We start from the raw sequence: 113892 nt of genomic DNA, 5'->3' as shown, positions 1-113892 counted from the left end.
CGAGGGCCTCGGCCATCCGGTCCTGCCGGTCGCGGATGTCGTCCTGCCCCGGGTAGTTCGTGCCGTCGGAGAACCACAGCTTCAGGTCGCGGGACCCGGTGGCGTCCATGATGTCGACGGCTTCGAGCAGGTGGTCGAGGGCCTTGCGGCGGACGGCGGGGTCGGGGTTGGTGACGCTGCCGAGCATGTAGTCGTCGTCCTGGAAGACGTTGGTGTTCACCGCCCCGATCCGCACGCCCCGCTCCTCGGCGTGGGCGGCCAGCGCGGCGTAGTCGTCCACCCGGTCCCAGGGGATGTGGATCGCCACGCTGGGCGCGACACCGGTGTACCGGTGCACCTGCGCGGCGTCGTCGATCTTCTCCCGCGGGGTGCGCGGCACGCCCCGCTGGGCGAAGACCTTGAACCGGGTCCCCGAGTTCCCGTACGCCCACGAGGGAGTCTCGATCTGCTGGCGGCGCAGGGCGTCCTTCACCGCGCTGGTGTCGTTCACGCTTGCCTCTCTTCTTTCCGGTCACCTGGTCAGTCCAGGTGGAAGACCTCGGGGAGCGTCCGCATCCCCTCGTCGGGGCGGCCGTCGAGGTCCTCGAAAAACGGCGCCATCTCCGCCTGCCACCGCGCGTTCACGTCGGTGCGGGCCATCGCCTCCTGGGCCGCCTCGAAGTCGTCGGTCTCCAGGTAGCCGACGAGGAGGCCGTCCTCGCGCAGGAACAGCGAGTAGTTGTGCCAGCCGGTGTCGCGCAGAGCGCTGAGCATGTCGGGCCAGACCGCCTGGTGGCGCAGCTTGTACTCCTCCAGGCGGTCCTGCCTGACCTTCAGCAGGAAGCAGACGCGCTTGGTGCTTCCGGACATGGAGGGATCAGAAGTGGTACTGGTCGATGTTCTTGGCGTCGAACACCGTCGGCGGGCCGAGGATCACCTCGCCGTTGGCGCCGATCGAGCGCTCGCCGAGCTTGCCGGCCTTGAACTTCTCGCCCTGCGCGCCGGTGATCTGCCCGGACGACAGCGCCGCCGCCGCGTACGCGGCGAGGTAGCCGAGGTTCTTCGGGTCCCAGAGCTCGAATCCCTTGACCGTGCCGTCCTTGACGAACTTGCGCATCTGGTCGGGGGTGCCGAGGCCGGTCAGCGCGACCTTGCCCTTGTACTTGGAGCCGGAGATGTAGCGGGCGGCGGCGGCGATGCCGACCGTCGTGGGCGAGATGATGCCCTTCAGGTTCGGGTACGCCTGCAGCAGGCCCTGGGTCTGCTGGAACGACTTCTGGTCGTCGTCGTCGCCGTAGGCCACCTTGACGAGCTTCATCTTGGAGTACTCGGGCTTCTTCAGCTCGTCCTGCATGAACTTGATCCAGGTGTTCTGGTTCGTGGCGTTCGCGGTCGCCGACAGGATCGCGATCTCGCCCTCGCTGCCGATCTGGTCGGCGAGCAGCTTGACCTCGCTGCGGCCGATCTCCTCCGAGCTGGCCTGGTTGATGAACACGTCCCGGCAGGCGGGGTTGGTGTCGGAGTCGTAGGCGACGATCTTGATGTTCTTGGACATCGCCTGCTTGAGCGGCCCGCACACCGCGTTCTCGTCGTTGGCGGCGATGAGGATCGCGTCGTGCCGCTGCTGGATCAGCGTGTTGATGTAGGAGACCTGCGAGGAAGCCGAGGCGTCGGACGGGCCGACCTCCTTGGCCTGGCCGCCGAACTCCTTGGCCGCCGCGATGCCGGCGTTGTCGACGATCGTCTCGTAGGGGTTGTTGACCTGCTTGGGCAGGAACGCCAGCTTCAGGCCCTTCTTCAGCGGCGCGTTCGGGTCCGCGGAGGCGTTCCCCCCGGCCTTGGCGTCCCCCGAGCCGGACGCGGAGTCCTTGGTGGTCCCGCCGCAGGCGGCCAGGCTGAGGGCCAGGGCGCCCGCCGTGGCGGCGGCCGCCAGCCGGCGCGGAGCGCGCAAACGAATGGTCATCAGGTGCCTTTCACAGTTCCGGGTCGTGCTACGGGGTGGGTGGGCGTACGGCGGGGGGCAAGGGCGGTGCGGTGGATCAGGGTGCGGCGGCGGGGACCGCGGGTCTCGCGCCCCGCCGCCGGCCTCGGGCCTCGCGCGCCACGGCGATCAGCCGCGGCGTGAGGACGCTGATGATGAGCAGCAGGCCCGTGACGATCGACTGGACCTCGGTGGAGACGTCGTTGAGCATCAGCAGGTTGCGGAGCAGGCCGATGAGCAGCACGGCCGCGATGACGCCCCCGAGGGTGCCCCTGCCGCCGTCGAAGTCGACGCCGCCGAGCAGCACCGCCGCGATGACGGTGAGCTCCAGGCCGAGGCCGTTGTCGGCGCGGGCGCTGCCGTAGCGGAGCGTGTAGACGATGCCGGCGAACCCGGCGACGAGGCCGGACACCGTGAAAAGGATCAGCTTGAGGCGCTTGACCCGGATGCCGGCGAAGTAGGCGGCGTCCTCCTGCGCGCCGATCGCGAACAGCGACCGCCCGACGCCGGTGGCGTGCAGGACGACGCCGGTGACGGCGGCGAGCACGGCGAACAGCGCGACCGGGTACGGGATCGGGGTGCCGGGGATGGAGGACGTCGCGAGATCGGTGTAGGCGGTGGGGAACTCCGAGATCGCCCCGGTGCCGAGCGTCACGTACGCCAGGCCCCGGTAGAGGGTCATCGTGCCGATCGTCACGGCGAGGGAGGGCAGCCCGAGCCTGGTCACCAGCAGGCCGTTCACCAGCCCGCACACGACGCCGACCACCAGCACCAGCGGGATGATCGCCTCGATGGACATGCCGCCGTCCCACAGCTTGCCGGTGAGGGCGCTGCACAGCCCGAGGATCGAGGCGACCGACAGGTCCACCTGCCCGCACACGACCAGCAGCGTCATCGGCAGCGCGATCAGTGCGATCTCGCTGAGGTCGTCCAGCGCGAACGACAGGTTGTCGTTGTTCGCGAAGTCCGGCGAGAACCCGGCGCCGCTCGCGAAGACCACGACCAGCAGCGCGGTGACGGCGGTCTCCCACCGCATCAGGCGGCTCATGACCGTCCCTCCTTGCTCTGCGGCGCGGCGGCGCGGTGCGCGGCCGACGCCAGGGACCGCTGTTTCAGCGCCCGGGTGACGCGCAGCGCCAGCAGCCGGTCGACGCTGATGGCCAGCAGCAGCAGGACGCCGGTGATCGCGTCCTGCCAGAACGAGTTGACCTTGAGCACCACCAGCACGCTGCCGATGGTGGTGAGCAGCAGCGCGCCGAGCGCCGCCCCGTACACGGTGCCGACGCCGCCGGTGATGGCGACGCCGCCGACGACGACGGCGCTGACGACCTTCAGCTCCCAGCCGTTCGCGGCGTCGGCGACGACGGTGCCGAACCGGGCGAGCCACAGCACCCCGGCGAGCCCGGCGAGGGCGCCGCTGACCAGGTAGGCGGTGAGGACGCGGCGGCGGATCGGCACGCCGGCGAGCATCGCGGCCTCCGGGCTGGACCCGATCGCGTAGTACTCGCGCCCGGAGGAGTAGGAGCGCAGGTAGTAGCCCACCGCCAGCATCACCACCACGGTGATGATCGCCAAATAGGGGACGCCGAGGATCCCGTCGCTGCCGAGGCTCAGCAGCGAGGACGGCAGGTCCGCGGCACCGATCTGGTCGCCGTGCGCGAGGCGGTAGTCCAGCCCCTGGATCACGTACAGCGTGCCGAGGGTGACGACGAGGGCGGGCACGCGGCAGAAGCTGACCAGCAGCCCGTTCACCAGCCCGCAGACCAGGCCGATCCCGACGCCCACCAGCGCGACCAGCACGACGTTGCGGTCCCCGCCGGAGGCGAACTTCCCGGCGCTGAACGCGACGAGCCCGACGACGGACCCGACCGACAGGTCGATGTTGCGGGTGACGACGACCATGCTCTGCCCGACGGCGAGCAGCACCAGGATCGAGGCGTTGAGGAAGATGTCCTTGACGCCCTGGCCGGACAGGAACCGCGGGTTGGCGATCGTCGTGCCGAGCACGAGCACGAGCAGTGCGCCGAGGATGCTCAGCTCGCGGGCGCGCAGCACCATCTCGACGAGGCGGCGCCCGCCGCCCGGCGGGCCGCCCGACTCCGGCCTGGCCGGGGACTGGGTGAGGACGGTCATCGGCTCAGGCCGCCTTTCCGCTGCCGGGGCGGCCGGTCGCGGCGGCCATCACGCTCTCCTCGGTCGCGTCCGCGCGGGCGATCTGCGCGGTCAGCCGCCCCTCGTGCATGACGAGGATCCGGTCGGCCATGCCGAGCACCTCCGGCAGGTCGGAGGAGATCATCAGCACCGCCAGGTCCTGCGCGGCCAGTTCCGACAGCAGCCGGTGCACCTCGGCCTTGGTGCCGACGTCGATGCCGCGGGTCGGCTCGTCCACGATCAGCACGTCCGGCTCGGTGGCCAGCCACTTGGCGAGCACGACCTTCTGCTGGTTGCCGCCCGACAGGACGCCGACGGCGTCGCTGAGCCGGGCGTACTTCAACTGGAGGCGCAGGCCCCAGTCGGCGGCGCGGTCCCGCTCCACCTTCCGGGAGATCAGGCCCCCGCGCCCGGTCTCGCGGCGCAGCGTCCGCAGCTGGGTCAGGCCCATGTTCCGCTCGATCGACATGTCCATGACCAGGCCCTGCTGGCGGCGGTCCTCGGGGACGAGCGCCAGCCCGGCCGACATCGCGGCCGTGGGGCTGCCCGCCGGGAGCGCGCGCCCGCCGACCTCGACGGTCCCGGCGTCCCAGCGGTCCACGCCGAAGACGGCGCGGGCGACCTCGCTGCGACCGGCGCCGACCAGCCCGGCCAGCGCGACGATCTCGCCGCGGCGGACCTCGAAGGAAACGTCGGTGAAGGCGCCCTCGCGGGTCAGCCGGCTCACCTTCAGCGCGACCTCGCCGGGCGTGACGTCCTGCTTGGGGTAGAGCGCGTCGAGATCGCGGCCGACCATCCGGCGGACGAGGTCGTCGGGGGTGATGTCGGCGACCATGTCGGTGCCGACGTAGGCGCCGTCGCGCAGCGTCGTCACCCGCCGGCACAGCTCGAAGATCTCCTCAAGCCGGTGCGAGATGAACAGCACCGCGCAGCCGTGCTCCTGGAGGTTGCGGGTGACGGCGAACAGGCGGGCGACCTCCTGGCCGGTGAGGGCCGCGGTCGGCTCGTCCATGATGAGCACCCGCGCGTCCCGGGAGATCGCCTTGGCGATCTCGACGACCTGCTGGTCGGCGATCGACAGGCCGCGGGCGGGCTGCTGCGGGTCCAGCGCGACGCCGAGCCGCTCGAACAGCCGCGCCGTCTCGGCGTGCACGGCGCGGCGGTCGATGCGGCCGAGCGCCCCGCGCGGCTGGCGGCCCATGAAGATGTTCTCGGCGACCGACAGGTCGGGGAACAGTGTGGGCTCCTGGTAGATGACCGCGACGCCGGCGGCCTGCGCGTCGGCGGGGCCGTGGAAGGCCACCGGCTCGCCGTCCACCCGCACCTCGCCCGCGTCGGGGCGGTGCACGCCTGCGAACGTTTTTACGACCGTGGACTTACCGGCGCCGTTCTCGCCCGCGAGGGCGTGCACCTCGCCCGCGTGGAGCTCCAGGGTGACCCCCTGCAGCGCGCGGACCGCGCCGAACGACTTACTCACGTTGACCAGTGCCAATGTCGGCGGCGCCGAGCGGCCCGGTGCACCCATCGCGGCCCTCCTCGCGGGGGACGTCTGTGACGAACAGATGAAAAACGTTTTAACTAGATGTTGCGGAGGACGCTAGATGTGACCCGGAGCACCCGTCAAGGGGGGAACCTGCCTCCAACCCGCCCAGCGCTGCGGAAAGCCCGTCTCCACAAGGGCCGGCGATATTCAGAAGTCGTTCGCGGCCGGGACCGGCCTCCGGGGTTTCGCGCCCGTGGACCTCGATCTCGGGTTGACACGTTTTAATCGGATGACCCAAAGTGAGCGGCGACACACCAGCGGACGACTCGGGGGCACACAGATTGGGCGCAGACGACACCGGCCGCTCCGCGCCGCCGGGCCGGACGGTCGGCATCAAGCAGGTCGCGGCGCACGCCGGCGTCTCGCCGGGCACCGTGTCCAACGTGCTCAACCGCCCCGAGCGCGTCGCCGAGGCCACCCGCGCCCGCGTCGAGCAGGCGATCCGCGATCTCGGCTTCGTCCGCAACGGCTCGGCGTCCACGCTGCGCGCCGGGCACAGCAGCACGATCGGGTTGATGGTCCTCGACCTCGCCAACCCGTTCTTCACCGACGTGGCGCGCGGCGTGGAGGACACCGCCAGCGAGCGCGGCTACTCGGTGATCCTGTCCTCCTCGGGCGAGTCGGACGAGCGGGAGCAGCGCAACCTGCGGGTGTTCGCCGAGCAGCGCGTCCGGGGGGTCCTGCTGACCCCGGTCGGCGACGAGGGCGAGGCCGCCGACCGGCTGCGCGAGCGGGGCGTCCCGGTGGTGCTGCTCGACCACCCGACGCCGCGCGCCAACCAGTGCTCGGTCGCCGTGGACGACGTCGCGGGCGGCGAGCTCGCGGCCGCCGAGCTGCTGGACGCGGGGGCCCGGACGCTGGCGCTCGTCACCGGGCCGGCGGTGCTGCGCCAGTGCGCCGACCGGCGCAAGGGCGCGCTGCGGGCGGTGCGCGCCGCCGGGCTCGGCGGCGACGCGATGCGCGAGGTCGCCGTCGGGGCGATGAACGCCCGGGCCGGGCAGGAGGCGGCCCGGCGGCTGCTGGAGGCCGGCCCGCCCCTGCCCGAGGCGATCTTCTGCGCGAACGACCTGCTCGCGCTCGGCGTGCTGCGCGTCCTGCTGCAGGCCGGGATCAAGGTGCCGGATGACGTCGCCCTGATCGGGTACGACGACATCGAGTTCTCGGCCGCGGCGGCCGTCCCGCTCAGCTCGGTGCGGCAGCCCACCTACCAGCTCGGCCGGATCGCGACCGAGCTGCTGCTGGAGGAGTGCGACCAGACGGGCGGGCACGCCCACCAGCAGGTGATGTTCCAGCCCGAGCTGGTCGTCCGCGAGTCCAGCCGCTCCGCCCTCGGCGGTCCCGCCCTCGGGAGGCAGGCACTGTGAGAGTCGCGCTGTTTCTCACCTGCGTCAACGACACGATGTATCCGGGGACGGGCAAGGCGGTGGTGCGGCTGCTGCGGCGCCTCGGCCACGACGTCGAGTTCCCCGAGTCGCAGACCTGCTGCGGGCAGATGCACCTCAACACCGGCTACCGGCGGCAGGCGCTGCCCCTGGTGAAGGGGTTCGCGGAGACGTTCGAGCCCTACGACGCGGTCGTGACGCCGTCCGCGTCCTGCGCGGCGATGATCCGCGACTGGCATCCCCGGCTCGCGCCGCGCGCCGCCGGGGTCGCCTCCCGCGTGCACGAGCTGACGGAGTTCCTGGTGGACGTCCTCGGCGTCACCGACGTCGGCGCGTACTACCCGCACCGCGTCACCTACCACCCGACATGCCACTCGCTGCGGATGCTGCACGTCGGCGACCGCCCGTTGCGGCTGCTGCGCGAGGTCGGCGGCATCGACCTGGTCGAGCTCCCGGACGCGGCCGAGTGCTGCGGGTTCGGCGGGACGTTCGCGCTGAAGAACGCCGAGGTGTCGGCCGCGATGTGCGCGGACAAGGTCACCGCCGTCCGGTCGACCGGGGCCGAGACGCTGTGCGCGGCGGACAACTCCTGCCTGATGCACATCGGCGGCGCCCTCACCCGCACCCGCGCCGCGGTGCGGACCGTCCACCTGGCCGAGATCCTCGCCTCGACGGAGGAGGAGCCCGCATGACCTCGCCGGCGATGCCGACCTATCTCGGAATGCCGTCGTTCCCGGACGCGGCGCGCCGCGCGGTGGCGGACCCGCGGCTGCGCGGGAACCTCGCGCACGCCACCACCACGATCCGCGGGCGCCGCGCCGCCGCGGTGGCCGAGCTGGACGACTGGCCCGCGCTCCGCGAGGCGGGCAAGCAGATCAAGGACCACGTCCTGGCGAACCTCGGCCACTACCTGCGGCTGCTGGAGGAGAAGGTCGCCGAGGCCGGCGGGACGGTGCACTGGGCCCGCGACGCGGCCGAGGCGAACCGGATCGTCGCGGACCTGGTGAAGGCGACCGGCGAGACCGAGGTCGTCAAGGTCAAGTCGATGGCGACGCAGGAGATCGGCCTCAACGAGTTCCTCGCCGAGGAGGGGATCACCGCCTACGAGACCGACCTGGCGGAGCTGATCGTCCAGCTCGGGGACGACCGGCCGTCGCACATCCTCGTCCCGGCCATCCACCGCAACCGCTCCGACATCCGCGACATCTTCCTGCGCGCGATGGAGGACGTGCCGGCGGGGCTGACCGACGCGCCCGCCGAGCTCGCCGAGGCGGCCCGGCGGCACCTGCGCGCCAAGTTCCTGTCGGCGAAGGTCGGGGTGTCGGGCGTGAACTTCGCCGTCGCCGATACCGGCACGCTCGTCGTGCTGGAGTCGGAGGGCAACGGCCGGATGTGCCTGACGCTCCCCGAGACGCTGATCTCGGTGATGGGCGTGGAGAAGATCGTGCCGAGCTGGCGGGACCTTGAGGTGTTCCTCCAGCTGCTGCCCCGCTCCTCCACCGCCGAGCGGATGAACCCCTACACCTCGGCCTGGACGGGCGTGTCCCCCGGCGACGGCCCGCGCGACTTCCACCTCGTCCTGCTGGACAACGGCCGCACCGCCACCCTGGCCGACGAGGTGGGGCGGCAGGCGCTGCGCTGCATCCGCTGCTCGGCGTGCCTGAACGTGTGCCCGGTCTACCAGCGCGCGGGCGGCCACGCCTACGGCTCGCCCTACCCCGGCCCGATCGGCGCGATCCTGTCCCCGCAGATCAGGGGCATCGGGTCGGAGGTGGACGCGTCGCTGCCGTACGCGTCGACGCTGTGCGGGGCCTGCTTCGAGGCATGCCCGGTCGCCATCGACATCCCGGAGGTGCTCGTGCACCTGCGGGCCCGCGCCGTCGAGAAGGGGCCCCGCCATCCGCTGGAGCGGGTGGCGATGGCGGCGGCCGGGTGGACGCTGCGCTCCCCCACCCGGCTCGCGCTCGCGCAGCGCGCCGCGTCCGCGAGCCGCCGCGCCGTGGCGCGCGCCGGCCGGATCCGGCGGCTGCCCGGGCCGCTGGGCGCCTGGACCGAGACGCGGGACGCGCCCGCGCCGCCGCCCGAGTCGTTCCGCGCCTGGTGGGCCCGGACCGGCGGCGGGCGCGAGGAGGGGGAACGGTGAACGCGCGCGAGGAGATCCTGCGCCGGATCGAGCGGGCGGCGCCCGCCCGCCCCGCCGCCGAGGTCGCGGCCTCCTACGACCGGATCGACCGCGGCTACCTGCGCCGCCACCACGAGGACGCGATCCTCGACCTGTTCGCGGAGCGGGTCGCCGACTACCGCGCGACCGTCCTGCGCGTCGCCGCCGCCGAGGTCGCCTCGACCGTCGCCGAACGGCTCGCGGCGCGTCCCGGCGCCTACGGCGTCCCGTCCGGCCTGCCGGCGGAGTGGACGTCCGCGACCGGCGCGGCGCTCGTGCGCGACCCGTCGGTCGCCTCCCTCGACGGTCTCGCCGGGGCGGTCACCGGCTGCGCGGCCGCGGTCGCGGAGACGGGGACGATCGTGCTGGACCACGGACCAGCCCAGGGGCCGCGCGCCCTGTCGCTCGTACCCGACTACCACCTGATCGTCGTCCTCGCCGGCCAGGTCGCCGCCGATGTGCCGGAGGCGCTCGAACGGCTCGATCCGCGGCGCCCGCTGACGTTCGTGTCGGGCCCGTCCGCGACGAGCGACATCGAGCTGTCGCGCGTGGAGGGCGTGCACGGACCGAGGACTCTGGAGGTACTGGTCGTCCAATGAGCGAAGCGATGTTCGCGGCCGTCGATCTCGGGGCGTCCAGCGGGCGGGTGATGGCCGGGCGCGTCGGGCCGGGCACCCTCGTCCTGGAGGAGATCCGCCGCTTCCCCAACCGTCCCGTCCGGGTCAACGGCACCCTGCACTGGGACATCCTCGGCCTCTACGGCAACGTCCTGGACGGGCTGCGCTCCGCTCCGCGCGGCCTGGCCTCGGTCGGCATCGACTCCTGGGCCGTCGACTACGGGCTGCTGGACGCCGGCGGCGCCCTGCTCGGCAATCCCGTCCACTACCGCGACGCCCGCACCGACGGCGTGCTGGAGCGGGTCCGCGCCGAACTGGGCGAGGACCTCCTCTACCAGTCCTCGGGCCTGCAGTTCCTCCCGTTCAACACCATCTACCAGCTCGCGGCCGACGACCTCTGCCGCGCCGAGACGCTCCTGCTCATCCCCGACCTGCTGGCCTACTGGCTCACCGGGGAGATCGGCGCCGAGCGCACGAACGCCTCCACCACCGGCCTGCTGGACGTCCGCGACCGCACCTGGTCGGCGGACCTCATCGCCCGGCTGGGCCTGCCTTCGCGGATCTTCCCGCCGCTACGCGATCCCGGCGCGGACATCGGCACCCTCCGCGCGGACGTGGCGGCCGAGACCGGCCAGGGCGCCCTGCGCGTCACGGCCGTCGGCTCGCACGACACGGCCTCCGCCGTCGCCGCCGTCCCCGCCGCGACGGACCGCTTCGCCTACATCTCGTGCGGCACCTGGTCGCTGGTCGGCGTGGAACTGGACGCCCCCGTGCTGACCGAGGAGAGCCGCAAGGCCAACTTCACCAACGAGGGCGGCGTCGACGGGACCGTCCGCTACCTGCGCAACGTGATGGGCCTGTGGCTCCTCCAGGAGTCCCTGCGGACCTGGGGCGAGACGGACCTGCCGGCCCTGCTCGCCGCGGCCGGGGACGTGCCCGGCCTGCGCTGCCTCATCGACCCCGACGACCCCGAGTTCCTGCCGCCAGGCGACATGCCGGCCCGCATCGCCGCGCACTGCCGGCGCCGCGGGCTGCCCGAACCGTCCACCCCCGCCGAGACCGTGCGCTGCATCCTCGACAGCCTCGCCCTCGCGCACCGCGCCACGCTCCGCCAGGCGGCGCGCCTGTCGGGGCGGGAGATCGACGTCGTCCACCTGGTGGGCGGCGGCAGCCGCAACGAGCTGCTGTGCCGGCTGACCGCCGACGCCAGCGGGCTGCCGGTGGTGGCCGGGCCCGTCGAGGCGACCGCCCTCGGCAACGTCCTGGCGCAGGCCCGCGCGCACGGCGCCGTCGCGGACCTGGCCGAGGCCCGCGCCCTGGTCGCCGCCACCGAGGACCTGCGCCGCTACACCCCGTCCGGCGACGAGGCCCGCTGGAGCGAGGCCGCCCGGCTGATCGGCCTGGACGGCTGACCTCCGGTCCCCGGCCCGGATGTCACGGCTGCGGGACGGTTTACCCTCCCGAGGTTGACATGGGGCCGCAAAGGGCTGTTCATAGCTATGAACAACACGGTCAAGCAGGGTCCCCCCGCGGTGATGGCGCTCGGGCATGGGCGGGTTGCCCCACCTTATTGACGTTCTACCCGATAAGGTGAACCCCGCTCAGGGACCAACGAGAAGCATGATCACGGCGTTTCGACCGCCTGTCGCTGTTGGGGTGTGGACATGGAGGGTCGTACCGGCCACGACAACGGAGCGGCGCCGGGCGGCGTCCCGCTGGTCGGGCGCAGGGACGTCCTCCGTGTCTTCGAGGAGTCGCTGGACGCCACGGCGGCCGACGCGTTCCGCTTCCTGGCCCTGGTGGGCGAGCCGGGGGCGGGCAAGACGCGGCTGCTGACCGAGCTGTCGAACGCCGCCGAGTCCCGCAAGCTCGCGACCCTGGCCGGCCGGGCCTCGGAGTTCGAGCAGGAGATGCCGTTCGGCGCCGTCGTCGACGCCCTCGACGACCACCTCGAGGACCACGCGGGCGACCTCGGCCGCGGCACCGTCCGGCTGCTCGGCCCGGTGTTCCCGGCGCTCGCCGCCTCCCTCAGCGACGGGGAGGACGCCGGCCCGCCCGGCAGCGCGCCGGTGACCACCCCGGTGGCCCGCTACCAGCTGTACCGCGCGGTGCGGCGGCTGCTGGAGGAGGTGGCCGCCCCGTCCGGGCTGGTCCTGATCCTCGACGACGTGCACTGGGCCGACAACGCCACGATCGAGTTGCTGGACCACCTCGTGCGGCACCCGCCGCGCGCCCGGGTGCTGATCGCCGTCGCCTACCGGCCCGCGCAGGCGTCGGCCCGCCTCGCCGCGCTGGTCCAGGCGTCGCTGCGGGGCGAGGGCGGGCACCGGCTGACCGTCGGGCCGCTCACCCAGGCCGAGGTCGCCGAGCTGCTCGGCCCCGCCGTCAGCGGGGCGCGCTGCAACGAGCTGTACCGGGCCAGCGGCGGCAACCCCTTCTACCTGGAGGCCCTGGCCCGCACCCGCGAGCCCCTCGCCGCCGGCTACGCCGAGGGCGAGCTGCCGCCGGCCGTGCGCGCGGCGCTGCAGCTGGAGCTGAGCGGGCTGTCGCCGGACGCGCTGCTGATCGCTCAGAGCGCCGCCGTCGCGGCCGACGAGTTCGCGCCGCCGCTGGCCGCCGTGGCCGCGGAGGTGAGCGAGCGGGTCGCGCTGGCCGCGCTCGACGAGCTGGTCGCCCGCGACATCGTGCGGCCCCGGGCCGAGCGCTTCCGGTTCCGGCACCCGCTCGTGCGGCACGCCGCCTACCGGTCCGCCGCGGCGGGCTGGCGGCTGGCCGCGCACGGCCGGATCGCCGCCTACCTCGCCGAGATCGGCGCACCCGCCGCCTTCCGCGCCCGGCACCTGGAGCGCTCGGCCCGGGTGGGCGACCGCGCCGCCATCGCCACCCTGGTGGAGGCGGCCCGCGCCTTCGCCACGCAGGCCCCCTCGACCGCCGCGCACTGGCTGAAGGTCGCGCTCGGGCTGATGCCCGCGGTCGGCGACGCTGGCGCGGTGGGCGGGGACCCCGCACAGCCCTCCCGCCTCGAACTGATGATGGAGCTGGCGCAGGTCCAGACGGTCGGGGGCCACCTCACCGATGGGCGCGAGACCGCGCGGAGCGTCCTGAAGATGCTGCCGCTGGACGCCTACGAGCAGCGCGCCCGCGCGGCCCGGCTCGCCGCGCTGATGGAACGCCAGCTCGACCGGCCGAACGAGGCCCGCACCCTGCTGCTGGACGAGCTGCGGCGGATGCCCGACCCCCGGTCCCCGGCGGCGGTGCCGCTGCGGATGCGGCTGATCGCCGAGCGGATGATGCGGATCGACTTCCGCGCCGCCCAGGCCGTCCTGGACCTGATGCCCGACAGCTCGGAGGACTGGGAGCCCAGCCTGGAGCTCGCGGTCGCCGCGTTCCGGCCGATGCCCGCCCTCGCCGCCGGCCGCATCGAGGACACCCTGCGCTACCTGGCGGCGGCCGACCGGCTGGTGGACGCCGCCCCCGACGAGCACCTGGCCGAGTGGATGGACGCGATCGCCTGGCTGTGCTGGGCCGAGACGTTCATGGGCCGCTTCCGCAGCGCGGCCCGCCGGTTCGAGCGGGCGGTGGACGTCGCCCGCGCCACCGGGCAGCTCTACGTCGTCCCCACGCTGATGGCGGGCCTCACCCGCGCCTACGGCATGACCGGCCGGCTGGAGGAGGCCGCGGTCGTCGCCGAGGAGGCGGTGGAGGAGGCGCGGCTGCTGCACTCGGGGCAGCAGCTGGTGTTCGCGCTCACCCAGCAGAGCCTCGTCGCGGGCTGGTCCGGGGACGAGGAGTCCGCGCTGCGGCACGCCGAGGAGGCCATCGAGAGCGGCGCCGGCGTCGGCGAGTGGTGGGGGTCCATGGCCCGCTACGCGCGCGCGATGGCGCTGATCGGCCTCGGCCGGCTGGAGGAGGGCGCCGAGGCCGTCGACGCGACGGTCAAGGGTCCGCTGGACCAGCGGACGCACCTGTCGCTGAGCGAGGTCATGGCCGGCGTCGAGGCGGGACGGGGCCGCGCCGCGGCCGCCCAGAAGTGGGTGGAGCGCGGCGAGCACTTCATCATCCCCGGCCTGGAGGCCCACAACGGCCTGGCGCGACTGGCCCGCGCCCACGTCCTGCAGCTCACCGACGCGGCCGCGGCGGCGCGCGAGGCGCTCGCGGCCGCGGAGACGTTCGAGGAGGCCGGGCACCGGATCGACGCGGGCCGGGCCCGGATGCGGGCCGGGCAGGCGCACGCCGGGGCCGGCGAGCGCGCGGCCGCCCGCGAGCAGCTGCGGCTCGCGGCCGAGATCTTCGCCGGCTGCGGGGCGCGCTCCCTGCACGCGCAGGCCGTCCGCGAGCAGCGCCGGATCGGGGTGCGGGTGCCGGCGCGGGGCGGCGGCCGCGAGACGGGGCTGCCGGGCGGGCTGTCCAAGCGCGAGTACGAGGTCGCGTCGCTGGTCGTGGAGGGGTGCACGAACTCGCAGATCGCCGAGCGGCTGTTCGTCAGCATCCGCACCGTCGAGACGCACCTGTCGCACATCTTCGCCAAGTTCGGGGTGAACTCCCGGGTCGGCGTGGTCAACGCCCTCAGCCGCCAGGACCCCGACGCCCCCGGGATCGGCTGACCAGGGCCCCGCCCGGACCGGCCCTGACGCGAACGCGCGCCCCCGTACCGCCGTCTCAGTAGGCGTTCGTCAGGGTTCCGTGCCAGAAGTAAGGGTTTACCACGATGTTGCGTTCCAGCAGGTCACCCCATCATTACTGCGGGAAAGGGAGGTGGCGGACATGAGCCGGATGATTCCTCGGTTCACTCTCGAGGGCGTCAAGGACGCGGAGATATCGACATATCCGGTCGCGACCGACGACGGCCTCGGACTGGGGCTGACCCGGTTCCTGCGCGAGGAGAGCGACAACGTCGTCCTGCTCGTGCACGGGCTCACCTCCTCCAGCGACATGTTCGTCATGCCGGAGATCCCGAACCTGGCGTCGCACCTGCTCGACAACGGCTTCACCGACGTCTGGACCCTGGACTTCCGGATGAGCGGCCGCTTCCCCTACGACGGCGAGACGCACCGCTACACCCTCGACGACATCGCCCTGTACGACTTCCCGGCCGCCCTCGCCGAGCTGCGCGAGCACATCGGCGACCGGTCGCTGCACGTCATCGCGCACTGCCTGGGCGCCGTGTCGTTCTCGATGGCCCTGTTCGCCGGGACCGTCGCCGACATCGCCACCCTCACGTGCAACAGCGTGTCGCTCACGCCTCGGGTGCCGGCGTTCTCGAAGGTCAAGCTCGGCCTCGGCACCTGGTTCCTGGAGTACGTCCTCGGACTGCCGTTCCTCGACCCGCGGTTCGGCGACGCGCCGCGCTTCACCCGGCCGTGGATGCTGTCGCGGGCGGTGTCGCTGTTCCACAGGGAGTGCTCCACCCGCGCCTGCCACATGCAGAGCTTCCAGTGGGGTGCGGGCAGGCCCGCGATGTACGAGCACGAGAACCTGCTGCCCGAGACGCACGCGCGCGTCGCCGACATCTGCACCGCGTCGGGGCTGCACTACTACCGGCACGTCCGCAAGATGGTCAAGGCGGGCCACTCGGTCAAGTACGCGCCGCGGGACGCGCGCTACGCGCGCCTCCCGGAGAACTACCTGGAGAACGCGGCGGACGTGGAGACGCCCCTGCTGCTCCTCGCGCCCGGCAACAACCGCGTCTTCACCGACTCCAACATCCACCTGCACAAGATTTTGGAGAAGGCGGCGCCGGGGCGCCACGAGCTGGCCTCGCTGCCCGGCTACGGGCACCTCGACCCGCTGATCGGCAAGGACTCGCACATCGACGTGTTCCCGCGCGTCGTCGACTTCCTCAAGCGCCACGCGTCATGACCGACACCGAACACGTCGACGCCGTGGTGGTGGGATCCGGATTCGGCGGATCCGTCACCGCGTACCGGCTGGCGGAGGCCGGGCAGCGGGTCGTCCTGCTGGAGCGCGGGCAGCCGTACCCGCCCGGCAGCTTCCCGCGCTCCCCCGCCGAGATGGGCCGGGCGTTCTGGGACCCGGAAGCCGGCCTGTACGGGATGTACGACGTGTGGGGGTTCAAGGGCTGCGACTCCGTCGTGTCCGCCGGCCTCGGCGGCGGTTCCCTGATCTACGCGAACGTGCTGCTGCGCAAGGACGAGCGCTGGTTCGTGCACGACCGGCCGGTGCCCGGCGGGGGCCACGAGCCGTGGCCGATCTCGCGCGACGACCTGGACCCGCACTACGACGCCGTCGAGCGGATGATGGGCGCGACGCCGTACCCGCTGGACCAGGTCCCCTACGACGACACCCCGAAGACGCACGCGCTCCAGGACGCGGCGGCCGAGCTCGGCCTGCACAGCACGCTGCCGCCGCTCGCGGTCAGCTTCGCCTCCGAGCCGGGCGGCGCGCCCGGGGTGGGCCTGCCGATCGCCGACCCCGCGTACGGCAACCTGCACGGCGCCCGCCGCCGGACGTGCAAGCTGTGCGGCGAGTGCGACATCGGCTGCAACGAGGGCTCCAAGAACAGCCTCGACCACAACTACCTGTCGGCGGCGGCGCACCACGGCGCCGACATCCGCACCTCCCACGAGGTGAAGGCGATCCGGCCGCGGCGGGGCGGCGGGTACGAGGTCGACTACGTCCACCACACGGACCTGACCGCCAGGAAGCGCCGCCTGCCGATCCGGACGATCACCTGTGACCGGCTGGTGCTGGGCGCCGGCACCTACGGCACCACGTACCTGCTGCTGAAGTCGCGGAAGGCGTTCCCCGGGCTCAGCTCCGCGCTCGGCACCCGCTTCTGCGGCAACGGCGACCTGCTGACGTTCCTGATGCGGGCCAAGGACCGCAACCGGGTCCGCCCGCTGAACGCCAGCCGCGGACCGGTGATCACCACGGCGATCCGGCTGCCGGACGACCTGGACGGCGTGCCCGGCGCGGGCCGCGGCGCCTACATCCAGGACGGCGGCTACCCCGGGTTCACCGACTGGATCGTCAACGGCTTCGACGTCCGCGGCGAGATCGAGCGCGCGGCGGAGTTCCTGTGGGGCCGCTTCCGGGAGTTCTTCAAGGACGCGCCGGACACCAACCTGTCCAAGGAGCTCTCGGACCTGATCGGCGGCGGGGCGCTGACGGTCAGCTCGCTGCCGCTGCTCGGCATGGGCCGCGAGACCGCCGACGGGCGGCTGCACCTCAGGGACGGCCGGCTCGCAGCCGACTGGAACGCCCGGACCAGCGAGGAGCTGTTCAACCGCGTCCGCAAGACGATGCAGGGGATCGCGGACGTGCTCGGCGCCGACTACGCCGACAACCCGATGTGGTTCCGCAAGCGCATCATCACCGTCCATCCGCTGGGCGGCGCCCCCATGGGCGGCCACCCGGGCGAAGGCGTCTGCGACGCCTTCGGCGAGGTGTTCGGGTTCCCGGGCCTCTACATCGCCGACGGGGCGGCGATGCCCGGCCCGGTGGGCCCGAACCCCTCGCTCACCATCGCCGCGCAGGCCGATCGGCTGGCCACGCGGCTGCTGGAGGAGACGTCCGCCCGCCGGGGGGCGGGGGGACCGACCGCCCCGCCCGCCACGGGGGCCGAGCCGGCCGGGGGAGCCGGCTCGCCAGGCGGGGCGGGGAACGGCTCGGCGTACGGCCCGGCATCGGGGAACCACGGTGGGACACGGGGACCGTCCACCGCGGCCGCGGGCCGTACGTCGCTGTCGTTCACCGAGGAGATGAAGGGGTTCGTCACCTACGGCGAGACCGACATGCGGATCGGCGAGCTGGCCGAGGGGCGCCGGCCCCTGTCCTTCCGCCTGACGATCACCGCGGCGGACACCGAGCGCTTCCTGGCCGAGCCGGACCACGAGGCGACGGCGGCCGGATGGGTCGACGCGACCGGGCACGGGGGGCGCCGGCCGGTCGAGCGGGGCACGTTCAACCTGCTCGTCGCGGACGCGCCCGAGGACCGGCGGCTGATGAAGTACCGGCTCTTCTACACCGACGGCGAGGGGCGGCGGCGCACGCTGAGCGGGCACAAGAACGTCCTGCACGGGCCGCCGACGCGGATCTGGCCGGACACCTCCACCCTCTACGTGCGGCTGCTGGACGGGCACGTCGCCGAGGACGAGGAGGACGGCGCGCGGGTCGTCGCGGCGGGCGTGCTGCACATCCAGCTGACCGACTTCGCGCGGCAGCTGACGACCTTCCGCACGACGGGGCCCGACGGGGCGGGCAAGCTGCTCGACTTCGGCAGGTTCTTCGCCGGGGAGCTGTGGGAGGTCTACGGTCCCGACCCCGCCTGAGGGGTCCATGGTCGTGCAGGCCGAGGGAACTGCGGGGTGCTCTCGGCCTGCACCTTTTCGCCGGAGGCCGTGCGGGGGGTCGCACGGCCTCCGGCTCAGAGCCTCCGGCCGGGGGCGGGATGCTCCGCCGGGTCAGATGCCCTCGGCGGTGCGGGCCGGGCAGTCCAGCGGGCAGTGCTCGACGTGGGCGGGCAGCCACCGGGTGAAGGCCCCCAGCATCCGCCGGAGCGCGAACCCGACGATCGGGCCGGTGCCGGGGATCAGCGGCTCGAACGTCGCCTCCCAGCGCAGGAACGTGCCGGCGTCCCGGCGCTCCAGCCGGACGTCCGAGCGGTAACCGCGCACGGGCAGGCCCGACAGCGCGACGTAGCCGAAGTGCTCGTAGGGCTCGTAGGCGACGGTCCGTTCGCTGGCCGGCCAGATCTTCTTGACCGTCCCGACGCCGTAGGGGGCGGTGTCGCCCGCGCGCGTCCGCCGCGCCGGGGTGGGGAACCTGCCCCAGGCGCCCCACGCCTCGGGGACGGCCAGGTGCCGGAAGAGGGCTTCGGGCGAGGCGGCGGTGGTGGCGGTGGCCTGGATCATCGCCACACGCTACAGCCGCGCCGCGAGAAGCGGCAGATCCCGGTCTCGGTGCCCTGCCCGGACGGCTGCGCGGTCAGGACGACTGCGCGCGGGCGCGGAACGCGGCGGCCTTGACGCGGTTCTGGCAGGCGGTGGAGCAGAAGCGGCGGGTGCCGTTGCGGGAGGTGTCGACGTAGACGCGGTCGCAGTGCGGCGCGATGCAGACGCCGAGGCGGTCGTGCATCTCGCCGCCGATGACGATGGCGAGGCCGGTGGCGCACGGGCCGGCCCAGTCGTTCTCGTCGGCGCCGTGGTAGTGGACGTGCCACGGGTGCCCGTCGTGGCGTTCCAGGCGGGGCCGGGCCTCGGTCGTCTCCAGGAGCCGGTTGACCTGCTCGGCGGCGCCGTCGACGTCGCCGGAGGCGACCGCGTCGAACACGACGCGCAGCTCGCGCGCGACGGCGGCGAGCGCGGGCAGTTCGGCCTCGGTGGCGCGCGATCCGCGCCCGACGCGCTGGAGGACGTCGGTGACGGCGGCGGCGAGCGCGGGCGGCGGGGGCAAGGAGTAGGCGCGGCCGCGCCGCTCCCCCGGGGTCAGCTCGTTGACCAGGCCGGCGGCCGCCTGCACCACCGCATCGGTATGACTGTTGAACTCCACTTGACCAGTTACGCCCTTCGGGTTCACACTGTGACTGTCCAAAGCTTATACGACAGTCATAGGAGAGGTCATGACCAAGCTCAGCCACGAGGTCGCGAGCGCGTGGACCGCCCGCTGGGACGTCCAGCAGGAGGGCTACATCCCCGATCGCGAGGAGCGGTTCACCGCCCTGGTCGACGCGCTGGAGGCCGCGACCGGGCGGCCCGACCCGCTCGTCCTCGACCTCGGCTGCGGGCCGGGCTCGCTCGCCGGCCGGATCCTGGACCGCATCCCCGGCGCGACCGTGGTCGCGGTCGACGCCGACCCGCTGCTGCTGTCGCTCGGCCGCGCCGTGCACGCCGGGCGGCCGGGCCTGACCTTCGCCGAGCTCGACCTGCGCGAGCCCGGCTGGGCGGCGCGGCTGCGGCTGGACCGGCAGGCCGACGCCGCCGTCAGCACGACCGCCCTGCACTGGCTGTCGGCCGGGCAGCTGCGGGTCGCCTACGGCGAGCTCGCGCGCGTGCTCCGGCCCCGCGGGCTGTTCCTCAACGGCGACAACCTGGGGGTGGACGACCGGACGCCGGGGCTGGCGGCCCTCGACGTCGCCCTGCGCGAGCGCGAGCAGGCGCGCCGGTTCGCCGGTGACCGTCCCGAGGGCTGGGACCAGTGGTGGGACGCGATCGCCGCCGACCCGGACCTGGCCGAGCTGCCGGCGGTGGCCCGCGACGAGACCACCGGCCACCACGGGTCGGAGTCGGAGCTGCTGTCCACCCACGTCGCGGCGCTCCGCGAGGCGGGCTTCGAGGAGACCGGGACGCTCTGGCAGCGCGGCGACAACCGCCTCCTGGCCGCCCTGCTGGGGGCCTGACCCTCCGCCCGGCCCGCCGTCAGCGCGCCTGCCCGTAGAGGCGCTCGACGTGCAGGCGGACGACCAGGCGGCCGTCCTCGACCATGACGCGGCGGTACTCGTCCCAGTCGGGGTGCTCGCCGCGGATGTCGCGGTAGACCTCGACGAGCTCCTCGACGGCGGCGTCGCCGGGATCGGCGGCGACCGCCGTGAGCTCGGCGGTGCCCTCGGCGACCGCCCACGACCAGCCGTCCGGGGAGCCGACGTGCAGGCTCGCGCGCGGATCACGGGCCAGGTTGCGGGCCTTGGCCCGGTCGCCGGTGATGGAGATCCGGACGAGCCGGCGTCCCTCGTCGAAGTGGTAGTTGATCGTGGACAGCTGGGGCCGCCCGTCGCGCTTGAGGGTCGCCAGCACCCCGATGTCGCGTCCCGCCAGAAGTTTCACCAGCGCCGCGTCGTCCGCCATGTCCGCCTCCATCGATCGTCGGCCTCACCGGCGTCAACCACGGGGCGCGCCGATCGCTTCCCCCTCACCTCAGGGCGAGGGCCGGGAAGTCCAGGACGCGGGCGGACCGGGAGCCCGGTCCGCCCGCGTCGTCTCCCGCCTCCTCGCCGGCGGCGCGGCCGGTGAGGATGTGGCCGCGGAACACCGCGCCCTTCGCCACGACCCTGACCGCGCGGAAGCCGCGCGGCGGCAGGGCGCAGAACCCGGTCCGCACGACGTCGTCGAACAGCGAGTCCGACACGACGTAGGCCAGGTCGCGGTCCGCCTCCTCGGCCAGCAGGCGGCGCAGCGGCGCCGCGTCCAGCAGCCGCTGGACGACGATGGGCGCGTCGCCCGCGGGGCCGAACGGCCCGGCCGTGAGCGTGCCGTGGTGCAGCGAGACCCGGACGCGCAGCCGGAAGCGGCCGGCGTCCCGGTTGACCTCGCGCAGCGCCTCGCCGAGGAGGATGACGAAGTCGCCGGCCACCGTCGCCGGGTCGACGCCCTCCGGCAGCGTGGCGAGCTCGCCGTCCCCGCCGACCTGCTTGTCCCAGCCGGCGCGGTCGAGGCCGACACCGCGGGCGGCGCCGTCGAGCGCCTCCGACAGCAGCCGCTGCGCGCGCAGCTGCTCGCGCGTGTCGCGCCTGCTGTACCCCTGGATGTCCACCGCCAGCAGCAGGCGGTAGCTGAGCTGTACTTCCCCGTTCTCCTTCACCGTTCCGATCCCCGCCCTCGGTCTCTCTGTGGGCAAATGGGCCCGATGCCCGCATTCGCTCCAAAGCGTGGAGTGAGCGTTGCCCGGCGAAGGTTCCGATGCGCGGGTCGGAGTCGTCGCCTCCCGTTCGCCCCCTGAGACGCACCTCGATGATCCCTGGGACCGCACGGTAAGCGAAACATGGCGAACAAGTAAGGCGCAATTCGGAAAATCCCCCATGAAACGGCCTCGGTTGAACCGCGAGGCGCAGGGGTCCCGTACTGCCTCCCAACGTGACACCCACGGTCACCGCGTCGCCCCGCACCCCTCGCACCCCGCCGGAGACCCCCGATGGCCCACAGATCACCGGCCGCCGCGTCGGCCACCCGCGATCGCCCTCCCGGACCGTGGAGCTGGTTCCGCGGCCCGCGGCCCGCCGGCGGCGTGGACGACCAGGTGATCGTGAACGAGCTGTACCGCGTGTACGGCCGCCCGCTGCTGTCGTTCGTCCTGCGTCTCACCGGCGGCGACCGGCACTGGGCCGAGGACGTCGTCCAGGAGACGATGATCCGCGCCTGGCGCAGCGCGCACCAGCTCGACGAGAACGCGACCTCGCTGCTGCCCTGGCTGGCGACCGTCGCCCGCCGGATCGTCATCGACGACCAGCGCCGCAAGAACGCACGGCCGCAGGAGGCGGGCGAGGGCCCGCTGGAGAACATGCGCGTGCCCGACGGGTTGGAGGATCTGCTGCGCTCCGTCGTCGTGTCCGAAGCCCTCCTCGCCCTGTCTCCGGCGCACCGCGAGGTCCTCAACGAGACCTTCTTCCGGGACCGCTCGGTGAACGAGGCCGCCAAGCATCTCGGGATCCCCGTGGGCACCGTGAAGTCCCGGGTCTACTACGCGCTCCGGGCGCTGCGCGTCGCCCTGGAGGAGAGGGGCGTGACGCCATGAGAGCGCCGGACATGCCGCACGTCGACGTCGGCGCCTACGCCCTCGGCCTGCTGGAGGAGCCCGACCGCCACGCCTTCGAGGCGCACCTGGCGACGTGCTACTCCTGCCACGAGGAGCTCGGCGCGCTGAGCGGGCTCGCCCAGACCCTGGACGGCATCGGCCCGATCGCCGACCCGGTGGAGGCGATGCCCGCGCCGCCCGAGCCGGCGGCGGTCACCGACCTGATCCGGCACCGGATCCGCCGGGATCGGCGGCACCGGGCCGCGCGGGCGCTGGCCGCGGCCGCCGCCGGGGTCGTGCTGCTCGGCGGGGCGCTCGGCACCGGGTACACGCTGGGAGCCGACCGCGGCCCCGCCGCCTCCGCGCCGGACGGCGGGACCGCCCAGCTGCTGCGGGACGGCCGGGCGATGTCGGCGGCCGACGCCGGCACCGGCGTCACCGGGACGGTCGCGATGCAGCAGAAGGCGTGGGGCAGCCGGATCGCGCTGCGGCTCAGCAGGGTCGACGGGCCGCTCGCGTGCGAACTGGTCGCCGTGGACAGGCGGGGCAAGGCGCACACCGTCGTCGGCTGGTCCGTCCCCGACAGGGGCTACGGTCTGCCGGGGTCGCCGCAGCCCCAGCTGGCCCTGCAGGGCGGCACGGCGCTGCGGCCGCAGGAGATCAGCCGGTTCGAGGTCCGCACGATCGGCGACGGCCGCACGCTGCTGACCGTCCCGGCGTAGGCCCCGCGCCCCCCGGGACGCACGGCCGGGCCGCTCTCCCGTGTCTCATAGGCTGAGGTGGTGAGTGCGACCCGACCGTCCGCCGGTCCCGAGCTGATGCTGCCGGGGCTCGGCGAGGTGTACGCGGCCTACGTCCGGGAGGCGGACGCCCTGCCCGCGCAGCCGGCCCCGCTGCAGGCCGAGATGTGGACGTCCGCGCAGCTCGGCGGCCTGGAGGCGGCGGCCCCGCACGACGCCGCACGGCGCGCCGCGCTCGGCGACCTGATCGGCTGCCTGCACGCGGCGGCCACCCCGGGCGCGCGGGCCTTCCTGCGGGCGCTCGCCGCGATCGGCCCGGCCGAGGGGCGCGCCGCCGCGGCCCGCGCCGCCGACCGCCTCGCCGGCGTCCCGGCGGCCCCCTGGGAGGAGTCGCTCGGGCGGGTCGTCCCCGGCCAGGCGTGGCTGATCCAGGAGGGGCCGCTGGACGGCGACCGCCTGGTCTGCGAGTTCCGCTACGAGGGCGCCGGCACCGCCGGGATGCACGCCCTCGCCGTCCGCCTCTCCTACGGCGACGCCCCCGCCGAGATCGTGGTCGTCGGGGACGTCCCGGCGCTGATGGCGGCGGCGCGGCAGGCGATGCAGGCCGAGCTGTGCGTCGTCCAGCCGTACGGCGCGGCCGCCGTGGGCGCGAGGCTCCGCGCCGCGCTCGGCACCGGGCGCGGCGCGGCGCCCCTTCCCGAGGCGTGCTACCCGGCGCTGGCGCTGGCCCGGCACCGGGTGTCCCTCCTGCCCTAGCGGCCGAGGGCGCGGTAGCGGCGGACCGACAGCGGGAGGAACACCGCCGCGATCGCCAGCGGCCACACCACCGCCATCAGCACGCTGTGCTGCGCCGCCCACGACCCGCCGGCGGCCGGCTCGCCGAACAGCTCCCGGCACGCCGTCACGGTCGCCGACATGGGGTTCCATTCGGCGATCGCGCCGAGCCAGCCCGGCATCGTGCTCGGCGCCACCAGGGCGCTGGACAGGAACCCGATCGGCCAGACCAGGACCTGCACGGCCGCGACCGACTCCGGTCCCTTGGCGACCAGGCCGAGGTAGACGCCGAGCCAGACCAGCGAGAAGCGCAGCAGCAGGAGGAGCCCGAGCCCCGCGAGGGCCCTGCCCGCGCCGTCGTGGACGCGCCAGCCGATCAGCACCCCGCAGGCCGCCATCACGGCCAGCGCGACGACCGAGTGGAGCATGTCGGCCGTGGCCCGGCCCACGACGACGGCGGACGAGGCCATCGGCATCGACCGGAACCGGTCGGTCACCCCCTTGCTCGCGTCGCTCGCGATCGCGGCGAACGTCGTCTCGACCCCGAACGCCATCGTCAGCGCGAACATGCCGGGGACGATGAACGCCCGGTAGCCGGCGCTCCCGCCGGGGACGTCCATCTGACCGCCGAACAGGTAGCCCATCATCAGCACGACCATCACCGGGAACAGCAGCCCGACGGCGACCTCGCCCGGCTTGCGCGCCCAGTGGGCGAGAGCGCGCGAGGTCAGGACCCACCCGTCGGCCGCGGCCCACCTCATGGCCTGGATGCTCACGCGTCCACCCTGCGGGGGGACCACCCCCAGCGCCCCACCGTCCGCTTCGCTCATCGAGGCACCTCCTTCTTCTCCGTGAGGTGCAGGAACACCTCGTCCAGCGTCGGGCGGCGCAGGCCGATGTCGGCGACGGCGACGCCCGCCTTGTCCAGGGCCCGGACGGCCTCGGTCAGCGCGGCCGCCCGCCCCGACACCGGCGCCCCGACCCGCAGGGCCTCGGCGTCGACGTCCACCTCGCCGGTCGCGACCCGGCCGACGACCTCGGCGGCGGCGCCGAGCGCCCGGGGGTCGTCCACGACGACCTCCACGCGGTCGCCGCCGAGCCGCGCCTTGAGCGCCTCGGGGGTGCCCTCGGCGATGACGCGGCCGTGGTCGATCACCGAGACGCCTGAGGCGAGCCGGTCGGCCTCCTCCAGGTACTGGGTGGTGAGCAGGACGGTCGTGCCGCCCCCCACCAGGTCGCGGATCGCGTCCCACACCTCGCCCCGGCTGCGCGGGTCCAGGCCGGTGGTCGGCTCGTCCAGGAACAGCACGGGCGGCGCGAGGATCATCGAGGCGGCCAGGTCGAGGCGCCTCCGCATGCCCCCGGAGTACTCCCCGGCGGGCTTGGCCGCGGCGTCGGTGAGGCGGAACCGCTCCAGCAGCTCGTCCGCCCGCCGCCGCGCGTGCCGGGCCCCGAGGTGGTGCAGGCGGCCGAACATGACGAGGTTCTGCCGCCCGCCGAGCACCTCGTCGACCGCGGCGTGCTGCCCGACGAGCCCGATGCGGCGCCGCACCCCGACCGCGTCGCGGACCACGTCGCGCCCGGCGACGCGGGCCGTGCCGCCGTCCGGCCGGGCCAGCGTGGTCAGGATTCGGACGGCGGTGGTCTTGCCCGCGCCGTTCGGGCCGAGCAGGCCGTGCACGGTCCCCGCGGGGACGCGCAGGTCCAGCCCGGCGAGGGCCTCGGTGCCGCCGTAGCGCTTGCGCAGCCCCTCGGCGACGACCGCGAACCGTGGTTCCGTCACCCGTCCTCCAAAACTATGTACGCAGTACGGATTTACCATCGCGGCCAATATAACGTACGCAGTACAGAGTTTCATCCCTGAGAGGATCGGCCGGTGACCGAGTACAGCGGGGCGGGCGACCCCAAGCGCACCCTGGAGCTGCTGTGGGGGGTGCGGGAGCGCCCCCGGCGCGGGCCCAAGCCGCGGCTGACCGCCGAGGAGATCGTCCGGGCGGCGATCCGGCTGGCCGACGCCGAGGGCCTGGACGGGCTGTCGATCCGGCGCATCGCCGAGGACCTGGGCGTCTCCCCCATGTCGATCTACACCTACGTGCCGGGCAAGGCCGAGCTGATCGACGTCATGGTCGACCGGGCGTTCGGCGAGCTGACGCCGCCCGGGCACGACTCCTGGCGGGCCCGCCTGGAGCACATCGCCCGCGACGACTGGGCGCTGTTCCACCGGCACCCGTGGCTGCTGCAGATCACCATGGCGCGGCCGCCGCTCGGCCCGAACACGTGCGCCAGGTTCGAGTTCGAGCTGCGCGCCGTGGACGGCCTCGGCCTCAGCGACCTGGAGATGGACTCGGTCGTCGCGCTCGTGACCGGCTTCGCCGAGAGCGCCGCCCGCGTGTCGGTCAACGCCGCCGAGGCGGAGCGCCGCAGCGGGATGACCGACGAGCAGTGGTGGGAGGCGAGCGCCCCCCTCCTGGAAACGCTGGTGACCGAGGACGACTACCCGCTCGGTACCCGCGTCGGCGCCGCGGTCGGGTACGAGTACAGCGCCGCCATCGCGCCCGGACGCGCCTTCGAGTTCGGCCTCGCCCGCGTCCTGGACGGCATCGACATGCTGATCAGCTCCCGCCGGCCCGCTTAGTCCGCTTCGTCGCCACGGCGCTCGCCGGGTCCTCCGGCCACGGGTGCCTGGGGTACCGGCCGCGCAGCTCGGCCCGGACCGCGCGGTACCCCTCGCGCCAGAACGAGGCCAGGTCCGCGGTGACCGCCGCCGGGCGTCCCGCCGGCGACAGCAGGTGCACGACCAGGGGCACCCGCCCGCCGGCGAGCCGCGGCGCCGCGTCCCACCCGAACAGCTCCTGCAGCTTCACCGCGAGGACGGGCCGCTCCCCCGAGTAGTCGACCCGGATCCGCGAGCCGGACGGGACCTCGACCCGCTCGGGCGCGTACTCCTCCAGCCGCTTCGCCAGGTCCCACGGCAGCAGCCCGCGCAGCAGGCCCGCGACGTCCACCCTCGCCAGGTCGGCCCGCCGCCGCGCGCCGGACAGCCACTGCGGCGCCCGCTCCAGCAGCGCCGCGTCGTCGACCGCGGGCCAGGGCTCCCCGAGGGCCTCGCGCAGGAACGCCAGCCGCTCCCGCAGCGCGACGGCCGCCGGCGTCCAGCGCAGCAGCCCGAGCCCCTCCGCGCGCACCCCGTCCAGCAGGGCGGCGCGCACGAGCCCGGGATCGGGTTCCCGCAGCGGCCGCGCCTCCAGCTCGATCGCGCCGAGGCGCTCGACGCGGCGCGCCACCACCTCACCGTCGCGCCACACGACCTCCTCGGCGGTCTCGACCAGCGGCGCCGCGGCGGACCGAGCGACCTCCTCGTCGATCACCACGGCCTGCCGCACCCGCGCCGACGCCGCCCCGGCGGGACGGTCGGCCGCCGCGACCGCGAGCCAGCCGGGCCGCGCTCCGGCCAGCGCCGACCCCTGCGCCAGCTCGGCCCCCGTCCCGGACGCCATCAGGTAGCCGCTCCCCCGCCGCGCCCGCGCCACCCGCTCCGGGAACGCCAGCGCCACCACGGTCCCCGCCACGTGGTCGTCGCCGGGCCTGGACGGGGCCCCGGCCCCCGAGGTGAGCGACCTCTGGAGGCGGGCCGCCTCGTCGCGCCAGCGCGCGGCGTGCGGGTCGGCGGGCCGGTCCCGGCCGCGCAGGGCGCGCCACACGGCGGTGAGGTCGTCGCCCGCCGAGCGGGGCGGCGGCTCGGAGAGCAGGGCGACGATCTGCGCGGCGTCGCGGGCGCCGACCCGCGGGGCACCGTCGAGCAGGGCGCGGGCCAGGCGGGGGTGCAGGCCGACGCGGGCCAGCCGGCGGCCGCGGTCGGTGGCGCGGCCGTCCCGCAGGGCGCCGAGGGCGTGCAGGGTGGAGCGGGCGGCGTCCATCGCGGCGGCCGGGGGCGGGTCGGGCAGGGCGAGGCCGGTCGCGCCGGGGTCGCCCCAGCAGGCCGCCTGGAGGGCGAAGCCGGTGAGGTCGGCAAGCTCGATCTCGGGTCGGGGGCGCGCCGGGAGCCGGTCGTGCTCGGCCTGCGTCCAGCACCGGTAGACGGCGCCGGGGGCCTCGCGCCCGGCGCGCCCGGCGCGCTGGTCGGCGGTGGCGCGGGACGCGCGGACGGTGGTGAGCGAGCCGAGGCCCCGGGCGTGGTCGGTGCGCGGCTCGCGGGCGAGGCCGCTGTCCACGACCGCGCGGACGCCGGGGACGGTGAGGCTCGACTCGGCCACCGAGGTGGCGAGGACGATCCGGCGGCGGGACGCGGGCGCCAGCACCTCGTCCTGCACGCGGCCCGGCGCCTGGCCGTGGATCTGCAGGACCTCGGCGGGCGCGCCGGACAGCAGCCCGGCGACGCGGGCGATCTCGCCCACCCCCGGCAGGAAGCACAGGACGTCGCCGTCGCGTTCGGCCAGCGCCCGGCGGGCGGTCGCGGCGACGTGCGCGAGGAACCCAGGGTCGACGCGCATGCCGTGCGGCGGCGGGGCGGGGCGCGGCGGCGGCGCCCAGACCGTCTCGACCGGGTGCAGCGCCGCCGCGGTCTCCACCACCGGGGCGCCGCCGAGCAGGCGCGACCACGGGCCGGTGTCGGCGGTGGCCGACGCGGCGACCAGGCGCAGGTCGGGGCGCAGCGCGGCGCGGACGTCGAGCAGGAACGCCAGCGCGGTGTCGGCGTCCAGGTGCCGCTCGTGGCACTCGTCCAGGATGACCGTGCCGACGCCGTCGAGCTCGGGGTCGGACTGGAGCCGCTGGAGGACCACGCCCGTGGTGACGACCTCGACGCGGGCGCCGGGGCGGGTCTCTCCGCGGACGGTGACGCCGACCCGCCCGCCGACGCGTTCGCCGAGGAGCCAGGCCATGCGGCGGGCGGCGGCGCGGGCGGCGAGGCGGCGGGGCTCCAGGACCAGGACCTTGCCGGGCGCGGGCGGGGCGCCGAGCGCGAGCCCGGCGAGGGCGAGGGGGACCAGGGTGGTCTTCCCGGTGCCGGGAGGCGCCGCCAGCACCGCCGCGCCGTGCTCGTCCAGGGCCGCTCTCAGGGCGGGGACGGCGTGGCGGACGGGGAGGCCTTCGGCGGCGCTGAGGTGCATCGTCCCAGTGTGCCGCCCCGCCCGTGCCGCGGGGCAATCAATTGCGGCGAAAAAGGCTTTGAATGTTGCGGTGATAGTTGCACCGCGCCTTTCATCCAATCTCCGAGGACTCTTCTCGGGCCTTCCCCTGAATCATAAACCCAATCACACGTGAACGAGCAGGTGAGCAATGCCGCAGACCCAAGAAGTGGCGCGGGAGTTTGATTTAAGTCACCTCGCAAAGTGTGGCGGGAATGCCGCGGCATCCCCATACTGGTGGCGTCTAAGCAGGTGCTGGGAGGACGGGACATGTTCGGCAGCTCCATCTACCTCAGGGATCGGCCCGCTTTCACCGGCGGCTCGCCCCAGGCGGTGTACGAGGAACTCTGGCAGCGTGGCCGAAAAGGGCGGTTGCGGACACGCGCCTTTCTGGCGGCGGCGACGCTTGTGTTGTGCGGGCTGCTCGTCAACGCCGTTTTCGGAGTCGTGCTGGCCGCCGTGGTGGCGGCGGCGGACACGCTCGTGCATTGGCGCATTTACAGCGCGTCGCGGGTGTGGCGGCTCGGGCTGCGCGGCGAGCAGCGCATGAACCGGTTCCTCCGCTACACGCTGGAGCGGCGCGGGCACCGCGTGCTGCACGCCCGGACGGTCCCCGGGCACGGGATCGCCGACGAACTCGTGGTCGGGCCCGGCGGCGTGTGGCTCGTGCACAACGAGGCGTGGTCGCCCGGGGCCGAGGTGTCCCAGCACGGCGGCCGGCTGTTCATCGACGGCCGGACGCAGTCCAAGCTCGTCGCCGGGGTGACCGCGCGGGCCGAGGCCGCCGCCGCGGCGATCTCCCGCGCCGCCGGGACGGCGGTGACGGTGACGCCGGTGCTGGCCGTGCACGGCGGCAAGCTCGCCCGCACGCCGTTCACCGCCGACGGCATCGTGTTCGCGCCGCCGCTGAAGCTGATCCGGTGGATGCGCCGCAACCCCACCGCCGACCGCTCCCGCGAGGAGATCGAGGCGATCGCCCGGGCCGCCGTGCACGCCCTGCCGGTCGGCTCCCACGGCCCGGCCCAAGCCGCGGCGTGACCGGGCCCCCTCGCAGGAGGACGGCATGACCGACAGACACCTGTGGCCGGAGGGCTCACACGCCGCCGCTCACAGGGCGCCCACCGCCCGCGGGGGTTCCGCCACCTCTGCGGGCGGTGCGGCGCAGCCAGAGCAGGCCCACCACGGGCAGGACCAGGGGCACGAACCCGTAGCCGCGCCCGTACACGGACCAGACGGTCTCGTCGGGGAACGCGGCCCGGTCGGCGATGCTGAGCGTGCCCACGGCGAGCACGCCCGCCAGCTCCGTCGCGCAGGCGGCGACTGCGATCCGGAACGAGGTCCGGCCGCCCCGGGCCAGGGCCACCGTCGCCAGGACGTAGACGGCGGCGGCGAAGGCCGACAGCAGGTAGGCGACGGGCGCGTCGGAGAAGCGGGTGGCGATCTGCACGCCCGCCCGTGCGCCGGCCGCGAGCGCGAAGACCGCGTAGACGGCGACCAGAAGCCGCCCCGGCCCGCCGGCGGTGGCGCCGGGGCGGGCACCGCCGCCCGTGCGGACCTCGGCGCCGGCGCGGGCGCCGTCGTCCGCGCGGGTCAGCGGCCCCCGGACGGCGGTCTCGGGGACGGGCTCGGAAACGGGCCCGGTCTCGGGGACGGGCCCGGTCTCGGGGACGGGCTCGTGTTCAGGCTCAGGCACCGGTGCCGCTCCACAGCTGGTTCATCCGCACGATCATGACGGCGACGGCCACCCCGGCCACGACGAGCACGGTGGGGCCCCACCGGGTGCGCTCCAGCAGCCCCCACCCGGCGCCGGCTGCGGGGACCAGCAGCGATCCCAGCAGGTAGCCGACGAAGGTGGCGGGGCCGTCCGGGCCCTCGCCGCCGGAGAGCCCGACGAAGGCGACCACGGCCTGCGCGACCAGCAGCACTTCCAGGACGCCGAACGCGGCGAGGTCGCCTGCGCCCATCGCCCGGCCGCGCAGCGCCGTCACGAGGGCGTAGCCGGCGGCCAGGAGCGCCACCACGATGGTCGTGGTGGACAGCACGTTCGTCACGGCACCAAAGAGTACTACCGGCTGTAGAGCAACCGCGACGCCCCCGATCGGCAGGGCCCGGCGCCGCCGGCGCCGGAGCCGGGGAGCGGCGGGGCATGGCAGCATGGCGGGCGTGAACGCGCTGCAGTGGCTGACCCTGACCCGGCACGGTGAGAGCACCGGCAATCTCGCCTACCAGGCCGTCCTCGGCACCGACGCCGAGGAGGTCGACATCCCCGAAAGGGACGCCGACGTCCCGCTGTCGGACACCGGCCGGGCGCAGGCGGCGGCGCTCGGCCGCTGGCTGGAGGCGCTCCCCGAGGACGAGCGCCCCACGACGGTGATCACCTCTCCCTACGTGCGCGCCCACGACACCGCCAGGATCGCGCTCGCCGAGACGTCCTTCGCCGCCCCGCGGATCCAGGTGGACGAGCGGATCCGCGACCGCGAGCAGGGCGTCCTGCAGGGGCTCACCCCCCGCGGCGTCCGCACCCGGTTCCCGGGCGAGGCCGAGCGGCTGCGCCATCTCGGCAAGTTCTACCACCGGCCGCCCGGCGGAGAGTCGTGGGCCGATCTGGCGCTGCGGCTGCGCAGCTTCTACCGCGACCTCCAGACCGGCGCCCCCGGCGGCCGCGCCCTGGTCGTCGCCCACGACGCGATCATCGTGATGACCCGCTACCTGGTGGAGGAGCTGACCGAGAAGGAGGTCATGCGGATCGAGAAGGAGCCCGTCGCCAACGCGTCGGTCACCCGGTGGCGCCACGACGGGACCCGGCTCGCGGCCGTCTGCTACAACGACTGCGCCCACCTCGCCGCCGCGGTGCCGCCTCCTACGGCTCGCCGCTGAGCAGCCGGGCCCTGCGCGAGGCCACGGCGGCCAGCCGCGGATCTCCCAGCGGCAGGACGCCCCGCAGCCGCTCCAGCGCCTCCAGGTCGGCGCGGCCCGGCTCGGTCTGCGCGTAGGCCCACAGCACGTCGGCGCCGCCCCGGTCCAGCACCTGCCGCCGGACCCGCACCGCCAGCTCGTCGCGCTCCGCGCGGACGGCGGGCGCGTCCGAGCGGGGCAGCAGTTCGCCCCCGTACAACCGCGCGGCGCCCGCGACGTCCCCCTCGTCCAGCAGCCGCCGGACGGCGAGGAAGTCGGCGTCGACCGCGCAGCCGAGCCGGTAGGGGCGGGCGCGCACGACGTCGCCGAACTGGTGCCGGAGCCGGTGGATCTCGGGGCGGACGGTCGCCGCGCTGCCCTCGTCGCCGTACAGGTACAGCGAGAGCCGGTCTCCGCTCAGCCCCCGCGGATGCAGCGCCAGCAGCGCGAGGATCTCGGCGTGCCGCAGCGTCAGGTCGAAGCGCCGCCCGTCCAGCAGCGCGTGCGGCCCGTCGCCGAGCAGCGCCAGCGTCAGCAGCGGCGCCCCGGCGGCCGCGGGCCTGGCGGCCAGGCCGCGTCCGGGCGGGGCGCTCTCGTCGACCCGGCCGCGCGCCCCCGGGATCCGCAGCAGGAACGCCTCGCCCAGCGGCTCGGCGATGGCGGTACGGCCGTCCGGCAGCACGACCGTCCCGCCGGGCTCGGGAACGGCGACGCGCCGGCCGACCAGCGCGCCCCCCGGTGCGGCGAGAATGCGGCCGGTGCCGGTGGCGAGGACGCCGGTGCCGCGCAGCCCCCGCAGGTGCGGCAGGAGCCGCTCGCGCAGCCGCTGGTCGCGCCCGAGCATCTGGTTCTCCAGCCGCGCCTCGGCCAGCCGCGCCGCGGCGGTGACGAGCGCGACGGTCGCCGGATGCAGTGCCTGCACCGTCGCGCTGACGTCGATGCAGCCGACCACGCGCCCCGAGTCGGGATCGGTGACCGGCGCGCCGGCGCACGACCAGCGGTGCAGGACGTGCGCGACGTGCTCGGCGGCGTACACGTGCTCGGGCCGCCCGGAGGCGAGCGCGGTGCCGATGCCGTTGGTGCCGACGGCGTCCTCCGACCAGAGGAAGCCCTCGGTCAGGCCGACGGCGTCGGCGGCACGGCGGGCGAAGGCCGGGCCCTGCGTCCACAGCACGTGCCCGGCGGCGTCGCTGATCACCATCAGGTGCTCGGCCTCGTCGGCGACCCGCCGCAGCAGCGCCTCCAGCATCGGCAGGTGCGGTCGGAGGGGGTGCGCGCCGCGGGCGTCGGCGAGGACGTCCCGGTCGAACACCAGGGGCGCCGCCTCCATGCCCGCGTCGACGTCGGCGTCCCTGGAGCGCCGCCACGACTCGGCGATCGGCGCCCGGACGGTCACCGGCTCGCGCACCACCATCAGCCCTTTCTCCCGGAGGGAAATCCGGCTCCGTTCGAGCATCGATCCATCGCCGGGACGCCGCAACCGATTCGCCGGATCCGGCACGGCCGGGCGGCGGCACGATCCGTGACCGACTGATCGCAACGTGCATGCAACGTGGAACCGCCTACCGTGAGCGGCGCCGGAGAGGCGAAGGACCATCCTGTGGGTCCGCCGTCCCGCACGCGTCCGGGGGGAATGCGTGCGGGACGGCCCCGCTCCCCCGGCGCTACGGGGAGGACGAACGACCCATGCTCTGCCTGACGTGCCACCGCGTTCGCCCGGCCGCGAGCCGGGCGGACTACACCGCCGAACGCGCCTCGCTCATCGTGCGGGAGGGCCTGTGCACCTGCGGCGCGCCGCCCGGTCGGCCGTGGCGGCGGCAGCCCGTCCGGAAAGGCGCCGGGGTCCCGAGATAAACCGGTGGGTTCACCAAACGTGCACGGTCGATTCGCCTACAGTTTAAGGAGTTTTCACCCACCGGCCCCGGAAGGGAGCGCCATGACCGTGATACCGGGTCTCGTCCGCCGCGCCGCCGCCGAGGTGGAGCGCCGTCTGCGCGAGGGCGCCGGCGTCCTCGGCAGGGCCGGGCGGGAACTGGAACGGTCGGCGGAGCTCGTCCGGCTGCTGCCCTCCCTCGTCGAGCGCCTGTCGATCCTGGAGCAGTCGGCCCGCGTCCAGGCCGCCGAGCTGCGCACGATCCGCACCGAGCTCGACTCGCTGGTCGCGCAGCTCAACGACCGGCTGCTGCCGCGCCTCGACGAGCGCATGGACGACACCGAGCGCGACCTGGCCGCGGTCGCCACCAGCCTGATCCGGACCGGCCGCGAGACCGCCGGCAACCACACCCGGCTGGAGGCCGCCGAACGGCGCGTCGCCGACCTGCGCGCCAAGGTCGCGGCGCTGGAGCAGCGGACCGGGCTGTGGCGGGACCTGCAGTCCACCGTCACCAGGTTCGGCGACGACCTGGACGCGATGCGCGCCCGGATGGCGCTGCGCACCGCCGAGCCGCCACCGGACAGCGCGCCCGCTCCGGTGCAGAACCTCACCGACCGCCTGGCATAAGGGGCATCGGCGGGCGTCCTGGAGAATGGGCGCATGACTCAGCCGTCCGACCTCCTTCCGTCCGCCGCGCGCGGTTTCGCCAGCGACAACCAGGCGAGCGTCCATCCGGAGGTCCTCGCGGCCCTGGCCGCGGTCAACACCGGACACCAGCCCGCCTACGGCGACGATGCCGTCACCGGCCGGCTCCGCGAGGTCGTCCGGCGCCACTTCGGCGAGCAGGCCGAGGTGTTCCCGGTGTTCAACGGGACGGGCGCGAACGTGGTGTCGCTGCAGGCGATGTCGGAACGTTGGAGCGCGGTGGTGTGCCCGGAGTCGGCGCACGTCAACACCGACGAGTGCGGCGCGGCCGAGAAGATCGCGGGGCTGAAGCTCGTCACGGTCCCGGCACCGGACGGCAAGCTCACCCCCGAGCTGGTGGACCGGTACGCGACGGGCTTCGGCAACGTCCAGCGGCGGGAGCCGGCCGTCGTGTCGATCACCCAGAGCACCGAGCTCGGCACCGTCTACACCGCGCGGGAGACGGCGGCCGTCGCGGCGGCGGCGCACGAGCGCGGCCTGTCGGTCCACATGGACGGCGCCCGCATCGCCAACGCCGCCGCGTCCCTCGGCCTGCCGCTGCGCGCCCTCACCACCGACGCCGGCGTGGACGTGCTGTCGTTCGGCGGCACCAAGAACGGGCTCCTGCTCGGCGAGGCGATCGTGGTCCTCGATCCGGGCGCCGTGCGCGGTCTGGCGTACCTGCGCAAGTCGAGCATGCAGCTGGCGTCCAAGATGCGGTACGTGTCGGCGCAGCTCGTCGCGCTGCTGGACGGCGACCTGTGGCTGCGCAACGCCGCGCACGCCAACGCCATGGCCCGCCGCCTGGAGGGCGCCGCCCGCGCCGTCCCCGGCGTCGAGATCACGCAGGACGTGCAGGCCAACACGGTGTTCGCGCTCATGCCGAAGGACGCGGCCGAGCGGCTGCGCAAGCGGTTCCCCTTCTACACCTGGGACGAGGCGACCGGCGAGGTCCGCTGGGTCTGCTCCTTCGACACCACCGAAAACGACGTGGACGCGTTCGCCGCCGCGCTCGCCGCGGAGACGACCGCCTGACCGGCCCGATCATCCCGATCATCGGGAGCGCCCCCGCCCGCCGGGCGGCCCGCGGGTTATGGTGTACCGAACATGATTCGGTTACAGGAGGCGAGCTCGATGGCCAACCGCACCTTCGTCGTCGGCGTGGGCATGACCAAGTTCGAGAAGCCCGGCTCCCGCGACTGGGAGTACCCCGACATGGCCAAGGAGGCCGTCGGCAACGCCCTGGAGGACGCGGGCGTCGGCTACGACGCCGTCGAGATGGCCTACGCCGGCTCGATGTACGGATCGATGGGCCAGCGCGCCCTCTACGAGACCGGTATGACCGGCATCCCGGTCATGACCGTCATGAACGCGTGCGCGACCGGGTCCAGCGCGCTGTTCCTCGCCCGCCAGGCCGTCCGCGGCGGCCTCGCCGACTGCGCGCTGGCGCTCGGCATGGAGAAGATGAAGAAGGGCTCGCTCGGCGCCGGCATGGGCGAGTCCAAGGTCACGATCATCGACCACCACCTGCGCTCCATGACCGCGGGCCGCGAGTGGGAGCTGGACAAGGCGCCCATGCCGCAGATGTTCGGCAACGCCGGCCGCGAGCACATGGAGAAGTACGGCTCCACCCCCGACCACTACGCCTGGATCGGCTGGAAGAACCACAAGCACTCGGTCAACAACCCCTACGCGCAGTTCCAGACCGAGTACTCCCTCGACGACGTCAAGAACGCCACGATGATCTTCGACCCGCTGACCAAGCTGCAGTGCTCCCCCACCTCCGACGGCGCCGGCGCCGCGCTGGTCGTCAGCGAGCGGTTCCTGGACGAGCACGACCTGTGGGACCAGGCCGTCGAGATCGCCGGCCACCACATCACCACGGACACGCAGGAGAGCTTCGCCGACCACTCCTCCATCCAGGTCGTCGGCTTCGGCGTCTCCCAGCGCGCCGCCCGGAAGGCGATGGACGAGGCGCAGGTGTCCATCGACGACGTCGACGTCATCGAGCTGCACGACTGCTTCAGCGCCAACGAGCTCATCACCTACGAGGCGCTCGGCATGGCCGGGGTCGGCGAGGGCCACAAGCTCGTCGACGACGAGGCCACCACCTACGGCGGCAAGTGGGTCGTCAACCCCTCCGGCGGCCTCATCTCCAAGGGCCACCCCCTCGGCGCCACCGGCCTCGCCCAGTGCGCCGAGCTGACCTGGCAGCTGCGCGGCAAGGCCGGCGCCCGCCAGGTGGACGGCGCCCGCGTCGCCCTCCAGCACAACATCGGCCTCGGCAGCGCCTGCGCCGTCGCCGTGTACAAGCCCGCGACCGCCTGACCCGCGGGAAGGCGCGGGGCCAGGAGGATGCGCACAGGCCGACGGGGTCCGGGCAGGGGTCCTCGGAGAGGCGGCGGCAGGCCGCCGCCTCTCCGGCCCCGCTCTCCGGTGTGCGACAAAGATTGACTTTTGTCTCACAGCGGTTACGGTGATGTGAGCAGTCACCGGTCAGGAGGCGCGATGCCCGCCCCGTCCCCGCCCCCGACGGTCGTCACCGCCGCCGCCCGCAGGCCCGCCCGCGCGGCGGCCCGCGCCCCGCTCGGCCCCGGCACGCTCCTCTGGCGGCACGCCGCCGACCTGCGCTCCCTGCTCCCCGGCGCCGCCGCCGGGCTGATGCAGCTCATGCACCCCGGCATCGGCGCCGGCGTCACCGAGCACTCCGCGTTCTTCGACGCCCCCTTCGACCGGATCCACCGGTCCGTCCCGCAGATCTGGGCGACGATCCTCGCTCCGGACGGCGCCGCCCGCGCCCGCACCATCCGCGACCTGCACCGCGCCATCGGCGGGGTGGACGAGTTCGCCCGCCGCTACCACGCCCTCGAACCCGAGACGTTCTGGTGGGCGCACGCCACGTTCACCTGGGAGATCTTCAAGGCCGCCGAGACCTTCCACCCCGGCACCCTCACCGCCGAGGACCACGAGCAGATGTACGCCGAGACCGTCACCTGGTACTCCCGCTACGGCGTCAGCATGCGCCCCGTCCCCGCCGACTACGCCGCCTTCCAGTCCAGGTTCTGGCACGTCTGCGCCCGGACCCTCGAACTCACCCCCGCCGCCGCCCGCGCCCTGGAGATCGCCAGGCACGGCTCCGGCACCGTCACGCTGCTGCCCGTCGGCGGCCCCCGGATCGACCGCGCCGGACGCCTCGTCGTGGAGCGTCCGCTCCGCCTGATCACCTTCGGCTGCCTGCCGCAGGTCGTCCGGGACCGCTTCGACATCCCCTGGTCCCCGCTCGACCAGGCCCGGTTCGCCGCGCTCGCCCTGGCCAACCGGCAGGGCTACCGCATGATGCCGACCGGCCTCAACCACTGGGCCCTGCGCAGCATGCTGCGCTACATCGGCGCCCAGACCCGCCAGAACCGCTACAGCCCGGCCGCCTGAGAGCCGCTCCGCGAAACCGTCGGCGGTCTCCCCGGCCGGCGGCCGAAACACCGGATCATCTGGCGAGATGAGTGGAACGAATCATTCCGTTCTGCTAAGATAAGGGCATGAACGAAACCACCACCTCCGGCTGGACCATCCTCGACACCGCCCACAAGGCCCTCCGTGACGCGGTCCGCGGCCTCTCCGAGCAGGACCTGCGCCGCCCCACCCCCTGCACCGACTGGAACGTCGCCCAGGTCGTCCAGCACGCGGCCGGCGACCAGCTCGCCTTCGCGGCTTCGATCACCGGGCAGGCCGGCCCCGACTACAACCCGTTCGCCCCCTCCGGCACGCTCGACGGCTCGCCGATGGACCTGCTCGACCCCTCGGTGTCCGCCTGCGCCGCCGCCTGGGCCACCGTCGACCCCGGGGCCGCCGAGGTGCCCGTCCCCGTCCCGCCGGGCTCCCTCAAGCCCGAGACCGGAGCCGGCGCCGCCGCGCTGGACGCCGCCGTCCACGCGTGGGACATCGCCGTCGCCACCGGACGCCCGTCCCCGCTCACCCCGGACCTGGCCCGCCCCCTGCTGGACGTGGCCCGGCAGATCGTCGAGCCGCTGCGCCAGTACGGCGCCTACGCCGCCGCCATCGAGCACACCGGCGGCGACGATGTCGCCGCCCTCCTGCGCTACCTCGGCCGCGACCCGGGCTGGACCGCCTGAACCGCCGTGACCTGCGGGCCCGCGGCCCGCAGGTCACGCAACGTTCGCGTCCAGGGGGCCCGGAGGTCGCACGCGCTTCAGGCGGACGGCGCTCGGTCACCTGCGCCGGGGGGTCCTGTCGGACGCTCCGGCGGTGACCTTTACATTGTAGATCAATTACAGGCGGAAGACCTTCCGGGCGTTGCCTGCGAGGAACGCCTCCCGCGCGTCCTCGCCGAGGCCGAGATCGTCCAGGCCGGCGAGCGCCCGCTCGGCGGTCAGCATCGGGTAGTTGGTGCCGAACATGACCTTGTGGTGCCGGTCCTGGGCCATGTAACGGACGAGCTCCGGCGGGTACCTGCGGACCGTGTAGGCGGACGTGTCGATGTAGACGTTCGGGTGCTTGCGGCACACCGCGACCATCTCCTCCGTCCACGGGTAGCCGATGTGCCCGCCCACGATGACGAGCTCGGGGAAGTCGAGCGCCACCTGGTCGACGTAAGGGATCGGACGACCCGTCTCGCTCGGGCGCAGCGGGCCCGTGTGACCCACCTGCGTGCAGAAGGGGACGCCCAGTTCCACGCATTCGGCGAACAGGGGGTAGAACCGCCGGTCGGTGGGCGGCAGCTCCCACAGCCACGGCACCACGCGCAGCCCCCTGAAGCCCAGTTCCCCCACGCACCGCCTCAGCTCCCGCACGGCCTCCATGGGCTTGCGCAGGTCGACCGAGGCGATGCCGGCGAGCCGGTCGGGGGCCTGCCGGACGAACGACGCGACCTCGTCGTTGCTCACGAGGTCGCCCTCGGGCCCGTACCAGGCGCTGATCAGTCCGACGTCCACTCCCCCGGCGTCCATCGCCGCGACCGTGGTGCCGACCGGGATCTCCTCCGCCGGCGGTTTCTGCCCGGTCCACCTCCAGAGCGAGTCGAGCATCTCGTGCCGCAGGAACCGCACCGTCCCGTGCTGCATCCACGCGTCAATCACCATGGGGACCTCCCACCGACCGCCATGCGGCCTCGCTCAGCGATACGACCTGTCGGCCGTCCGGTTCGGGGCTCTGGCCGTTCAGCCAGAGCCGGCACAGTTCCTGCGCGGGCCCGAGCCACAGGACGAACGCGGTCACCGCGTCCACGTCGAGCAGGGCGCCGTGCCGTGCCTGCACACGCCACCAGCTGCGCACCTCGCGGAAGAACGCGCCGTTGCGCTCGGCCAGCCCGTCGCTCCCGGCGGGGCGTTCGGTGAACATGAACCGGGCCCGGTCGGGATGCTCCCTGCACCACCGCACGTGGAAGGCCACGACGGCGGTCACCGCCTCCCGCGCGCCGCCATGGGCCCTCAGTTCGGCGAGGAAGGCGTCCTGGTACATCCCGATGCTCTCGACGAACAGTGCCTCCGCCACCTGCTCCTTGCCGGAGAAGTGGTGGTAGAAGCTGCCCACGCTCACCCCGCTCGCGGCCCTGAGCCCGCTCAGCGTGGTCCCGGCGACCCCGTCGCGCCCGAACAGCTCCAGCGCCGCCCGCAGGATCCGCTCCCGTCCGGCCTCCTTCATAGAACATTATTCTGCCACACCAGAACAATGTTCTGCGTCGCCGGGGTCCCGGCGGGCGCGGTGCTCGGCGGAGCGTGGGGGTGGCGGGCCGCCTTCTGGGCGGTCGCGCTGGTGTCCCTGCCCGCCGTCGCCGCGATCGCCAAGGCGATTCCGGAGGAGCGCCCGTCCGCGGGCGGCGCCCGCAGCGAACTGCGCGCCCTGGCGAACGGCCGCCTGCTGCTCACCCTCGCCGTCAACGCGCTGTTCCAGGGCGCCACGTTCTGCACGTTCACCTACCTCCCGCCGCTCGCCACGAACGTCGCCGGTTTCGGCTCCGCCCGGGTGCCGGCGCTGCTGGCGCTCTTCGGCGCCGGATCCTTCGCGGGCGTCACCATCGCCGGACGGATCGCCGACGCGCATCCGGCCGCGCTCATCGCGGCGGGCATGACGTCCCTGACCGCCGGGTGGGCCGTCCTCGCGCTGACGGCCGGGAGCCCGGCGGCGGTGGTCGTGCTGGTGTTCGTGCAGGGGATGCTGGCGTTCGGGACGGGCCCGGCGCTGATCTCACGCGTCCTGGAGCAGGGCTCCGCGGCGCCGACGCTGGCGGGCGGGTTCGCCACCGCGGCGTTCAACGTCGGCGGGACCCTCGGCCCGTGGCTCGGCGGCGCCGCGATCGGCGCCGGCCTCGGCTACCGCTCGCCCGTCTGGGTGAGCGCGACGCTGATGGCCGGCGCGATCGCGGTGCTCGCCGGTCAGGTCTGCTTCTGGAGGGCCAGGCCGGCCGAGCCCGTCAGCGCCGGCAGGTAGCCGGACCGGTGGCCCAGCGCGGTCGGGTGGTAGGACGAGCCGATCGGGATCGTGACCGCGTTGAGCCAGTCGTCGCCGGAGCACAGCTCGTGCCCGGAGAACTCGTCCCGGACGTCCGACCACGTGAACCCGGCGCGGCCCGCGGCCGCGGAGACCACGCCGTCGAGGGTGTCGGCGGCGTGGTTGAGCGCGGTGCGCTTGGTGTTGCTCAGCCCGGCGCACCAGTCGACGATGACGTAGAGGCGCGGGTACCCGAGCACCACCACCCGCGCCGACGGGGACTTCGAGCGGATCTGGCCGTACAGCGAGTCGAGCCGGCCGGGGAGGGTGTTCTTCATGTAGGTCTCCGCCTGCGTCACCCTGCTCTGGCACGAGGAGGTCGACTGCAGGACGCAGGTCTGCATGACGTCGGCGAACCCGGCGTCGTTGCCGCCGGCGGTGACGCTCACCAGCGAGGTGGACGAGCTCAGCGCGCCGAGCTGGCCGCTGGCGACGGTGGTGGTCGTCGCGCCTGAGCAGGCCACGAACTTGTACGACGACGTGGCGTGCGACGCCGCCCACAGGTTCGGGTAGGCGTTGGCGCTGCGCTGGCACGTTCCGCTGTTCGGATCGTAGTTCCCGGCCCCCGTGCCGGACGAGTAGGAGTCGCCGAGGGCGACGTAGTCGGGCCCGGCCGCAGAAGCGGACCCGGACCCGAGAAGTGAGGCGGCGGCGAAGGTCGCCGCACCGAAGGCGACCAGGCAGGGGCGGGACGGACGCATCGGCACACTCCGGAGCGACGTATCGAATTGTGTCTTCCGTCCTATACCCGCAGCGCCATTACGCCAAGCTCAAGACTGATCAACTTTGTTTGGCATGATTCGCCATTGCCATCCGAAACAGCCGAATTCCAGGGCGGTCAACCCCAAGATCTCACAACCATTCCGGCATGCTTCCCAGCGGCCCCAGGAGCCCGTCCCGCACCACGCCTCCCTGCTCTCCGCCGAGTCCGCCCGCCCTCGCCGGCCCAGCAGGCCCGCCTTCCGGGCAGCGGCGACTCGGGCGCTGAAGACAGCACGTTCTTCCCCGACAGGAAGGGCCGCGCGGGCATGTTCCCCGCCGAGTGGGATTCACGGCAGATAGGACAGGACGCCGGAAATGCGTCCTGTCCGCCGTGCAGCCGGAGCTCAGCCCTTTCGGCCGACGCGGGAGGCTCCGCCCCGGATCCGGTGCCACGCGGCCCGCGCGTGACCGTTCACGCTGTTACTGATGCGGCGGGCGGTCGGGAACTCGGTGCCGAGGAGGCCGAGTCCGGCGAGGATCGCGACGATGCCGGGGCCGGGCAGCACGAGCATGGCGACGCCCGCGACGATCAGGGCGACTCCGGCGACCGCGACGCCGATCTTGCGGAGCAGGCGGACGTGCGCGCCGCGCCGGCTCGCGGGCGCCGCGTCGGCGTCCGTCCCGGCAGGGTCCATGGCGGTCGTGGTCACATCGTCCCCCGATCTGCGTACACGGCTTTCTTCTGGGACGAACCGGCATGCCGCCGAAGATCCCCGATCCGGTGCGGTGTGGCCAGAGTCACACCCTGTCCCCGAGGGCGGCCGCCCGCCGTTCACGGCCCGCTAGCATCGCGGAAATGAAGATCCCGTTCGGCGCGCGGGCCCGTCTCGGGGTCCTGGCCGCGCCGGTGTGGAGGCGCTTGAGCGGCCGGGCGCAGTGGCGGCTCGCGCGGCTCAGGCACCGGACGTTCCTGGTGTACGCGGGAGGGATCGTCCGGGACGAGCAGGGGCGGATCCTGCTGCTCCGGCACCGGCTGTGGCCCGCGTACCGCGCCTGGGGGCTGCCGGGCGGATACGTCAACGCCGGCGAGCGGCTCGAAGACGGGGTCGCCCGCGAGGTCCGGGAGGAGACGGCCCTGGATGTCGAGGTCACCGGACCGCCGCTCCACGTCGCCGGCGGATTCCGGCACCGGGTCGAGGCCTACTACGCGGCCCGCGTCGTCGGCGGGCGGCTCGACCTGGACGAGGGCGAGATCCTGGAGGCCCGCTGGTGGCCCCTCGACGCGCTCCCGGACGAGATGTCGCCCCGCCTCCGCAGCGTCATCGCCTCCCTTGACCTCAGCCGCGGTTGAGGTTGCAACCTGGCGGCATGAGCCTCACCGACCTCGAACGCGAATACCTCTCCACCCAGCGACTCGGCCGCCTCGCCACCGTCGGCCCCAAGGGCGACCCGCAGAACAACCCGGTCGGGTTCGACTACGACGCCGAGACCGGCACGATCGACATCGGCGGCTGGAACCTCGCCGCGTCCCGCAAGTACCGCAACCTCCGCCACAACGACCAGGTCGCCTTCGTCGTGGACGACCTGGCCTCCGTCGAGCCGTGGCGGGTGCGGGGCATCGAGATCCGCGGACGCGCCGAGGCCGCGGTCGCGGAGGGCTCCCGCTTCGGCGGCGATGTCATCCGCGTCCATCCGCACACCGTCTTCAGCTGGGGAATCGACCCCGGCTCCGAAGGGATGACCAAACGCACCATTCGGTGACCGCCCGCCGGGGGCCGGGGAAGAGGCCCGTCCGCTACGCGTCCATCCCGTCGGGGCGGAAGGGCGGGAAATAGATCTCGTCGCGGCGGATCACGCTCAGGCCGGGGTGGCTCGCGGCGGACAGGTCGACCTCCCCCTCCGCGTACAGGACGACCTCGGTGAGCCGCGGGAGCGGCGGGAGCGTCCCGAAGTCGCCGTGCGCGAGGGTCAGGGACTCCAGGCCGACGATGCCGCGGAGTTCGGCCAGGTCTTCGACGTCGACGTTCGAGAGGACCAGATGCCGGACGGGCGTGCCGCGGAGCTGCCCCAGGTCCACGTTGGCGGCGGGGCCGCCGAGTTGGAGGAGCTCCCAGGGGCGTCCGGCCAGCGGCCCGAGGTCCATGCCGTTCTCGTCCCAGAGCAGGGCCTCGGTGACGGACGTCAGCCACCGGACGGGCTCGAACGTCCCCACCCACTCGAAGTCGGTCGTGAGCCGGCGGCGCCGCAGGATCGGCTCGGCGGGCGGCGGCTCGTCGGCGTCGGTACCACCGAGCACCCGCCGCCACACCGGCCAGAGATTCGCCCAGAACTCCTCCCAGACGAGTTCCTCCTCACCGCTCACCACACCGCACCCCCGATACCCCTCGATCGCATCCAGCGGAACCCACCCGGCCATTGTTCGGCACCGGCCACTGATCGGCAGGGTGCACCCCGCCCGCACGGCTCCCCGGGCCCGCGACCGATGCCGGTGGGTGGCGGCGGCGCAGGCGGTCTCAGTCCTCTGCGGAGAGTTCCGCGAGGATCTGCCGCACTTCGGTGACCCGCGTGGGGGCGTCGATCTCGACGAGGAGGTCGAGCGCCTCGGAGTAGGCCCGCCGGGCGTCGGACACCCGCCCGGCATGGCGGTGGACGCCGCCCAGAATGCACAGCATGGTGGCCAGACCGGCCTCGTTCTCGATCTCCCGGTGGAAGGCGACGGCCGGTCGGAGCACCGCTTCGGCGTCGGCGAAACGGCCGAGGCCGTCGTAGGCCAGCGCCAGGTGCCATGCGCACCAGACGATCTCGTCGCGATCGCCTCGTCGCTCGCTCACGGCCATCGCGTCCTCCAGCACGCGGGCGGCGTCCGCGTAGCGGCCGAGTTGGCGGTACGCGTCGGCGATGTGCGCGGCCAGCCAGATCTCGCCCGCCGTGTCGTCCCGGCGACGGTAGATCGCCTGCGCCTCGGCATAGCGGTCGAGGGCTCGCTCGGGCCGGTCGAGGTCGCACTGGAAATCGCCGAAATGGGTCAGCACCCACGCCTCCTTGCCGGGGTCGTCCATGGAGCGGACCACTTCCAGCGCCCGCTCGTAGAGCGGCGGCGCCTCAGCCCCACGCCCGAGGAGCCGGCGCGCCTCGGCCAGGTGGATCAGCGATCCCAGCTCGGCCGGGGCGTCCCCCACGCGCCGCGCGGCCTCGACGGCGAGGACCTTGACCGCCTCCATCTCCTCCCAGTGCGCGCGGTAGAAGATCAGGCCGTAGAGCGACTCCACGATCCTGACGACGAGCCGGTCCTCCTGCGCCTCCGCGGCGGCTCGAAGGCTCGCCTGCACGTTCCGGGACTCGTGGGCGAACCACGCGATCGCATCGGCCGGAGGCTGCTCGTGCGCACCCGGCCGCGACATCCATTCGTGCAGGCGGTCGCCGTACCAGTTCATCGAGCGCCGGAACGCCTCCTGCCGGGCGGACGCGGACTCCTCGTCCGCCATGCGTTCCCTGGCGTAGAGCCGGAGGAGGTCGTGGAGGCGGTAGCGGTCCTCTCCCGCGACCTCGGTCAGATGCCGGTCCGTCAGTTCGCCGAGCATGCGCTCGGCGTCCTCGTCGTCCACGTCACCGGTGCGTGCGACCAGTCCGGCGGTGAAATCCCGGCCCGCCAGAACGCCCAGATGGCGGAACAGCCTCGCCGTGTCGGGCCGCAGTGACCGGTAGCTGAGTTCGAAGCTGCTGCGCACTCCCCTGTCCTCACCTGCAAGACGGGATATACGCCTGGTCTCGTCCTGTAGTTCCGACAGGTAGCGGGCCGGCGATGCGCGTCTCATCACCAGGTGCGCGGCGGCGATGCGGATGGCCAGCGGGAGTCCGGCCAGGAGTTCGACGATTCGGATGGCGGACGACCGGTCGCGGCCCACCGCCTCGGTGCCGACGATGCGTTCGAGCAGCCGGAGCCCCTCGGGGTCGGGCAGCGGGTCGAGCCGGAGCCGGTCGGCGCCGTCCAGCGAGGCCAGCGTGGTCCGGCTGGTCACGATCACGGCCGCGCCGGGCGTCCCGGGCAGGAGCGGGGCGGCCTGCCGCGCCTCGGACACGTTGTCGAGCAGCAGCAGGCTGGGCCCCTGCCTCAGCCGCGATTGGAACTCGCGCCGGCGCTGCCCGGGATCGCGCGGCATCTGGTCGCCGGGGACGCCGAACGCGGCCAGGACCTCCATGATGACGGCGTCCGCGGTGGCTGCCGCGGCCACGTCCACCCGGATCCGCGCATGGCTGAACGTGGCGGCGAGCCTGTGGGCGAGCTCGTTGGCCAGTTCGGTCTTCCCGACTCCCGCCATCCCGTGCAGGACGACCAGCGGACACGTCTCGGCGAGCCGGTCGGTGAGCAGGGCCCCCGCTTTCGCGATCGCCTCGTCCCGGTCAGTGAAGTCGGGGAGCGACCTGCTCAGGTTCTCGTGGCCCGAGGAGAACGGACGAGGACGTCGCGGGCGTGGGAGGCGCGCCAGGTTCCGCAACCCGAGTTCCCGCCCCCAGGGGGTGTCGCGCGTCATGTCCGCCCAGTGGTCCAGCGGGGCGACGGTGAGGACGGACGGCCCCTCTGACAGATGATGCTCCACCACCACGCCGATGGCGAATTCGTCGCCTGAGCCGTCGTGGGCGAATACCACCGCGCCGGACATTCCCTGCCATTCGCTTACGCCCCGCCCGCCCGCCGGACGCGGCATCAGGGAAACGCCCAACTCCAACAGGTTCGTGCGCAGGTTCGAGCCCGTCGGGATGAAACCGCTCACCTGAGCGCTTTCACGTAGCCCGACCTCCTCCGGGCCGCGCGGACGCTCCTTCCATCTGGGGAAGCCGATCGCCCAGCACGGGCCGACCCGGCCCGTCCGGGAGCGATCGACTCGGGCGAAACGGACCGGGAGCAGGTCGTCCGGCAAGGAGTCCTCCGGCACCGCCAGCAGTGCGATGTCTCCGGATTCGTCCACCATGACGACTTCGGCCGGATGCTCCGTCTCGTCCACCCGCCGGACGAGCAGCGTCCCGGCGTCCACGACGTTGTGCGCCGCCGACAGCACCCACCGCCGCCCGACCAGGTAGCCGGAGCCCACATTCCACCGGCCGGCGGGGCTCCGGCGCAGGATCTCGACCGCACGGGCCGTGAGCTCTGACATCTCAGGGTTTGTCCCGCAGCCCGCGGGACACCTTGATCGGACGTCCATCGTCGTCGAGCGGCGGCTCCAGCGTGACCGTCACGCGCTGGATCTCCTCGCGCCGGTAGGACCCGTCGCCGCCCAGTTCGAGAACCCAGAACTTCGCTTTGCCGGACGCCCCGCCTTGGCGCGTGACCCCGACGTGAAACTCCAGCTGTATCTGGCCGACACCGAAAGCGAACTCCGACTCCTTCCCCGCCTCCAGAGCCTCCAGCAACTCCGCACGAAGCGCGGCGATGGTCTCGGCAAGACCGAGCTCACCCATGGGTTCCTCCCCTATCCGCGTTCCGTCGAGAGAGCGGGACGGGCGACCGCATCGAACGATCTTCAATTCCGGGCGGATGACGCCTTCTGCCGCCACGCGACCCAATCCTCCATGAGCTTCGGCGCTCGTGACGAGGGGTAATGGCCGCAAGGCCGGAAAAGGCCATTCGCGTGCCGTCAGGGGAGGAGAACGGGTCGGCGCCGCGGCGGAGGTGGGCAACGACGCGGCGCCTCCCCATCGGCGCGGGAGCCGCCACCGCGGCGTGCCGCCACCGCGTCCTGATCACGGCCCTGAGACCTCGGCCCGAGGCGGGCAGGCTCCGACACCCGAATCGCGCACGTGCGAGCTTTGCACGTCAGCCGCCCGAACAGGCGGGCTCCGGTCATTCAACTTCCGAACTAACACCATTCTTACAGCTCCTTCAGGCCATTAATGGTCAATGCCGGTGAGATGATCGGAGCGCATGATAAAAAGCTGAACGGGTGGCCCGGCCGTTGGAGGCGCATCCGAACGGTGGGCGACAGGGGCGCCGTTCGGTCTGGTCGGCCCACTGCTTCCCCGGGCGGCTCCGCAGGGACGGAGCCGCGAGAAGACGACCGTCAGGAACCCTTATGAACGAGGAACGCGAGACGCCCCCGCCATGGTCCACGGCCATCACCGCCGAGTGCCCGGTCGGCGGTGCGCAGCAGGCGTGGATCGAGACGTCGATCACCTGGTTCGTCCGGGAGTTCGGCCGCGACCCGGCGATGCGGCCGATCGTCCTGCCCTGGCCGGATCTGCGCTCCGCCGGCTACACCGGCACGCCGGAGCAGATCAACGACGTGGTCACGCGGACGTGCGAACTGATGGAGGTCGACCGGTCCGAGCTCATCGTGGAGCTGTTCGGCCGGGAGGACGAGGACGCGGCGGCGCGCGAGGGCAAGCGCACGGTCGGGCACTACTACGTCGAGAACGGCCGGGCGGTCATCGGGCTGGACATGACGGAGGCGTCCGACGCCGCCTATCTGACCGCCGTGATCGCACACGAACTGTGCCATGTCCGCCTCCTCGGCGAGGAGCGGATCACCCACGGGCGCAAGGACCACGAGCGGCTGACCGATCTCCTCACCGTCTATTTCGGATTCGGCGTCTTCAGCACGAACGCCGCGGTGAGATTCGACGAGTCGACCCGCGGCTTCTCCGTCCAGCCACTCGGCGATCTGGACGAGCGCACGCTGAACGCGGCCCGCCATGACGGCTACACACGACTCGGGTATCTGACCGAGCGCGAATTCGCCTACGCCATGGCCTGCTACGCCTGGCTGCGCGGCGAGACCGAACCGCCGTGGGCGAGCCACCTGGATCCGGGGCCCCGCACCCTCCTGCGGCAGGGCCTCGCCTACCTGGCCCGAGCCGCCGCGGCAGGCGGATTCCCGACCAACCGGACCGGGTCCCTCCCGGTCTCCGTTCGCGTGGTACCGAAGGCCGACCGCGTCTGGCTCGGCGGCCTGTACCTGATGGTCGACCGAACCGAGTGGCCCCCGAACGCGCCCCGCCACAGACCGTCATGACCCCCACGCCGCACGCCTGGTCCTCCTAGACCCGTCGGACGGCGCCGCTTGTCCAGCTGCCGTCGACGCTCCTCGGCGACCGGGCCTCACGCCCCGCCAGGCGACCGCCGCTGCTGTGTCAGCCTCTCCAATGCCTCACGCCAGTGCAGATGCGACACCCCGAGCGCCGCCCCCGCGCGGCGGTGCGGGGCCGGCTGCCGGGGCATCGGCATGGACAGCGGAGTGGCGCGCACAAGGGTCAGAGATACAGGCCTACGTTCTTGGAACGCGTTTCGGGGGTGACGGGTCGCAGGTCGGCGGCGCGCAGGGTGGTGATCTCGGTGTCGTCGGGGCGGTCGCCGGCGGTGATGCGCTGCGCCTGGGCGGCGATGGCGGCGTCGAGCAGGTTGCGCATGAGCCGGCCGTTGCCGAAGGACGGTCCGCGGGAACTCTTCCGGAGCAGGGCGCGGAGCCGGTCGGGGACGTCCGGGGCCAGGGTGAAGCCTTCTGCCGAGGCGAGGTGCCGGAAGATCTCGACGAGTTCGACGTCGGTGTAGTCGGGGAAGGCGATGCGCTTGGGGAAGCGTGATTCCAGACCCGGGTTGGAGGCGAGGAACCGGCGCATCTCGCGCTCGTATCCGGCGGCGATGACGACGAGGTCGCCCCGGTACTCCTCCATGAGCTGGATCAGGGTGGCGATGGCCTCCTGCCCGTAGGCGTCGGACGCCAGGGCGTACGCCTCGTCCACGAAGAGGACGCCGCCCAGGGCCCGCTCCACGGCGGCGCGGACGCGGGGCGCGGTCTGTCCGAGATACGGCCCGACCAGATCGACGCGGGACGCCTCGACCATATGGCCGCTGGTCAGCAGCCCGAGCTCCGCGTAGACGGCCGCGACGAGCCGGGCGACGGTCGTCTTGGCGGTGCCGGGATTGCCGGTGAACACCATGTGCCGGGTGGGTGCGGCGGGCCTCGCGCCGACGTCGCGGCGCAGGTCGGCGGCGCGGGCCTCCGCGATCAGCCGGTGGACCTCCTGCTTCACCTCGTCCAGCCCGATGAGCGCGTCGAGTTCGGCGAAGGGGTCGGTGACGGACTGGGCGCGGGCGGTGCCGCTCAGCACGTCCGGGATGTCCTGCGGGCCGAGGGCGGTCAGGTCGTCGGCGGAGGGGGCGTCGAGCGCGGTGAGGCGGCGGGCCTGCAGGGCGACGGCGCGTTCGCAGAGGTTGCGCATGACGCGGGCGTTGCCGAAGGACCGGACGCGCGGGGACCGCCGGAGCAGCTCGGTGACCTTGCCCAGCGCGGCCGCGGACGGCTCAACTCCGGCCGCGGCGGCCTGGCCGGTGAAGATCTCGACGAGTTCGGCATCGGTGAAGTCGGGGAACCGGACCCGGGTGGGAAACCTGGAGGCCAGACCCGGATTCGCGCTGAGGAAGCGCTCCATCTCGGTCTCGTACCCGGCGACGATGACCACCAGGTCGTCGCGATGGTCCTCCAGCGCCTTCAGCAGTTCGGCGATCGCCTCGGGTCCGTAGTCGTTGCCGGAGGCGCTCTGGGTGAGCGAGTACGCCTCGTCGATGAACAGCACGCCGCCGACCGCGCTCTGCACGACGTCGCGTGTCTTGGGCGCAGTCTGACCGACGTACCGGCCGACGAGCCGGGCGCGGGACGCCTCGACCAGGTGCCCGGACGACAGGACGCCGAGCTTCTTGAAGATCCGGGCAACCAGCCGTGCGACGACCGTCTTACCGGTGCCGGGGTTGCCGGTGAAGACCATGTGGAGGGCGGGCGCCGGGGCGACGGGCAGCCCCGCCTCCCGGCGCAGCCTTCCGGCCCGGACGCGGGCGGCGACCAGTTCGATCTCCTGCTTGACCGCGTCCAGTCCGGTCAGGGCGTTCAGCCCGGCCATCGGGTCATCGGCTTGCCTCGCCTCGTCGAGGGAGGTGGGAATGTCGGCGCTCGTAACGAGGAGCTCCTCGCCCGGTTCCGTCCGCTCGCGCACGGTCGCCAGGACAAGACCGGCGAGGTGGGGCGCGAGGCGGGCGTTGCGGAGATTGCGCACCGGCGGCGTCCGGACCAGCAGTTCTCCCGCCGCGGTCAGGGCGTCCTCGTCCGCGCGGGCCCCGCGCTCGCGCAGTGCGCGGCGGAACAGCTCGGCGAAACCGTCGGCGTCGAAGGGACGTGTGGGCACCGCCGTGAACCGCAGCGCCAATGCGGGGTTGACATCACGGACCGCCTGGTCGCCACCCGGCTCGCACAGCGCGACGACGTGGAGGCCGTCCCGGACGTCCACGGCCCGGTGAAGTTCCTCCAGCGCGGCCGCACCGGCGTCCTCGTCGCGCGCCAGGTCGTCGAGGCCATCGATGATCAGGACTCGCTTCCCCGCGCAGTCCCGGACGGCGTCCAGCATCTTCGCGGTGGCGTCCGAGGCGCTCTTGCCGGCGTAGTGGTCCCCGGCCTGCCAGAGCGGGTCTCCGGTCATGCGGCCGGCGAGCAGCCGGGCGGCCTCCCCCGCGGCGTCCCGCTTGCCGGTGCCGTCCGGGCCGACCAGCAGGAGCCGGACGTCCCCCGCGACCGTGGAGATCCCCTTCAGCGCGGCGACGACGTCGGGCTGGCCGACCAGCCCGAACGCGGCGTCCTCGTCCTCCGGGGTCTCCGCGTCGCCCGGCAGATCAGAGACCCGATCGGACGCGAGCGCCGACATCACGGGGTTGACGACGCGGCGGCGGGGGGCATGGAGCCGCCTGAGTTGCCGTATGAAGGTTCTGACCGGGAGCTGGCCCTTGTCGGGGAACTTGGCGTTGCCAGGAAGTCCGTTCACCGCGCCGATGAGCCTCGCGGCCAGGTCCATCCAACGCCTGCAGGCTTCGGCTTCGCCTGCTCCCAGCGCCCTGCAGAGCCAGCCTCCGGCCGCGATCCTCCAGGTATCGCGGTCGAAGCCGGCGCTCTGGGCAGCGAACCGATCCAGCAGGTCCCGAAAGCCTTCTTCGCCGAGGACGGCCGAGAGTTCGACGGGAACGGCGTCGAGTCCGGCGTCCAGGAGAAGATTGACGAGCAGATCGTCCGTCGACTCCTTGTGCGGGGCGGCCTCCATCAGATGCTCGTGCACCGGCCGCAGCCCTGACCAGGCCCACTCCAGATAACCGATCGGCCCGGCGAGTTCAGGCAGTGCCGCCACCGTGTCGTCATCGGCGCGGGCGGCCCACGCCTCGGCCCGGTCCGTGTCCTTCATATCGGCGAGCCCCGGTGGCGGGTCCTCGAAGAGGCGCATCAGTGCCTTCCGCCTCGCCTCCAGCGGTTCGATCCCCTCAAGTACGTCCAGCGACTTGCGGTTCAACTCCAGTGCGAGTTCGAGATCCGGCACGCCGTCCAGCCAATGCAGTGGAAGGAACTCTCCCCTGCAGACATCCCAGGAATCGGGAGGGTTCAGGGAGCCGCGGCCCTTCTTGTAGTAAGCACCGAAGCATTGCCGTTGCAGGTACGTATGCGACCCGGTGCGGATGCCCGACGCACCGAGCAGGAAGTCGGTCGTGACGATGAGCTCGGACAGCACGAGGGGGGCCGGCGCCTTGACAATGGCACTCTTTTCGGTGGTCAGGTCGGCATAGCGCGGGTCGGTCACCAGCTTGTCGAGGCGTGCGCCGATCTCCTCGCACAGTCCGTCCGGGACCCGCCACGGGCCGACCGACCACAAATCCAGCATCGGCTCGTCGGTGACGAGCAGTTCCAGACGTTCCGGTAATGACATCGCACCCATCTCCCGAATGCGCCGTTCTGGCAGTGACGATCGTCTGCCGCACTGCCCGGCGGGCGCCTGACCGTTTGACGGGCCATGGTAGGACGTGCGCCGTCAACCTTCACCCCGAGTCAGGAGCCAGAGTTACCCAGCCGCGCACCCACATCACACAAACCATCCCAGAGCATCACGTTACCGCCCAAAACAGGACATGCCGAAACGATCGAATATGACGGGCCGTTCCCCCGCGTCCACCCTGTCCTGCCGCCAACCGCGGGGCCGCCGCGCGTAGCCAGGTAGGAAGCGCAGGCGGTCGATGGGCGTCTTGGGCTGGACGCGGACCTCGACGGGGCCGTGGCGAGGACCGGTCCGGGCGGCTCCGCCGAGCCCGTTGTCGCGGAGACGCCAGAGTCCGAGGCGGGGCCGGGCGCGATCCGCACCAGTTCGGTGGCGGCAAGCGGCGGCCTGGTCGGAGGTCAGTCCGTGCTCCGCCCATGGGGCGTCCTCCTGGAGGCGGACGACGGTCACCGAAGTCGGCTCCGCAGCGCGTCCAGGCCGTACCTCGCCCGGACGTCGCGCCGTCGGCGTAATGGTGCTCTTCGAGCAGCGGAAGGGTCTGTGTGCGCCAGACCGGTGCCAGGCCCGCTTCGGTGGTGGCGCTCTCCCGCATCGGTTAGGACGGGCCGATGCGGTGGTCGCGGTCCTCGATGCGGCTGTTGAGCTCGGCGAGCAGTCGCGCCGGTGCGTCGGGGAGCTCCTTCCCTCCGAGCCGCTTCGCGAGCACGTCGCGGGTGGGCGGTACGTCCGGATGGAGTTCGGCGAACCAGAAGCGGCGGCGCATGGCCGCGTCCACGAGGGCGATGGACCGGTCGCCGGTCTTCATCGATCGCGGACCGTTGCGCGCGGAGGGCGGTAGCGGATTCCCGTAGAAGTGTCGAGTGCGCCTCATGCGCATCGCCTAGAGCCCTTCTCTGTAGCGGGTGTATTCGCAGGCGAGGACGTCGATGGGCATGGACGGCCAGCGGGTCAGGGCGCCCGTGTGCCGGTCGACGACCAGCAGCGGGGCGGCCTCGTCGGCGGGGCCGTCAGCGGCGCGGGCGACGAACCCGTCCGGGAAGTCCTCGATGATCAGCGGGACGGGGCGGCCTCCGCGCCAGAAGTGCGCGTCCGCGCGCCGCCAAGCCTCGGCCCGGTCGACCGGTGCCGGGCGGACGCTGTAGGCCGTGAAGACGTGCGAGAGGCCGCGCAGCGTCCGGCACTCGGGCGTCCCGCAGCCGCGGCAGACCGGTGCGCCGTGCGGGTCCTCGCCGGGGCGGTGGGAGGCGAGGACGCAGGTCAGCGCGGCGGTGCAGGCGAGGACGAGGCGCCGTGAGTGGGCGACGAACTGCCGGCTTGAGGGGTCGAGGCTTCCGGCCTGGACGAGGGCGGCGTCAATGGAGTGGGGGTCGGCGCGCATCGCGGCGGTCATGGCGGCGTGGACGCGCAGGTGGACCTGGTCGTGCGTCCAGGAGGCGGGCTCGGTCACGCTGCCCACTCCCCCGCGAACACCGCGGTGACCGTCCGGCCCTCGCCGTTGCCGTGCCATCCCCAGCTCGCGGCGGTGAGCGAGATGGTGCGCAGGCCCCGGCCGGACTCGGCCAGCTCGGCGGCGTCCAGCGCGGCGGGCTCGCCGGGTCCTCCCTGGTCGGTGACCGACACCGCGATCAGGCCGCCGTCCCTCACGATCTCGACGGTGAAGGAGCCGCCCTCCTGCCCGGACTTGGTGTGCCGCAGCGCGTTGACGACCAGTTCGTCGGCGGCGAGCAGGACGTCGTCGAGGAAGGGGCAGCCGTCCAGCAGGCAGCTCACGAACCGGCGGGCGTTGCGGGCCTGCTCGAGCCCGCCGGGGAAGGAGCGCCGCCAGCACAGCGGCGCCGGCTGTGCTGCCGGAAGCATGGTCAGGGACATCAGAGCACCTCGGGTCGTGATGGACGTGACGTTGCGGATCTATCGGGTCGATCCTTGTTCGCACGCACATCGTCACACTCGGTCGCCGACCGGGCACGGAAGATCAGAGCTCTGCCTGCCCTGCAAGGGATTCAGCACATGTGCTCGTCTCACGTCCGATCTCTGCATGTGCGGAATTCGCGCACCCTCAGCGCGCTCATGCGGGCGAGGCGGCGAGGAAAACGGGTCCGTCCTCAACGGTCACATCACCCTGTCGACGCCTTGACCGGACGGCCGGATCGGTCTCGCACGATCGCGGACGGGCGAGGAACACTCTCGTGGCGTGCCAGACGCCCACCGTGAGCACCGCCGCCCCGGGCCACGGCGGCCCCACAGGGCTTCCGAAGCGCTCATACCACCCATCTCGCCATGAAAGTCGCATCCTCGGAACGCTTGAATGACCCTTCGTATGGGCGCCGCTCCGTTCCGACCGGTCCGGACAAGCAGACGAATGAGCGGGAGACCGGCATCTAGTCACGTGATACGCGCGCCGGTGGGACGCGTGTGGATTATCGGCACGTGCAAAGTTCGCACGTGCGCGATTACATAGGTGCCGGTGTGATCCGGCGTTGGCCCCGCACGTCACGGACACGCCCGGTGAGCCGTCTGGTCGGCCGGTTCACCTTCCCCTATGGAAAGGGCTGCGAGCGTGGGCCTGGACAACCCCCCCGGTGGGCCGGGCAAAAGCCCCGAGACCACCGACAAGCCCGCGCCGCAGGGCACCGGCGGCGAGTCACCGTCCGCCGTTCCTGGAGCAGACGGCAGAACGCCCCGCATAGACAGCTACAAGGCAGCAGGCCAACCGGTTCCCGGTCAGCCGGAAACCGGCACCCAACAGCCCGGCGACCGCGACACACAGACCAACGGGTCCTCCTCCACCGGCCCGGCCAGCGAGAAGCCGCGGACCCCCGGTGACCCGCCATCCGAAGCCGAGCCCAAGACCGAGAAGGAACCAGAGACCGGCAAGACCGAAGTCGGCTCCCGATCGGGCGAAGAACACGACCACGACGACACCGACCCAACTCAGACCGGCAACAGCGGCCCGGAAGCAGAAAAGCCCGACCAGGCCAAGACCCAGAACCCACAACAAGACAAGGGCGACCGGGACGGCGACGACCGCGAATCCAAGACCGACCAGCCCAAGCCGGGCAAGGTGGAAGGGCAGGACGGCGGCAACGGCAACGACAGCACCGCTGACGACCCCGCGTCCTCCGAGCAGCCGAGCAACCGCCCGGCCGAGGCTTCCCAGTTCCCGCCCGGCTCCCGCCGGGCAAGCATCGCCGCCGCCAGAGAGCAACAGATGGCAACCGCCGACCAACGGCAAGCCATATCCCAAGACACCCAAACCACCATCGGCACCGGAGAAAGAACCGCCGGCGAAACCGGTGACAGCAGTGCGCCACCGCAGAACAAGAACGCGGTGTCGGACGAGCATGGACCGGAAACACAGCCCCCGAACACCGAGACATTGCCCGGCGCTACCGGCGATGACGACCCGTCAAGCGGCGGTGACATGGCCAGCAAAGGCGAAGGGTCCGGCGGTCACGACCAGCCCGCACCTGCGACCTCCGGAGTCGAGGCCGAGCCCCCCGCGCAAGAGACATCACGTCCGCAAGATCAGAAGCACGAGCCCCGCCTTCCGCAGGACTCCTCTGGCTCGGGCGACAACAGCGGCGACCCGCCGGCTGAACCACCAGCGGACGGCTCACTGCCCGCCGACGACAAAACGCGGGACGGGAAGGACGGGACGCTGCCGGGCGCAGAGGTCGGCCAACCCACCGAACCAGCCGCCGAGACCGGCCCTGCCGTTCCCGAACCCGGCCGCGAAGCATCCCCAATCGGCCCCGAAACGACCGACCAAGGCACCGAGCACCCAGAGCCCAAGGCTGACGACAAAACCACGGGCAACGAGACAGACGACCCGAAACCCGCCGACGAGACCAAGCCCCCTCCCGAAGGAACCGGCGAGAACGTCACACCCCCAGAGGCTCTCGGTGAACAGAGCGACAACCATGGTAAAAATGCCGAGGGCAACGGCACCGAGTCAGACCCAGAAGCGACCGATGAATCGAAACCGGAGGTTCGCTCCAATCCCATCATTTCCGACGTGTACACCGACAGCCAAGGCCAGGTACACGTCGAACCCCGGTACGGACGAGAACATACCGAGGAGACCGAGAACGATCCGCTACAAAACGAACCAGAGACTATAGAACCTGCAGGACTCCCGACCCGTGGAGACCTTGACCCGGTCGGAGCCAGAGGCGGAGAGCCCGGACGCGATGAACTCCGCCGCCTCGAAGACGACCGCGCATCTCGCGATTATCAGGAGGAGAATCCCGATAATCGATCCCGCAAACGAGACTTGACTCGTACGATGTTCACAAAGGCAGACGATGTCAAAGATGCTGCCGACAAACTTGCTGAGCCCGGCCAGAAGCATCTAGAACGGGTGAAGCCGACAGGGCAAATATGCGCTGCTCGCACCAACCCTGATCACATTAAATCAGTCGATGCCAAAGTACAAGGAGGGGACATCACCCTTGGAATAGTCGGCACCGCAGTATTTGTAATAGAAGCAGGACGTCAAAGCATAAGAGTCGCACGAAGGATTACAGGGAGAGACCATGCCCGTAACCAGTGACCAGATATCGACGTTGCGCGCCCAGCTTTCAGGACAAGTTGACGAGCACCGCCGACTACTACGACAACTCGATCCCGAACAAGCAAAGCAAGGCTACGCTGCTCTAGTCGCCGCCGCCTTTGTCGTTGCCGTCGAACGACGCTTTAGGCAAGGGGAAAAGGTCGCAGGCGACGACGAGGTCATCGATTTTATTGCGAGCGCCCGCGAAAGAAGCGACGACTCGGCCGAAATAATTAATCCGGAAGTAGCAGAGAAAATGATCCTCACCCTATTGGGCAGAGGATCAATTACTGGGATAGATGAAAACACAAAGTTGGAGCATCAGATCATTCTCCTTGCCGCACTAGTCGGCCAGGCGCAGTTCGACAGGCCCGAGCTCGATGCCTTTATAGCGGAGGCGCACTCTCTCGCTGACGAAATATTGCAATAATGGACTACTCGATCACCCGAATTGGCGAGGCAAATATTCTTGCGTTGCGGTCGTTCCTGTTGGAGGGGCCTGAGGCGTGGGCGCCTCTGCAGGACGAGATGCAGGTGGACGACGAGACAGCGGCCGGGTACATGTCGCTGCTCTTCTGCGCGTTCGAGGTGGCGGTGCGTCGAAAGTTCGCGCCAACTTACATCGTTGGTCAGCTTGTTCGGTTCGTCGCCGACGTGCGGATCGCGGCCGGCGAGGACGCGAACCTGATCAACCCGATCATCGCCGAGGACATGGTCCGCCGCGCCGTCGACGCGCCTCCACTGAAGGCGACCGTCCCAGACGACGTGTCGGCCACTCTGCATGCCCAGGTCTTCATCCTGCTCTACCTCGTCGCTGAGATGGATCTCGATCGGGCCGGGCTTGAGCAGTTCATTGACGAGGTCACCGCCTACACCGAGGAGTGGCTCGCGGCACGGCGGGACGAAGCGTCCGCTTCGGCCTCTTCATCACCCTGAAGAGAGCAGCTGGATGGTCGGCCGCACGCGGGGGCCGTGCTCAAAACCTTGTTCCTGGCGGCTGCGACCGCTGGGGTGCGGGCTGAAAGGGGCGTGACTGCTCTGATGGTCCCTCCTGCCGCTACGACAACCGGAATATTGAACGGAAGAGGCGGCTCGACTCCCCCCGAGGGGACTTCTCGCGCGCTTCCGGTACGCGTAGGTATGGGCGCTAACAAAGTAGTCTTTTACGACTAAATCGGGCTGGCGAAGGCTGCAACTTCCAATTCCCGCACGTGCGGATTTTGGCTCTCGCGTCGGTGTGGCGGGATTATGTCGGGGCGTGACTTTACTGTTGGCGGGCAACGTTCGATTGCAGTGAGTTAGCGATCAGTACGGACCGTGTCCGACGTGATATCGGGAGGACGGTTATGCCGAGCCCCTACGTCCGCCGCCGCCGGCTGGCGGTCGAGATCCGCAGACTCCGCGAGAGTCGCGGGCTCACGACCGACGGCCTCGCCCGCCTCGTCTTCCACTCCCGGACGAAGATCACCCGCCTGGAGAACGCCCAGATCCGCCCCGACCTAGTCGAGATCATGAACATGCTCGATGCCTTGGACGTCACCGGCAGCGACTACGACCGGATCTGCCAACTTGCCCGGGAGGCCGGGCAGAAGGGCTGGTGGGACCGGTATGGCGTCTCCATGGGACCCCGCCAGAAACTCTACGCGGACTTGGAGTACAGCGCCGCGACCGTGCGCGCCTACAACCAAACTGCTATGCCTGCCGTTTTGCAGGCCCCTGCATTCATTTCGGCACTCGTCGACCTGGACAAGTGCCAAGGCAAGCTCGACTACGTCCCCGAGCGTATGGCCGAGGCTCGCATGCAGCGACAACGCGAACTTCTCCGGGCGGACGGTCCGTCATACGAGATCGTCTTGGACGAGTGCGTTGTCCGGCGGCTGGCAGTTCCGCCTCTGGCGATGATCAACCAACTCCACCACATGGTCGAAGTAATCTCGGCGGTGGAGCGGATTAGCGTGCGGGTGCTGCTGCACGACACTCGCATTCCGGGCGGCTTCCTCGCGAAGTCATCTTTCTATCTCTACACGTTCAGCGAACCAGGCGACTCACCCTTGGCGGTAGTCGACACAGTCACCACCGACCTCGTAGTCACCCAGCGGAATGAAGTGGCGCAGTACACCCGGATGTACGACCGTGTCAGAGATGCCGCGCTGCCCCGGGACGACAGCATTACCTTCCTCGAACGGGTAGCCAACGAGCTCACCGATCAGACAGGATCGGGAACATGACCAAGGACTTCCACAGGTGGCGCAAGTCACGCCACAGCGAACCGAACGGTGAATGCGTCGAGGCTGGCCTCGCCTCCGACGGCACGATCGGCGTCCGTGACAGCAACCTCCACGGCCATGCCCCCATCCTGGAATTCACCAGGGAAGAGTGGCAGCGGTTCCTCTACGAGATCCGTGTGGATAGCCGCTGATCCCAACGAAACTCTTCGGCCTTGAGACGAAGTATCCTCTCAAGGCCGAAGGCATTTCCGGGGCGCTCACGCTGTCCTCTCAGCGAGGCGAAGCAATTCGCCGAGGGTCGCCCGGGATCGGCGTGTGCGCTTCTCCCGACTTCATCGCCCGTGCAAACGCGCCGTAGACGTCCAAGTTCCACTTCTTCGTCCGCGCGAGCCACTCCTGATCGTTGCATCCAAAGACTCCGAGGTCGCCGCCGGAGAAGATTAAGTTAACTCTCAAAGAAGTTCCGCGTCTCGCCCGCGATATTGCGCTCGTTGGCAACGGTTCCTCAGGCACTCGCCACAAACATATAGGTCATCGCCGCATCGGATCGAAATTGCCTTGAGGTATCTCTGGGGGCGCATAGGCTCCGAGTTTTTCAAGTGGGTTAGGATTCCGGAAACTCGATCAGGGCGAGCTCTCTTGCGATGCTCTCCCCGGCACCACGGTCGGGGGTGTCGGGCTGCGCGGCTTGATGTCGTCCGGCGGTGTTTCGCGTCTCTCCTCGGCGGCTGATTTTCCCTGTTCCGGACACACCTCCCCGAGGTTTCCCTGTACTTGCCGGCTGCTGGGCAACCGGTGGCGCCGCTTGGACGTCCCACGTGCCACGGGCATTTGTGACCCCGGTTCGGGGCCTCTACCGGAGGATGTGAATTGTCGAAACTCTCCTGGGCACTGACCGTCCCTCAGCCGGCAGCGTGGGCTGTCGCCCAAGGCCATCAGACCGTCTACAGCCGTCAGAGCGGCACAGATCAGCGCGGCTGGCTCGCGATCTGCGCGGGCTCGTACATGGACGATGATCTGAAGCGGTTGACCAATCGGCTGACCGGCCGCTCGCCGGAGAGCCTCGACGCCCTTTGCGGAGAGCGCAACGCCATCGTCGCCGTGGCTCGGCTGGTGGACGTCTGCGATGGGAGGTCGTGCGACTGCGGGCCCTGGGCTGACAGGCGGCTCATCCACTGGAGGCTGGCGGACGCGGTCCCGCTCGCCGAGCCCGTGCCCGCCCCCCACGTCGTCGGACACTGGCGGATGTCCGCAGAGCTGGCGGGCGCGGTCGAGCAGCAATGGCAGCTCACCGAGCGGCCCACCTCCGGCGACGAGATCGCACCGGGCGCGCACAGGGACTTTCTCGCGGTTCGGGACGAACTGCTACCGCTCCCGGGGGAGGCCGAGGGATACCGGCATGTGCTCCTGCTGGGCACGACCGGGGCCGGGAAGACGACGGTCGTCCGGCAGTTGCTCGGCACGGACCCGGGGACCGAGCGGTTCCCCTCCACCTCGACCGCTAAGACGACCGTGGCCGACACCGAGATCGTCCTCACGGGCGAGGGACCGTTCCGTGCCGCCGTCACCTTCGCCGGGCGCGACGAGATCGCCGACCACCTCCGCGACAACGTCTGGGAGGCCGCGCGGGCGGCGTTCGAAAACCGCCCCCAGGAGGTGATCCAGAACAGGCTGCTCGACCATGTCAGCCAGCGCTTCCGGTTCAGCTACCTGCTCGGGCGGGCGGCCCTGCCCGACACGGGGCCGGACCTCGACGACGACCTCGACGACGACGAGCTGGACGACGGCGGGGCGGCCGCGACGGCGGCCCGCGCGGCCGACCCGGGGACGACGGCGCTCGTCCAGAACGCGGTGCGCGCCCTCAAGCACGTGGTGACGACCCAGTTGGTCGGCATCCAGAACGCGGCCGGGGCCGGGGAGGACGAGCGGCCCCTTGAGGAGTACATCGAGGACGAACTCGAAACGCGCGTTCGGCGCTCCGACGTATGCGAGCGGATCGTCGACGCGTTCCTCCACGCTGTCGAGAACCGGTTCGCGCTGCTGGCGGAGGGCGCCCTGCGGCGCGACCCGGACGGGTGGCCGGTGTCCTGGACCTGGGAGTGCGCGGACCGCGCCGAGTTCCTCCGCGTCATCACCAAGTTCTCCAGTAACCAGGCCGCGTACTTCGGGCGGCTCCTCACCCCCCTGGTGAACGGCATCCGGGTCGCGGGGCCGTTCCGTCCGGTCTGGGCCGAGCATGAGGCGCGGCTCGTCCTGATCGATGGAGAGGGGCTGGGCCACACTCCCGGTTCCATCGCCGAGGTCTCCACTTCCCTGCGCAAGCGCCTGGACGAGGTCGACGCCATCGTGCTGGTCGACAACGCCCAGCAGCCGATGCAGGCGGCGCCGGTCGCGGTGATGCGGACGGCGGCCGCCACGGGAAACGGCGAGAAGCTGTTCTTCCTCTTCACCCACTTCGACCTTGTCAAGGGTGACAACCTCGGTTCGTTCTCCGACCGTGAACGGCATGTCCTCGGATCGGCCGAGAACGTGCTGGGCGAGGTCCGTGAAGAACTCGGGCTGGCTGAGCGGATCCTGCGCCGCCGCCTGGACGAGGCGCGCTTCTTCGTCGGAGGGATCGACCGGGTCATCGATCCGGGAAGGGTCGATCCGGCCGGGCCGAGAGCGTCCCTGCGCACGATGCGGCAGCTCAACGGGCTTCTCGAAGCGCTCACCGAGGAGGCGGTCCAGGTCGAGACGGGGCCGGCGCGCCCCGTCTACAAAAGCGGGCAGCTGACGGACGCGGTCGTCGAGGCGGTCCGGGTCTTCCACATCCGGTGGCGCGGCGGTCTCGGGCTCTCCCGCGACTCCGAGGTGCCGAAGAAGCACTGGTCCAGCGTCAAGGCGCTCACCCGGCGCCTGTCCGAGGGGCACACCGACGAGTACAGGGATCTGCGTCCTGCGACGAGTCTGCGGACGGCGCTGGAGTACGCGCTCTACCGGATGCTCCAGAAACCGGTCCGGTGGACCGGTTCCGAGCCGGACACCGACGAACAGGAGGTCATCGTCGGAGACATTTCGAGCGCTCTCACCAGGCGGCTCGCGAAACTGATCGACCGGAGCATCACGGAGGATCCTCGGCCGGACTGGACGCGCGCTTACGAGGAGCACGGCAAGGGCTCGACTTTCCGGCGGGCGCAGATCCTCATCGACGACATCTACGAAGAGGCTGTTCCGCGTGCCCGGCGCGGCGAACCGTACGATAACCGGTTCTCGCGGGCGGTTCTGGTGGCGTTCGAGGACGCCGCCGCGCAACTCGACTTCATTGTGGAATGAGCGGATGACGCGAGGTGGAGAGAAAGTAGGCTCGCCGGAATTCTCGTTTCTCGATGATGAGGACGAGGGCCCGTGGGGCGCGGACCCGGTGCTCAGCGCGCCGGAGGGCGAGGCCGCCTTCCGGCGCTGGGTCGCGGCGACCTCGGCGACGGGCCGGGGAGCGGCCGCGCTGCTGGCCCGCCTCCGCGCCGACCGTCCGGCGCCCGGGTGGGCCAAGACCATGTTCCTGGGGGCGAGCCCGTCGCACGAGACGTTCGTCGACGCGCGATACCGGCGCTCCCTGGGGTGCACCGCCACGGGAGCGGAAGCGGTGGGCCCCCTCCACGATGAGCCGCCTGTCTGTGACATGCCCCCCGCTGGAGGATGCGGGCAGCCGAAACATGGTGGAGGTTGGAGCACCGCACGCCCGTGACGTCCGCCCGGGGGACGCGAGCCATTGGTACCGGCTCGAACGGCCGGGGCCGTTGCCGGCCCAAGGCATGTGCACCGGTCTGCCGGGCCGCGTCGTCGCCGCCGACGGGTTCGGAGCTCATCGAATCCTTCGCCGGACGCGCCGTCCCGTACACCAAGCGCATCGCCGCCGTGTACGCACCGGCCGATCGGTGCGGAACGATCTCCCTCCGGCACCTGGAGAGCGCGGAGGCGTTCACGACCTACGTCATCGCTTCCGTCGAGCACATCATGTCGGCCGCCGCACGCCCTCCCTCGGGCGATCTCTTCTACGAAAGGGAGCACCGGCGGCGGACGCCCTGTCCAGCTTCACCGACTCACCGACGAAGCCGTCGCGAGGGCTGGGAACCGGCCTGAGTGAGGGCCGGATGGCACATTTGCCCGTCCTGCCATCAGTACGAGCGGGAGTGAATCGACGGTCCTGAACCCGCGATGCATTGAAACGCATGTGACCGATATCTCTGCGTCCGGCACACGCCGAAGTTCGCACATGCGCGCTTACAGGGCTCGCGAGCAGTGCCGCGTCGGCGCTTGTCGATCTTGAGGTGGCGTGGGCGCGGTCGGCGGGTTTTCTTTCTTTTGCGGCATCGGGGTTGCGGGTGGGGATCCAGGGCTGACGGTCAGTGGGGAAGCCGTGTGGTCCGACCGGTGAACGCACCGGGGGCCGCACCCAAACCAGATGGAGGACGATCATGGCTCCTATTCCCCTGCCCGACTCTCTCCGCCCGTTCCTCGAGAAGAGGGAGCCCGTCATGCCCACCGCCGGCGACGGCGATGGCCACCTCGACTCCGCGATGATCTCGTCGTGGAAGCCGAGTGGGGACGCCGATCGGTACCGTGCCTACCAGGCAAAGACGGTGGCGCCGTACGTCGGCCGCTCGCTGCTCGACGTCAGTGCGCAGACGGGCGAGGTGTCCGCGCGGCTCGTGGAGCTGCTGGGCGCCAAGCTCGAACGCCTGGTGCTGACCGACCAGATCCAGGGTTGGGTCGAACGTCTGCAACGGCGTTTCCGCGAAGCCGAGGTTCTGCGTCTGAACCTGCCGGGTCGGCCTGACATCGCGCCTGTCGACACCGTGCTCCTGGTCAACGTTCTCGGGCATCTCACGGACGACGTCGCGGCGGTCAAGGCTCTCGCCAAGGTCATCGTGCCGGGCGGCCGCCTCATCGTGTGGGAGGCCGGTTACCCGAAGCTGTTCAGCGCTTTCGACCGCGAAGAGGCCGGCCGCCGGCTGCGGTACACGCCGCAGGACCTGGCTGGCACCCTTCGGCGCGCCGGCCTGAACGTGGAGTTCAGCCGACCCGTCAACCTCCTGGGAGGGCTGTTCAACCGGGTCATGGTCGGCCGCACGACCGGCTACGCCGACCCGCGGCTGGTGAGGCTGTACGACCGCCTGGTCGTTCCGCTGAGCCGGCCGTTCGACCGGCTGCCCCTGCGCTTCGGACAGAACGTGTTCGCGGTCGCGACGGTGGCACCGGCCGAGTGATCTCCCGGGTCCCCCTCACGGGGGCCCGGCGCACCAATTGAGCGCGGGCGATCCACTGGATCGCCCGCGCTCTTCTCTTCACCGCGACCAGCAGGCCCGTTCATGGGGCGCAACGTGCCTGCCGGGGGTCGCTGAGGAAGGGGCTGGGGGGTGCCGTGCCAGGTGAGGTATAAGGTGTCCGGTCCGCGTCCGGGATGCCATGAAACCGGATGGGCGGTTCGGGAGTCTCACCACCGTTCCTTGATCCCTCCGACGAAAGGTGATCGTGACCGAGAAGCTCGACCAGGTCTTCGGCCAGTTGGTCACTCGCAGCTGGCAGCGTTTCTCCGAGGAGCTCCACACCCGCGAGATCGACGATCTGCTCGTCGGTGCCGTGATCACCGCGGCGGTCGCCCACGGCAACGCGCTCATCGACCTGAACTCCGACGGCAACCACCACTACCTGCGGTTCCAGCACCGGGAACGCAAGCACCGCCTGATGTTCCAGCTCACGCACCGGGCCGGCACCGTCACGGCCGCCAAGACGCTCGGCCAGCACGCGGCCGTGACGATCGCCTACGGCGAGTACGTGCGGGACGCGCGGACGGTGTGGCAGGCGCTGAAGTCCGAGGTGAAGAGCGGTTTCTTGGACGTCGGGGAACCCGGCGTGCTCACCGTCGACGCGGATCTCGCCACCGGCTACGTCTACGTGCAGGTGCCTCTGCTGCTGGACCTGGACCAGTACTTCGCCGACCACTACACAGTGAAGTACCCCGTCCTGCAGGAGCACATCGCCGCCGTCACCCAGGCCTGCGCGAAGTACCTGCACGGCCGCATCGCCGCCTGAACCGGAGGACCGACATGCTCTCGATGATCAACAAGTTCAAGAACAACGCCGAGGAGCGGGAGAGCAAGGACGAGGCCCTCATCGGCGAGATGGTGTTCACGATGGCGCACCTGGGGTGTCCCGTCATCGGGATCAAGTCCGGCGGGGACCTGCAGTACGTGCGGTTCAAGCCTGTGGGCGACCCCGTCCTGTACAGCTTCACCATCGTCCTGGACCGCAAGACCGGGGACGGCGTGCTGCAGCAGGCCGTCCTCGGCAGCAAGGCGACGCTGACGTTCGTCGCCGAGGTCAAGAACCACATCGCCGACCCCGACGATCTGGTGGCGATGTTCCGCACCGACATGGCGAACATGCTGCGGAGCCCCTGGTTCGGTGACGTCAAGCTGGACCACCAGCTCAACTCGGTCACCGCCACGAAGAAGCAGCTCATCGACATCGACGACTACGCCGACGCCGACGGCGCCGACCGGGACCGGCTCAGGCAGCTCCTCCAGGGCACCATGCGGGAGCTGCGCGAGAAGGTGGCGCCGTACAAGAAGTGACGGCCGCCGACCGCCTCACACGGGCACTTCTTCCAATACTTCGGCAGGTGATATATCGTCTGCCGTATGGTTAAGCGAACCGCGGTGATGAGCGAGCCCACGTACTTCGTGCTGGCCGCGCTGCTCGACGGGCCGGTGCACGGCTACGGGATCATCAAGAGGGCGCAGGCGCTGTCCGACGGGCGGGTCCGGCTGGCCGTCGGCACCCTCTACGGCGCACTCGACCGGCTGGCGAGCGGCGGGCTGATCGTCGTGGACGGCGAAGAGACCGTGCAGGGCCGTCCGCGCCGCTACTACCGGCTGACCGAGGACGGGCGCCGGGCCGTCAACCGGGAGGCCCTGCGCCTGGAGCAGGCCGCCCGGGTCGTCACGGGCCGCACCTCCCCGGTGACAGGGGACGCCGGAGCATGAGCGGAGCATTCACCCGGGGCTGGTACCGGCTGTTCCTGCGGGCGTTCCCGCCCGGTCACCGCGCCGAGTACGGCGCCGAGATGATCGACACCCTGCTGGACGACACCTCACGCCGCGCTCCCTCGCCGCGGGAGACGGCAGGGCTCCTCACCGCGGGCTTCGCCGCCCGGGCCCGCGCGGCCGCGGGGGAAGCGGGGCCGTGGTGGGCGGACGGTGCGCATCTCGGCTTGTTGACGCTGGCGCTGGCGAATCTGGCCTACGGCCTCGCCGACCACGCATCCGCCGGGTGGCTGGCCACTTCGGCAGTGCTCGTCGTGGCGTTGCTGCGCGGCTGGGCGCTGCTGGCCCTGCCCCTCGCCCTGGGCGTGGCGTTCTCGACCGGCCGGACCATGCTGGTGGGGTCGGAGACGACGGCCTGGCCGCCGCAGTTCTTCGGACCGGCGTACCACGACTGGCCCTCGCTGGCCCCCTACGGCGTGCTGGCGCTCGGGGCCGTGGCGCTTGCGGCCGGACGGGCGAATCTGCGTGCGCGGCCGTTGTGGTGGCTGGTGATCCCCGCGGCCGCCCTGGCACTCACCTACCTGCCCGGGAGCCGGGAGTACGGCGAGATATGGCAACTGGCCAGGGCGGGCACGGAGGGCGTCCTCCTGCTCGCCGGAGTGCTGGCCACCGCGATCGCGCGCAGCCCGCGCTGGGCACTGGCTGCGACTCTCTACGTCCTGCCTGGCGTGGCCTCCCCGCTGACCAACCCGCCGTCGAGTGCGCAGGACCTCGGCTACTGGTTGACCCTCACCGGGCTCCTGCTGGCCATGGCCGCGACGGCATGGCGGCCCCAGCCCATCCCCGGACGTCGCCCCGCCCGGTAGCCGAACCGCGGTCGCCGACCCCGGCGAGCGCAATGCATGGGCCCTGGACGCCTGCGGAGGGACCGGACTTCAGCCGAGCGGAAGCTCCGCGGTCACCTCGTCCCCATCGGTGATGAGCGCGGCGCCCGCGCTGACCAGCAACGCGCGGGCGCCGCGGTTGCCCGCCGTCGTCGAGGCGAGGAACCTCGCCGCTCCAGTCGTCCGGGCCTCGGCCAGCAGCAATGCCGTCACTCGCGTGCCGATCCCGCGGCCGCGGGAAGCGCGGCTCAACCAGATGCCCGCCTCCACCGCGTCCCCGTGGGGCTGCAAGCGCGCCGCTCCGACCGCTTCCCCGTCGACATCGACCACCCACGTACGCTCCACCGCCGTCGCCGGATTCAGGCTCCTCGCGCGGTGGAACTCCAGGAACGCCGCCCGGCGCTCAGGCGTCCAGCCCGGCGCACCATCGACCGGAGGCATCACCTCCAGGGGATCCGCGCCGGCCACGGCCGCATCGAGAAGCCGCGCCAGCGCCGGCTCGTCCAGGGGGCTTAGGGCCACTTCAATCACATACAGAGTGTGATGCCCGGGCGAGGGGCCACGCGAGCGATTTTCGGCCCAGCACAGACGACGGGCACGGCTGCGACGTGCCCTGAGAGGCACAGCCACTCGCTCCGCGGCGTTCGCGAGCCGACGGGCTTACGGAGCGCACTGATGGGTTTCAGAGGGTCTCTTTGAGTGCCCTCTCGATGATCTCGGCGATCTGGAGGACCTTCGTCCGCGTTTCGTCCTCCGTGCGCTGTGAAGGTGATTCGCTGAGGTAGACGCCTATCTCGGCGTTCCGCAGGGTGAAGATGACCATCTCGGTGTGCCAGTCGCTCTGTCCGTCACCGGAAGAGCCCTTCCGGACGGCCGCGTCTCCGAGGCCCGGGACCTTGCTCCAAGCCGGCAGGTCGGCCACCGTGGATCTCCGGGGGATGTCGGCGCGGATCGCGAGCGTGGCGTCGACCGTCTTGGACATCGCGTCCCGGGAGACGACGTTGCTCCACGTACAGGTGTCGGCGCTTTCATGATCTTGGAAGGGGCCCCAGTCCAGAGCCTCGCTCACGTCCGGGCTGGACAGGGTCTCCTTGAGGGCGGGGCCGTCGCGGACGACGGCACAGGCATCCGGGACGGACTCGAACCTGTCCTTCGAGCCCGAGTCGGACGCTCCCCGGAAGGGAGCGCGCATCCCGCCCGCGACCCCGACAAGGACGAGGGAGACGAGGAGGACGAGAAGACCCGCGATGATCAGCACGCCCTTTCCCCGGTTCCCGGACACGGACCTCTCCACCAGCGGCCTTGTCGGAGTTCGCCCGTCCTCGACGGCCTTCATCCCCTGCGCGGCCTGCCGCGAGTCCCAGCGCTTGCCGGGGTCTCTGTCCAGGAGTCCTCTGAGGACCGGCTCCAGCGCCCCGGACCGGACGAAGGCGGGGTCGTCTCCCATGAGGAGCCGGCCGATGAGGACCTCCAGCTCGTCGGCCTGGAAAGGCGGATGGCCCTCCACCGCCATGTAGAGGGTCGCCCCCAGCGACCACAGGTCCGACGCCGGGCCCGGCGTGCCGGTCTGGAACCGTTCGGGGGCCATGAAGACGGGCGTTCCGACGAAACCGCCCGTCCTGGTGTAGGCGGTGGCGTTGGACACCGCCGCGATCCCGAAGTCGGCGAGGAGGACACGGCCGTCATCGGCGATCAGGACGTTGGCGGGCTTGACGTCGCGGTGCAGGATGCCCGCCCTGTGCGCGCAGTCCAGCGCGTCCAGCAGGGCGAGCCCGATCTGGGCGGCCCGGGCGACGGGGATCGGCCCGTCGTCGCGGACGATCTGCTCCAGGGAACGGCCCCGGACGTACTGCATGACGATCCACGGCTCCGCCGCGTCGTCGATGACGTCGTACACGTTGATGATCGACGGGTGCTCCAGCCTCGCGGCGGCGCGGGCCTCGCGCAGGAACCGGCCCTTGAGAGCGTCCCGGTCCTCCTCGGCCAGGTCGCCGGGCACCCGCAGCCGCTTCATCGCCACCTGGCGTTCCAGCGCCCGGTCGTACGCCTTCCAGACGATCCCCATCCCGCCCCGGCCGATCTCCTCGCCGAGCAGGTACCGGCCGCCGATCACGTCCCCTCGCGCCACAGGGAACACCCTATCTCGTACAAACGCAGGTGTACGTTTGAGCAGCTACGCGCAGGACCGGCGCTCCCCAGAAGGCAAGGCAGACCGCCGAATGCGTCACAACTCACGGCCGGCTACCCATCCTCGACGAGGGCGGGTACGTTGCCGCCATAAAGCGGCCTGACCTGGCTGCCGCCGGCGTCCGCTTATGCGCCTTGCGCCCGTCAGCGGGTGGTGAGGTGGGCGACTATGTGGGCCGTGTCGGCGGCGATTCCTGCGAAGACCGCGGAGGGTTCGGAGTGCAGCCACGGTAGGCCCACGGCGTACAGGCCGGGGTGGTCGGTGACGCCTCTGGCGTGTCGCGGGTAGCCCCACTCGTCCAGGACGGGGACGTCCACCCAGGAGAAGTCGAGGCGGAAGCCGGTGGCCCACAGGACGGTACTGATCCCGGCGGCGTCGAGGTCGAGTTCGGTGGCGGTGTCCGGGACGAAGGTGCTCGCGGGCGGACGGTCGTCGGGCGGTGCGTCGATCCCGGCGGCGGCGATGTAGGCGTCGATGAGGGGGCGGCCCTTGTTCTCGAAGCCCGTCTCCGCGCGGGCCAGCCGCTGGTCGAGGTCGTCGCTGAATCGCACGGTCGCGCCGTCGGCGGACTCCAGGCGGCCGTACAGGCGCATCCCGCGGCGCGCGAAGTCCCGCAGGTCGATGTCGTGGCCGCCGTCCTTGCCCGAGACGTGCGAGTTGCAGGCGAAACGGGCCGCGGGAGAGGGCAGGTCGGCCACGGTCGGGAACGGGGCCCCGACCTCCGCGCCCTGCAGGAACGCCTGCGTGAGCCACCAGTGGGAGTCGCGGCCCCGGTAGCGGCGGGGGACGGCGGAGCAGTCCGAGACGGCCAGGTGGACTTCGCGGCCGGCGTCGTGCAGTTCCTCCGCGATCTGGGCGCCGGACTGGCCCGTCCCGACCACGAGGACGGCGCCGTCGGCGAGCTGTCGCGGACGGCGGTAGTCGGCGGAGTGCAGTTGCCGGACGTGGGCGGGGAGACGGCGGGAGACGGGCGGGGTCTTCGGACGCTGGTACGGGCCCGTCGCGAGGACGACGTTGCGCGCCGAGATGGGGCCGGAGCCGGTGTGCGCCACGAAACCGCCGGGCGCGGGCGCCAGCCGGGTGACCTCGACGCCCAGGCGTACGGGGGCATTGATCACCGTGGCGTACTCGGTCAGGTGGGCGACGACCTCGGCGCGCGGCATGAACCCGTCCGGATCGGGGCCCGCATAGGGCATGCCGGGGAGCATGACGGTGAAGTTCGGCGCGACGAGGTGGAGGCTGTCCCAGCGGTCGTTCCAGCCGCCGCCGAGACGGTCGCGCCGGTCGACGACCAGGTGCTCGGCGCCCGCCTTCGCCAGCCAGTGGCTGGTGGCCAGGCCCGCCTGCCCGGCTCCGATGACGAGTGTCCCGATCTGTTCCATGACGCTCCTCCCGAAATCGACACCTTACGGATGATTCAGGCACGTCGGGTGAGACGAAGCGGGGGCCCGGCGTTGCCGGGCCCCCGGAGCGGGGCCCTGCGTTACCAGGTCCCCGCGCGTGGGTCAGCCGTCGACGCTGACAGTGCCGACGGCGGCGCCGGCCGCGCAGCCGCCGATGGCGGCGGCGAAGACGCCGGTGACGGTGATGAGACCGAGGTCGCCGGTCGTGACGATGACCGCGAAGCCGGTGACGACGGCGAAGACGATGCCGCCGGCGACGAAGCGCCCGCAGTCGTCCCTGGCGACCGCGTCGCCGTAGGCGGCGCGGTAGGCATCGCGGAGGACGGCGCCGATGAATCCGACGAAGCCGCCGAAGGCGCCCGCGACGAAGGGGTCGCCGGCGCCTGCGCCGGCCAGGTCGGATATCAGGGCGGAGTCGGGGATCCCGGCCGGGAACCTGCCGTCGCGGTAGTACGTCTCGACGAGGTGCACGGTGTGGGCCAGGTCCTCGATGAACCCTCCGATGATCATGCCGGCGATGGCGCCGATCGCGATCGCGAGCACCCCGTGAAGGATGGTCGTTCCTATGATGGTCGTCTTCATGGTGATTCCCGGTTTGTGTTGAGGCGCTCGTGCTTCACGAGCGCCGGCCAGTTTGCGTGAGGCCCGTGCTTCACCACGGGTGCTGGGCTACACCGTGCCGGACCCCGGCTCGCTCGGCAAGGCGTGCGCGGGTGAACGCCGGCCGGTGACCACGGCCGGGGCCCGGCCGGTCGGCCGGATCGGTCTTCCGCGTCCACAGCGGCCTTCGCGGGCGCACGGGGCGGACGCGTGGCAGGGGCGTGCGACCCGCCCGCGCGCGGTTCTCAAGGCGTGCCGACCAGGGGTGGCCAACGCGGCCGGAGGCCGGACGGTTCTCCCCGAAGGGAGACCGGTGCGCATACGCGTGCCCGGCGTCGCGTCGGGCCTGCCACCGGCAACAAACCATGTTTCTTACTTTCCGTGTCCCGAAGTCCTCCGCACGCAAGATCCTCTGGTCCGTCCTCGGTGGGGCGGCCCTGCTCGTGGCCTTCGCGGCCGGATGTTCCTCGGAGGTTTCGGACAACGGGCGGCCGTCGTCCCCGACGACCGCCTACATCCAGCCCACGCCCTCCTTCACCGGCGCGAGCACCATGACCACGGAGCCGTCCGCGGCGCCGTCCACCAGCCAGCCGGATGCCTCGGCCTCCGAGTCGTCCGACACCCCGGTCCGACCGGGCAAGGTCGTCGCCGCGTTCGAGGACGGGGACGAGGGTCCGTTCCTCGTCCTCGCACCGATGGACGAGGACCAGGGCGACCTGGAGTACGCGACGTCGCAGAAGGATTCCCTCCGGAAGCTGGACGTGACGGCGCTGCCGCTCTCGGAGGTCTGGAAGGTGGACGTCTCCACCGACGTGCTCCAGGCCTGCCGGCCCAACACCGTCCGTATGGTGTTCAAGGAGTACCCGTCCTGCGCGGGTTCCCCGGACGCCACGCCGACTTCGACCGACCGGTGACGAGCCGGCCGGTCTGACGCCGATCCCCGGGGCCACGCCGCCCCGGGGATCACTTCGTTCGGGCCCTGGAAAGCGCCGCGGTCAGCAGGCCCTTGGCGGAGGCGGCGAGGAAGGTCGTCCAGTCGAAGTAGTCGCGCCAGAGGGTGATCTTGCCGTCGTGGACCTCGAAGGTGCCGCAGACCCAGAACTCGGCGCGCCAGGAGCCCCTCTCCAGGACGTCGGTGCGTTCGGTGAGGACGACCGGGCCGGTGGCGGCGATGTTGTGGACGCGGGCCTCGAAGCCCGTGCCGTAGCGGGTCATGGCGCGCAGGGTCTTCTCGACGGCGGGCAGGCCGCGCGCCGGAGGAAGCGGGACGTTCTGGTAGACCATGCCGGGGGCGGCGTGGGCGAGGGCCCGGTCGACGTTCAGGTCTTCGAGGGCGGCGAGGAAGTCGGTGACGATCTGGATCTCGGTCATGGCGTCCCTCCAGAGGTCGGTGGAACCACCGTAGTGCGGGAGAATCGGGCCATGCGGTTCGGCATCTTGGGACCCGTCGAGGTCTCGGCGGACGGGGCGGTCGTCCCGGTGGGCGGGCCGCTGGTCCGGGCGTTGCTGGCGATGCTCCTCCTGGACGCGGGGCGGCTCGTCCCGGCCGAGCGGCTCATCGACGGGCTGTACGGGGAGGAGCCGCCGAGCGGGGCGGCCAACGCGCTTCAGTCGCAGGTGTCGCGGCTGCGGCGGGGGCTGGGCGACCCGGGGCTGGTGGAGGGGACGCCCGCCGGGTACCGGATCGCGGTGCCGAAGGAGGACGTCGACGTCCACCGGTTCCAGCGGCTCGTGGCGGACGCCAGGGACGCCGGGCGGCACGAGGCAGCCCGGCTGCTCAGGGAGGCGCTCGGGCTGTGGCGGGGGCCCGCGCTGGCCGATGTGGGCGCGCCCTTCGCGGCGGGGCAGGCGGCGCGGCTGGAGGAGGAGCGGGCCTGCGCCGTCGAGGCGTACGGCGAGGCGGTGCTCGCGGAGGACCCCGGGGCCGCGGTCGCGGCCCTGCGGGACCTGGTGGGCGCGCAGCCGCTGCGGGAGCGGGCGCGGGCGCTGCTCATGCGGGCGCTGCACCGGAGCGGGCGGCAGGCCGAGGCGCTCGCGGTGTTCGAGGACGGGCGCACGGTCCTGGCCGAGGAGCTCGGCGCGGATCCGTCGCCGGAGCTGGCGGACGTCCACCTGGCGATCCTGCGCGGGGAGGCGCCGGCGGCCGTCCGGGCGAACCTGCCGGCGCAGCTCACGAGCTTCATCGGGCGGGAGGAGGAGCTGCGCCGCGTCGGGAGGATGCTCGCGGACGGGCGGCTCGTCACGCTGCTCGGGCCGGGCGGGGCGGGCAAGACGCGGCTGGCGATCGAGGCGGCGGCACGGGACGGCGGCGAGGTCTGCTTCGTCGACCTGGCGCCCGTGGTCGCGGCCGAGGTGGGCAAGGCGCTGCTCGGGGCGCTCGGGCTGCGCGAGGCCGGGATGCTGCCGATGCCGGGCGAGCGGCCGCCGGACGCGGTGGAGCGGCTGGTCACGGCGCTGGAGGGGCGGCAGGTCCTGCTCGTCATGGACAACTGCGAGCATGTGGTCGCGCCCGTCGCGGAGCTGACGCACCGGCTGCTGAGCGCCTGCCCGGAGCTGCGGGTGCTGGCGACCAGCCGGGAGGCCCTCGCGATCACGGGTGAGGCGTTGCGGCCGTTGCCGCCGCTGGAGGTCCCGCCCGCGGGCGCGGCGCTCGGTGAGCTGTCCCGGTATCCGGCGGTGCGGCTGTTCCTGGACCGGGCCGAGGCGGTGCGCCCCGGGTTCGCGGTGGACGAGGGCAATGCCGGGGCGGTGCTGCGGATCCTCCGGGCGCTGGACGGGCTGCCGCTGGCGATCGAGCTGGCGGCGGCGCGCCTGCGGTCGCTGCCGGTGGCGGAGGTCGCGACGCGGCTGGACGACCGGTTCCGGCTGCTGTCGCGCGGCAACCGGACCGCACCGCCGCGTCACCAGACGCTCCGGGCGGTCGTGGAGTGGAGCTGGGACCTGCTGGACGAGGCGGAGCAGACCCTCGCGCGGCGGCTGACGGTGTTCGCCGGGGGGCTCACGCTGGAGGCGGCGATGGGCGTGTGCGGGCTGGACGACGCCGACGAGCTGCTGGTGGAGCTGGCCGACAAGTCGCTGGTGCAGAGCGACGGGTCCCGGTACCGGATGCTCGACACCGTCCGGGCGTTCTGCGCCGAGCGGCTCGCCGCGGCCGGTGAGGTCGAACGGTTCGAACGGGCGCACGCGAGGTACTTCGCCGGGCTGGCCCGGCGCGCGGAGCCCCATCTGCGGGGCGCCGACCAGCTGGAGTGGCTCGAACTGCTCGCCGCCGACCACGGGAACCTGCACGCGGCGCTGCGGCGGTGCGTGCGGTCCGATCCGGCACTGGCGCTGCGGATGATCGCGCTGCTGTCGTGGTACTGGTGGCTGCGGGGACGCGTCGAGGGCGCGCAGCTGGCGTTGGAGCTGCTGGAGGTGGTCGGCACCGACCCGCCCGATGGGCTCGACGAGGAGTACGTCCTGTGCGTCACGAACGCGGTGTCGGGCGGGGCCACGGGTGAGCGCGCGGTGGCGTGGCTCGACCGGGCCGCCGAGCTCCTGCGCCGGATCGACCGTCCGGTGCGGTATCCGGCGGTCATCGTGCTGTGGGCGCTGACGGCGGGCCCCGAACGCACCGACCTGGAGGTCTTCCAACGGCAGGTCGGGGACGACCCGTGGACGCGCGCGCTGGTGCGGATGAGCGAGGGGTTCCTCGCCCAGTTCGGCGGCGACCTGGCCGAGGCGGAGAAGGCGTGCGAGGAGGCGGTGCGCGGTTTCCGGGCGTGCGGGGACCGCTGGGGCACGGCCAACTCGCTCGACCCGCTCGCGCAGCTCGCCGACTGGCGCGGCGACCGGGAGCGGGCCCGCGCGCTGCTGGACGAGGCGCTGGAGCTGGTCGGACGGCTCGGCGCGCTGGAGGACACCGCCGACCTGCTCTACCAGCGCGCCCTCGTGCACATCCGCGCCGGCGACCTGGACGCGGCGCGGGCGGACTACGAGCGCGGCATGGAGCTGGCGCGCCGGGCCGGGACCCCCGACAAGATCGCCGGGGGCTGCCAGGGGCTCGGCGCGATCGCGCGGCTGCGCGGGGACGCCGCCGAGGCGCGGCGCCTGTACCAGGCGGCGCTGTCCGGTTACGGCTCCGAGCGGTTCATCGCCGCCGCCGTGCGGGGCGCGGCGCTGGTCGGGCTGGGGTGGCTCGCGGCGGACGAGGGCGACGCCGGACGGGCCCGGGCGCTGCTGCGCGAGGCCGTGGACATGTCGTTCGACCACCCGATCTTCAGTTACCAGGCGGACGCGGCGACCGCGCTGGCGGGCCTGGCCGCCCGGGAGGGCGACGGGGAGCGCGCGGCGCTGCTGCTCGGCGCGGGCCGGGCGCTGCGGGGCGTGACGGTGTCCGGCGACCCCGACACCGAGCGCGTCGTCGCCCAGGTCCGTGCCCTGCCGGACGAGGACGCCCGCGCGGCGGCCTTCGCCCGGGCGGCGGCCCTCCCCCGCGACCAGGCCTTCGCCCTGCTCACCGGCGGCTGACCGTCCCCCGGCGCCGCCGTCAGCGGACGGTGCGCCGACGGTCAGCGCGCCGCGCGAACCTCCCGGGCATGAACTCGTCAGCCCGCAAATGGAGCACCTTCGCGATATGCCTGCTCGTCGCGCTCGTGCCGAACATCGACCTGACCGCGCTGAACCAGGCCGTCCCGCACCTGTCCGCCGACCTGCACCCCTCCGGCACGCAGATCCTGTGGATCGCCGACGCCTACGGGTTCGCGCTCGCCGGCCTGCTGATCACCATGGGCGGCGTCGGCGACCGCATCGGCCACAAGAAGCTGCTGCTGATCGGGACGGCGGTGTTCGCCGCCGCGTCCGCCGTGACCGCCTACGCGCCGAGCGCCGAACTGCTGATCGCGGCCCGCGCGCTGCTCGGGGTCGCGGGGGCGACGCTGATGCCGTCCTGCCTGTCCCTTCTCCGGCGCGCGTTCACCGAGCCGAAGGAGCGGACGATGGCGGTCGGGGCGTTCAGCGGCGTCGCCGGGCTCGCGGTCGGGCTCGGGCCCGTCGTCGGCGGCGCCCTGCTCGACCACTTCTGGTGGGGATCCGTCTTCTTGATCAACGTGCCGCTGATGGCGGTGGCGTGCGTCGCCGGCGCGCTCGTGCTGCCCGAGTCCCGGGGGCCCGTCCCGGGCCGCCTCGACCTGATCAGCGTGCCGCTGTCGGTCGCCGGCGTCCTCGGCCTCGTCTACGCGGTCAAGGAGGCCGCCGCGCACGGCGTGGACGAGCCCGCGGTCCCCGTCTCGGCGCTGGTCGGCGCGCTCTCGCTGGTCGCGTTCCTGGTCCGGCAGGGACGGGTGGCCGAGCCGCTCATCGACATCCGGCTGTTCCGCCGCGCCGCGTTCTCCGGGTCGGTCGGCACCAACATGTTCGCGATGTTCACCCTGGTCGCCCAGTCGCTGATCTTCTCGCTGTTCTTCCAGCTCGCGCTCGGCTGGTCGCCGCTGCGGGCGGGCCTGGCGGGCCTGCCCGGCGCCGTGGGCGCCATGATCGGCGGCGCCGCGCTCGCCCCGCCGCTCATCAACGCGCTCGGCCGCGCCCGGGTCGTGGCGGCGGGCATGGTGCTCTCGGCCGGCGGCTTCGCCCTCTTCCTGACGTTCGGCCTGCACACCTCCTACTGGGCGATGGTCCCGGCGATGCTGCTGTCGGGCATCGGGATGGGCCTGGCGATGACGGTCACCGCCGACACCGTCCTCGCGTCGGTCCCGAAGGACCGCTCCGGCGCGGCGTCCGCGATCTCCGAGACGGCCACCGAGCTCGGCGGCGCGCTCGGCATGGCCGTCCTCGGCAGTGTGCTGAACGCGGTGTACCGGAGCGTCATGGACCTGCCCGCCGGCGTCCCGGCCCCGGCCGCGTCCGCCGCCCGCGACTCCCTCGGCGGCGCGCTCCAGGCCGCCGCGAACCTGCCCGCGGCGCTCGGCGCCCAGGTCACCGCCGCCGCGCGCGAGGCCTTCGTGGACGGCATGCACGCCGCCCTCACCTGCAGCGCCGGCCTCGCCGTCCTGGTCGCGGTCTTCGCCCTGGTCACCCTCCGCAACGTCCCCAAACTCATCCCCGACACCGAGGAGCCGGAACTCGTCTCCGCCCCCTGACCACCGTGGTCCCGCCCGGGCCCCTGGCGGGACCACGGCCGTCTCGGGCATATCGCGGTGGTCTGTCCAAAATTTATGTGATATCACTTTGCTATATCGGTAATGGCACGGGACCGGGAGGACGGCATGGTGGACGCGGCGGCGAAGGTGGACATGCCACGGCCGAAGATCACGGAGCGAGCGGCGGCGGACCGGAGCGGCTGGAGGATGCTCGGGGTCGCGGTGGCGCTGATCGCGGCCGGGGCGGCGGCGGCGCTCGGCGGGGTGGCGGCGGGAGGAGTCGTCGCCGTCGCGGCGGGCGCGGTCACCGGGTCGCTGCTTGCGCTGGCCGGGCTGGTCGTCGCGGCGGGGCTGACCCCGGTGGCGCCCGGCGAGGCGCGGGTGCTGCAGCTTCTCGGGCGCTACAAGGGGACCGTCCGCAACGACGGGCTGCGGTGGGTGAACCCGCTGACGGAGCGGCGCAAGGTCTCGACCCGGATCCGCAACCACGAGACCGGGCTGGCGAAGGTCAACGACCTGGACGGGAACCCGATCGAGATCTCGGCGGTGGTGGTGTGGCAGGTGGCCGACACCGCGAGGGCCGTGTTCGAGGTGGACGACTTCGTGGAGTTCGTGGCGTTCCAGACCGAGGCGGCCGTCCGGCACATCGCGGGCAGCTTCCCCTACGACGCCCATGACCGGACGTCGCTGCGCGACAACGCCGACGAGATCACCGGGCAGCTGTCGGACGAGCTGGCGCTGCGGGTGGCGTCCGCCGGCGTGCGGATCGTCGAGTCGCGGATCACCGGGCTGGCGTACGCGCCGGAGATCGCGCAGGCGATGCTGCGCCGCCAGCAGGCCGGCGCGGTGGTGGCGGCGCGGCAGCGGATCGTGGAGGGCGCGGTCGGCATGGTCCAGCTCGCGCTCGACCGGCTGGAGGAGGAGAACGTGGTGGACCTGGACGAGGAGCGCAAGGCGGCGATGGTCAGCAATCTGCTGGTGGTGCTGTGCGCCGACCGCGACGCCCAGCCGGTGCTCAACACCGGCTCGCTCTACCAGTGACCGCCGCGACCAGTGGCGGAGCGCAAGAAGATATTGCTGCGGCTGGACCCGGCCGTGCACGACGCGCTGGCGCGGTGGGCCGCGGACGAGCTGCGCAGCACCAACGCGCAGATCGAGTTCCTGCTGCGCAAGGCGCTCGCGGACGCGGGGCGGATGCCCGGGTCGGCGGGACGGATGCGAGGGCCCGGACGGCCGCGCAAGACCCGGAACGACGAGGACGAGGGGAACCCGCCGGACGGCGGGGGCGAGGACTAGCGATGGTCGAGGTTCCGGAGTCGCTGCCGGCGCGGATGTACCTGCTGGCGTACGACCTGCGCAAGCAGCGGATGACCAGCGGCGGCGCGCGGCTCGGCTACGTGCTGCGCGCCGCGGCCCTGACCGAGCTGTACCTGGACGGGCGGCTCGGCGATGAGCGGCGCGGGCCCGTCCCGGGGACGCCGGGCGACGACCCGTACGGGGTGCTGGCGCAGATCGCGGCGTCGCGGCCCCGGTCGTGGCGGCACTGGGTGCGCAAGGACGCCCGGCCGATCGTGGCGGCGGTCCGCGACGAGCTGGTGCGCGGCGGCTGGATCCGGGTCCGCTCGCGCCGGGTGCTCGGGTTGGTCCCCCGCCGGGAGGTGGCGGTGAAGGACCCGCGGGTGGTGAAGGCGCTGTGGGGCGGGGCGTCGTCGGCGCTGCGGGGGCGTCCGGTGGCCCATGTGAACAGCTACGACGCCGCGGCGGTGGCGCTGGCGGCGGCGGGCGGGCTGAAGAGCGTCCTGCCGGGGCGGGACGGGCGGCGGCACCGGCGGCGGATCGAGGAGCTGACGGCGCGGACGGGGCCGGCGGCGCCGGCGGTCAAGAAGGTGATCCGCCAGAAGAAGGCGGCCATGGCGAGTGGCTGACCGACCGGAGCGGCCGGAGGCAAGTGCGGATCCCTACAAGGTCCGGGGCGCCGAACTTGTATCGGGCACCAACGGCGGCAGGGCGGCGCGCACCATAGCCTGCTCGGACATGGACCCCGAACGCCTGATCTATCCCCTCATGAAGCACGTGGTCATGGGACCCGCGATGCGCCTGGCCTTCCTGCCGAGCGTGCACGGCCTGCGGCACGTCCCGCGGATCGGTCCGGTGATCCTCGCGGCGAACCACCTGGCGTTCCTCGACTCGTTCCTGCTGCCGCTGATGGTGCCGCGCCGGGTCCACTTCCTCGGCAAGCACGAGTACTTCACCGGGGCGGGGCTGAGGGGCCGCGTCACGGCGACGTTCTTCCGCAGTGTCGGCGCGATCGCGGTCGACCGGTCCGGGGGGCGGGCGGCGCTCGACGCGCTCGACACCTCGGCGGCGGTGCTGGAGGGCGGCGGCGTGTTCGCTATCCACCCCGAGGGGACGCGGTCGCCGGACGGGCGGCTCTACCGCGGCCGGACGGGCGTGGCGCGCCTGGCGATGCAGACCGGGGCGCCCGTCGTCCCGGTGGCGATCGAGGGCACCGACCGGGTGCAGCCCCGGGGGCAGGCCGTCCCGCGGCCGGGACGGGTCGGGCTGCGCATCGGCGCGCCGATGGACTTCCGGGACCGGGACAAGGGCGTTCCGCGCGGCCGGGCGGCCCGGCAGGTGACCGATGAGATCATGGAGGCCATCCAGCGGCTGTCGGGCCAGGAGTACGTGGACGACTACGCGCCGAGGCCCGCCGAGCCGCAGTGACCGTCCGCCCATGTTTCAAGATGACCGATTGGGCACGATTCATGGGGACGGATGGAGATGATGTGGAAATCACCATGGACCTCGTGCTTCCGCGCGACGGGGCGAGTGTTCCGGCGACGCGCAAGCTTCTGGACGCGGCACTGGCCGCGCTCGGTGTCGAGGGCCACATCCGCGACGACATCGAGATGATGCTGACCGAGGCGTGCACCAACGTGATCAAGCACGCCGAGCACGGGGCGGACTACACCGTGCGGGCGATGATCCAGGACCGGCGCTGCGTGATCAAGGTGATCGACTCGGGTGCGGGCTTCGACGCCGCGCGCGTCCCGCTGCCCGATCCGGGCGCGGAGAACGGGCGCGGCCTGATGATCATGCGGGCGCTGGCCGACGACGTCCGGTTCGCCTCGTTCCCCGAGGACGGGGCGCTGGTCGCGCTGGAGAAGCGCCTGTCCTACGGGGAGGACAGCCTGGGCGGGCTCCTCACCGCCGACAGCGGGATCCCGCTCGGGGACGGCTCGCGGCCCGGCTCGGACGAGCTCGCGGCCCGGCTGTTCGAGATGGCCCGGGCCGGGGACACCCAGGGGATCCTCTCCCACGTGGACGACGGGGTGCCGGTGAACCTGTCCGACCACAGGGGCGAGACCCTGCTGATGCTCGCCGCCTGCCACGGGCACCCGGAGACCGTCCGGGCGCTCGCGATGCGCGGCGCCGACCCGGACCGGGCCGACGACCGCGGCCACCGCCCGCTGACCAGCGCGGTGTTCAAGCGGGAGACCGAGGTCGTGCGGGTCCTGCTGGAGGCGGGGGCCGACCCGCGGGCGGGGTCGCCGTCGGCCGCCGACACGGCGCGGCTGGTCGGCGACACCGAGCTGCTCGCGTGGTTCGAGAAGGTCGCTCCCCCGCCCGCGTGAGCGCTCAGCGCCGGACGCGCAGCACCAGCAGCGCCACCAGCAGCGACGCTGCGGCGAACCCCGCGCCGGTCGCGAACGCCGCGTCCATGCCGTCGACGGCGTCCGCGAGGCCGCGTCCGGACGCCGCGGAACCGTAGGCCGTCACCATGACGGCCGAGCCGAGCGACCCGCCCGACCACAGCATGGCCTGGGCGACCCCGGCCGCCGCGCCGGACTGCTCCGGCTCGACGCTGCCCAGGATCGTCGCGTTCAGGGGGAGGATCGACAGCCCGCCGCCCGCGCCCATCAGGACGAACGGCGCCAGCAGCCCGCCGGCGTAGCCGTCCCCCGCGGAGAGCCGTGACAGCCACAGCAGCCCGGCGCCGAGGAGGATCGTCCCGGCGATGACCAGGGGGCGGGCGCCGACGCGTGCCAGCAGGCGCGGCGCGGTCCGCACGACGGCGAACTGCATCCCCACCATGGGCAGGAACGCGGCACCGGCGCGCAGCGGCCCGTAGCCGAGGACCTGCTGCAGGTACTGGGTGAGGAAGAAGAACGCGCCGAACATGGCGGCCGCCAGGCACAGCTGGGTCAGGTAGGACGCGGCCCGGTCGCGCCCGGTCAGCAGCCACAGCGGCATGAGCGGGCGGCGGGCGCGGGCCTCGACGGCGACGAAGGCGGCCAGCAGCGCCGCCGCCGCCCCGGACGCCGCGACCGCCCGGCCGTCGTCCCAGCCGTCCGACCCGACCCGGATCAGCGCGTAGACGAGGGCGGTCATGCCGGCCGTGGAGACGACGGCGCCGAGGACGTCGAAGCTGCCGGGGCGGCGCCGCGTCTCGGTGAGGACGCGCGGTGCGGCCAGCGCCAGGACCAGGCCGACCGGCACGTTGACGAAGAACACCCACCGCCACGACCCGGCCTCGGTCAGCACCCCGCCGACGATCATGCCGACGGCGGCGCCCGCGCCGGTCACGGCGGAGAAGACGCTCAGCGCGCGGACCCGGGCGGCGCCCTCGAAGTTCGTGGCGATCAGGGCCATCGCGCTCGGCGCGGCGACGGCGGCGGCGACGCCCTGGACGGCGCGGGCGGCCAGCAGCCACCAGCCCGCGTCCGCGAACCCGCCAGCCAGGGACGCGGCGGTGAACAGCACGATTCCGGCGGTGAAGGTGCGGCGGCGCCCGAACACGTCCCCGGCGCGCCCGCCGAGCAGGAGCAGGCCGCCGAATGCGAGCATGTAGGAGTTCTGGATCCAGGCGAGGCCCCCGGTGGTCAGGCCGAGCCCGGCCCGGACGTCCGGGAGCGCGATGGTGACGACGGAGGTGTCCAGGCCGATCATGAGCTGGCAGCCGACGATGACGGCGAGGACGGTTCCTGCACGATGATGGAGGGGCGGTGCGGCCGGTCCGGGAGGTGTCGACTCCCGGGGCCCGGCCGTCCGCCCGCTGGCTGCGGTCAAGGCGAACCTTCCCAGAAATAAGGAACGGCGAAGTACACTATGTGGGGAACGTACCACCGATGCGCGCGAAAGAGAACGCTAGCGTTCACTATTTTCGGGATCGTGCCGTGACCCGTGCGAACTCCGGTCCCCCGGCCGACCCGGGGCCTTCCGCCGGCCCGGGGCCTTCCGCCGACCCTGAGCCTTCCGCCTACCCGGGGCCATCGGCCGACCCGGGGCCTCCGGCGACCCGCCGCCGCGGCGGCGACCTGGAGGCCGCGATCTTCGACGCCGTGTTCGCCCAGCTGGAGGCCGTCGGCTACCGCGGGCTGACCATGGAGGGCGTCGCCGCCGGCGCCCGCACCGGAAAGGCCGCCCTCTACCGGCGCTGGCGGTCCAAGAACGAGCTGATCACCGATGCGCTCAAGCACGTCCTGCCCGAGCCGCCGACCGCGCCGGCGACCGGTTCGGTGCGCGAGGACCTGCTGCGGATCCTGCGGTGCCTGCGCGACACGCTGATCGCCTGCCGCGGCGCGGCGTTCCGGGTGCTGAAGGAGGAGAGCGAGGAGGGCGTCGGCCTCATCCACGACGTCGTGCGCGACCGGCTGTCCAAGCCCGTCCGCGACCTGCTCTACGAGGCGCTCCGCGAGGCCGCCGCGCGCGGGGAGGTCCGGCCCGGCGCCGTGACCCGGCAGATCGCGGACGTGGGCCCGGCCGTGATGGTGTACCGCAACCTCACCGAGGGCGGCCCGATCACCGACGACGACCTGGCCTCGCTCGTCGACGAGGTCCTCATGCCGATCGTGCGCCCCTGACGAAAGTCGGGGTGCGCGGCGGCCGTTCGACCATGATCGTGAGCGGTCCGCGGCCGGAAGGCTGGGGGAATGCGATCACCTGCACCCCGCCGCCTGCTCGCGGCAGCGGCCGTCCTGCCCCTGACCCTGTCCGCGTGCGGCACCTCCGCCCACGCGACGAAGACCGCCGCCGCCGCGCCCGCCGCGTTTGAACTGCCCCGTCCCACGGGCCCGCACCAGGCCGTCGGGACGACCGAGCTGCACCTCGCGGACGCCGGACGCGCCGACCCGTGGGTGCCCGGCCGGACGCGCGAGCTGATGGTCAGCGTCTGGTATCCGGCCGCCCGGGGCTCCGGGCGGCCCGCGCCGTACCTGCGTCCCGGAGTCGCGAAGGCGCTTTCGGCGGCTGACGCGCTAGGCGTGTTCAAGGCCGGGACGGTCGACTGGGCGGGCGCCCGGACCCATGCCGCCGAGGGCGCCCCCGCGGACGCGCGGCGCGCGCGGCCCGTCGTCCTGTACTCGCCCGGGTTCGGCGTCCCGCGCGCGCTCGGCACCACGATCGCCGAGGAGCTGGCCAGCCGCGGGTACGTGGTGGTGACCGTGGACCACACCTACGAGACGGCCCCGGTCGAGTTCCCCGGCGGGCGGGTCGAGCCGCAGCGCCTGCCCCCGCAGGGGCCGCAGCGGCTGAAGACCGCGCTGGACGCGCGCGTGAAGGACACCCGCCTGGTCCTCGACCGGCTCGCCGCCCTGCGCGCCGGCCGCAACCCCGACGCCGAGGGACGTGCCCTGCCGAGCGGCCTCGGACGGACCCTCGACCTGTCCCGGGTCGGCATGGTCGGGCACTCCGCGGGCGGCATCGAGGCGGCCGAGGCCATGCGCACCGACCGGCGGGTGGACGCGGGCATCGACATGGACGGCACCATGCAGTACGCGGCCGACGACCTCGTGCGGGTCGCCGAGACGGGGCTCGACCGCGCGTTCATGCTGATGGGGGCCGCCACGGGCGGCTCCCCGCAGACGCACCGGACGAGCCCGTCCTGGGGGTCGTTCTGGAGCCGCTCGACCGGCTGGAAGCGCGACCTCAACGTGCCCGCCGCGAGCCACTACTCCTACACCGACGTCCAGTCCTTCCTTCCGGCGCTGGACGCCGAGCTCGACATCCCCGCCGAGGACCGCGCCGCCCTCATCGGGACGGTCGACCCGGAGCGGATGACGGCGTCGGTGCGGGCCTACGTCACCGCGTTCTTCGACCGGGCGCTGCTCGGACGGCACCGCCCGGTCCTCGACCGCCCGTCGCCCCGCTTCCCCGACGTCCGGTTCATCCGCTGACCAGGCCGTGCGCGCCCTCGCCGTCGGGCAGGATGAGCTGGCGGCGGGGGTAGGGCATCTCGATGCCCTCCTTGGCGAAGCGGCGGTGCAGCCGCTTGACGAACTCGTGCTTCAGGCGGAACTGGTCGTCGAACTCGTCGGTCCGCAGGATCACGGTGAAACCGATCGACGAGTCACCGAAGGTGTGGAAGCGCACGAGCGTCGTGGCGTCCTTCACCCCGCCCTTCACCTCGTTCATGACCTCCTGGCCGACCTCGACGACCACGTTCTCGACGCGCTCCAGGTCGCTCTCGTAGGCCACGCGCCCCTGGATCAGCAGCGACATGTCCTGCGCGGGGCGGTGGTAGTTGGTGAGGATCGTGTCGGAGAACCGCTGGTTCGGGATGACCTCGATGTTGTCCGACAGCGTCCGGATGGAGGTGTAGCGCCAGTTGATGTCGACGACGTACCCCTCCTGGCCGCTGCTCAGCTTGATGTACTCACCGGGCTCGATCGTCTTGGACGCCAGGACGTGCACACCCGCGAAGAGGTTGGCCAGCGTGTCCTGCAGGGCGAGCGCCACCGCGAGACCGCCCACGCCCAGGGCGCCGAGCAGCGGCGAGATCGAGATCCCGAGGCTCTGCAGCATCACCAGGACGCCGACGCCGATCACCAGGACCCGGGTGATGTTGGCGAAGATCGTCACATTGGCCGCGACGCCCTGCCGGACCATCGCGATCGAGGTGACCGAGCCCGCGATCAGCCGTGAGATCGCCAGCGAGACGAAGAGGATGGCGGCGGCCGTGAGCACCTTCGCGGTCACGTCCAGCGTGCCCCGGGGCAGGTCCAGCACCCTGGCCGCGCCCCAGAGGCCGAGCAGCACCGAGACGGGCACCGCCAGGTCCTTGACCAGGCGGGCGGCCAGGTCGTCCCACGCCCACCGGGTGTCGCCCGCGCGCCGGAAGAGCCGGCCGGTCAGCAGCCGCAGGATCACCGCGATCCCGACCGCGACCACCAGTACGGCGGCGGCTCCCACAACCCGATGCCAGCTCAGATCGCCCAGGTCTGCCATGGCGCGGAAGATTCCTCCTCTGTCCGGCGGGAGGCACGGCACCGCCCGCTGAAATATCCGTTTTGCGTGTTACGAGTCCCTGATCGTAGTGAAGTCCCGAGGCACTGCGAGGCACATCACGGCACATCTGGCTCCAGGGCCCGGCGACCTGCCCATTACGATCGATCGAGTGGTAGGCGTGGGAATGATGCGCCGGCTCGGGGTCACGGCGCTGGGATTGCGGAACGGCCCCCACCGGGTGACGGTCGAGCGGGACCTGGAGGTGCCGGCCGCCGACGGCGTGACGCTGCTGGCCGACCGGTACTCCCCCGCCGGCGTCGAGAGGGCGCCGACGGTGCTGGTCCGCTCGCCCTACGGGCGGCGCGGGCCGTTCGGCCTCATGTGCGGTCAGGGGTTCGCCTCGCACGGGTTCCAGGCCGTCGTGCAGAGCGTGCGCGGCGGCTTCGGGTCCGGTGGCGTCTTCGAGGCGCTGGACGAGCGGGAGGACGGCCTGGCCACCATCGAGTGGCTGACGTCGCAGCCGTGGTTCGGCGGCACGTTCGCCATGCACGGACCGAGCTACCTCGGCTACGTCCAGTGGGCCGTCGCCGCCGAGGCCGGACCCGAGCTGAAGGCGCTGTCGATGCAGGTCACGGCGTCCACCTTCCGGGAGGCCGTCAACGTCGGCGGCACCTTTGCGCTGGAGTCGGCGCTCATCTGGGTCGACCTGACCGCGCGGATGAAGAGCTCCCTGTCGGGCATCACGACCGGCATCATGTCGCCGCGCCGCGCCCGCCGCGCCACCCTGTCGGGACGCCCGCTGGCCGAACTCGACCGGCTCGCGACCGGCGAGCAGCAGCGCTTCTTCCAGGACCTCCTCGTCAACGGCCCCGACACCCCGTTCTGGGACAAGCGCGACTTCAGCACCACCGTGTCACAGGTCACCGCGCCGGTGAACATGACGGGCGGCTGGTACGACATCTTCCTGCCCTGGCAGATGAAGGACTACGCGGCCCTGCGCGCCGCCGGCCGGCGGCCCTACCTGACGATCGGCCCCTGGTTCCACGCCGACCAGCGCATGATGCGCGGCTCGGTCGCCGACGCCATCGCGTGGTTCCGCGCCCACCTGCTGGACGACCCGTCCGGCCTGCGCGCGCAGCCCGTCCGGATCTTCGTCACCGGCGCGGACGAGTGGCGCGAGTTCCCCGACTGGCCCGTCCCCGGCATGCGCGAGGAGCGCTGGCACCTGCACCCGGCGGGCGCCCTGTCCCCGGGCGAGCCCCCGGAGTCCGATCCCGACGCCTACCGCTACGACCCGAACCACCCCACGCCCTTTCTCGGCGGGCCCACCCTGCTCGGCGACACGCACCCGTCCACCGACCAGAAGCGCCTGGAGCGCCGCCGGGACGTGCTGACCTACACCTCGGGCGTCCTGGACGAGGACCTGGAGGTCATCGGCCCGGTCACCGCCGACCTGCACGTCCGCTCGAACCGCGACCACACCGACTTCGTGGTGCGGCTCTGCGACGTCACCCCCGAGGGCGAGTCCCTCAACCTGTGCGAGGGCATGCGCCGCCTCGTCCCCGGCACCCCGGAGCCCGGGGCCGACGGCGTCCGCCGCGTCGCCGTCGAGCTCTGGCCGGTCGGCCACCGCTTCCGGCGCGGGCACCGCGTCCGCGTGCAGGTCGCCAGCGGCGCCTACCCCCGGGTGGCCCGCAACCCCGGCACCGGCGCCCCCATCGGCGGCGCCACCGAGATGCTCACCGCCGACCAGGAGATCTTCCACGCCCCCGGCCACCCGTCGGCGATCACCCTGCCGATCGTCGGCTGAACGGCGCGCGGCGGGTCAGCCGCGGCGGGCCCTGAGGGCCTCCAGGGCCTTGTCCGCGTGGCTGTTCATGCGGACCTCGCTCTTGACGACCGCGAGGACGCGGCGGTCGGTGTCGATGACGAAGGTCCGGCGCTTGGTCGGCATGAGGGCCACGGAGCGCTTGACGCCGAAGCGCGCGCGGACCTCGCCGGACGGGTCGGACAGCAGCGGGTAGCCGAGCGAGTGCCTGTCGGCGAACTCCTTCTGCTTGCCGACCGGGTCGGCGCTGATGCCCACCGGGTGGGCGCCCGCCTCCGCGAGCTCGGCCACCACGTCGCGGAAGTGGCAGGCCTCGGCGGTGCAGCCGGGGGTCATGGCCGCCGGGTAGAAGAACAGGACCACCGGGCCCTCGGCCAGCAGGCCGGTCAGGGTGCGGGGTTCGCCCGTCTCGTCGGGGAGTTCGAAGTCGTCGACGACGTCACCGGGTTTCATGGGTCGAACCTAGCCGAGCAGGGCCGCGGCGTCCCCGGCGGCCCGGTGCCCCGCGGGCGCGGAACCCGCGCCGGAACCTGCCGCGGAACAGGCGGGAGCCGCACGCCACGTGCCGGAGCGGTTCGTCATCGATCGGAAGAAAGCATCGTCGCAGGGTGAGCGCCCTCCCGGCGGCCTCGGGGGCAGGTATTCCGTTTCGTCAGGTTTGACGGAGTGGGGGGAGGGATAGGAAACTGACCGAGCAGGTGTCTACGACGCAGATACCTCCGAGCTTCCCCTGCGTAGTCCCGGAGGATCCGTCATGCATCGCCCGCTTCACATTGCTCTGGTGTCCGCCTCCGACCTTGACGGCGAGCACCTGCAGTCAGTCCACGTCCGGGATCTTGCTCGTTCCCTCACCCGTCCGCTGGTCGCCGACGGTGAGCCGAACCAGGTCACGGTCTACACGCGCCGCCAGGACAGGGCCGCCCGCGGCCGCGTCCGGCTCGCGGCGGGCGCCGCCCAGGTGAACCTGGACGCCGGGCCCGCCCGCCCGCTGTCGGACGACGAGCTGCTCCAGCACCTCCGCGACTTCGCCGACGGGCTGCGCCGCCGCTGGTCCGGCTCGGCGCGCCCCGACATCGTGCACGCGCACGGCTGGATCGGCGGCCTGGCCGCCTGCGCCGTCGCCCGCGAGCTCGGCATCCCCTTCGTGCAGAGCTACCACGGCGTGGCCGCCGTCGAGCGGCAGGCCGGCCGCCAGGTCCACCCGCACCGCGACCGCCTGGAGAAGGCCATCGGGCGGGACGCCGACCTGGTGCTGGCCGGGCACGCCGAGGAGGCCACCGCGGTCGTGCGGACGGGCGTCCCGCGGCCCTCGGTCTCGGTCGTCCCCTACGGCGTCGACTCCGAGCACTTCTCGCAGGTCGGACCGGCGATGCCGCACGGCGACCGGCCCCGCATGGTGATCGTCAGCGAGGACCTCGGCGCCGACGTCGAGACGGCGCTGCGCGCCCTGGTGCACGTCCCCGACGCCGAGCTGGCCGTCGCCGGCGGCCCGGAGCGCGAGGAGCTGGAGCACGACTCGGCCGTCCACCGGCTGCGGCTGCTGGCCAAGGAACTGCACGTCGCCGACCGGGTCATCTTCCTCGGGCGGCTGCCCCGCAAGACCCTGCCGAAGCTGCTGCGGACCGCGAGCCTCGCGCTCTGCCTGGCCCCGCACCAGCCGTCCCCGACCGCGCCGCTGGAGGCCATGGCCTGCGGCGTCCCCGTGGTGGCGACCCCGGTCGGCGCCAACGCCGACGAGGTCCTGGACCACATCACCGGCATCCACGTCCCGGCGGGCCGGCCGGTCGTGGTCGGGCGGGCGATCCGGCAGCTGCTGTCGGAGGACACCACCCTGCACGGCTACTCGATCGCCGCCGGCGACCGCGCCCGCTCCCGCTACTCCCTGGAGCGGATCGCCGCCGAGACGCTCCGCGCGTACCTGAAGGTGCTGCCGGTCCCGGAGCCGGTGGCGGAGGAGGACGAGGCGGAGCAGGAGCCCGGCAAGGCCCCCGCCCTCGTCGGCTGACGCACACCCGTCCATGCGGGCCCCGGACCCTCCCGGTCCGGGGCCCGTTCACGTCCCCCCGGATGGAATACTCGACCGGGATGACCAGAAGGGGCAGTTCGTGCTGATCGGCAGGGCGGCGGAGCTCGCGGAGCTGACCACCGCGCTGGACCGCGCCGCCGCGGGCGGCGCGGGCGTCGTGCTGGTCAGCGGGGACGCGGGGGTCGGCAAGACGCACCTGGTGTCCGCGCTCACCGCCGCCGCCGCCGACCGCGGCTGCGCCGTGCTCGTCGGGCAGTGCGCCGAGCTGGGCGAGAGCATGCCCTACCTGCCGCTCACCGACGCCCTGTGGGCCGCCGCGCACGCCGGAACGCCGGAGGCGGACGAGGTCCGCGCCGCGCTCGACGCCCGGCCCGCGCTCGCGCGCCTGCTGCCCGACGGCGAGGGCGGCCCCGGCGCGGGATCCGAGCTCGGCCAGCAGCAGCTGTTCGGCGCGGTGCTCGGCCTGCTCGGGGAGCTGGGCGGCGAGCGGCCCGTGCTGCTGGTCCTGGAGGACCTGCACTGGGCCGACCGGTCGACGCGGCACCTGCTGACGTTCCTCAGCCGCGTCCTGCAGCGCGAGCGCGTCTGCCTCGTCGGGACGTACCGGTCCGACGACCTGCACCGGCGGCACCCGCTGCGGCCCGTGGTCGCGGAGCTGCTGCGGCTGCCGAACGTGACGGGCGTCGAGGTCCGCCCGTTCGGCCGGGACGAGACCTCCCAGTACCTCGCCGAGCTGGCACGCGGGTCCGCCCCGGTCACGGCGCGGACCGTCGAGCGGGTGCACCACCGGTCGGAGGGCAACCCCTTCTACGCGGCGGAGCTGTACTCCTCCGGCCTGGACGTCGGGGACGACGGGGCGGCCGGGCTGCCGTCCGCGCTCGCCGACCTGCTGCTGTCGCGGATCGAGCGGCTGTCGGACGCGGGCCAGCGGGTGGTGCGGGTCGCGGCCGTGGCGGGGCGCCGCGTCGACGACGAGCTGGTCCGCGTCGTGGCGGGGCTGGACGAGGCGACGGTCGGCGAGGCGCTGCGCGAGGTGGTGTCGCACCAGCTGCTCGTCCCGTCCGGCGCCGGGTACACGTTCCGGCACGCGCTGCTGCGCGAGGCCGTCTACGCCGACCTGCTGCCCGGCGAGCGGACCCGGCTGCACGCCGACTTCGCCCGGCTCCTGGCCGACCTCCCCGCCGGCACGCGCGGGTCGGCCGCCGAGCTGGCGCACCACAGCCTCGCCGCGCACGACCTGCCCGCCGCCTTCGCCGCGTCCGTCCGGGCGGGGCGGGAGGCCGACCGCCTCGCCGCGCCCGCCGAGGCCTACGAGCACTACGACCGGGCGCTGGAGCTGTGGGACGCCGTCACCGACCCCGAGGCCGCGGCCGGCACGGACCGGATGCGCCTGTCGCTGGCGGCCGCCCAGGCGTCCGCGCGGGCCGGCGAGCTGCGGCGGGCGGTGCACCGGCTGCGCCGGGTGCTGGCCGCGGCCGATCCCGCCGACGTGCGGCTCGGCTGCCTGCTGCGCGAGCACCTGGCCGGCTACCTCGGCGACATCGACGAGGACGCCGAGTCGCAGGCGGTGGCGCGGGAGGCGGTGGCGATGCTGCCGGCCGACCCGCCGACCGTCGAGCGCGCCGACGCGCTCGCCACCTACGCCCGGACGCTGATGTACCGGGACGCGGCCGGGGAGATGCCCGGGTACGCCGAGCGCGCGATCGAGACGGCGCGCGAGGCGGGCGCCACCGGCGCCGAGGCCAGCCTGCTGGTCACGCTCGGCCTGTACCGCGAGTCGCGGGAGGCCGACACCGGCGTCGCGGAGGTGTTCATCCGCGCCCACGAGCTGGCCGCGGCGGCCGGCGACAGCTCCATGATCGCGATGCGGGCCTCGTTCCACCACGCCCGGACGAAGTTCGACCGCGGCGACCTCGCGGGCGCGGTCCGCGCGGCCGACGCGGGCGTGAAGTTCGCCGTCGACAACGGGCTCGTGTGGAGCACGTTCGGCATCGTGCTGCGGTCCCTGCGCTACCTCGTCCACTACACGTCGGGGGACTGGGCGGAGGCGGGCCGGCTCGCCGACGAGTTCGCGGTCCAGGTCGTCCGCACGCCCGAGGCGCAGGTGTCGGCGTACGCCCTGTTCCTGGAGGTCGCGCAGGGTGCCCCGACGGTGGAGGCGCGGCTGCGCTGGATCACGCCGCTGTGGGGGCAGGACGGGCTCGTCAACTACCTCGCCCGGGGGCTCGCCGCCGAGCACGCGCTGTGGCGCGGCGATCCGGACACGGCGGCCGAGCACATCCGCGACGTCCTCGACACCGTCTACACCGAGACGGTGGGGGCCATCCGCATCGCGGCGACCGGGCTGTGGGCGGAGGCCGAGCGGGCGGCCCGCGCGCGCGCCGCCGGCGACGACGAGGCGCTGCGGGCGGCGCGGGAGACCGGCGACGAGCTCCTGCGGATCGCGCGCAGCGTCGTCGCGGTCAACGTCGACGGGCAGCCGCGCGGCTGGCTCGGCTGGGAGGGGCAGGGCTGGCTGGCGCGCGCCGAGGCCGAGCGCCGCCGCCTGGACGGCGTCCACGACGTGGAGCTGTGGCGCAGGGCGGCCGAGCTGTTCACCTACGGCGACGCCGACGGCGGGTTCGTCTACGAGGTGGCGCGGTCGCGGTGGCGGCTGGCGGAGGCGCTGGCCGAGAACGGCGAGCGGGACGAGGCCGCCGAGCAGTGGCGGGCGGCCGTGCGGGCCGCCGAGCGGCTCGGCGCCAGGCCGCTGCTGGCCGCGCTGCGCGACCTCGGAGCCCGCGCCCGGCTCGGGACCGGCCGCGCGGGCGCGGCGCCCCGGACCGGGCCGTCCGGTCCGCTCGCCTCCCTCACCGGACGGGAGCGGGAGGTGCTGAAGCTCGTCGCCGAGGGCCGCAACAACCGGGAGATCGCGGCGGCGCTGTTCATCTCCCCCAAGACGGCGAGCGTGCACGTGTCGAACATCCTCGGCAAGCTGAACGTCTCCAGCCGCACCCAGGCCGCCGCCGTCGCCCACCGCGAGGGAACCTGATCTTGCAATTCCGGATCGGGCGCCGGTAAGGTGCATTTCGTGACTGCCGGGTCGGCCATGGGCCACGAGCGAGTGGGGTTCCCGGCCTCCGAGTGAGGCCGGAGCGGGCCCGAGGCCCGCCCCTTCCACTCCCCCTCTTCTTCATCTTCCGCGCGCGCCGCACGTCGTTCGCGCGCGCGTAGTGCGACGTCATCACGCATGCCCACGCTTTCGGCATGCCCTTTCCCCGCCTTTCCCAAGCCACGGCCGCGTGTTCTTTCCGTGGCTTATTCGCCATGCCCGAAAACAGGAGACAGATGGATTTCAACAAGCACATCATCGAGGAGTTCCGCGCCAACGGCGGACGGGTCGGCGGCCCGTTCGAGGGCGGGCGGCTGCTCCTGCTGACCACGACCGGGGCGCGCAGCGGCGCCCCGCACACGACGCCGCTCGGCTACCTGCCCGACGGCGTCGGGCGCGTCCTCGTCATCGGCTCGGCCGGGGGCGCGCCGAGGAACCCGGCCTGGTTCCACAACCTGGTCGCGAACCCGCGCGTCACGGTCGAGAGCGGCGCCTTCGCCTACGAGGCCGACGCGGTCGTCCTGGAAGGGGACGAGCGCGACCGCGCCTTCGCCCGGGCCGCCGAGGCCGATCCCGGCTGGGCCGCGTACGAGGAGAAGTCGGGACGGACGCTCCCCGTCGTCGCCCTGGTCCAGGTCGCCGCCGGGCCGCCCGCCGGGCCGGCGTCGCCCAGCGCCATGCTGGTCGCGGTGCACGACGCGTTCCGCGGGGAGCTGGAGCTGATCCGGAAGGAGGTCGCCGCGTCCGGGGCCGCCGTGGGCGCCCAGCTCCGGGTCAACTGCCTGACGATGTGCCAGGGGCTCGGCCACCACCACATGGGTGAGGACCAGCAGATGTTCCCTCTGCTGGAACGGCGCCATCCCGAGCTCGGACCGGCGCTGGCGGAGCTGAGGGACGAGCACGAGACGATCACCGCGCTGCTGGAGGAGCTGCGCCGCGTGCTCGACGCCGGTGACTCCGCGTCGCTGCTCGCCGAGGTCGACCGGCTCACCGCCGCGCTGGAGGCGCACCTCGGCCGCGAGGAGGAACGGCTCGTCCCGCTCCTGGACACCCTGGAGTTTCCAGGAGCGGGCGCCTAGAGGAGGCCGCGGCCGGGGATCAGCGGCAGGTCCAGGGCGGTGAGCAGGCCGGGGGGCGCCTCGACGACGGCGGGGACGGCGTTGACGAGGCGCATCGCGGTGGCCTTCAGCCCCGCGGTGTTGTGGTCGCCGTCGGTGCCGAGGAGCCGCAGGTCCACCGTGTAGTTCGGCTCGCCGCGGACCTCGACGCGGTAGCAGCCCGCGCCGGCGGGCTGCGGCCAGTCGGGGGCGAGGTCGTCGCGGAGCCGGGTGACGTGCTCCAGGACGACGACGGCCTCGCCGCCGCGCATGCCCCGCACCTCGAACCGCAGGGCGGCGGCCGTGCCCTTCTCGATGGTCCCGGCGGAGACGGCGAAGGTCTCGGGCGCGGGGAGGCGGGTGTGCCACTCGGTGATCCCGTCCAGTTCCACGTCGAGGCCGGCGGCGATCTGCCGGACGACGCTCCCCCACGCCATGGTGAGGACGCCGGGCTGCAGCAGCATCGGCGCGTCGTCCAGCGGGCGCCCGAAGCCCATGATGTCGAACAGGACCGTGGCCTGGTCGTAGGTGTTGTAGTTCAGGATCTCCATGCAGCGGACCTGCTCGATGCGCTCGCTGATGCCGGTGACGGCGAGCGGGAGCACGTCGTTGGCGAAGCCGGGGTCGATGCCGTTGACGAAGACGGACGCGCCGCCGGCCGCGGCCGCCTCCCGCACCGGGTCGGACATCGCCGCCGGGACGACGCCGTCCGGGAACTGCAGGAACACCGGGCTGCTGGAGACGACGTTCACCCCGGCGCGCAGGATGCGGCACAGGTCGTCGATCGCCTCCATCAGGCGGACGTCGGCCATCGAGGTGTAGACGACGCAGTCGGGCCGCAGGGCCAGCAGCGCCTCGGCGTCGCCGGTGGCGGCGACGCCGAGGTCGCGGCCGAGGCCCGCCAGGTCGCCGGCGTCCCGGCCGACCTTGGCCGGGTTGGAGACCCACACCCCGGCGAGTTCGAGGTCGGGGCGGGCGTCGATGCCGGCGATCGCGTGCCGCCCGACGTTGCCGGTGCTCCACTGGACGACGCGGTAGGTCACAGATCCTCCAGGCCGAGGTCGAGGTTCGGTGCCTCGATGCCGCCGTCCACGCGCAGCACGCTGCCGGTGACGTAGGCGGAGGCGGGCGAGGCGAGGTAGAGCACCGCGGCGGCGACGTCCTCGGGCTCGCCGACGCGGCGCAGCGGCGTCCTGCGCTCCATCTCGGTGCGCAGCTCGTCGCTGGTCATGACGACGTCGAGCGCGGACGTCGCGACGGAGCCGACGGCGACGGCGTTGACCCGCACGCGCGGGGCCAGGTCGAACGCGGCGAGCCGGGTGTAGTGGGCGAGGGCCGCCTTGGCGCTGCCGTAGGCCAGGTAGCCGCGGCCCGCGATGCGCCCCATGGCCGAGGAGATGTTGACGACGCTGCCGCCGCCGGCCTCCAGCAGGTGCGGGACGGCCGCGCGGGTCAGCGCGTGCGCGGTGCCGACGTTGAACCGGAACGCCTTCTCCATGTGCCGGGGCGAGGTGTCCAGGAAGGCGGCGGGCATGGCGCCGCCCATGTTGTTCACCACGATGTCCAGGCGGCCGAACTCGCCGGCGGCGAGGTCCGCCAGCTCGGCGGCGGTGTCGGGGTCGGCGAGGTCGGCGGGGACGACCAGGGCCCGCCGCCCGGCCGCCTCGACCCCGGCGGCGACCTCGTCGAGCTGCTCGCGCGTCCGGGAGGAGATCACCACGTCGGCGCCCGCCTGGGCGAGCGCGACCGCGGTGGCCGCTCCGATCCCCCGGCCCGCGCCGGTCACCACCGCCACCCTGCCGTCGATTCGGAACCGCTCCGAGATCACCGGCGTCACCTCCGGTCCGTCGCCGCGCCGCCCGCACAGCCTACGCAGGAACTAGAACCTGTTTCAATACCAGCGTGACGGGCGGCGCGTGACGGTCGCACGCCGGGGGACGGTACATCTTCACGGATCATTCGTGATGTCCGCTACTAGTCCATTTCCGACATGCCTGTAATTCTTTCCCCAGTGCGTTTCCGGCAACCGGCGCACGAGGAAGGGGAAACCGGCCGTGGACAAGGCGTACGAGCTCTACTGCCTCGCGGACGAGCTCTTCTACGATGCTCCGCCGGTGACCCGCAGCACCGATTTCGACATCACGCGGCGGGCACTCCCCGAAGGCTGGGAAAAGGTATTCGGCGACGAATGGGTCGTCTATGTGCCGCCGGTCCAGCGCGCTCCCGAGCAGGGCTGGAAAGTGCATGTCTCAGGGTGCTCGGAAAGCGCGGAGGAAGTGCTCGCCGGCACGTGGGAGTACTGCAGCGCCCGGGGAATCGAGTTCAAGCATCTGCGCGGTCCGGCAACGCTCCGGAGGCGCAACGCCAAGTACGCGCCGCGCGGGGCGAGCGGGAAGCTCGTCACGATCTACCCCGAGGACGAGCGCGAGCTGGCGGAAGTGCTCGCCGGGCTCGGCGCGCGGCTGGACGGCCTCCCCGGCCCCTACATCCTCAGCGACCTGCGCATCGGCCAGGGCCCGCTGCACGTCCGGTACGGCGGCTTCGCGGAGCGCCGGTGCCTGGACGAGCAGGGCCGGCTCGTGCCCGCGCTGCGCGACGGCTCCGGCGAACTGGTGCCGGACCGGCGCGACCCCGTCTTCACCGTCCCCGGCTGGGTGAGCCTTCCCGCCTGCCTGGAAGCGCATTTCAAGGCACGCGGCGCCACGACGACGACCGATCTGCCCTACCGGATCGACAAGGCCCTCCACTTTTCCAACGGGGGCGGCGTCTACGCGGCGACCGACACCCGGAGCGGCAGGAAGGTGGTGCTGAAAGAAGGGCGCCCCCATGCGGGTCTCGCCGCCGACGGCGCGGACGCGGTGACTCGGATCCGACGTGAGCGGGACATTCTGGAAAAGCTCGACGGGATCGACGGCGTGCCCGCCGTTCTCGACTGGTTCACGCTCGGCGAGCACCATTTCCTCGTCCAGGAGTTCATCGAGGGGCGCACGCTCAACACGTTCTTCGCCGAGCGGCACCCGATGCTCGATCCCGAGCCGGATCCCGCCAAGACCGCCGAATACACCACGTGGGCGCTGCGCGTCCACGAAGGGGTGGAACGCGTGGTCGCCGCGATCCACGAGCGCGGCGTGGTCTTCAACGACCTGCACATGTTCAACGTGATGGTGCGCCCGGACGACTCGGTCGCGCTGATCGACTTCGAGACGGCGGCGCCCGCGGCGGACGGCGGCCGGCAGACCCTCGCCAACCCCGCGTTCCTCGCCCCGCCCGACCGGCGCGGCGCCGACGTGGACCACTACAGCCTCGCCTGCCTGCGGCTCGCCCTGTTCGTCCCGCTGACCACGCTCTTCGTGATCGACCGGGGCAAGGCGCGGCAGCTCGCCGACCTGGTCGCCGAGAACTTCCCCGTCCCCCGGGCGTTCCTGGACGAGGCGGTCGCGCGGATCGCCCGGGACGTCGCGCCCGCCCCCGCACCGGTGTTCACCCCGGACGCCCCCGGCTGGGAGCGCGCCAGGGACGCCCTCTCGCGGGCGATCCTGGAGAGCGCCACCCCCGAACGCGCCGACCGGCTCTTCCCCGGCGACGTGGAGCAGTTCTCCGGCGCCTCGCTCGGGCTGGCGCACGGCGCCGCCGGCGTCCTGTACGCGCTGGACGCGACGGGCGCCGGGCGGGTCCCGGCCCACGAGGAGTGGCTGGCGGAGCGGGCGTCGGACCCGCGCCGCGGGACCGGGATCGGCCTGTACGACGGCCTGATGGGCGCCGCGTACGTGCTGTCCCGGCTCGGCCACCGGGACGCCGCCCTCACCGCCGTCCGGCACTGCCTTGGCGAGCGGTGGGAGAGGCTCGGCGACGACCTCTACGGCGGCCTGCCCGGATTCGCGCTCGTCCTGGACCACCTCGCCGGCGCGACCGGCGAGGCGCCCCTGCGCGAGGCGGCCCGCCGCTGCGTGGAGATCGTGGCGGAGCGGTCCGGCGGAGGGGGCGGGGCGCGCCCCGGCCTCATGCACGGCGGCGCCGGCGCGGCGCTGATGTTCGTCCGCGCCTACGAGCGCGAGGGGGACCCCGAACTGCTCGACCTGGCCGCGTCCGCGCTGCGCCGCGACCTCGCCGCCTGCGTCACCGACCACAACGGCGCCCTGCACGTCGACCAGGGCAGCCGGGTGCTGCCCTACCTCGGCCGCGGCAGCGTCGGCATCGGCCTCGTCCTGGACGAGTACCTGGCCCACCGGGCCGACGAGCGGTTCGAGGCGGCGCGCGACGCCGTCCGCGTCGCCGCGACGTCCCGGTACTACGCGCAGCCGAGCCTGTTCAGCGGGCGCGCCGGGATGCTGCTGTACCTGGCCCGGCACGCGCGGTCGGGCCTCGGCCCGGCCGACGGGGCCCGCGTGGCGGGGCACGTCCGCGACCTCGCCTGGCACGCGCTGCCGTACGCGGGCGGGCTGGCGGTGCCGGGCGAGCACATGTACCGGCTGTCGATGGACCTCGCGACCGGCACCGCCGGGGTGCTGCTCGCGCTCGGCGCGGCCCTGCACGACCCGGCCCCCGGACTGCCGTTCCTCGGGACGGCGCACCGACCCCCCGTGGGGACCCCCACGGCGGCCACCTCTATCCAGCCCGAAAGGAGGTGAAGAACATGGCGCTTCTCGACCTTCAGGGGATGGTGAGCGAGAACGGCGGCGGCGGCGGCAACAGCAGCCTCAGCCTGCTCTGCCACAGCTCCCACAGCATCACGATCTGCCTGTGATGACGCCGGCGGCCATGGCCCCCTCGCCGGGGCCATGGCCGCCACCGTGTTCGGAGACCCCATGACCTCCCCCCTTCCGGCGCGCGGAGCGGACCGGCTGCTGCTGCGCGCCGCCGGGCGCGCCCGCGGCTGGACGGCGCTCGTCGCGGCCACGGCGCTGGCGGACGCGGCGGCGGCCGTCCTGCTTCCGTTCGCGCTGGCCCGCGCGATCGACGCGGTCCCGCCGGGCGGGACCCCGGCCTCCGCCGCGCTGTGGCCCTGCGTCGCGCTGGTCGCGGCGTCCGCGGCGGCGGAGGTGCTGTCGGAGCTCGCGACCGGCTGCGCTGCCGCGCGGGCGACGGCGTGGCTGCGGCACACCCTCGTCCGGCACCTGCTGGCGGCGGGCCCGGCGCCGCGCGTCCCGCCGGGGGACGTGGCCGGACGCATGGTGGGCGGCGCGGCCGAGGCCGGCGTGGCCCCCGCCGCCGCGACCGAGGCCGCGGCCGGTCTGCTGCCGGCCGCCGGGGCGCTCGCGGCCCTCTGCCTCATCGACTGGCGGATCGCGGCGGCGATCGCGGCCGCGCTGCCCGCGGTGGCGCTGCTGATGCGCGCGTTCGTCCGCGACATCACCGCGTCCGCGCACCGCTACCTCACCGTCCAGGGCACGATCGCGGGCCGCCTCGCCGAGGCCCTCGCCGGGACCAGGACGATCGCCGCCGCCGGCACGGCGGAACGCGAGGCCGCGCGCATCCTGCGCCCCCTCCCCGGCCTGCGCGCGGAGGGCGAGGCGATGTGGCGGGTGCAGGGCGGCATCGCGGCGCGCGGCCTGCTGGCGCTGCTGCTCCTTCAGGTCGCGGCCGTCGGGATCGCCGGCGCCGAGCTCGCGGCGGGCCGCGTCACCCCGGGCGAGCTGGTCGCGACCGTCCAGTACGCGGGGCTCGCCGCCGGGTTCGGGCCCGTCCTCACCCAGCTGCTCCGCCTCGGCCGCGCCCGCGCCGGCGCCCGCCGCGCCGCGGAGATCCTGGCGTGGCCCGCGCGCCGCCACGGCAACGGCGACGCCCCGCCGGGCCCCGGCCGCCTGGAGTTCCGCGGGGTCGCCGTCCCCGGCGCGCTGAACGGCCTGGACCTCACCGTCCCCGGCGGGCGCGCCGTCGCCGTCGTGGGCCGCTCCGGCTCCGGCGCCGCCGCGCTCGCCGCGCTCGCCGGGCGGCTCGCCGACCCCGACCGCGGCGAGGTGCTGCTGGACGGCACGCCCCTCCCCCGCCTCGGCCGGACGGCGCTGCGCCGCGAGATCGGCTACGCCTTCGCCCGGCCCGCGCTGTTCGGGGCGACCGTCCGCGACGCCATCGCCTTCGGCCCCTCCCGCCCGCCGGACACCTGGCTGCGCGAGGCGGCGCGGGCCGCCCGCGCCGACGGCTTCATCCGCCGCCTCCCGCAGGGGTACGGCACACCGCTCGCGGAGGCGCCGCTGTCCGGCGGTGAGCTGCAGCGCGTGGGCCTGGCCCGCGCGTTCGCCCACGCCGGGCGCGTCCTGGTCCTGGACGACGCGACCTCCAGCCTCGACACCGTGACCGAACTGCAGATCACCGACGCGCTGCTCGACCGGTTCGCCGACCGGACCCGCCTGATCGTGGCCCACCGCGCCTCCACCGCCGCCCGCGCCGACCTGGTCGTGTGGCTCGACGAGGGCCGCGTCCGCCGCGTCGCCCCCCACCAGGCCCTCTGGCCCGACCCGGACTACCGCGCGGTCTTCGGGAGCCCGGCGTGATCGGGAGGCGGGAGGCGGCGCGGGTGCTGTGGCGCAGCGCCGGGGACGCCGTCCGGGCGCGCCCGCGGGCGGTGGCGCGGGCCGCCGGGTGGTCGGCGGTGGAGGCCGTGCCGACGGCGGTGTTCGGGCGGGCCGTCGGGGAGGCCACCGACGCGTTCCGGACGGGACGCGCGTCCGGCGCGGTCGCCTGGCTCGGCGTCCTCGTCGTGTCGGCGCTGGTGGGCGCGGCCGGGAGCCGCCGGCTGTATCCGGCGCTGGCCGCGATCGTGGAGCCGTTCCGCGACGACCTGGTGAGGCGGGTCGCGACGGGGGCGCTGCACCGCTCGCTGCGGGGACGGCCCGACACCGGCGCGGTCGCGCGGCTCACCCACCAGGTGGAGATAGTCCGGGACACGTTCGGGGGGCTGCTGGTCGTCGCGCGCGGGTTCGCGTTCACGGCCGGAGCGGCGCTGCTGGGACTGGCGACGATGGCGCCGGAGGTGGTGGCGCTGGTCCTGCCGCCGCTCGTGCTCGGGCTGGCGCTGTTCGGGGCGGTGTTCGGGAGGGCGGCGGCGCGGCAGCGGGAGCTCGTCGTCGGCGAGGAGGAGATCGCCGAGCGGACCACCGCCCTGGCCGCCGGGCTGCGGGACGCAGTCGGGTGCGGCGGCGAGGACCTGCTGCGTGCGGAGCTCGGCGCCGCCGTGGAGGCCCAGGCGGCGGCCGGGCGCGCGGTGGCGCGGCTCGCGGCGGTGCGCGCCGTCTCCCTCGCGGTGAGCGGCTGGCTGCCGCTGCTGCTGGTCCTCGCGGCGGCGCCGTGGCTGATGCGGCGCGGCGCCACGGCGGGAATGGTGGTCGGCGCGCTGGCCTACGTCCTGCACGGGTTGCAGCCGGCGCTGCGCACGCTCGTGCACGGGGTGGGCGGCAGCGGCCTGCGGCTGGCGGTGACGCTCGGCCGGATCCTGGAGACGGGCGCGCCGGACGCGCCCGTCCCGCCCGAGCCCGCCGAGCCCGTGCCGGGGGCGCCGGCGGTGGAGCTGCGCGGCGTGACCTTCGCCTACGGGGACGGCGCGCGGCCGGTGATCGAGAACCTGGACCTGGTGGTCCCGCCCGGCGACCACCTGGCCGTGGTGGGGCCGAGCGGGATCGGCAAGTCGACGCTCGCGGCGCTGATCGCGGGGCTGGCCGCGCCCGGCGCGGGCGAGGTGCTGGTGGACGGGCGGCCGGCGGGCGACCCGGGCCGCCGGGTGCTCGTCCCGCAGGAGGCCTACGTCTTCGGCGGCACCCTGCTCGACAACCTCGCCTACTACGCGCCGGACGCCGGACCGGGCGAGGCGGGCCGGGCCGTGGACGCGCTGGGGCTGGCGCCGCTCGTCCGCGACCTCGGCGGGTACGGGGCGCGGCTGGAGCCCGGCGCGCTGACCGAGGCGCAGCGGCAGTGCGTCGCGCTGTGCCGGGCCTACCTCGCGCCGCAGCCCGTCGTCATCCTGGACGAGGCCGCGTACCGGCTCGACCCGGCCGCCGAGGCGCGGGTGGAGGAGGCGTTCGCGCGGCGGCCCGGCACGCTGGTCGTCATCGCGCACCGGATCAGCTCGGCGATGCGCGCCCGCCGCGTCCTGGTGCTGGACGGGACCCGCGCCCACCTCGGGCGGCACGCGGACCTGCCCGCGGTGTGCCCGCTGTACCGGGACCTGATCGGGCGCTGGGAGGAGGGCTCACAGCCACCCGGCGTCCTCGGCGATCCGGATGGCCTGGACCCGGTTCTCCGCGCCGATCTTGCGGTTGATGCGGGAGAGGTGGTTGCGGACGGTGCCGATCGTCAGGACGAGGTCCTCGGCGATCTGCGCCGCGGACGCGCCCCGTGACGCCAGGGTGAGGACCTCGATCTCCCGTTCGGTGAGCGGGCTCTGAGCCGAGCCCAGCTCGACGAAGGCCATGTCGGGGTCGATGACGCGCGCGCCCTCGGCCGCCCGCCTGATCGCCTCCACCAGCTCGCCCGGCGAGGTGTCCTTCAGCACGAGCCCGGCCGCCCGCGCGGCCACCGCGCGCCGCAGGTCGCCGGTACGGCAGCGGCCCGCCATGAGGACGGTGCGGCACTCCGGGACGGCCTCGCGTAACGCCCGGGCCGCCGTGAAGCCGTCCAGGTCCGGCAGCCCGACGTCGATCAGTGCGACGTCGGGCCGCCGTCTGCGCGCCGTGCGGAGCACCTGATCGCCCGAGCCGACCGCCGCCACCACGTCGAGATCCTTCACCCGGTCGAACAGCGCGACCAGCCCGCCGCGCAGGAGAGGCGCCCCCTCGGCGAGCAGTATCCGAATCATTTTCGTCTCCAACACGGCCACCCGTCCGCGGCCTGAGAAAGGAACAATCACCGAACACGCTTCGATGGGAAGTCAGGGCGGTGGCCGAGAAGGGATGCCGGGGATTCGGTCAGCGCGAAATCGAACTTTCATTAGGTCACCTTCGACAGGCCTCGCGACTACTGAAGTCTTACCGGACGGAGCCAACACTATTCACTGCGTCATTGTAAAGACACCGGGGAGACAAGGAATCCAGCGATGGGTATTCCGCCAATTAGCGGCCGTACACCTGATGGGCCGGCGCCGGTTCAGCCGAGGAAATCGAACTCCGCGCCGGCGCCCGCGGCGCGGGCCGCGGTGTAGGCCGTCCAGCTCAGCGCGAGGTCCTGCCAGGGCAGGCCGACGGGCGCGTACACCGTGACCTCGCCGTCCTTCACCCGCCCGGGAACCTGGCCGCGCATCAGGTCGCGCAGCGTCCCGGCGGCGTGCTCGACGTCCAGGCCCGCGCCCGCCAGCACGCCCATCTCGACGGCCAGGGGGATGTCGTCGACGACGACGCGGGCGCCCTCCAGCAGGTCGGCCCCCAGTTCGGCCTTGCCGGGCTGGTCCGCGCCGAGCGAGGTGAGGTGCGTCCCGGGGGCCACGTCGGCGGCGTGCAGCAGCGGGCGGCGCGCCCAGGTCGCCAGGACGACGATCCCGGCGTCCCGGACGGCGGCGCGCGGGTCCGGCGCCACGGTCGCGGACGCGTCCAGCCGGGCGCCGTGCCGCGCGGCGAAGTCCGCGGCGCGGGCGGCGTCGAGGTCGAACACGGTGAGGCCGCGCACCTCCCGCAACTCGCCCAGCCCCCGCATGACCAGTTCGGCCTGCGCGCCCGCGCCGATCACCGCGACCGAGCCGGCCGCGGCACGGGCCAGGGCGTGGGTGCCGAGCGCGGCGGCCAGGCCGGTGCGCCAGGCGGTCACGGTCGCCGAGTCCAGCAGGGCCAGCAGCTCGCCGGTCCCGAGGTCGTGCAGGCAGACGACGCCGCGCAGCGCCGGGCGGCTGCCGGGGAACTTGGCGTTCGCCTTGACCGTGTAGGCGGGGATCCCCTCGACGACGCCCGGCATCAGCGCCGTCGCGGTGCCCTGCCCCGGCAGCTCGACGATCACCCGCCGGGCGGCGGCCCCGCCGTCTCCGGCGGTGAAGCCGCGGCGCAGGGCGTCCAGGCAGGGGGCGGGGTCGAGCAGCGACTCCAGGGTGGAACGGGCCAGGAGGAGCGTCACCGGACCATTCTCCCGCGTCTCCCGCGCCCCCGAGGCCGGCGTCACCCTCTGGAGGGCACCCCTGGGGCATCCGTCCTGACCGAAACCAGTTAAACGGGCAGTCCTCCCCGAGGATCGACCACGGAACCCGCACCCATTGTGACAATCCGTAGCTGTTCGGTTGGTCACTTTCTCGCCTTACGTGGGCGTTCAGGAATCTTCCAGCATGGCCCGTGACCTCCGGCGCGCCATTCGGGCGTGCCCAATCCCCCCTGGAGGCAGAGTGAAGATCCGTCCCGACCGCGTCCGCGGAGCCGCCATGACCATGGCGGCGTCCGGGCTCGTGGCGGCCGCCCTGGCCGCCGCCCCCGCCGCGGACGCGACCCTCGAACCGCCCGCCGGGCGCGCCGCCGCCCCCTCCGACACCGGCGGGGCGGCCGCGAAGCTGGTGCGGCGGCTCGGCGTCACGGTCGACGGGCGGTTCCGGGACATCACCGGCGCCGCCGGCGCCACGGTCGGCGAGACCGTGACCAGCAGCGGCAGCACCACCGGCGTCCACGACGGGCAGGTCACCGCGCTCGACCAGACGGTGAACTACCAGGAGGGCAGCGTCAGCGGCCTCATCCAGACGACGGTGTGCGCCGAGCCGGGCGACAGCGGCGGCCCGCTGTTCGCCGGGTCGAGCGCGGTCGGGCTGACCTCGGGCGGCAGCGGTGACTGCTCGTCCGGCGGCGTCACGTTCTTCCAGCCCATGACCGAGCCGCTGTCGGCGTTCGGGGTCGAGATCTACTGACCGGCCCCTCGGCGGCCCGCCGGAGCTCCCAGGCGGCGGGAAGCCGGAAAGGTTTCGGTCCCGGTCCTTCGGCCCTATCGGCGAAAGGACCGAGACCGAACACCGTTCTCGCCCGGCGCGCGGCGGCTGGTTTTGCCGGACTGACCACGGACGCCGCTCCGAGAGTGCCAACGGGCACGTGCCGAATTGGTCACTTTATGCGTCTTACGTCCGCCTTGACTGTTCTTACACCATGTCGATGACCTCCGGCGCACCACTCGGGTGCGCCCCATCCCCCGTGGAGGCACAAGTGAAGATCCGTCACAGGCGCGTTCGCGCCGCCGCCGTCACCACGGCCGCGGCCGGCCTGGTGGCCGCCACCCTGGCCACCGCTCCCACCGCGTCCGCGGCCCCGGCCGCTCCCGCCGCCCCGGCCGCTCCCGGCGACGTCGCGACCTCCCTGGCGCACCAGCTCGGAACCCGCAGCGCGGGCTCCTACCTCAAGGACGGCAAGCTGGTCGTCACGGTCACCGACGCGCAGGCCGCCCAGGCCGTGCGCGCCGCGGGCGCGGTACCGAGGACCGTCGCGCGCAGCGGCTCGGACCTGAAGAAGGTCGAGGCCGCGCTCAAGCGCGAGGCGACCGTCCCGGGCACCGCCTGGGCCGTGGACCCGGCGAGCAACCAGGTCGTCCTCAGCGTGGACGGCACGGTCAAGGGCGCCGACCTCAAGAAGGTCCGGGCGGCCGCGAGCAGGCAGGGTGCGGCGGTCCGCACCGAGAGCGTCGCCGGGAAGTTCCAGACGCTCACCCGGGGCGGCGAAGCGATCTACACGGGCGGCGCCAGGTGCTCGCTCGGCTTCAACGTCAAGAGGGGCAGCGCCTACTACTTCATCACGGCCGGGCACTGCACCAACATCGGTTCCACCTGGACCGACGGCTCCGGCCGGACGCTGGGCCGCACCTACGGCAGCAGCTTCCCCGGCAACGACTACGGCATCGTCCAGTACTCCGCGACGCCGACCGACACGCAGGGCACGGTCAGCCTCTACAGCGGCACCCGCGACATCACCAGCGCCGGGAACGCCGCGGTCAACCAGACCGTCTACCGCAGCGGCAGCACCACCGGCCTGCGCAACGGCCGGGTCACCGCCCTCAACCAGACGGTGAACTACCAGGAGGGCAGCGTCAGCGGCCTCATCCGCACCACGGTGTGCGCCGAGCCGGGCGACAGCGGCGGCTCGCTGTTCGCCGGGAACACCGCCCTCGGCCTGACCTCGGGCGGCAGCGGCAACTGCTCCTCGGGCGGGACGACGTTCTTCCAGCCCATCACCGAGCCGCTGTCGCGGTACGGGGCGTCCGTCTACTAAACGACGCCCAGAGGGCTCCGCTTCGGCGACGGGCCGCCCCCGCCGTGAACACCCGCGGGGGCGGCCCGTCCGCGCGTCAGACGGCCGGGACCTCCAGCGTCCGCAGGATCTCGGCGAGCACGGCGGGCTGCTGGTCGGCCAGGTAGAAGTGCCCGCCGGGCAGCACCCGGAGCGCGAACCGCCCGCGGGTGGCGCGCTCCCAGCCGCGGGCCCGCTCCCGGTCCACGTGCGGGTCGGCGTCCCCGATGATCGCGGTGACCGGGACGGTCAGCGGCGGCTCGGGCCGGTGGGCGTACTCCTCGATCAGCGTGAAGTCGTTGCGGACGTACGGCAGGACGAGCTCGCGCAGCTCCGGCTCCGCCAGCAGCTCGGCGTCGGTCCCCCCGAGCCGCACCAGCTCGGCGACGAGGCCGTCGTCGTCCTTGTCGCGGATGTGCTCGTCGCCCCGGTCGTCGGGCGGGCGGGCCCCGGAGGCGAACACGTGCACCGGGGCGGTGCCCCGCTCCTCCAGCAGCCGCGCCACCTCGTAGGCGAGGACGGCGCCCATGCTGTGCCCGAACAGCGCGGCGGGGCGGTCCATCAGCGGCGCCATCGCCCCGGCGATGAGGCGGGCGAGCTGCCGGGCGTCGGTGACGAACGCGTCCGCCATCCGGTCGGCGCGCCCCGGGTACTGGACGGCCTGCACCTCGACGGCCGGGCCGGCCTCCTTGGCCCACGACCGGTAGAACACCGCCGACCCGCCCGCGTGCGGCAGGCAGAACAGCCGCATCGACGCCCAGGGGCGCGTCTCGGGACAGCGGAACCAGGTCACGTGATCAACTCCTCCTCCTCGTGCCGGCGGGACGCCGCGCGGGGGTCGCGCGGCAGCGGCCACGGCGCGACCCGGGGGTCCGGCACGAGCTTCGGCGCGGTGCTCTCCGCCGCCACCTTAAAGCCCCGCCGCCGGTAGTTGGCGATGGCGTTCGGGTGGTCGAGGCTGCTGGTGCGCAGCCAGACCCGCGTCGCGGGCCCGCTGGTGAGGGCCCACAGCTCGCCGCGCTGCCAGGCGCGGCGGGTGCACTGCTCGACCAGGTAGCCGCCGTAGCCGCGCCCGACGAACGCCGGGGTGAGGCCGACCAGGTGGATCTCGGTGTCGCCGCCGGGCTGCGCCTCGATCTCGAAGAAGCCGGCGATGGTGCCCTCGGCCATGGCGATCCACGTGGAGAGCTCCGGGCGCTCCACCCAGGCCCGCCACTGCCCGTACGTCCACGGGAAGCGGTCGGTCCAGCAGACGCGGGCGCCGACGGTCGCGTAGAGGGCGCGGTTGACGTCGGGGGACGGCAGCCCGGCGAGGGTGAACGTCATCTCGACGCCCGGCAGCGGCGCGGGACGCAGGTCGGCGGCGTCCCGCATCTCCATCTCCCACTCGGTGACCGAGGGGACCCGCAGGTGCGCGGTCTCCGGAGGCGGCCTCCAGCCCGCCTCACTCACCCATGGCCTCGATGAGGCTCTTCGGCCGCATGTCCGTCCAGTTCTCGTTGACGAAGTCGAGGCACGCCTGGCGGGTGTCCTCGTCCTTGGCCACCGTCCAGCCGGCGGGGACCTCGGCGAAGGACGGCCACAGCGAGTGCTGGCCCTCGTCGTTGACGAGGACGAGGTAGGTGCCCTCGGGGTCCTCGAAGGGGTTGGTCATCGGTCATCCCTTTCCGTGGCTCTGGCGGCTCTGGCGGCTTCAATGGCTCTCGGTGGCGCTGTGCAGTTTGTCGAGTCTGGCGGCCAGCACGGCGCCCATCTCGGCGGCCGGGCCCGGCTCCATGAGCAGGTGGTGGTCGACGTCGAGGGGGTAGTCCTCGATCTCGCCGTCGACGAGCGGGCCCCAGTTGGAGCGGGCGGTGGGCGAGTCCTCGGTCCGGCCGCGGAGCGCGGTGAAGAACACGACGTCTCCGCGGTACCGTCCGGGCCGGTACCGCTCTGCCTGGCGCAGCCCGTTCTCGTAGTTGCGGTAGACGTTGACGAGGTCGTCCTCGCCGAGGGCGGCGAGCGCGTCGTCGCGCTCGGCGAGCACCGCCATGATCTGCGCCATGTCGGGGTTGCCGTCCTCGGCGACCATCCGCGCGTCCACGCCGATCGCCTCCAGCAGCTCGGGGAGGATCTCGCGGCGCTCCGTTTCGAGGTCCTGCCCGTGGTAGGCGTCGATGAGGGCGAGCAGGGCGACCCGCTCCCCGGCGGCCTGGAGCCGCAGGGCCATCTCGTAGGCGACGAGCCCGCCGAGCGACCAGCCCGCGAGGTGGTAGGGGCCGGACGGCTGGACGGCCCGGATCTGCTCCAGGTAGTCGTCCGCCATCTCCGCGATGGACTCCGGCAGCCGGGACCGGGTGAACGCGCGGGCCTGCAGCCCGTAGATCGGCTGGTCGGCGCCGAGGTGCCGCTGGAACTGCAGGTAGCCCCAGGCCAGGCCGCCGGCGGGGTGGACGACGAACAGCGGCGGCCGGGTCCCGGACGCGCGGATGGGCAGCAGCACCTCGAAGCCGAGCCGGTCCCCCGGGTCGCCGACCCTGGTCATCGCCTCGACGGTCTGGTGGGTGAACACGTCGCGGGGGGTGAGCTCGACCCCGGCCCGCCGGGCCCGCGTGGCGAGCCTGAGCGCGGCGATGCTGTCGCCGCCGAGGTCGAAGAAGCTGACGTCGGCGCCGACGCGGTCGAGACCGAGGACGTCCGCGACGATCCCGCAGAGGCGCTCCTCCTCGGGGGTGCGGGGGGCGCGTCCCGCGGCGGCCTCGCCGTAGTCGGGGGCGGGGAGGGCGCGCCGGTCGAGCTTGCCGTTCGGCCCGACGGGGAACGTGTCGAGCAGGACGAACGCGGCGGGAACCATGTACTCGGGCAGCCGCTTCTCGACGAACCCGCGGAGGCCGTGCCCGGCGGCGGGCAGGTCCGGGGCGATGACGTAGGCGACGAGGGTCCTGGTCCCGGGGGCGTCCTCGCGGGCGACGACGGCGACGTTGGCGACGGCGGGGTGGGCGGCGACGGCGGCCTCGACCTCGCCGAGCTCGATCCGGAACCCGCGGACCTTGACCTGGAAGTCGGCGCGGTCGAGGTATTCGAGGGTGCCGTCCGGCCGCCACCGGACGAGGTCGCCGGTGCGGTACATGCGGTCGCCGGGCGCGCCGAACGGGTCGGCGACGTAGCGCTCGGCGGTGAGCGAGGGCCGCCGCAGGTAGCCGCGGCCGAGCCCGGCGCCCGCGATGTAGGCCTCGCCCGCGGTGCCGGGCGGGACGGGGCGCAGCCCCTGGTCCAGCACGTACACGCGCATGTCGTCGATGGGGCGGCCCAGCACGGCGGACGTCTCGCCGGGGTCCGCGAGCGGCGCCCGCTGCCCGGCGATGGTGGTGTAGGTGGTGGCCTCGGTGGGCCCGTAGACGTTGCCGACCTCGGTGTCCGGGCACGCGGCGAGCACCTTGCGGATCGCGGCCGGGGAGCCCGCCTCCCCGCCGGTGAGGACCTCGCGGAGCCGCGCGAACGCCCCCGGCCGCTCGTCGGCGACAAGGTTGAACAGGGTGGTGGTGAGGAACAGGCCGGTCGGCTCCTCGGCGGCGATGATCTCTTCGAGGGCCTCGCCGTCCAGGTGGCCGGGCGGCGCGACGACGGCCGTCCCGCCGTGCAGCAGCGGCGTCCACAGCTCGTAGACCGACGCGTCGAACGCGTGCGGGGAGTGGACGAGGACGCGGTCGTGCGCCCCGTCCCCGAGCCGGCCGTCGGTGGCGAGGTCGACCGCGTCCCGGTGCCGCAGCATGACGCCCTTGGGCACGCCGGTGGAGCCGGAGGTGAACAGCACGCAGGCGAGCTGCTCGGGGTGGCATTCGACGGGCGGGCCGGTCGCGGGCAGGTCGCCGAGGTCGGGGTCGTCGTCCACGACGAGGATCCGCGCGGCGGTGTCGAGGCCGGCGACGCGGTCGCGCATCGGCGTGTTGACGACCAGCACGGGTGCGGCGACCTCAGCGACCGCCCACGCCATCCGCTCGGGCGGGTGGCCGTGGTGGATCGGTGCGTAGGCTCCGCCCGCCTTGAGGATCGCCAGCGAGACCACGGGGATGTCGGCGGATCTTTCGAGGAGCACCGCGACCGGGGTGTCCCGGCCGACCCCGAGGCCGGCGAGGCGGTGCGCCAGCCGGTTCGCGCGGACGTCGAGTTCGGCGTAGGTCAGCGACTCCCCCGCGGCCCGGACGGCGACGGCGTCCGGGGTCCTCGCCCGCTGCTCGGCGAAGCGGGCGGTGAGGGTCTGCGGGCGGCGCCCGGTCGCCGGGCCCTGCCAGGCCCCGAGGACGCGGGCGCGCTCCTCGCCGTCCAGGACTTCGATGCGGCCGAGCGGCAGGTCCGGCCGGTGGGCGATGGCCTCCAGGATGCGGACGAACCGGCGCATCAGGCGGGCGGCGTCGTCCCCGGTGAACAGGTCGGTGCGGTGGTCGATGCGCAGCGACAGGCCGCGGCCCGGGACGGCGGCGAAGGTGAGCGGGTAGTGGGAGGCGTCGTAGCCGTCGACGTCGTGGAGGGTGAGGCCGCCGAGGTCGGTCCCGGCGGCGTCCGGGTCGAACGGGTAGTTCTCCAGGACGGTCATGGTGTCGAACAGCGTCCCGGCGCCGGTGAGGCGCTGGATGTCGGACAGCCCGAGGTGGTGGTGCTGCATCAGCGCGGCCTGCTCGTCCTGGAGCCGCGTCAGCGCGCCGGCGACCGTGTCGGCCGGGCGGACGCGGACGCGGATCGGCAGCGTGTTGATGAACAGGCCGATCATCTGCTCGACGCCGGGCAGCTCCGGGGGGCGGCCGGAGACCGCGGCGCCGAACACCACGTCGGCCGAGCCGGTGAGGCGGCCGAGCAGCGTGCCCCAGGCCAGCTGCAGGACGGTGTTGAGGGTGACGCCCTGGGCGCGGGCCCGCGCGGCGAGCGCGGAGGTGAGGTCCTCGGTGAGGCGGGTCCGGACCCGTCCGGGGGTGCCGGCGCCGGGCTCGGGAGCGCCCGGGGCCACGAGGGTGGGCTCGTGGACGCCGTCGAGGGAGCGGCGCCAGGCGTCCTCGGCCGCGGCGCGGTCCTGCGCGGCCAGCCAGGCCAGGTAGTTCTTGTAGGGGGCGACGCGCGGCATCCCGGTGTCGTCGCCCCCGGCGAGGTAGAGCGCGAAGAGCTCGGTCTGCAGGACGGGCGTGGACCAGCCGTCCAGCAGGATGTGGTGGTTGGTGAACACCATGCGGTGCAGGCCGTCCGCCAGCTTGAGGAGCAGGAAGCGCAGCAGCGGCGGCTTCGCCATGTCGAAGGGCCGGGCGCGTTCGGCGTCGGCCAGCTCGCGCGCCCTCGCCTCGCGCTCGGTGTCGGGCAGGGCCGACAGGTCCTCGTCCCGCCACGGGAGCCGGACCGCGCGGTGGACGACCTGGACGGGCGAGCCCTCCTTGCGCTGCCGGAACCCGGCGCGCAGGTTGGCGTGGCGGCGCAGGAGGGTCGCGGCGGCCGCGCGGAGCGCGCCGGCGTCGAGGGGGCCGCGCAGGTCGAACACGATCTGCGCGGTGTAGACGTCGCGGCCCGAGTCGTAGAGGGCGTGGAAGAACAGGCCCTGCTGTAGCGGGGACAGCGGGAGGATGTCCTCAAGCTGCGACGTGCTCAATCCAGCTCCCATTCGCCGTCGAGCTCGGCGGCGAGCTCGTCGATCTCCTCCTGGCTGACGTCCACCAGGGACAGGTCGGACGGGGTGAACCCGCCGACGGGGCCGCCGGCGGCACCGTCCACGACGTGCGCGACGAGGCCGCGCAGGGCCGCGTACCAGCGCTCGGCGAGGTCCTCGATCGCCGCGGCGTCGAAGAGGCCGCCCGCCCACGTCCACGTCGCCGACAGCTCGGGCCCCCCGGGCAGGTCGCGGGTGTGCGCGTTGACCTCGATGGCGTGGACGAGGCCGAGCGCGCCGTCCTGCCCCGCGCCGAGGGCGTCGCTGTCGGCCTGGTCCGCGGGTCCCCAGTCGGTCGCCTCGGGCGCGGCGGAGCGGCCGAGGTAGTTGAACGCGATCTGCGGGTGGGCGCCGGCGCGGACGGCGGGGCCCCGGTAGCGGAGCAGCCCGTACCCGATGCCGTTGTCGGGGATCTCGCGCAGCTGCTCCTTGACCCGCTTGAGGGCGGTGCCGACGGCCTGGCCGCCCTCGCGGACGTCGGCGGGCGACAGCCGCCCGGGGTCGAGCCGCACCGGGTGGACGGTGGTGAACCATCCGGCGGTGCGGGACAGGTCGGCGCCGGGGACGATCTCCTCGCGGCCGTGCCCTTCGAGGTCGACCAGGACGGCCGTCTCGTCGCAGGCGCCGCGCTCGTGCCGCCATTCGGCGACGGCGAGGGCCAGCCCGGTGAGCAGCACGTCGTTGACCCGCCCGTGGAACGCGGCGGGGACCTCGGTGAGCAGCGGCCCGGTCACGTCGGCGGGCAGGTCGAGTGTGAGGTGCCCCGCCGTCCCGAACGTGTCGGTCTCCGGGTCCAGCGGGCGGGAGCCGAGCGCCGGGTCGGGGGTGGCGAGGATGTCCTCCCAGAGCGGCAGTTCCGCGGTCCGGGCGGGGTCGGACGCCTCGGCGGCGAGGCGCTGCGCCCAGCGGCGGAACGAGGTCGGGACGGGGTCGAGGTCTCCCCCGGCCCAGGCCGTCACCAGGTCGGGCAGCAGGATCCGCCAGGAGACGCCGTCCACGGCCAGGTGGTGGAGGGTGAGCAGGAGGCGCCCGGACGCGGCGGGGCCCGCGTCGAACCAGACGAGCTTCGCCATGGTCGCGGCGGCCGGGTCGAGGGCGCGGCGGTCGGCCTCCGCCTCGGCGGCGAGCACGGCGCGCAGGTCCGCGGCGCCGAGGCCGGCGACGTCGACGCGGCGGACGTGGGGCGCGGCGTCGACGGTGCCGGGCTCGGTGACCTCGAACTCGGCGCCGGTCACGCGGAGGCGGAGCATGTCGTGGTGGTCGAGGACGGTCTGGAGCGCGCCGGTCAGCCTCCCGACGCCGAGGCCGGGCGGCACCTGGAGCAGCATGCGCTGGCTGTAGCCGTCGACGGGGCCGCGCAGCTCCTGGAACCAGCGCATGATCGGGGTGGCGGGGACGCGGCCGATGCCCGCGCCCGGCGCTTCCACCTCGGCCTGCTCGCCTTCGCCGGCGGGTCTGGCGGTGGCGGCGAGTTCCTGGACGGTCTGGTGCTGGAAGACCTCGCGGGGGGTGATGACCAGGCCGGACTGGCGGGCGCGGGAGACGAGCTGGATCGCGATGATGGAGTCGCCGCCCAGGTCGAAGAACCCGTCGTCGACCCCGACCCGCTCCAGGCCGAGGACCTCGGCGAACAGCCGCGCGAGCGTCTCCTCCTGCTCGGTGCGCGGCGCCCGCGACGACACCCTCGCCGAGAAGTCCGGTGCCGGCAGCGCCTTACGGTCCAGCTTGCCGTTGGAGGTCAGCGGCAGCGCGTCCAGCACCACCACGGCCGCCGGGACCATGTGGCCGGGCAGGGCCTTCGCGGCGAACCGGCGCAGCTCGGCGGTGTCGGCGCCGGACGCGACGACGTAGGCGACGAGGCGGTCGTCCCGGACGATCACGGCGGCGTCGGAGACCGCGTCATGCCCGGTCAGGACGGCCTGGATCTCGCCCGGCTCGATCCGGAAGCCGCGCAGCTGCACCTGCTGGTCGCCGCGGCCGAGGTAGTCGAGGGTCCCGTCGGGGCGCCAGCGTCCGAGGTCGCCCGTCCGGTACATGCGGGTACCGGGCTCACCGTGCGGGTCGGCGACGAACCGCTCGGCCGACAGGCCGGGGCGGTTCAGATACCCGCGCGCCAGCCCCGCGCCCGCGACGTACAGCTCGCCCGGCACGCCGGGCGGGACGGGCTGCAGTCGGCCGTCGAGGACGTAGACGCGCAGGTCGGGGATACCGGTGCCGATGAGGCTCCCCGCCGCCGTGGCCGCGTTGACGCGGTCGAGGGCGAGGTAGGAGACGTGCACGGTCGTCTCGGTGATGCCGTACATGTTGACGAGGGTGGGGGCGTCCTGGGGGTGGCGGGAGTACCAGTCCTCCAGGCGGCCGAGGTCGAGTGCCTCGCCCCCGAACACGACGTACCGCAGGGCCAGGTCCGCGCCCGGGTTCTGCC

Annotated in this window: 98 protein-coding genes and 1 pseudogene (1 of these 99 only partly in view); 55 read left to right on the top strand and 44 right to left on the bottom strand. The window is 73.1% G+C overall.

All coding sequences use genetic code 11. From position 1 onward, the window contains the following. The 6 genes from rhaI to CHC11_RS30630 form a co-directional block, all read right to left on the bottom strand. Positions 1 to 490, bottom strand: the beginning of a protein-coding gene (rhaI, locus tag CHC11_RS30655; protein ID WP_089315334.1) for an L-rhamnose isomerase. The gene continues 677 nt to the left of window position 1, outside the view; the window shows 490 of its 1167 coding nt (coding positions 1-490); it begins with the start codon at positions 488 to 490; the stop codon falls past the left edge of the window. Positions 491 to 519: 29 nt separating this feature from the next. Further along, positions 520 to 849 (bottom strand): L-rhamnose mutarotase, encoded by a 330-nt coding sequence (locus CHC11_RS30650; RefSeq protein ID WP_089315333.1) that lies wholly within the window; start codon positions 847 to 849, stop codon positions 520 to 522. A 7-nt stretch (positions 850 to 856) separates the two neighbouring features. Continuing rightward, complete coding sequence (rhaS, locus tag CHC11_RS30645) at positions 857 to 1942, bottom strand: rhamnose ABC transporter substrate-binding protein (protein WP_089315332.1); 1086 nt, start codon at positions 1940 to 1942, stop codon at positions 857 to 859. Positions 1943 to 2018: 76 nt separating this feature from the next. Beyond that, positions 2019 to 3008 (bottom strand): ABC transporter permease, encoded by a 990-nt coding sequence (locus CHC11_RS30640; RefSeq protein WP_089315331.1) that lies wholly within the window; start codon positions 3006 to 3008, stop codon positions 2019 to 2021. Next, the gene (locus tag CHC11_RS30635) at positions 3005 to 4093 is read right to left on the bottom strand and encodes an ABC transporter permease (RefSeq protein WP_089315330.1); all 1089 of its coding nucleotides are present in this window, start codon (positions 4091 to 4093) and stop codon (positions 3005 to 3007) included. The genes CHC11_RS30640 and CHC11_RS30635 overlap by 4 nt, the downstream gene beginning before the upstream one ends. Positions 4094 to 4097: 4 nt before the next feature. Then, on the bottom strand, positions 4098 to 5636 hold the full coding sequence (locus tag CHC11_RS30630) for a sugar ABC transporter ATP-binding protein (protein WP_089315329.1): 1539 nt from the start codon (positions 5634 to 5636) through the stop codon (positions 4098 to 4100). A 299-nt stretch (positions 5637 to 5935) separates the two neighbouring features. Here CHC11_RS30630 and CHC11_RS30625 point away from each other — a divergent pair, with 299 nt between their 5' ends. The 8 genes from CHC11_RS30625 to CHC11_RS30590 all read left to right on the top strand — a co-directional run bounded on the left by CHC11_RS30625 (position 5936) and on the right by CHC11_RS30590 (position 18105). Then, a complete protein-coding gene (locus tag CHC11_RS30625; protein ID WP_089315328.1) occupies positions 5936 to 7018 on the top strand; it encodes a LacI family DNA-binding transcriptional regulator in 1083 nt (360 codons plus the stop codon). Continuing rightward, positions 7015 to 7728, top strand: a complete 714-nt coding sequence (locus tag CHC11_RS30620) for a (Fe-S)-binding protein (RefSeq protein WP_089315327.1) — start codon at positions 7015 to 7017, stop codon at positions 7726 to 7728. The genes CHC11_RS30625 and CHC11_RS30620 overlap by 4 nt, the downstream gene beginning before the upstream one ends. After that, positions 7725 to 9179, top strand: coding sequence for a LutB/LldF family L-lactate oxidation iron-sulfur protein (locus CHC11_RS30615; protein WP_089315326.1), 1455 nt, complete (start codon positions 7725 to 7727; stop codon positions 9177 to 9179). The genes CHC11_RS30620 and CHC11_RS30615 overlap by 4 nt, the downstream gene beginning before the upstream one ends. After that, on the top strand, positions 9176 to 9796 hold the full coding sequence (locus tag CHC11_RS30610) for a LutC/YkgG family protein (protein ID WP_089315325.1): 621 nt from the start codon (positions 9176 to 9178) through the stop codon (positions 9794 to 9796). Before CHC11_RS30615 ends, CHC11_RS30610 begins: the two co-directional genes overlap by 4 nt. Continuing rightward, entirely contained in the window at positions 9793 to 11226 is a 1434-nt protein-coding gene (locus CHC11_RS30605) for a rhamnulokinase (protein ID WP_089315324.1), read from the top strand. Before CHC11_RS30610 ends, CHC11_RS30605 begins: the two co-directional genes overlap by 4 nt. A gap of 252 nt (positions 11227 to 11478) precedes the next feature. Further along, the gene (locus tag CHC11_RS30600) at positions 11479 to 14418 is read left to right on the top strand and encodes a helix-turn-helix transcriptional regulator (protein WP_089315395.1); all 2940 of its coding nucleotides are present in this window, start codon (positions 11479 to 11481) and stop codon (positions 14416 to 14418) included. Positions 14419 to 14578: 160 nt separating this feature from the next. Continuing rightward, positions 14579 to 15673, top strand: a complete 1095-nt coding sequence (locus CHC11_RS30595) for an alpha/beta fold hydrolase (RefSeq protein WP_089315394.1) — start codon at positions 14579 to 14581, stop codon at positions 15671 to 15673. Next, positions 15670 to 18105: a GMC oxidoreductase gene (locus CHC11_RS30590; protein ID WP_089315323.1), complete on the top strand. Its 2436-nt coding sequence runs from the start codon at positions 15670 to 15672 to the stop codon at positions 18103 to 18105. The genes CHC11_RS30595 and CHC11_RS30590 overlap by 4 nt, the downstream gene beginning before the upstream one ends. 132 nt (positions 18106 to 18237) lie before the next feature. On the opposite strand, the gene CHC11_RS30585 is transcribed toward CHC11_RS30590, so the two are convergent. Both CHC11_RS30585 and CHC11_RS30580 read right to left on the bottom strand, forming a co-directional pair. Beyond that, positions 18238 to 18687: an SRPBCC family protein gene (locus tag CHC11_RS30585; RefSeq protein WP_089315393.1), complete on the bottom strand. Its 450-nt coding sequence runs from the start codon at positions 18685 to 18687 to the stop codon at positions 18238 to 18240. Positions 18688 to 18760: 73 nt separating this feature from the next. After that, positions 18761 to 19324, bottom strand: coding sequence for a CGNR zinc finger domain-containing protein (locus tag CHC11_RS30580; RefSeq protein WP_089315322.1), 564 nt, complete (start codon positions 19322 to 19324; stop codon positions 18761 to 18763). 70 nt (positions 19325 to 19394) lie between these two features. Here CHC11_RS30580 and CHC11_RS30575 point away from each other — a divergent pair, with 70 nt between their 5' ends. Next, on the top strand, positions 19395 to 20171 hold the full coding sequence (locus CHC11_RS30575; RefSeq protein ID WP_089315321.1) for a class I SAM-dependent methyltransferase: 777 nt from the start codon (positions 19395 to 19397) through the stop codon (positions 20169 to 20171). Between the two features lie 19 nt (positions 20172 to 20190). Here the strand turns inward: CHC11_RS30575 and CHC11_RS30570 are convergent, their stop codons facing one another. Further along, positions 20191 to 20616: a PPOX class F420-dependent oxidoreductase gene (locus tag CHC11_RS30570; protein ID WP_089315392.1), complete on the bottom strand. Its 426-nt coding sequence runs from the start codon at positions 20614 to 20616 to the stop codon at positions 20191 to 20193. Between the two features lie 64 nt (positions 20617 to 20680). After that, complete coding sequence (locus CHC11_RS30565) at positions 20681 to 21349, bottom strand: hypothetical protein (RefSeq protein ID WP_179279085.1); 669 nt, start codon at positions 21347 to 21349, stop codon at positions 20681 to 20683. A gap of 330 nt (positions 21350 to 21679) precedes the next feature. Here CHC11_RS30565 and CHC11_RS30560 point away from each other — a divergent pair, with 330 nt between their 5' ends. Genes CHC11_RS30560 through CHC11_RS30550 form a run of 3 tightly spaced genes read left to right on the top strand, consistent with a single transcriptional unit; the run spans position 21680 to position 23775 of the window. Then, positions 21680 to 22279, top strand: a complete 600-nt coding sequence (locus tag CHC11_RS30560; RefSeq protein ID WP_089315320.1) for a sigma-70 family RNA polymerase sigma factor — start codon at positions 21680 to 21682, stop codon at positions 22277 to 22279. Next, positions 22276 to 23001: a zf-HC2 domain-containing protein gene (locus CHC11_RS30555; protein ID WP_143227388.1), complete on the top strand. Its 726-nt coding sequence runs from the start codon at positions 22276 to 22278 to the stop codon at positions 22999 to 23001. The genes CHC11_RS30560 and CHC11_RS30555 overlap by 4 nt, the downstream gene beginning before the upstream one ends. Before the next feature lie 60 nt (positions 23002 to 23061). Beyond that, positions 23062 to 23775, top strand: coding sequence for a hypothetical protein (locus CHC11_RS30550; RefSeq protein WP_089315318.1), 714 nt, complete (start codon positions 23062 to 23064; stop codon positions 23773 to 23775). On the opposite strand, the gene CHC11_RS30545 is transcribed toward CHC11_RS30550, so the two are convergent. Together CHC11_RS30545 and CHC11_RS30540 are read right to left on the bottom strand one after the other, a co-directional pair. Then, positions 23772 to 24623: an ABC transporter permease gene (locus CHC11_RS30545; protein WP_179279084.1), complete on the bottom strand. Its 852-nt coding sequence runs from the start codon at positions 24621 to 24623 to the stop codon at positions 23772 to 23774. The genes CHC11_RS30550 and CHC11_RS30545 overlap by 4 nt on opposite strands. Next, positions 24620 to 25576, bottom strand: coding sequence for an ATP-binding cassette domain-containing protein (locus CHC11_RS30540; protein ID WP_245919965.1), 957 nt, complete (start codon positions 25574 to 25576; stop codon positions 24620 to 24622). The genes CHC11_RS30545 and CHC11_RS30540 overlap by 4 nt, the downstream gene beginning before the upstream one ends. Positions 25577 to 25669: 93 nt before the next feature. Between CHC11_RS30540 and CHC11_RS30535 the strand changes: the two genes are divergently transcribed. Next, positions 25670 to 26428: a TetR/AcrR family transcriptional regulator gene (locus CHC11_RS30535; RefSeq protein WP_089315316.1), complete on the top strand. Its 759-nt coding sequence runs from the start codon at positions 25670 to 25672 to the stop codon at positions 26426 to 26428. Here CHC11_RS30535 and hrpB read toward each other — a convergent pair. Beyond that, positions 26406 to 28901 carry an ATP-dependent helicase HrpB gene (gene hrpB / locus CHC11_RS30530; protein ID WP_089315315.1) on the bottom strand — a complete coding sequence of 832 codons (2496 nt, stop codon included), beginning with the start codon at positions 28899 to 28901 and terminating at the stop codon, positions 26406 to 26408. The two genes, CHC11_RS30535 and hrpB, sit on opposite strands and share 23 nt — an antisense overlap. A 288-nt stretch (positions 28902 to 29189) precedes the next feature. Between hrpB and CHC11_RS30525 the strand changes: the two genes are divergently transcribed. Further along, a complete protein-coding gene (locus CHC11_RS30525) occupies positions 29190 to 29957 on the top strand; it encodes a nuclease-related domain-containing protein (RefSeq protein WP_143227387.1) in 768 nt (255 codons plus the stop codon). Between the two features lie 55 nt (positions 29958 to 30012). Here the strand turns inward: CHC11_RS30525 and CHC11_RS30520 are convergent, their stop codons facing one another. Together CHC11_RS30520 and CHC11_RS30515 are read right to left on the bottom strand one after the other, a co-directional pair. Beyond that, entirely contained in the window at positions 30013 to 30417 is a 405-nt protein-coding gene (locus tag CHC11_RS30520) for a hypothetical protein (RefSeq protein ID WP_089315389.1), read from the bottom strand. Positions 30418 to 30604: 187 nt separating this feature from the next. Then, positions 30605 to 30970, bottom strand: a complete 366-nt coding sequence (locus CHC11_RS30515; protein WP_089315314.1) for a hypothetical protein — start codon at positions 30968 to 30970, stop codon at positions 30605 to 30607. Between the two features lie 103 nt (positions 30971 to 31073). On the opposite strand from CHC11_RS30515, the gene CHC11_RS30510 reads away from it, so the two are divergent. After that, positions 31074 to 31796 carry a histidine phosphatase family protein gene (locus CHC11_RS30510; RefSeq protein WP_089315313.1) on the top strand — a complete coding sequence of 241 codons (723 nt, stop codon included), beginning with the start codon at positions 31074 to 31076 and terminating at the stop codon, positions 31794 to 31796. Here the strand turns inward: CHC11_RS30510 and CHC11_RS30505 are convergent. After that, positions 31780 to 33228, bottom strand: a complete 1449-nt coding sequence (locus tag CHC11_RS30505) for a GAF domain-containing protein (protein WP_245919963.1) — start codon at positions 33226 to 33228, stop codon at positions 31780 to 31782. The two genes, CHC11_RS30510 and CHC11_RS30505, sit on opposite strands and share 17 nt — an antisense overlap. Before the next feature lie 522 nt (positions 33229 to 33750). On the opposite strand from CHC11_RS30505, the gene CHC11_RS30500 reads away from it, so the two are divergent. The 5 genes from CHC11_RS30500 to CHC11_RS30480 all read left to right on the top strand — a co-directional run bounded on the left by CHC11_RS30500 (position 33751) and on the right by CHC11_RS30480 (position 38501). Beyond that, positions 33751 to 34314, top strand: coding sequence for a hypothetical protein (locus CHC11_RS30500; RefSeq protein ID WP_089315311.1), 564 nt, complete (start codon positions 33751 to 33753; stop codon positions 34312 to 34314). A gap of 33 nt (positions 34315 to 34347) precedes the next feature. After that, positions 34348 to 35406: a threonine aldolase family protein gene (locus CHC11_RS30495; protein WP_089315310.1), complete on the top strand. Its 1059-nt coding sequence runs from the start codon at positions 34348 to 34350 to the stop codon at positions 35404 to 35406. A gap of 99 nt (positions 35407 to 35505) precedes the next feature. Beyond that, positions 35506 to 36699: a thiolase C-terminal domain-containing protein gene (locus CHC11_RS30490; protein ID WP_089315309.1), complete on the top strand. Its 1194-nt coding sequence runs from the start codon at positions 35506 to 35508 to the stop codon at positions 36697 to 36699. A 180-nt stretch (positions 36700 to 36879) separates the two neighbouring features. After that, on the top strand, positions 36880 to 37800 hold the full coding sequence (locus tag CHC11_RS30485; protein WP_089315308.1) for an oxygenase MpaB family protein: 921 nt from the start codon (positions 36880 to 36882) through the stop codon (positions 37798 to 37800). Positions 37801 to 37907: 107 nt separating this feature from the next. After that, positions 37908 to 38501, top strand: coding sequence for a TIGR03086 family metal-binding protein (locus CHC11_RS30480; protein ID WP_089315307.1), 594 nt, complete (start codon positions 37908 to 37910; stop codon positions 38499 to 38501). Positions 38502 to 38657: 156 nt separating this feature from the next. Here CHC11_RS30480 and CHC11_RS30475 read toward each other — a convergent pair whose 3' ends face one another. Continuing rightward, positions 38658 to 39467, bottom strand: coding sequence for an amidohydrolase family protein (locus CHC11_RS30475; RefSeq protein ID WP_089315306.1), 810 nt, complete (start codon positions 39465 to 39467; stop codon positions 38658 to 38660). Beyond that, positions 39457 to 40029: a TetR/AcrR family transcriptional regulator gene (locus tag CHC11_RS30470; RefSeq protein ID WP_089315388.1), complete on the bottom strand. Its 573-nt coding sequence runs from the start codon at positions 40027 to 40029 to the stop codon at positions 39457 to 39459. The genes CHC11_RS30475 and CHC11_RS30470 overlap by 11 nt, the downstream gene beginning before the upstream one ends. A gap of 27 nt (positions 40030 to 40056) precedes the next feature. Between CHC11_RS30470 and CHC11_RS30465 the strand changes: the two genes are divergently transcribed. Further along, complete coding sequence (locus tag CHC11_RS30465; RefSeq protein ID WP_089315305.1) at positions 40057 to 40815, top strand: MFS transporter; 759 nt, start codon at positions 40057 to 40059, stop codon at positions 40813 to 40815. Here the strand turns inward: CHC11_RS30465 and CHC11_RS30460 are convergent. Both CHC11_RS30460 and CHC11_RS30455 read right to left on the bottom strand, forming a co-directional pair. Further along, entirely contained in the window at positions 40761 to 41576 is an 816-nt protein-coding gene (locus tag CHC11_RS30460; protein ID WP_089315304.1) for an SGNH/GDSL hydrolase family protein, read from the bottom strand. The two genes, CHC11_RS30465 and CHC11_RS30460, sit on opposite strands and share 55 nt — an antisense overlap. A 405-nt stretch (positions 41577 to 41981) precedes the next feature. After that, the gene (locus CHC11_RS30455) at positions 41982 to 42287 is read right to left on the bottom strand and encodes a PGPGW domain-containing protein (protein ID WP_245919961.1); all 306 of its coding nucleotides are present in this window, start codon (positions 42285 to 42287) and stop codon (positions 41982 to 41984) included. Positions 42288 to 42433: 146 nt separating this feature from the next. On the opposite strand from CHC11_RS30455, the gene CHC11_RS30450 reads away from it, so the two are divergent. Continuing rightward, a complete protein-coding gene (locus CHC11_RS30450) occupies positions 42434 to 42928 on the top strand; it encodes an NUDIX hydrolase (protein WP_179279083.1) in 495 nt (164 codons plus the stop codon). Positions 42929 to 42945: 17 nt separating this feature from the next. Next, a complete protein-coding gene (locus CHC11_RS30445; RefSeq protein WP_089315303.1) occupies positions 42946 to 43338 on the top strand; it encodes a PPOX class F420-dependent oxidoreductase in 393 nt (130 codons plus the stop codon). A 34-nt stretch (positions 43339 to 43372) separates the two neighbouring features. On the opposite strand, the gene CHC11_RS30440 is transcribed toward CHC11_RS30445, so the two are convergent. From CHC11_RS30440 to CHC11_RS30430, 3 genes are all read right to left on the bottom strand, one after another. Continuing rightward, a complete protein-coding gene (locus tag CHC11_RS30440; RefSeq protein ID WP_143227386.1) occupies positions 43373 to 43939 on the bottom strand; it encodes a hypothetical protein in 567 nt (188 codons plus the stop codon). A 151-nt stretch (positions 43940 to 44090) separates the two neighbouring features. Then, a complete protein-coding gene (locus tag CHC11_RS30435; RefSeq protein ID WP_179279082.1) occupies positions 44091 to 46730 on the bottom strand; it encodes a tetratricopeptide repeat protein in 2640 nt (879 codons plus the stop codon). A gap of 1 nt (position 46731) precedes the next feature. Beyond that, the gene (locus CHC11_RS30430) at positions 46732 to 47034 is read right to left on the bottom strand and encodes a trypco2 family protein (RefSeq protein ID WP_089315300.1); all 303 of its coding nucleotides are present in this window, start codon (positions 47032 to 47034) and stop codon (positions 46732 to 46734) included. 611 nt (positions 47035 to 47645) lie between these two features. Between CHC11_RS30430 and CHC11_RS30425 the strand changes: the two genes are divergently transcribed. Beyond that, positions 47646 to 48584, top strand: coding sequence for a hypothetical protein (locus CHC11_RS30425; protein ID WP_089315299.1), 939 nt, complete (start codon positions 47646 to 47648; stop codon positions 48582 to 48584). Between the two features lie 238 nt (positions 48585 to 48822). Here the strand turns inward: CHC11_RS30425 and CHC11_RS30420 are convergent, their stop codons facing one another. The 4 genes from CHC11_RS30420 to CHC11_RS30405 all read right to left on the bottom strand — a co-directional run bounded on the left by CHC11_RS30420 (position 48823) and on the right by CHC11_RS30405 (position 54240). Next, entirely contained in the window at positions 48823 to 52305 is a 3483-nt protein-coding gene (locus CHC11_RS30420; protein ID WP_143227385.1) for an AAA family ATPase, read from the bottom strand. A gap of 661 nt (positions 52306 to 52966) precedes the next feature. Beyond that, positions 52967 to 53176 carry a hypothetical protein gene (locus tag CHC11_RS30415; protein ID WP_089315297.1) on the bottom strand — a complete coding sequence of 70 codons (210 nt, stop codon included), beginning with the start codon at positions 53174 to 53176 and terminating at the stop codon, positions 52967 to 52969. 75 nt (positions 53177 to 53251) lie between these two features. Then, the gene (locus CHC11_RS30410) at positions 53252 to 53818 is read right to left on the bottom strand and encodes a hypothetical protein (protein WP_143227384.1); all 567 of its coding nucleotides are present in this window, start codon (positions 53816 to 53818) and stop codon (positions 53252 to 53254) included. Beyond that, positions 53815 to 54240, bottom strand: coding sequence for an ATP-binding protein (locus tag CHC11_RS30405; RefSeq protein ID WP_089315295.1), 426 nt, complete (start codon positions 54238 to 54240; stop codon positions 53815 to 53817). Before CHC11_RS30405 ends, CHC11_RS30410 begins: the two co-directional genes overlap by 4 nt. A gap of 688 nt (positions 54241 to 54928) precedes the next feature. Here CHC11_RS30405 and CHC11_RS40690 point away from each other — a divergent pair. The 11 genes from CHC11_RS40690 to CHC11_RS30350 all read left to right on the top strand — a co-directional run bounded on the left by CHC11_RS40690 (position 54929) and on the right by CHC11_RS30350 (position 67045). Further along, on the top strand, positions 54929 to 56923 hold the full coding sequence (locus CHC11_RS40690) for a hypothetical protein (RefSeq protein WP_143227383.1): 1995 nt from the start codon (positions 54929 to 54931) through the stop codon (positions 56921 to 56923). Next, positions 56907 to 57353 (top strand): hypothetical protein, encoded by a 447-nt coding sequence (locus CHC11_RS40685; RefSeq protein ID WP_143227382.1) that lies wholly within the window; start codon positions 56907 to 56909, stop codon positions 57351 to 57353. Before CHC11_RS40690 ends, CHC11_RS40685 begins: the two co-directional genes overlap by 17 nt. After that, entirely contained in the window at positions 57353 to 57859 is a 507-nt protein-coding gene (locus CHC11_RS30390; protein ID WP_089315292.1) for a hypothetical protein, read from the top strand. Before CHC11_RS40685 ends, CHC11_RS30390 begins: the two co-directional genes overlap by 1 nt. A gap of 410 nt (positions 57860 to 58269) precedes the next feature. Next, the gene (locus tag CHC11_RS30385; RefSeq protein ID WP_089315291.1) at positions 58270 to 59151 is read left to right on the top strand and encodes a helix-turn-helix domain-containing protein; all 882 of its coding nucleotides are present in this window, start codon (positions 58270 to 58272) and stop codon (positions 59149 to 59151) included. Further along, the gene (locus CHC11_RS30380; protein ID WP_089315290.1) at positions 59148 to 59342 is read left to right on the top strand and encodes a DUF397 domain-containing protein; all 195 of its coding nucleotides are present in this window, start codon (positions 59148 to 59150) and stop codon (positions 59340 to 59342) included. The genes CHC11_RS30385 and CHC11_RS30380 overlap by 4 nt, the downstream gene beginning before the upstream one ends. Positions 59343 to 60156: 814 nt before the next feature. Further along, a complete protein-coding gene (locus CHC11_RS30375; RefSeq protein ID WP_089315289.1) occupies positions 60157 to 62466 on the top strand; it encodes a P-loop NTPase family protein in 2310 nt (769 codons plus the stop codon). Between the two features lie 1202 nt (positions 62467 to 63668). Further along, complete coding sequence (locus tag CHC11_RS30370; RefSeq protein WP_089315288.1) at positions 63669 to 64400, top strand: class I SAM-dependent methyltransferase; 732 nt, start codon at positions 63669 to 63671, stop codon at positions 64398 to 64400. Positions 64401 to 64665: 265 nt separating this feature from the next. Beyond that, a complete protein-coding gene (locus CHC11_RS30365; RefSeq protein ID WP_143227381.1) occupies positions 64666 to 65226 on the top strand; it encodes a hypothetical protein in 561 nt (186 codons plus the stop codon). A 14-nt stretch (positions 65227 to 65240) separates the two neighbouring features. After that, positions 65241 to 65768, top strand: a complete 528-nt coding sequence (locus CHC11_RS30360) for a hypothetical protein (RefSeq protein ID WP_089315286.1) — start codon at positions 65241 to 65243, stop codon at positions 65766 to 65768. Positions 65769 to 65834: 66 nt separating this feature from the next. Next, on the top strand, positions 65835 to 66179 hold the full coding sequence (locus tag CHC11_RS30355; RefSeq protein WP_245919959.1) for a PadR family transcriptional regulator: 345 nt from the start codon (positions 65835 to 65837) through the stop codon (positions 66177 to 66179). Further along, positions 66176 to 67045, top strand: coding sequence for a hypothetical protein (locus CHC11_RS30350; RefSeq protein WP_089315284.1), 870 nt, complete (start codon positions 66176 to 66178; stop codon positions 67043 to 67045). Before CHC11_RS30355 ends, CHC11_RS30350 begins: the two co-directional genes overlap by 4 nt. A gap of 69 nt (positions 67046 to 67114) precedes the next feature. On the opposite strand, the gene CHC11_RS30345 is transcribed toward CHC11_RS30350, so the two are convergent. From CHC11_RS30345 to CHC11_RS30330, 4 genes are all read right to left on the bottom strand, one after another. After that, positions 67115 to 67594 (bottom strand): GNAT family N-acetyltransferase, encoded by a 480-nt coding sequence (locus CHC11_RS30345; protein ID WP_218826315.1) that lies wholly within the window; start codon positions 67592 to 67594, stop codon positions 67115 to 67117. A 151-nt stretch (positions 67595 to 67745) separates the two neighbouring features. Beyond that, positions 67746 to 69191, bottom strand: a complete 1446-nt coding sequence (locus tag CHC11_RS30340) for a serine/threonine-protein kinase (RefSeq protein ID WP_143227380.1) — start codon at positions 69189 to 69191, stop codon at positions 67746 to 67748. A 203-nt stretch (positions 69192 to 69394) separates the two neighbouring features. Then, a complete protein-coding gene (locus CHC11_RS30335; RefSeq protein ID WP_089315282.1) occupies positions 69395 to 70633 on the bottom strand; it encodes a flavin-containing monooxygenase in 1239 nt (412 codons plus the stop codon). A 123-nt stretch (positions 70634 to 70756) separates the two neighbouring features. Continuing rightward, positions 70757 to 71236, bottom strand: coding sequence for a hypothetical protein (locus CHC11_RS30330; RefSeq protein ID WP_143227379.1), 480 nt, complete (start codon positions 71234 to 71236; stop codon positions 70757 to 70759). 383 nt (positions 71237 to 71619) lie between these two features. On the opposite strand from CHC11_RS30330, the gene CHC11_RS30325 reads away from it, so the two are divergent. Further along, positions 71620 to 72168 carry a hypothetical protein gene (locus CHC11_RS30325; RefSeq protein WP_143227378.1) on the top strand — a complete coding sequence of 183 codons (549 nt, stop codon included), beginning with the start codon at positions 71620 to 71622 and terminating at the stop codon, positions 72166 to 72168. Positions 72169 to 72217: 49 nt separating this feature from the next. Here the strand turns inward: CHC11_RS30325 and CHC11_RS30320 are convergent, their stop codons facing one another. Further along, the gene (locus CHC11_RS30320) at positions 72218 to 72625 is read right to left on the bottom strand and encodes a limonene-1,2-epoxide hydrolase family protein (RefSeq protein WP_089315279.1); all 408 of its coding nucleotides are present in this window, start codon (positions 72623 to 72625) and stop codon (positions 72218 to 72220) included. A 51-nt stretch (positions 72626 to 72676) separates the two neighbouring features. Here CHC11_RS30320 and CHC11_RS30315 point away from each other — a divergent pair, with 51 nt between their 5' ends. From CHC11_RS30315 to CHC11_RS43710, 7 genes are all read left to right on the top strand, one after another. Beyond that, complete coding sequence (locus CHC11_RS30315; RefSeq protein WP_179279081.1) at positions 72677 to 75763, top strand: AfsR/SARP family transcriptional regulator; 3087 nt, start codon at positions 72677 to 72679, stop codon at positions 75761 to 75763. A gap of 68 nt (positions 75764 to 75831) precedes the next feature. After that, positions 75832 to 77370, top strand: a complete 1539-nt coding sequence (locus tag CHC11_RS30310; RefSeq protein WP_089315277.1) for an MFS transporter — start codon at positions 75832 to 75834, stop codon at positions 77368 to 77370. 102 nt (positions 77371 to 77472) lie between these two features. After that, on the top strand, positions 77473 to 78411 hold the full coding sequence (locus CHC11_RS30305) for an SPFH domain-containing protein (RefSeq protein WP_425427364.1): 939 nt from the start codon (positions 77473 to 77475) through the stop codon (positions 78409 to 78411). A 12-nt stretch (positions 78412 to 78423) separates the two neighbouring features. Continuing rightward, positions 78424 to 78666 (top strand): type II toxin-antitoxin system antitoxin, encoded by a 243-nt coding sequence (locus tag CHC11_RS30300; protein WP_089315276.1) that lies wholly within the window; start codon positions 78424 to 78426, stop codon positions 78664 to 78666. 2 nt (positions 78667 to 78668) lie between these two features. Further along, the gene (locus CHC11_RS30295; RefSeq protein ID WP_089315275.1) at positions 78669 to 79295 is read left to right on the top strand and encodes a GOLPH3/VPS74 family protein; all 627 of its coding nucleotides are present in this window, start codon (positions 78669 to 78671) and stop codon (positions 79293 to 79295) included. 109 nt (positions 79296 to 79404) lie between these two features. Continuing rightward, positions 79405 to 80094, top strand: a complete 690-nt coding sequence (locus CHC11_RS30290) for a lysophospholipid acyltransferase family protein (RefSeq protein WP_089315274.1) — start codon at positions 79405 to 79407, stop codon at positions 80092 to 80094. A gap of 62 nt (positions 80095 to 80156) precedes the next feature. Beyond that, the gene (locus CHC11_RS43710; protein ID WP_342750016.1) at positions 80157 to 81005 is read left to right on the top strand and encodes an ATP-binding protein; all 849 of its coding nucleotides are present in this window, start codon (positions 80157 to 80159) and stop codon (positions 81003 to 81005) included. Between the two features lie 4 nt (positions 81006 to 81009). Here the strand turns inward: CHC11_RS43710 and CHC11_RS30275 are convergent, their stop codons facing one another. Beyond that, positions 81010 to 82440: an MFS transporter gene (locus CHC11_RS30275; protein ID WP_245919958.1), complete on the bottom strand. Its 1431-nt coding sequence runs from the start codon at positions 82438 to 82440 to the stop codon at positions 81010 to 81012. A 107-nt stretch (positions 82441 to 82547) separates the two neighbouring features. Between CHC11_RS30275 and CHC11_RS30270 the strand changes: the two genes are divergently transcribed. Both CHC11_RS30270 and CHC11_RS30265 read left to right on the top strand, forming a co-directional pair. After that, positions 82548 to 83234 carry a TetR/AcrR family transcriptional regulator gene (locus CHC11_RS30270; RefSeq protein WP_218826314.1) on the top strand — a complete coding sequence of 229 codons (687 nt, stop codon included), beginning with the start codon at positions 82548 to 82550 and terminating at the stop codon, positions 83232 to 83234. A gap of 69 nt (positions 83235 to 83303) precedes the next feature. Then, positions 83304 to 84545 (top strand): alpha/beta hydrolase family protein, encoded by a 1242-nt coding sequence (locus CHC11_RS30265; RefSeq protein ID WP_218826313.1) that lies wholly within the window; start codon positions 83304 to 83306, stop codon positions 84543 to 84545. Here CHC11_RS30265 and CHC11_RS30260 read toward each other — a convergent pair. Continuing rightward, positions 84535 to 85596, bottom strand: coding sequence for a mechanosensitive ion channel family protein (locus CHC11_RS30260; RefSeq protein WP_089315271.1), 1062 nt, complete (start codon positions 85594 to 85596; stop codon positions 84535 to 84537). The two genes, CHC11_RS30265 and CHC11_RS30260, sit on opposite strands and share 11 nt — an antisense overlap. Before the next feature lie 169 nt (positions 85597 to 85765). On the opposite strand from CHC11_RS30260, the gene CHC11_RS30255 reads away from it, so the two are divergent. Next, complete coding sequence (locus CHC11_RS30255) at positions 85766 to 87406, top strand: CocE/NonD family hydrolase (RefSeq protein ID WP_342750015.1); 1641 nt, start codon at positions 85766 to 85768, stop codon at positions 87404 to 87406. Between the two features lie 15 nt (positions 87407 to 87421). Here CHC11_RS30255 and CHC11_RS30250 read toward each other — a convergent pair whose 3' ends face one another. Beyond that, positions 87422 to 87877, bottom strand: a complete 456-nt coding sequence (locus CHC11_RS30250; RefSeq protein ID WP_089315269.1) for a peroxiredoxin — start codon at positions 87875 to 87877, stop codon at positions 87422 to 87424. Positions 87878 to 88178: 301 nt separating this feature from the next. On the opposite strand from CHC11_RS30250, the gene CHC11_RS30245 reads away from it, so the two are divergent. The 3 genes from CHC11_RS30245 to CHC11_RS30235 all read left to right on the top strand — a co-directional run bounded on the left by CHC11_RS30245 (position 88179) and on the right by CHC11_RS30235 (position 93620). Next, positions 88179 to 89429: a glycosyltransferase gene (locus tag CHC11_RS30245; protein WP_089315268.1), complete on the top strand. Its 1251-nt coding sequence runs from the start codon at positions 88179 to 88181 to the stop codon at positions 89427 to 89429. Positions 89430 to 89529: 100 nt separating this feature from the next. Further along, complete coding sequence (locus tag CHC11_RS43575; RefSeq protein WP_281258388.1) at positions 89530 to 92481, top strand: helix-turn-helix transcriptional regulator; 2952 nt, start codon at positions 89530 to 89532, stop codon at positions 92479 to 92481. Between the two features lie 296 nt (positions 92482 to 92777). Continuing rightward, entirely contained in the window at positions 92778 to 93620 is an 843-nt protein-coding gene (locus tag CHC11_RS30235) for a nitroreductase/quinone reductase family protein (RefSeq protein ID WP_218826312.1), read from the top strand. Here the strand turns inward: CHC11_RS30235 and CHC11_RS30230 are convergent. Both CHC11_RS30230 and CHC11_RS30225 read right to left on the bottom strand, forming a co-directional pair. Next, positions 93617 to 94681 carry an NAD(P)H-dependent amine dehydrogenase family protein gene (locus CHC11_RS30230; protein ID WP_089315265.1) on the bottom strand — a complete coding sequence of 355 codons (1065 nt, stop codon included), beginning with the start codon at positions 94679 to 94681 and terminating at the stop codon, positions 93617 to 93619. The genes CHC11_RS30235 and CHC11_RS30230 overlap by 4 nt on opposite strands. Beyond that, entirely contained in the window at positions 94678 to 95466 is a 789-nt protein-coding gene (locus tag CHC11_RS30225) for an SDR family oxidoreductase (RefSeq protein ID WP_089315264.1), read from the bottom strand. Before CHC11_RS30225 ends, CHC11_RS30230 begins: the two co-directional genes overlap by 4 nt. Before the next feature lie 226 nt (positions 95467 to 95692). Between CHC11_RS30225 and lanKC the strand changes: the two genes are divergently transcribed. The 4 genes from lanKC to CHC11_RS30205 all read left to right on the top strand — a co-directional run bounded on the left by lanKC (position 95693) and on the right by CHC11_RS30205 (position 101970). Next, the gene (lanKC, locus tag CHC11_RS30220) at positions 95693 to 98266 is read left to right on the top strand and encodes a class III lanthionine synthetase LanKC (protein WP_089315263.1); all 2574 of its coding nucleotides are present in this window, start codon (positions 95693 to 95695) and stop codon (positions 98264 to 98266) included. 5 nt (positions 98267 to 98271) lie between these two features. Beyond that, the gene (locus CHC11_RS30215; RefSeq protein WP_089315262.1) at positions 98272 to 98382 is read left to right on the top strand and encodes a SapB/AmfS family lanthipeptide; all 111 of its coding nucleotides are present in this window, start codon (positions 98272 to 98274) and stop codon (positions 98380 to 98382) included. 61 nt (positions 98383 to 98443) lie between these two features. After that, complete coding sequence (locus tag CHC11_RS30210) at positions 98444 to 100129, top strand: ATP-binding cassette domain-containing protein (RefSeq protein ID WP_245919956.1); 1686 nt, start codon at positions 98444 to 98446, stop codon at positions 100127 to 100129. Then, positions 100126 to 101970 (top strand): ATP-binding cassette domain-containing protein, encoded by a 1845-nt coding sequence (locus tag CHC11_RS30205; RefSeq protein ID WP_245919954.1) that lies wholly within the window; start codon positions 100126 to 100128, stop codon positions 101968 to 101970. The genes CHC11_RS30210 and CHC11_RS30205 overlap by 4 nt, the downstream gene beginning before the upstream one ends. On the opposite strand, the pseudogene CHC11_RS30200 reads toward CHC11_RS30205, so the two are convergent. Then, positions 101902 to 102426: pseudogene (locus CHC11_RS30200) on the bottom strand (response regulator); the annotation flags it as partial. The gene CHC11_RS30205 and the pseudogene CHC11_RS30200 sit on opposite strands and share 69 nt — an antisense overlap. Before the next feature lie 287 nt (positions 102427 to 102713). Further along, positions 102714 to 103667 (bottom strand): ornithine cyclodeaminase family protein, encoded by a 954-nt coding sequence (locus CHC11_RS30195; RefSeq protein WP_089315259.1) that lies wholly within the window; start codon positions 103665 to 103667, stop codon positions 102714 to 102716. A gap of 262 nt (positions 103668 to 103929) precedes the next feature. On the opposite strand from CHC11_RS30195, the gene CHC11_RS30190 reads away from it, so the two are divergent. After that, positions 103930 to 104439 (top strand): S1 family peptidase, encoded by a 510-nt coding sequence (locus tag CHC11_RS30190; protein ID WP_245919952.1) that lies wholly within the window; start codon positions 103930 to 103932, stop codon positions 104437 to 104439. A gap of 289 nt (positions 104440 to 104728) precedes the next feature. Next, entirely contained in the window at positions 104729 to 105784 is a 1056-nt protein-coding gene (locus CHC11_RS30185) for a S1 family peptidase (RefSeq protein ID WP_245919950.1), read from the top strand. Positions 105785 to 105860: 76 nt separating this feature from the next. On the opposite strand, the gene CHC11_RS30180 is transcribed toward CHC11_RS30185, so the two are convergent. From CHC11_RS30180 to CHC11_RS30160, 5 genes are all read right to left on the bottom strand, one after another. Then, complete coding sequence (locus tag CHC11_RS30180) at positions 105861 to 106595, bottom strand: thioesterase II family protein (RefSeq protein WP_179279080.1); 735 nt, start codon at positions 106593 to 106595, stop codon at positions 105861 to 105863. Continuing rightward, positions 106592 to 107254 carry a GNAT family N-acetyltransferase gene (locus CHC11_RS30175; RefSeq protein ID WP_245919948.1) on the bottom strand — a complete coding sequence of 221 codons (663 nt, stop codon included), beginning with the start codon at positions 107252 to 107254 and terminating at the stop codon, positions 106592 to 106594. The genes CHC11_RS30180 and CHC11_RS30175 overlap by 4 nt, the downstream gene beginning before the upstream one ends. Next, the gene (locus CHC11_RS30170; protein ID WP_089315257.1) at positions 107247 to 107456 is read right to left on the bottom strand and encodes an MbtH family protein; all 210 of its coding nucleotides are present in this window, start codon (positions 107454 to 107456) and stop codon (positions 107247 to 107249) included. The genes CHC11_RS30175 and CHC11_RS30170 overlap by 8 nt, the downstream gene beginning before the upstream one ends. Positions 107457 to 107495: 39 nt before the next feature. Then, positions 107496 to 111410 (bottom strand): amino acid adenylation domain-containing protein, encoded by a 3915-nt coding sequence (locus tag CHC11_RS30165; RefSeq protein WP_245919945.1) that lies wholly within the window; start codon positions 111408 to 111410, stop codon positions 107496 to 107498. Then, a partial coding sequence (locus CHC11_RS30160) for a condensation domain-containing protein (RefSeq protein ID WP_143227377.1) occupies positions 111407 to 113892 on the bottom strand: 2486 nt, incomplete at its 5' end. The genes CHC11_RS30165 and CHC11_RS30160, both read right to left, overlap by 4 nt.

This window comes from Actinomadura mexicana, from assembly GCF_900188105.1.
Lineage (GTDB): Bacteria > Actinomycetota > Actinomycetes > Streptosporangiales > Streptosporangiaceae > Spirillospora > Spirillospora mexicana.
Note: the sequence above shows the minus strand (reverse complement) of the source record. Positions and strands in the feature narration are given on the sequence as shown.

What these genes read in the sequence shown, in the direction of transcription:
- CHC11_RS30650 (WP_089315333.1), bottom strand. Translation starts at nt 849, where the DNA reads ATGTCCGGAAGCACCAAGCGCGTCTGCTTCCTGCTGAAGGTCAGGCAG.
- rhaS (WP_089315332.1), bottom strand. Translation starts at nt 1,942, where the DNA reads ATGACCATTCGTTTGCGCGCTCCGCGCCGGCTGGCGGCCGCCGCCACG.
- CHC11_RS30640 (WP_089315331.1), bottom strand. Translation starts at nt 3,008, where the DNA reads ATGAGCCGCCTGATGCGGTGGGAGACCGCCGTCACCGCGCTGCTGGTC.
- CHC11_RS30635 (WP_089315330.1), bottom strand. Translation starts at nt 4,093, where the DNA reads ATGACCGTCCTCACCCAGTCCCCGGCCAGGCCGGAGTCGGGCGGCCCG.
- CHC11_RS30630 (WP_089315329.1), bottom strand. Translation starts at nt 5,636, where the DNA reads ATGGGTGCACCGGGCCGCTCGGCGCCGCCGACATTGGCACTGGTCAAC.
- CHC11_RS30615 (WP_089315326.1), top strand. Translation starts at nt 7,725, where the DNA reads ATGACCTCGCCGGCGATGCCGACCTATCTCGGAATGCCGTCGTTCCCG.
- CHC11_RS30605 (WP_089315324.1), top strand. Translation starts at nt 9,793, where the DNA reads ATGAGCGAAGCGATGTTCGCGGCCGTCGATCTCGGGGCGTCCAGCGGG.
- CHC11_RS30600 (WP_089315395.1), top strand. Translation starts at nt 11,479, where the DNA reads ATGGAGGGTCGTACCGGCCACGACAACGGAGCGGCGCCGGGCGGCGTC.
- CHC11_RS30595 (WP_089315394.1), top strand. Translation starts at nt 14,579, where the DNA reads ATGAGCCGGATGATTCCTCGGTTCACTCTCGAGGGCGTCAAGGACGCG.
- CHC11_RS30590 (WP_089315323.1), top strand. Translation starts at nt 15,670, where the DNA reads ATGACCGACACCGAACACGTCGACGCCGTGGTGGTGGGATCCGGATTC.
- CHC11_RS30585 (WP_089315393.1), bottom strand. Translation starts at nt 18,687, where the DNA reads ATGATCCAGGCCACCGCCACCACCGCCGCCTCGCCCGAAGCCCTCTTC.
- CHC11_RS30575 (WP_089315321.1), top strand. Translation starts at nt 19,395, where the DNA reads ATGACCAAGCTCAGCCACGAGGTCGCGAGCGCGTGGACCGCCCGCTGG.
- CHC11_RS30570 (WP_089315392.1), bottom strand. Translation starts at nt 20,616, where the DNA reads ATGGCGGACGACGCGGCGCTGGTGAAACTTCTGGCGGGACGCGACATC.
- CHC11_RS30560 (WP_089315320.1), top strand. Translation starts at nt 21,680, where the DNA reads ATGGCCCACAGATCACCGGCCGCCGCGTCGGCCACCCGCGATCGCCCT.
- CHC11_RS30555 (WP_143227388.1), top strand. Translation starts at nt 22,276, where the DNA reads ATGAGAGCGCCGGACATGCCGCACGTCGACGTCGGCGCCTACGCCCTC.
- CHC11_RS30545 (WP_179279084.1), bottom strand. Translation starts at nt 24,623, where the DNA reads ATGAGCGAAGCGGACGGTGGGGCGCTGGGGGTGGTCCCCCCGCAGGGT.
- hrpB (WP_089315315.1), bottom strand. Translation starts at nt 28,901, where the DNA reads ATGCACCTCAGCGCCGCCGAAGGCCTCCCCGTCCGCCACGCCGTCCCC.
- CHC11_RS30525 (WP_143227387.1), top strand. Translation starts at nt 29,190, where the DNA reads ATGTTCGGCAGCTCCATCTACCTCAGGGATCGGCCCGCTTTCACCGGC.
- CHC11_RS30510 (WP_089315313.1), top strand. Translation starts at nt 31,074, where the DNA reads ATGGCGGGCGTGAACGCGCTGCAGTGGCTGACCCTGACCCGGCACGGT.
- CHC11_RS30505 (WP_245919963.1), bottom strand. Translation starts at nt 33,228, where the DNA reads ATGGTGGTGCGCGAGCCGGTGACCGTCCGGGCGCCGATCGCCGAGTCG.
- CHC11_RS30500 (WP_089315311.1), top strand. Translation starts at nt 33,751, where the DNA reads ATGACCGTGATACCGGGTCTCGTCCGCCGCGCCGCCGCCGAGGTGGAG.
- CHC11_RS30495 (WP_089315310.1), top strand. Translation starts at nt 34,348, where the DNA reads ATGACTCAGCCGTCCGACCTCCTTCCGTCCGCCGCGCGCGGTTTCGCC.
- CHC11_RS30490 (WP_089315309.1), top strand. Translation starts at nt 35,506, where the DNA reads ATGGCCAACCGCACCTTCGTCGTCGGCGTGGGCATGACCAAGTTCGAG.
- CHC11_RS30485 (WP_089315308.1), top strand. Translation starts at nt 36,880, where the DNA reads ATGCCCGCCCCGTCCCCGCCCCCGACGGTCGTCACCGCCGCCGCCCGC.
- CHC11_RS30480 (WP_089315307.1), top strand. Translation starts at nt 37,908, where the DNA reads ATGAACGAAACCACCACCTCCGGCTGGACCATCCTCGACACCGCCCAC.
- CHC11_RS30475 (WP_089315306.1), bottom strand. Translation starts at nt 39,467, where the DNA reads ATGGTGATTGACGCGTGGATGCAGCACGGGACGGTGCGGTTCCTGCGG.
- CHC11_RS30470 (WP_089315388.1), bottom strand. Translation starts at nt 40,029, where the DNA reads ATGAAGGAGGCCGGACGGGAGCGGATCCTGCGGGCGGCGCTGGAGCTG.
- CHC11_RS30465 (WP_089315305.1), top strand. Translation starts at nt 40,057, where the DNA reads ATGTTCTGCGTCGCCGGGGTCCCGGCGGGCGCGGTGCTCGGCGGAGCG.
- CHC11_RS30460 (WP_089315304.1), bottom strand. Translation starts at nt 41,576, where the DNA reads ATGCGTCCGTCCCGCCCCTGCCTGGTCGCCTTCGGTGCGGCGACCTTC.
- CHC11_RS30450 (WP_179279083.1), top strand. Translation starts at nt 42,434, where the DNA reads ATGAAGATCCCGTTCGGCGCGCGGGCCCGTCTCGGGGTCCTGGCCGCG.
- CHC11_RS30445 (WP_089315303.1), top strand. Translation starts at nt 42,946, where the DNA reads ATGAGCCTCACCGACCTCGAACGCGAATACCTCTCCACCCAGCGACTC.
- CHC11_RS30435 (WP_179279082.1), bottom strand. Translation starts at nt 46,730, where the DNA reads ATGTCAGAGCTCACGGCCCGTGCGGTCGAGATCCTGCGCCGGAGCCCC.
- CHC11_RS30430 (WP_089315300.1), bottom strand. Translation starts at nt 47,034, where the DNA reads ATGGGTGAGCTCGGTCTTGCCGAGACCATCGCCGCGCTTCGTGCGGAG.
- CHC11_RS30425 (WP_089315299.1), top strand. Translation starts at nt 47,646, where the DNA reads ATGAACGAGGAACGCGAGACGCCCCCGCCATGGTCCACGGCCATCACC.
- CHC11_RS30420 (WP_143227385.1), bottom strand. Translation starts at nt 52,305, where the DNA reads ATGTCATTACCGGAACGTCTGGAACTGCTCGTCACCGACGAGCCGATG.
- CHC11_RS30415 (WP_089315297.1), bottom strand. Translation starts at nt 53,176, where the DNA reads ATGAAGACCGGCGACCGGTCCATCGCCCTCGTGGACGCGGCCATGCGC.
- CHC11_RS30405 (WP_089315295.1), bottom strand. Translation starts at nt 54,240, where the DNA reads ATGTCCCTGACCATGCTTCCGGCAGCACAGCCGGCGCCGCTGTGCTGG.
- CHC11_RS40685 (WP_143227382.1), top strand. Translation starts at nt 56,907, where the DNA reads ATGCCCGTAACCAGTGACCAGATATCGACGTTGCGCGCCCAGCTTTCA.
- CHC11_RS30390 (WP_089315292.1), top strand. Translation starts at nt 57,353, where the DNA reads ATGGACTACTCGATCACCCGAATTGGCGAGGCAAATATTCTTGCGTTG.
- CHC11_RS30385 (WP_089315291.1), top strand. Translation starts at nt 58,270, where the DNA reads ATGCCGAGCCCCTACGTCCGCCGCCGCCGGCTGGCGGTCGAGATCCGC.
- CHC11_RS30380 (WP_089315290.1), top strand. Translation starts at nt 59,148, where the DNA reads ATGACCAAGGACTTCCACAGGTGGCGCAAGTCACGCCACAGCGAACCG.
- CHC11_RS30375 (WP_089315289.1), top strand. Translation starts at nt 60,157, where the DNA reads ATGGACGATGATCTGAAGCGGTTGACCAATCGGCTGACCGGCCGCTCG.
- CHC11_RS30370 (WP_089315288.1), top strand. Translation starts at nt 63,669, where the DNA reads ATGCCCACCGCCGGCGACGGCGATGGCCACCTCGACTCCGCGATGATC.
- CHC11_RS30360 (WP_089315286.1), top strand. Translation starts at nt 65,241, where the DNA reads ATGCTCTCGATGATCAACAAGTTCAAGAACAACGCCGAGGAGCGGGAG.
- CHC11_RS30355 (WP_245919959.1), top strand. Translation starts at nt 65,835, where the DNA reads ATGGTTAAGCGAACCGCGGTGATGAGCGAGCCCACGTACTTCGTGCTG.
- CHC11_RS30350 (WP_089315284.1), top strand. Translation starts at nt 66,176, where the DNA reads ATGAGCGGAGCATTCACCCGGGGCTGGTACCGGCTGTTCCTGCGGGCG.
- CHC11_RS30335 (WP_089315282.1), bottom strand. Translation starts at nt 70,633, where the DNA reads ATGGAACAGATCGGGACACTCGTCATCGGAGCCGGGCAGGCGGGCCTG.
- CHC11_RS30330 (WP_143227379.1), bottom strand. Translation starts at nt 71,236, where the DNA reads ATGAAGACGACCATCATAGGAACGACCATCCTTCACGGGGTGCTCGCG.
- CHC11_RS30325 (WP_143227378.1), top strand. Translation starts at nt 71,620, where the DNA reads ATGTTTCTTACTTTCCGTGTCCCGAAGTCCTCCGCACGCAAGATCCTC.
- CHC11_RS30320 (WP_089315279.1), bottom strand. Translation starts at nt 72,625, where the DNA reads ATGACCGAGATCCAGATCGTCACCGACTTCCTCGCCGCCCTCGAAGAC.
- CHC11_RS30315 (WP_179279081.1), top strand. Translation starts at nt 72,677, where the DNA reads ATGCGGTTCGGCATCTTGGGACCCGTCGAGGTCTCGGCGGACGGGGCG.
- CHC11_RS30310 (WP_089315277.1), top strand. Translation starts at nt 75,832, where the DNA reads ATGAACTCGTCAGCCCGCAAATGGAGCACCTTCGCGATATGCCTGCTC.
- CHC11_RS30305 (WP_425427364.1), top strand. Translation starts at nt 77,473, where the DNA reads ATGGCACGGGACCGGGAGGACGGCATGGTGGACGCGGCGGCGAAGGTG.
- CHC11_RS30295 (WP_089315275.1), top strand. Translation starts at nt 78,669, where the DNA reads ATGGTCGAGGTTCCGGAGTCGCTGCCGGCGCGGATGTACCTGCTGGCG.
- CHC11_RS30290 (WP_089315274.1), top strand. Translation starts at nt 79,405, where the DNA reads ATGGACCCCGAACGCCTGATCTATCCCCTCATGAAGCACGTGGTCATG.
- CHC11_RS30265 (WP_218826313.1), top strand. Translation starts at nt 83,304, where the DNA reads ATGCGATCACCTGCACCCCGCCGCCTGCTCGCGGCAGCGGCCGTCCTG.
- CHC11_RS30260 (WP_089315271.1), bottom strand. Translation starts at nt 85,596, where the DNA reads ATGGCAGACCTGGGCGATCTGAGCTGGCATCGGGTTGTGGGAGCCGCC.
- CHC11_RS30250 (WP_089315269.1), bottom strand. Translation starts at nt 87,877, where the DNA reads ATGAAACCCGGTGACGTCGTCGACGACTTCGAACTCCCCGACGAGACG.
- CHC11_RS30245 (WP_089315268.1), top strand. Translation starts at nt 88,179, where the DNA reads ATGCATCGCCCGCTTCACATTGCTCTGGTGTCCGCCTCCGACCTTGAC.
- CHC11_RS30235 (WP_218826312.1), top strand. Translation starts at nt 92,778, where the DNA reads ATGGATTTCAACAAGCACATCATCGAGGAGTTCCGCGCCAACGGCGGA.
- CHC11_RS30215 (WP_089315262.1), top strand. Translation starts at nt 98,272, where the DNA reads ATGGCGCTTCTCGACCTTCAGGGGATGGTGAGCGAGAACGGCGGCGGC.
- CHC11_RS30210 (WP_245919956.1), top strand. Translation starts at nt 98,444, where the DNA reads ATGACCTCCCCCCTTCCGGCGCGCGGAGCGGACCGGCTGCTGCTGCGC.
- CHC11_RS30170 (WP_089315257.1), bottom strand. Translation starts at nt 107,456, where the DNA reads ATGACCAACCCCTTCGAGGACCCCGAGGGCACCTACCTCGTCCTCGTC.